The sequence below is a fragment of the Bacteroides sp. OM05-10AA genome, assembly GCF_003439055.1.
GTDB classification, from domain to species: Bacteria; Bacteroidota; Bacteroidia; order Bacteroidales; family Bacteroidaceae; genus Bacteroides; species Bacteroides intestinigallinarum.
Genome location: NZ_QSUR01000004.1, coordinates 59,283 through 174,625 on the forward strand (window position 1 = coordinate 59,283; position 115,343 = coordinate 174,625).

Genomic DNA, 115,343 nt, shown 5'->3' on the forward strand with positions numbered 1-115,343 from the left:
TTACCTCATCGGAGATAGCTGCCGAAGGCAGATTGGAAAGCACAATGTTACAACGTCCGATACCTACCCACGGAGAACGCCATACGTACAAAGCAAAGCCATTATCACTTTGGGCTATGAAATTGGAAGCCTGCACAGTTTCCAGTCCGTCGGTTCCCCCTCCGGCGCCTACCTCACTGTTACCTGCGATAATATCGAGGCTCCAGATACGCTGGTTATACATATTAGATGACTGAAGAGTCTTGTAGCAGGCAGTAGTCAGTGCCACGGCAATCTCGTTCGTTACTTCCGATTCGGGATCGACGCCATATTTAGGATATTTATCTAAGAAATCGTTGCATGAGGTCAATGCCAATATGGCAAACATCATTACCAAAGTTGTTATCTTTTTCATATTCTTCCTCCTGATTTAAAAGTTAAAGTTCAAACCCATGCTGAACGTACGTGAGATAGGGTAGCGGCTGCTGTCGATACCATTAACGTCAACCTCCGGGTCAAAGCCGGAATATCCGGTGATAGTCGCCACATTCTCGCAAGAGAAAGAGATGCGGGCATTTTCCAGTTGAATCTTTTGCATCCACTTTTTAGGCAGTGTATACGAAAGCGTAATGTTTTTCAGACGGAGGTAGGAACCGTTTTCCACAAACCTGTCGGATACACGGCAGTTCTGATTCGGGTCTCCCCAGATAGCACGCGGCATGGAGTTGCTTGTTCCTTCTCCCGTCCAGCGGTTCAGTACGGCTGTGGTCTGGTTGTAAGCGGCTGCCATTCCTTCGTTGTCTACATTGTTGGCATTATAAATCTTGTTTCCCGATACGCCTTGCAGGAAAACAGAGAGTTCCCATCCCTTATAAGAGAAATTATTGCTTAGAGAAAAGAACCAGTTCGGATTCGGGTTGCCGATAACGGTACGGTCTTCATCGTTGATAACTCCATCATTATTCAAGTCCCGGAAACGGATATCGCCCGGAGCAGCACCCGGTTGGGTAGCATGGCGGTTCACTTCATCCCAGTTCTGGAAAAGTCCGTCGGTTACGTATCCGTAGAATACATTGATCGGATAACCGGCTCTAAGCATAGTCACGTATGAGTTACCCATCTGGTTGATGAACATCGGAGTTTCGCTGTTCAAGTCCTGGATTTCGTTCTTGTTATAAGTGGCTGTTAAGGCAGACTCCCAAGAGAAAAGCCCTTTCAGGTTGATAGTACGCAAGGTCATTTCCACCCCTTTATTGCGCATCTTGCCGGCATTGGTGAAAGTTTCGGTAGTATCTTCAAAACCGGAAGTGATAGGAATGGAAGCCTTCACCAACATATCTGCTGTCTTCTTGATATAAGCGTCCAGCGAAAGGTTGACACGTGAATTGAACAGGCTCATGTCTACACCAAAGTTGGTCTGGCGCACTTCTTCCCAATGAATATTCGGATTGGAGAGAGTAGTAGATACCAGAGCGGTGGAGTTGTTGTTGCCGAAAGGATAGACTCCTGTGTTATAGGAAGCAACAAAGCCGTAGTTACCGATTTCCTGATTACCGGTCACACCGTATCCGATACGCAGTTTGAGGTCATTCACCGGGAAGTTGTCTTTCGGAAACCAGTTCTCCTGGGAAATACGCCATGCCAGCGAAACGGAAGGGAATGTTCCCCAACGGTTGTTCTTACCGAAACGGGAAGAGCCGTCACGACGCACAGTAGCTGTAAGCAGGTATTTATCTTCGTAAGAATAGTTGAGACGTGCCATCAGAGAGAGCAGTGCCCAGTCACTCTGGCTACCGCCAAGACTGTACATCTTCTCACCGTTGTCCATCTCATGGATATTATCAAACATGAAGATATTCTTTTGAGCATTCAGGTAATCGTAGTTGTTCCACTGGGCGGAAGAACCTGCCATCACCCCTACCCGGTGTTTCTGCGCAAAAGTGTGGTCGAATACAAAATAATTATCCCACAAATAGGTAAATGCTTTGTTATCGCTCTTATAGCGGGAAGATTCTTCTACCGGATTCGGTTTCCAGTTGTAAGCCGGAGTAAAGTTGTCGACAAACCAGAATTTGGCGTCATAACCGAATGTACTTTTCAACTTCAGCCATTTGGTAAAGGTGATCTCTCCGGTGATGTTTGCCAGGAAGTTATATCCTTTTGTTTCATTGGTCATCATGTGCAGTGTACCGATCGGGTTACGGATGCTTCCGTACCATTGCGCCTCCTGTCCGGGACCGCTCCAACTGCCGTCCTCATTCTTCACCGGTTGGGTAGGGAGTGCTTTCATTGCATCACCGATGCTATAAGTTCCTCCTTCTTTCACGTCCGTACTGAATGTCAGGTTGGTAGTGAATTTCAGCCATTTATTAACTTGGGCATCGCTATTTGCCTGAAAGTTGAAACGGCGGTAATTAACGCTTTCCACAATACCGGACTGGTCAAGGAAACCACCGGACACATAGTAATGTGCTTTTTCCGTACCACCGGAGTAGCTAACCGAATAACTTTGCTTCACTCCCGTGCGCAGCATTTCATCCAGCCAGTTCGTTCCTGTTCCCAATAAAGAAGGGTCTGCCCAATAAGGGTTTGTATTATCATCATTATTAGACAGCATATCATTGCTCAAAGCGGCATATTGCGCAGCGTTCAGCATATCGGGCACTTTAGTGGCATTCTGAATCGCCCAGTTAGCGTTTACCGTCACCTTTCCGGCACCCTCGGCACCACGTTTGCTGGTAATCATCACCACACCGTTCGCACCACGCGAACCATAAATAGCTGTTGCCGAAGCATCTTTCAATACGTCCACCCGTTCTACATCGGCCATATTCAGAGCAGACAATCCCAAGTCGGTAGGTATTCCGTCAATGACAATCAGCGGGTTACTGTTATTGATTGTTCCCAAGCCACGAATTTTGATGGTGACATTATCACCCGGCTTGCCGGCATCGATAATCTGCACGCCGGACACCTTTCCCTGCATTGCCTGACCGATATTGGCCACCGGAGAGTCTTTGATATCCTTCACTCCGACAGAAGATACAGCTCCGGTCAGATCACTCTTTTTCATCGTTCCGTAACCCACTACTACAACTTCGTCCAATACTTCCGTATCTTCCTGCAAGGTTACTTTCAAAGAGTTTTTCCCGTTCACCGGAACTGTCTGCATTTTATAGCCGACAAAAGAGATAGTCAGCGTGCTGTTAGTCGGAACGCTTAATGAGAAATTACCGTCTACATCGGTAATTGTACCGTTCGTTGTACCTTTTTCTACCACACTGGCACCGATCACCGGTTCGCCCGTGGCATCTACGACATGTCCTTTTATTGAAATCTGTTGTGCGAATGCACTAAGAGATAGGAACAAGCCCCACATTATTAGTAAGAGGCGGCGTTCAAAGCCTTTCGACTTCATACTCTGTTTCATGTACATTAATTTAAAGTTAATATTAGGGTTACTTTTGTTTTACTCTCTGTGTCATTGCTGAAATGACCGTGAAACAAAAGTATCTACATTTCATACTGCTTCTTAAAGCAGATAGCAAAAATATAGTGATTTATACAGTATCTCACAGTATAAACCACTAAATATAAGAACGTTACAAAATAGAAGTCAGACAAAAAAAGTAGTGGTTTTCTTATTCTTCCACCTTCCCTATTTGCATTACTTTAGCCTCAAATTCATCTCTTTCTCCCACAGCCTTGTTACGGACACGGGTCCGGTAATTATAAATGGTAGTGACGGAGTAACGAAGGAATTGCGCTATTTTAGTGCTGTCCGTAATTCCCAGGCGGATGAGAGCGAAGATACGAAGTTCGGTATTCAGCTGTTCTCCCGGTTTGGGTTGCATCGGTTCGGTAAGCAGGGCATTAAATTCCTCCACAAAACTGGGGAAGAGTTGCAGGAAAGTCACGTCGAAGTTCGCATAAAACTCTTTCAGTTCTTCATCAAGGAACTGGGAAGATTTAATAGCCTTATATAGTTCTTCCACCCTTCCGGCAGCGGCAATCTTATTCAGGGAACGGCGGTATAAATCCATCTTATCGAGATAAGTGGAACATTGGTCCATATATCTCCCGATATATTCCTCCTTGATATAGTTGGCTTCCGAAAGCGTATGATTCATTTCTTTCAGTTGCGAATTGGAATCGTGAAGTTCTTCGTTCAGTTCTTGCAAGAGCGTATTGGTATCGACCACTTCGCGGCGCGCAGCAGCTACCTTTTTCATCTGTTTATAGACAAAGAAAATGGCAACCAGCAAGAAAACGGAAAGCAGACTGATACATATCAACGAAACTTTCATCTCCTGTTGCTGACGTTTGGTTTTTAATTGATAGGCCTGGTCGATGATAGGAAAGACCTGCGAGATTTCCAAAGTACGGAGACGGGCATTGCAAAGAGTGGCATCCTCCAGGGAACATTTCAGATAGTTGTAGGCACGGTCGATGTCTCCTGTTTCATAAACAAGAGAAGCGAGTTTGCGCAAAGATACATATTCTTTTACTGCTGATTTCAAATCGGCAATGGCCGAAAGAGCCAGGTAATGTTTTTGCCCCTGCTTATCTCCTTTCAACCGATAGCCTTCAGAAATGGTATAAGTAATCATTGCCTGTGCATGGTCATCCAAAGACGGTTTACTGTAATATTTCATCAGCATATCAATCGCTTCATCGTATCGGGCATGAACGATGTACTTATCTGCCATCACCAATGCATGTCCCAGAGAGTCGGAAGCATTGATCTGTAACAGGGAATCCCGGTATAAATCCGTCATCCGGTAATATTCTTTCTTGGCTTTCTCCGTAACGGCATAATCACCCATCAATCCATAAATAGTGCGATATAGATGATAATAATAGCCATATAGATAGTCGGGCAGTGTTTTCTTATCAATTTTCCCCAATAACTCGAGGGCTTCTTTGTACATTCCGGTAGTTCCCATCACTTCCGCCATATTCATGGCAGAATCATCCAAGTAGTCCAGTTTATTTAAACGATGTGCCAGTTCCTCTTTCCGTTGGGCATAGACAAAAGATGAATCCAGATTATAAGCCCGGTATTCATCGAAAAGACGTCCACAAAAACCATATCGCTGCTCATCGGAAGCAGCCTCAACCAACAATTTCTTCAAGTCAGCAATTCGTGCCTCCTTTTCCGCTCCATAAGTCTGACGTTTTTTAATGATACCATCAATCTCACGAAGTAACGCATCGGTACTCTTATTATCTTTTGCATAAAGCAGACCAGAAAGGACGATTGTCACAAAAATCAGAATAACTTTTTTCATAGTGCCGTATGTATTATATCTGCAAAGATAAAAGTCTTTCAGAAACTTCCGGCTTTCAGGAGAAGATTATTGCAGGTAGAAAGAACAATCTTTATTAAAAAGAGAAGGTAAATCGGATTTATTATAAACATAATTATTATATTTATAATAATCAATATTGCAGTCATTGTTAATTCTTTTATTCCAGTCACTCCCTACTAGAAACGATTTTTAAATTTCATTTCTCATATTCTCATTAATTATTATAAACAGCATATAATCAAACAATTATCTTATGAGAAATACCGTATTGAAAAGTGTTTCTCATAAGACAATCCCTATTTTAGCGTAAATTCCGGCTTATTCTCATAACGTTTTAGGCTATTTCTCATAGTCAGCTTACCAGCCTTCCCTTTCGTGACAAATCCTCATTAAACAACCGTTATACACCCGTTATACTTCTATTATCCCATAACCATCATTACATTAACGTGCCGATATTGTTAACTTCCCACGGCCGTGGTGACTTCTTCCCACAGCCGTGACGAGTTCCTACCACGGCCGTGGGAAGATCTTGTCACGGCCGTGACGAACTAAAGATACCGGTGCTTTAGTGGAATTATACCGGTATCCTAACGTAACTATACCGGTATTCCAACATAACGATGCAGCCATTCCAACGTAAGTATACCGGTTACTCTCCCCATAAAGTCCCACTTGATTAATCTTAAAACAAGGCACTTGACAAGAAATCAAGGCTGACAATAAAAGTGCATATATTTTATTGTCAGCCTATTATCAGCATCTATTGTCATACAGTATAAAATTGAGGGTCAACCACTTAAACATCATCTTGACAGATTGACAATAAAAAGAGCACAAATCGTTAAGTATTAGCTCTACAAAATAATATGACTGAACTTTCTGGAAAGTTTTGTGGAAAATAAAATTGTTATTTTGGAAATAGCAGCATAGTATCATTGTCGTTTTAGTATTACCCACGCACCAGCATTATCCTTGCCTTTATGCTTCAAAACACCCATATTTTTCATAGTAGAAAGATCGCGTTCTACTGTGCGCTGACTCACCGACAAAGTCTCCGACATTTGTTTGGCGGTGATTGTCGGTGACTCCTTTATGAGATTTAGTATTTTCTGCTGTCGTTCAGTGAGTTTAGTCTCCGACATATCTTCGTCATTGTCTCCGACATCTGGCATGTCGGTGGAGGCAAAAATGGTGGTCTGAAATTGAGTTGGAGTAGATTTGAATACAGGTTTCAGCTCATCCCTATATCCATCCAAAGTCTTGGTCTCATTGCAAATGCGTGTAAGTCCACTGCCTCGCTTCTCCATATAGTCCAGTTGTGCCATCACATTTGCGAGTATCGGATTGCGTCTTTCGGAAGAAACGTCCGCAATGTCCAAGTATTGAATCAATGCCCCATTATACATGCCTCCGGGTGATGTTACAGTAAGGCGGTCATCATAAATATCAAGATGTACCTCACTACCCATCACAGTATAGTCTCGGTGAATGAAATGGTTAACCATCGCTTCAAGAACTGCGCGTTCCGCATACTCTGGTTTATTTTTTCGTCCATCAGGCAATTTTTCCCAACCTCTCTTTGTATTTGATTTTACAAAGTTCATTGCTTCACGAAGTAACATCAGCACATTACCAGTGAACTCGGCATCATTAATAGCATCCCCCTTTACTCTGCCATCCCACCGTGTACAGTATAGACGTGATTGCCACAATGGAGAATCATCAGCGAACAATGCACCTGCGTTAGTAAGGCATCCGGTGTTAGTAACGAGTCCAAATGACAAAAGATATTTTTTGTTCCACTCTTGGCTTGTACGTGTTTTGAAAGTGTTTGCTATTATCGTGAAAGAATGGTCTTCAACTTTATAATCCGTGTGTAGGGAATCAAATGTTTTATTTGAGCCTTTCAATATCAAGCGTACCATTTGCTCTGCCGTTGCAGGTAAACTCTCATCGCCAACACGAACAAAAGCAATACGCTGACCATCACCGACATAATAGTAAGGAGTATAACTGCCAGCATTAACTTTCAGTTGTAATATGTCAAGGTCACCAATTCTTTGTGGAACCATTTCGACATCAGGCAATGGATCCATGTAGTCGCGAATCTTGCTGCTGATGGTTTCACAAACATGCTGCACATCATCAAGACCTCTGACAACACCATCATCGTCTATGCCAAAGAAAAGTGAACCGCCCCGACCATTGGCAAAAGCACTTATACTCTTTAGCCAGCTCTTAGGCTTCTTTTCTTCAAGCATTAATTTAAAATCGTATGCGGTGCATTCTGCTATCAGAGTCTCTAATTTCATTTTTTATGATGGCTACTATATTATCAATCAATAAAATTCATTGTCTATTCTCGTTACAAAATTACAACTAATTATCGAAAAGCAGTATAAGAATCATCGTTTTGCGTATATTCCAAGCACTTTTTCATGAAACGTTAATAACAAGTAGAGTGAAGGTAGCCAATTTTTCCACCATATCTACCAGCTTTTGATATGATATCGATGCCATTTGTATTTTGCATCCATTCTTTTGCACTAAGGCGATAACTGAACAACCCCAATTTTAATTGTGCCGAATTCGACACAATTAAAATTGGGGTTGTTCAGCTTCTCCCAAATACCTAGAAATTCTACAGTGTTTCGATTCCTAAGCCTATTCGAGAAGAAGAATACAAAGGTAAGTACCTTACAATAGAAACAGACAAAAGAAAAACAATTCCGTTAATAAGCTCTCAACCCATAATCGAATCTCATCTTCTTGCTATCTTTCACTTCGATTTTCAACAGATTGTTTCCTTTTCGCAAATAACGGCTATAATCACTGATATTATATTGATTGTACTGCCTGGTCTGTTTTGCCTCCTGTGCAAAGACTTCCACTCCATTCAACCACACTTTTGCTTCTCCGGCAACATTCAGCCATAAAGACAGATGGTTGAAGTCCTTATCTACATTAAAAGTAGCTTCAGATACTATTGTGGAACGAGGGGGACATTCGAAAGGCAAAGAAGTCATTTTCAGTTCCTGACCGTTCACACTTACAAGGCGGGTATTCTTGCTTCCGTTCTGGCTGTCCGCAATCAAAGTAACAGCTTTCACGGGGGTGATTTCATACAAACGATTGTGCATCAGGTGCAACAAGCCTTCCGGTATTTTAGTCACTTTCCGGTCATAAGTAATCAAGCCGTTCACTTCCCCTTCCACATCGGTAGTTTGTGTATAGACTGCCGCACTCAATCCCTGGGCAATCAGCGTTTCCAAATCATATAACAGGCGACCATAGCTATCAATCAATGCCATTGCCCCGTCGATATTCTTATACCCCCAGTTTCTCATATTCGGATTCCAGATATGCTCCTTAATCGCCCAGCCATAACCGCCGAACTCTCCCAATACGGAAATACGGTTACCGTTATTCTCCGGCAGAATCATGGAAGTGACAGGATAATTATGCACGTCGTACATATCGCCTACGCCTCTATCCGTCCATCCGGTCACTCCGTTTATCAGACGTGTATCGTCGTACTTAATCACTTTATTCACGATTTCCACCGTATTGTGCTGTCCCCATCCTTCATTGAATACAACCCAAGTAGTGATACAGGGATAGAAACGGAGACGATCAATCATCTCGAACATTTCTTTTTGCCATTGCCGGGTATGCTCTTCAGGAGCATTCCAATCAGTAGTAGCCAGCGGATTGACATGTTCCTCCTTCTTCCTTGACGTAGCAAAACCGGATACCATATCCTGCCACATCATCAGACCGAGAGAGTCGGCGTAATAATAATACTGTTCCGGCTCCACCTTGATATGTTTACGGATCATATTAAATCCCATCTTCTTCAACTGCACCATGTCCCACAGCATCGCTTCCTCGGAAGGAGGAGTCAGCAATCCATCGGGCCACCAGCCTTGATCGAGCGGACCGTATTGGAAGATGGGTTGATTATTCAGGCAAATACGATTATATCCGCACTCATCTTTCCGCACATCTACTTTTCTCAAAGCAAAATAACTCTTTACCTGATCTAAAACACGCCCTCCATTGGATAAGGAAATATTCAGATGATACAGTTTCGGAGATTCCGGAGACCATAAGACAGCATCCGGAACATCTATCTCAATCGCATCACGCAACTTCTGTTCCACTGTCTTGATTACTTTGCCATCATCCAACACTTCTATTTTTACCTCTTCATTACCTTTAGCTCCGGCTATGTCGAAGTTCAGCTTTACGGACTTCTTTTCAATATCAGTGGAAGGAAGCACCTGACGGATATAAGTTTTATCTACCGCTTCCAGCCAGACTGTCTGCCAAATACCCGATACGGGTGTATACCAAATTCCCTCCTGATTGAGTTGTTGCTTGCCACGGGAAATAGATTCCGTATCTGTCGGATCGGTTACAGCTACCTCAATGCTTTGAGGTCCGCTTTTCTTCAAAAACTTAGTAATATCAAACGAGAACGGATTATTCCCTCCTTTATGCGTGCCGGCCAACCGGTTATTCACCCACACCTGACATTCATAATCCACCGCTCCGAAATGCAGAATAGTAGATTTATTCTTCCAGGAAGGATTTAGTGTGAACTCACGTTGATACCATAGTTTATCCGTAGGAAGAAATGTTTTCTGCACCCCGGACAGTGACGATTCAATCGCAAACGGGACGAGAATCTCTCCCTCAAAGGAAACATTCTTCCGGACCGTGTTCTGATCCGTTACGGCATATTTCCACAATCCATTCAGATTGATCCATTCTGCCCGTTGCAACTGCGGTCTGGGATAACTTTGCCACACATTTTCCGGCGTCACCTGTTCAACCCATACTGTTTTGATTTTGTCTCCTTTAGGCTCCCATGCATGGGCAAACACCTGCGACATGGCTCCTAAAGCCAGAGTAAATAAGATTCTCTTATCCATAAGCGTTAGCGGGTTTTATATTCTTTAAAATCTTTCCGTCGATTCTTATTGTAGGTATTCCACATTTTCTGGAAATACAAGACATCGCTCTTGTCTGCCCATTCGAAATAGGCCGTTTCCAGTTCTTTTGCCATTTCAGGATATTTACCGATCAGGTTGTGTTGCTCGGTACGGTCTTCCCTGATATTGTACAATTCCCATTCATCTCCCTTAAAATTGGCCGAAACCAGCTTCCAGTCACCTTTACGCACCATGCGGTTGCCTTCATGCTCTGCATAGATATACCTTTCGGGCATCTTCTTTCCTTTCACAATCGGGAGGATGGATTTACCTGCCGTAGGCAGAATCGCTCTTCCCTGATATTCTTTCGGATAAGTGGCTCCTGCCAGTTCCACACAGGTAGACATGATATCGGAGAATTGTGCAGGCTGATGATCCAGTCCGCCTTTGTTCTTCACCTGATTACCCCAGGAAATGATGCATGGGGTTGAGATACCTCCTTCGTGAGCATAATGTTTATACAGCGTGAACGGTGTGCAACAAACATTCGCCCAGCCTGTGCCGTAATGATGATAAGTTCCGGGTAAGCCCATCTGGTCGAGTTCGGCTCCCGTATGCGTATGATATTCGACTCCGGTCTGTTTGTCAAAACCAAATTCGTGCCATTCGGCACAAGCTCCGTTATCGGACATAAACATGATAAATGTATTGTCCAACTCACCGTTCTTTTTCAACTCATCCACTACCCGGCCGATATTCGCGTCCATCACATCCACCATCGCTGCAAAAATGGACATACGACGTGCCAGGTCGGTCTGCTGATCTTTCGTCAATGAGTCCCATGCCGGTAACGGATGCGTTTCATCTTCAAACAGACTTTCGGGAACCACGCCGCGCGGACTAAGTTCCGGTTTGCCTTGCATCAGTTTCAGGTCAACAATCCGTTTCCAACGTGCGTCACGAATCTTGTCCCATCCCTGCATATAGAGAGACATATATTTATCGGTCACTTCTTTCGGTGCGTGCAAAGGAAAATGGGGAGCATTATAAGCCAGATACAGGAACAGCGGTTTCTTTTCCTGATGTGCCTGGTCGATGAAGTCAATCGCATAATCCGTTATCACATTCGTTGCATAGAAAGTTCCTTCTTCATAGTGTCTGGGGGTACGGTCTTTCGGCAAACGGGTATATACTTCCGGATTCCAGAAAGAATTGAATCCACCCAACAATCCGTAATACTCTTGGAAACCACGAAGAATTGGGTTCGACTTGTTCCCCAGATGCCATTTTCCCGACATAGCCGTAAAATATCCGGCGTCTTTCAAGACTTCCGCAATCGTGACATTATCTGAATTGGAACGGAATCCCGAATATCCCTTCGGCCATGCAGGGTGACTGCCATCCATGTGTCCCAGTCCTGTTTGATGAGGATAAAGTCCCGTCAACAGGTTGGCACGGGACGGGCAACTGCGTGCACTGTTGTACATCTGCGTCATCCGGACACCATTCTTTGCCAGTTTATCCAGTACCGGTGTATGAATCTCACCACCGAAGCAGCCGAGATCGGAGAATCCCAGGTCATCCGCCAGTATGATAATAATATTCGGCTTGTCCTGCGCGTAAGTCATCGGGACCAGAGCCAAACTGCCTGCTATCAATAAAGAAGTTTTCATTTGGTATTATAATTAAAGTTGGGTTTGAATTTACCATTCTCATAGATCATCGGAATCAATCCGGGACGACACGTTACCTTATACTCTGCCGCCTGCGCCCCACGCGGATTGAAGAACATGGTAGCCCACCAGTTTCCATTCTTATCCTGGAAAAGATTGTTGTGTCCTCCTCCCGTGATGGCATTGTAGCGTTCGCTGTAGGGACCATACACATTATCAGCGGTCGATATGATGCAATCATAGCTATAACGAGTTTTCGGCGAGGTCACTCCTTTCTTCTCAACATAGGTATCTCCCTCTGACGTACGGTGCGACCATATAGCCTGTACCAGGTGATACTTGTTATCGTATTTGAAGATAAACGCGCCTTCGACATACGGTTCCGGATTAAATTTCTTCTCTTTCAAGGTTTTCAATTCCTCGGCGAAACCGCTCATATCCGGTTTCATGCGGGCGATGTAATGGTTGTGCCCGACAAAATAGACCGTACCGTCCGTATCTTCAAACAGACTTCCGTCGATGTTCGGAAAGATGGCTTTGTCTTTATTCCCCTCGATATTCTCGTATGGGCCTTCCGGCTTTCCGGTCTTACTCCGCAGGATGAAAGAACCTCTTCCGCCTGCCGACTCATTCATGCAGGCAACGATAAACCAGTTCTTCACACTTTTGATATAATGCATTTCCGGAGCCCATACAGCATGGAAACGGTTGTCCATCGGATCACCGTTGATGGATTTTTTCTGATATTTCTCTCCTGCTTTATATACTTTCGGCTTCTTTTGCCAAGTGCCGTCTTTTTCCATCGACCATATATGCCCCATAGCTTCCCAAGACTTCATGTCTTTGGAACGCCACAGGTACAAACCGTCGTTCCAGTCCCAACAATGTCTCTGTCCCGGAAAATGTCGATCGGGGGTAGAGGTGGTTCCTGTGATATAATAATAGCCGTCGGGCCCCAGTGTAGCCCAGGTGTCCCTCATCCAATAATCAAATGCCGGCTTTACAGATTTCGGAACACGTAGTTCCGGAGCGTTTGTATTTGCCGTTCCATATAACTGCGCTGATGCTGTACAGATGGAAATAAATCCTGTAAGCAAGATCAATCCTAATCGTCCAATCAATTTCATATATTCCTGTTTTATGTTTACGTATTCTTCCTATTTAAGATAGTTAAATGGGTTCTGTTTAAAATGATAGCGTCTTTGCGGAAGGGGTAGTGGGTCCTGCAAACGTAATTCCCATGCCAGCAACCGAGTCAGAAGTTCCGTTTGAATTTCGCTATATTTCTTCTCGCCAAACAGATTATGAACTTCCGAAGGGTCTTTCTTCAAGTTATAAAGTTCACCCTTTCCATAATGATTCATTACCAGTTTCCAGTCATCCTTTCTTATCATGCGTGAAGTGCCGCTTTGTGTCCAAGTGTTCAGTTCGTCAAAGTGGGCTATCTTGCCGGGAGTCAATGCGCCTTCCTGCTCGAAAGTCAGGGAAGCGTCCAGTCCGACGTCAGCTCCGCCGAAGCCTTGTTGAACCACCATGCTGGAGAATTCTTCTTTGGGATAAGCCTTCCCGGTCAACATCGGCCACAAGCTACGTCCCTGAACGCCTGCCGGTATTTTGGCACCGATGGCAGAGCAGAAGGTGGGGAAAAGGTCGGCTATCGACACATGGCCATCCATAGGTGCAGGCTGATTCTTGATCTGATAGCCTGCCCATACCATCGGAATACGTGCCAAGCTCTCGGAGAGTCCGGCTCCTTTACGGATTAATCCGTATTCTCCCCAATAATCACCGTGGTCGGAGAGTACAACAAAGATGGTATTTTCATATTGTCCGCTGGCTTTCAATGATTCGATCAATCTTTTGATCTGATCGTCTATCAACCGGATCATTCCGATATAATTGGCACGGATTCGGGGCAGGTCCTGTTCCAGATTGGGGCAGGATGCATCTTCCAGTTCTGCCAGAACACGGTATTTCTCTCCTTTCTTTGCCAAATCCTTGCGTGATGTCTTCAATACGGGAAGTTTGTCGGGCGAGAACATGGAGTAATAGGGTTCGCATACCTGATAAGGGTTGTGGGGTTCCGGGAAGGATACCCATACGAAGAAAGGATTTTCTTTCTGTTTCTCAATCCATGCCAGTGCTTCGTTCACGATTTTGGTGGGATGCTGCTCTTCCAGGGAGATTGGAGAGGGTTCCAGCCATTGGCCTCTGGCTTGCTGATTCAGGAAACGGGCAGTTTCTTTCTCGGCGGGAGTCGCCTTTTTGTTCTTTCCCCAGTGTCCGTATTCAGACCAAAAGTCCAGGTCGGCAGGTTTCAGGTAAGCATGATTCTTGCCCACCAATGCTGTCTGATATCCGTTTTCTTTCAATACTCCTACCAAATCCTGTTGATAGAAGATGTCGGGAATATTGTGGTTCGTACGTACGTGAGTGGCAGAAGGGAAACGTCCGGTGAACATGGAACAACGAGCCGGAGAACTGGCCGGCATCACAGTATATGCCTTGTTGAACCATACATTCTCCTGTGCCAGTTGGTCTACATAAGGAGTCACTTCCAAAGGAAAACCCTCCCTGCCGCACAAGTCAGCACGTTGCTGGTCGGTCATAATGACCACAATATTCGGTTTGCCGGTTTGTGCTGTGGCTGACATAGCCAGCCCCTGTATGGCAAGTCCTGTAATACAAAAGAGTGTATTTTTCATTTTTGCTTCTTTTAATTTCCTATTTATGTAAACCTCATATTCTTTTGTTTAAATCTCTCATATCCGCTTATTGAATCTTATGGTTCTCCTATTTAAAACGGTACACAGTCATAGAAGCGGCTTCCAGTTCGAGCGGTTTGTTCAGGTCTAGTCCGACTTCAGTCTCCACCGGTTTGATTTCATTCGGAGTAGCCGGTGTATTTTCTTTTCCCGGAACCAGTACCAGGCTTGTCTTATGAGCCTTGACCGGACGTTTGAAACCGGAGACTTCCGGCTGCAAAGTGACTTTCTTATCCTGCAGGTTTATCAGTTTCAGAATATATTGCTTGCTGGCCGTATCATATCCCATTGTCACAAAGATATTCTGTATACCTTCCATATCTTTAATCGCTGCATCCAAGCACACATCAAACGTGTGATCCCTGAACATCTTTGCCAGATAGAAGAAAGAAGTCTTTACGCTACTGTCCACTCCGTTAATCAACATCGGCAGGAAAATACGGTGTTCCAGGAAATCCCAATGCCTCATCACCGGACGTTCGGCAAACAGAGGATTCAAATCGCCGTTACGCTCTATTGACATACGGATTGCCCCGGTAGCCAACAGATTATAAGGGTATTTTCCACTGATTCCCAATTCACCGATAAATAAATCAGCGACGCCTCGTTTATAGTTATCAAAACGATAATGCTGTTGACAGGCCCATTCAATCGAATTATAGTAATGTTCATCGAACACCTTTACATTTTTCGGGTTGATAAAATTGGCAATATCTTTCCGTTTGTCGTCATTCTCCCTCCCCACTACCCGGATAACGCTATTAGCGATATAAATCAAATCGGGATATTTAGCAGACAATGCCTGATAGATCTTTTCATAACGTTCCCAATACACAGGTCCGAAATCTTCATTACCGATCTCGACATATTTTAATGGGAAAGGGGCCGGATGGCCGTTCTTCGCACGTTCGGCTCCCCACTTCGTAGTCGTATCGCCAATAGCATACTCTATGGCATCCAACGCATCCTGAATATATGCATCCAAATCGACGTCAATATGCCTGAAGTTCCATTGCGGACTTTGCTTTACCCAACCGCTGCAAATCATGCCCGTAGGCATGACATACATCGCATCGGCCCCCACATATTCGCATAATTCATAAAACTCATGATAACCGATTCCGTCGGTACGGTAATAAGGCGCCCATTTACTCCACTGGCCCGGACGGTTTTCAATCGGCCCGAGTGTTTTCTTCCAGTGATACATTGTTTCTTCATTGACTCCATGTACAATGCATCCACCCGGAAAACGGATAAAACTGGGAGCAAACTCTTTCAGATTTTGAACAATGTCTTTACGAAATACGGATTTCCCCTCGTTCCAGGTATCGGACGGGAACAGGGAAACAACATCTATCTGAAATTGTCCTTTCGACATAGGCTGAATAGCAAGCATTCCGCGCTGGACATTCTTTTCCGGTTTCAGTTCGCCCGTATATTTTGTCCAGTTCCGGTTTCCGACGTTCACTTCAACAACGTTGCTCACTTTACAACCCAGTTCATCGACCAGAAAGACCCGTAATGGAGCGGAATAATTTCTGTTTTTCAGGAACAGGGAAAGCCGGTAGGACGTATCTGTGTTCAAATTCATTCCATAATATCCCCGGTTGAGAATCATAGCATCCGGATGATTGGCAATATCCTCCGTAACATTCACCAGCATTGAATACTTGTTTTCCTCACTCATCGAATCTTCCTCCGTGCGACTGACAAACACAGGTGCATAAGATAACGGATAAGTCGTCCATCCAATCAACGGATCGGCCTGAAACACTTTCTTCTCTTTAACACGGGGAGCCGGAACATTTTCATACAGCCCGTTCTTTACTGATAACCCGGCAGGCGGTGTTGCTTCTTCAAACGAACGGTTACGTATCAGTTCGGCGTGCAGGGCGCCCTCACCCATCATTCCTATTTCCTCATAATGGAAACCGTACTTTACGGGAGCCACTTTGCGGGTTTTCGATTTATTGATGTACAATGTTCCATCGGATGAAGACGGAAAAGAACTATTCGCATATACCAGAGGTAATGTGAAGAACAGACCGATACCCAACGTAAGGGATTTTAATGTCGGATGATTCATAGCATTGTGTTTTTAGAGTTTCACATTGCAAATGTGGTCTTTTCTATCCAAGAAAAACAGAAAAATAATGCTTAATACCTGCAATCATGTATAAAAATCAGCTGCCGGACAACAATCTGAACATGAGTGCTGTCCGTTTGAACAATCCTACGACTGTTCCAAACAAAAAAAGACGTATCTTTGGTCATGAAATTAAATTCGTAAAGCCATGAGAACCACCGCCCTTAAAATCGTCCTCTCCTTTAGTCTCGTGCTCTTAAACGCCAGCCTGTCGACGGGACAGATACAATATAATAATATACGCTTCAAACAGCTAAGCATAGCCGAAGGACTCCCGCATAATACGATCAATGCGATTACCCAGGACAATCACGGATTCATCTGGTTCGGCACACGCAACGGCTTGTGCCGCTTCGACGGTTATAATATTAACCTGTTTGCACACAATGAGGCCGACAGTACCTCGCTCTGCCACGACTTTATCACCCGTCTGTATAACGACTCGCTGCGCAATGTTCTATGGATCTCCACCGACCAGGGTATTTGCAGCTACGACTACCGGACGGAAGATTTTACCCGTTATCGGATTAAAGGAAATACCAAAGATGATGTTTGTTTCCTGAACACCAGCGACGGGATGCTCCTGGCGGCCTGTAGCAACGGACTCTACCGTTACAATGAACAGGACAGCCTGTTCGTCCCTTTTCTGCTTAATGAAGAGAAACCTTATGTGAGGTATTTTGCAGAAGACGGAGATAAAACCCTGTGGATAGACACCAACAAAGGACTGATGCGATACAGTCTGGAAAAGAAACAGTTCGTTTCGCTCCCTACCCTGATCCAGCCTTTTGCACATCAATGTAACAATGCCGTGTTGATCTCGTCCAACCAACTTTTATTCAATACCAATAATGACTTCTTCGTTTATCACATACAAAGCAACACCCTGTGCAATCTCTCCAAAGACCTGGAAGTAAAAGATTTCCGGTGTGCGTCAACCGACCATACCGGGAATATATGGGTAGGAACGGAGTATGGCATCTTCGTGTTCAATAAACTTTACCAACTGATTGCACACTACGAACAATCCGAACGGGATTTAAGTGCCCTGAACGATTCGCCCATTTACAGTCTTTATCAGGACAAGGCTCATAATATGTGGGTGGGAACCTATTTCGGAGGAGTCAACTATTATATATTCGGCTCCGACCAGTTCCAAATATATCCATACGGAGGCAGTTTCAATCATTTGAGTGGAAAAGCAGTCCGCCAGATTATCAATGCGCCGGACAACGGATTGTACATCGCCACGGAGGATGGCGGATTGAATTACCTGAACAGTAAAAAAGAGATTACCCGCGCCGAACGGCTTCACAAACAGATGCAAATCTACGCCAAGAACATACACTCTCTATGGCTCGACAAAGATAACAGCCTATGGCTCGGACTGTTCCTGAAAGGAGCTCTTCACTATATACCGCATCTGAACCGTACGGTGGACTATAATCTATTATCGGAAGAGGTTTCATCCGGCTTCTGCATCATCGAAGACAAGAACGAGCACGTTTGGTACGGGGGGCCTTCAGGCTTATTCCTGATCGACAAGAAAAAAGCCAATGCCCGGCCGGAAAAGATTTCACCGCTCCGTGTGTTTAACCTGGTACAATTCAATGACAGCATACTTTGGGCAGGAACCCGAAAAGGCAGTATGTTCCAGATAAATACCCGTACGCTGAAAGTTACCTCACTCCCTATCTTGCCGCACACCGATCTCTATGTAACCTATATCTACCCCGATTCACACCAACGGATATGGATAGGGACAGACAACAACGGGCTTTATGTATCAGACCGCAACGGAAGCATCATCGCTTCTTACAGCAAAGAGCAACTCGGCTCCAATGCCATTAAAGGCATCATAGAAGATGAAATGAACAACATCTGGGTAGGAACCGGAAGCGGGCTCTGCTGCATCAATCCACAGACGGAAAATATCGACCGCTATACCACAGCCGACGGACTGCCGATTAACCAGTTCAACTACTCCTCCGCCTGCAAGAAGCCCGACGGAGAGCTGTATTTCGGAACCATCAACGGTATGATTTCTTTTTATCCGGAACAGGTACGCTCCGTCAATCCTCATTTCAATATTGCCCTGACTGCTATATGGAGCAACAGCGAATATATGTCGCCCAACAACGAGAAAGCGTCCATTCCGTCCTCCATCTCCGAACTGACAGAAATTACCCTGACACATGACCAGGCCCAATCCCTGCGTCTCGAATATTCCGGACTGAATTATCAATATACCTACAACACTCAATATGCCATGAAAATGGAAGGCATCGACAAGGACTGGCAGTTTGTGGGCAACCAGCATCAGGTACGCTTTTCAAACCTACCTTCAGGAAGGTATATCTTAAAGATCAAAGCCAGCAAAGACGGTATTCACTGGGACGAAACGGGACAAAAAGACCTTGCCATCAGAATCCTTCCACCCTGGTGGCTATCGCCGGGAGCGTATTTTGTATATGCATTGCTCTCCTTATTAATCATCTACGCCGCCTACCGGTATACTAAAACGCGTATCATCCTGCTCATGCGACTGAAAACGGAACATGAACAGCGTGTCAACATGGAGAACATGAATCAACAGAAAATAAATTTCTTCACATACATCTCCCATGATCTGAAAACACCATTAACCCTGATTTTATCACCTCTACAACGATTGATCCAGCAGCCGCAGATTAGTAACAACGACAAGGAGAAACTGGAAGTCATCTACCGTAACGCCAACCGGATGAATTATCTGATTAACGAACTATTGACATTCAGTAAAATCGAAATGAAACAGATGCATATCAGCGTCCGTAAAGGAGATATCATGCACTTTCTGGAGGAGCTCTCCCATATCTTCGACATCGTAGCCGGAGAACGGGAAATCGACTTTATCGTCAGTCTGGAAGATACCAAAGAAGAAGTTTGGTTCTCGCCTTCCAAACTGGAACGGATTCTTTATAATTTGCTCTCGAACGCATTTAAATACACACAACCCGGCGGATACGTCAGATTGAGCGCCAAACTGATTAAAGAGGAGAAAGAAACCATGGTTCAAATCTCCGTCAAGGACAGCGGCAGAGGAATTCCCAAAGACGTTCAGGAACAAATATTCGAGAGCTACTACCAGGTCGAAAAACGCGACCACCGCGAGGGATTCGGCTTGGGACTTTCGCTCACTCGTTCGCTCATCCACATGCATAAAGGAGAAATACGGGTAGAGAGCGAGGTCAACAAAGGTTCGGACTTTATCGTCACCCTGAACGTATCGGAGGATGCCTACGCACCCGACGAACGCTCTTCCGAAAACATCACGACAGAAGAAATACAAAAATACAACCAGCGAATCAAGGAGACAATCGAACTCATCCCCGAAAAGCTGACCAACAAAGAGAAAGACTCCGGCAGAGAATCTATCATGATTGTGGAGGATAATAAAGAGATGAATGATTACCTCGCCAGTATATTCGGTGAGAAATATGACATCATACGTGCCTACAACGGAGCGGAAGCCTGCAAGAAGATAGCCAGACAACTGCCGAATCTGATTATATCGGACTTAATGATGCCGGTGATGGACGGACTGGAATTCACGGAACGCGTCAAGCAAGATGTAACGACCAGTCATATCCCCGTCATCCTGCTGACTGCCAAGACGGATGAAAACGACCATACAGAAGGCTATCTGCGGGGAGCGGACGCCTATATCACCAAACCTTTCAACGCCAAGAACCTGGAGTTGCTGGTACAGAATATCCAAAAGAGCCGGAAACAGAATATTGAGCACTTCAAACAGGCGGAGGAACTGAACATCAAGCAAATCACCAACAATCCACGGGATGAGGTGTTTATGAAAGAACTGGTAGAACTGATTATGGCGAACCTCACCAAGGAAGATTTTGGAGTAACTGAAATCACAGCCCATCTCCGCATCAGCCGTAGTCTGCTGCACATGAAACTGAAATCACTCACGGGATGCTCCATCACACAGTTTATACGTACCATCAAGATGAAGGAAGCCAAAACCCATTTACTGAACGGCATGAATGTTTCCGAAGCTTCATTCGCTGTCGGTATATCAGACCCGAACTACTTTACAAAATGTTTCAAAAAGGAATTTAATATCACTCCGACAGAGTTTCTCAAGCAATTGAAGTAATTCACCGGAACTGGCACTTGTAAATCTCCTTATACTCTACAAAGTTTGAAAAAGAATACGTAACTTTGTAGTAATTATGAGTGACACTTCCCGAAGGTATGACTATCGAACAATTATTAGGTGACCACGCTTCACAACCTCGGAATCGCCTTATCGCCGAAACTTTTTACCGTGCTGGATTTATTGAATCATGGGGACGAGGTATTCATAAAATTTATGAGGGTATGACGAAAGCAGGGCTCCGCAAACCGGAGTTTATAAATGAAGCCGGTGGCGTTACACTTATCATATATAGACCTAACATAATTAAGAACGATGACCCTTTAAATGACCCTTTAAAACTATCATCATTAGAGAAAGATATATTAAAATTGATAGTAAAAGATAATCAGTCAACATATGATAATCTAGCCATATCTTTATCTGTTTCCAGTGCTACGATCAAGAGAACATTCCGCAACTTAAAAGTGAATGGCTGCATTATTCGAAAAGGCTCGAAAAAGATAGGTTATTGGATGATAACAGAAAAAGGAAAATCTATTCTAAAGTAGAGTCGTAAGCTAACTTAAGCGATATAAACCTAACAGAATATCTAAAAATATCACCGGTAATCAGCCTGCAACATCGTTGATTCAGCTAATTACCGGCGACAGATAGACACCTATAATCGACTAATACCTACTTTCTACCATTCCTGAAAGCGTAAATCGGCTTCCGGATTCTGACGACGAATCAGTTCTTCATTGACCTGATAAGTAACGCCGCCTTTCGTATATTTATAAGAAAGCGTAAACTTAGGCTGTTTCCCTACAAATTCCAGTGATTCGGCTGCAGGATCTAATGTGGCGGATGCATCTGCGATAGCGACACTTCCCCCGGCCTCGATAGTAACACTTCCATCTGAATTGACTGTCAGATTCACCGATTCATTGTTTTCCAACGTTTGTCCGAAGCCCGGTCTGCGTACCTTGTTTCGGCCTAATGAAACAAAGTCGCGGGTCATATTCTGACTCAAATCCTTGTTATTGTATTCAGTCACCTGCTGGGTGGATAAGTTGGTTACTTTCCCTTTCACAAAGTAGGTGCCGTGATACTGGCTGACAAACTTGACAACTACAATACTGTAATCCTTCAAATTGCCATTCACGTCGGTACTTACTTCATCCTGATTGTGATCGACCAACCGGAAAGGGATGGCATAATGCTTATCCAAAGCGGCATCGTCATTATAAAAAGCATCGGAGAAAGTCACTTTCACATCTGCGATTGCCAGGTTCGGGTTGCTGATCGTCATCTTGTTCGGATTAGCCAACTGATAATAGTTTTCCGGCATTAGTGTCAAGCCCGTACCATCCAATAAAGACGGATCGATCTCGAATGTAGCCCAATCATCGGTATGCACTTCTCTTTTGCCGCCAATGGCCACTCCTACCTTTATCGACATATCTGTGTCGGCTACCAGTGTCCGCAAAGGTTTCTGCGAAGCAAAGTACACCGCACTCTTATCGTAGTCCTTTTCATAATCGTCATAACAAGCAGTCATCAGAACGCTTATCAGCCCTATCCATAATATATTTAGTTTCTTCATTGTAAATAAGTATTTATATCAACCACACGTTATTCCCAACCCTGATTATTAATTAGATTCTTATTCTTTTCCAACTCTGAATATGGCAGCGGAGTGAAATAGTTTTTCACTTCATATTTCCGTTGCTCCACCTTCTGCACTTTGAAGCTGAATGTACCGTCTTCATTGCGGGTGACGGCAACTCCTTCCACCTCTTCGTTCAACGGCAATACCCAGCGCCGCATATCAAAATAGCGATGATTCTCGAAAGCAAACTCCAAGCGGCGTTCATTCTGAATCAGCTTTCTGAACGAATCCTTACTTTGGGCTACTTCATCCAGATAAAGATCAAAGTTAATGCCTCCTGCCTGCAAACGGATTGTTTTCATTATTTCATAAGCAGAATACAGACATCCCTCCCCTTTCACCGTCGGGTTGCCCCATGCCTCATTGGCAGCTTCGGCAAAGTTAAGAAGAACTTCCGATTTCCGTAATAAAGGATTGTAATGAACCGAATTTAACGTCTGGATCGGATTCAGCATAGCCGATTTCTTGGATACGAATTTAGCCAGATAATAACCGGAACGTGTAGCATTCTCGCTAAACGACGGGGAATCTTTTCCACCCTCGGACATATCCAGTGACTGACCGGAATCACCAAATGTAGCACTGTGGTAATAAACATTCAATGCAAAACGATTATCCAGTACGGCATAGAGCTGCATCATATCAAAGTCTGGATCAGACAAGTCGATACCCGAACGGACGTCGGTTGCCGGATAACCGTTCTTCGCATAAAAAGCCTTTACCAGATTATGAGAAGGAGTAGCACGGGCACTTCCATAATAAAATGGCGGGAAATGAAAACCCTCCAGCAGATTGTTATTAAAATACCTGCGGAAAGCATAATCGGAACTTTCCGTCTGGACATCGGCTATGGAAGAAGCCGTGACAGGAACAAAAGTACCGAAACCTTCCATACCCAGAATCTTATTAATCTCTTTAGCTACCGCTTCCCATTTTGCCTGGTAAACTGTAGGGTTCAGTATTTCGAATTGTCCCATACCGGTAATCTTCGTCACGTCATCGTCCTGCATGGCTGGGCTGGCACTGTATAAAAGCGCACGGCTTTTCAGAACAGCCGCAGCAGCTTTCGTGGCACGCCCAATTTGTGTATTACCAAACTCCAGGTCATCTCCCTGATAAGCGTTCGGCAACAGTTCGATGGCATTATTCAAATCGTTTACGATAAAATTGACTGTTGCCTGATATGTAGGACGGAGAAATTCACCATTCTGCGCAGCTTCTTCCTGCGAGATAAAATGATCTGCCAACGGAATACCTAATGCTTTTCCATTCTTCCCCTTTCCACCGTACATCTTCAATAGTTCGAAATGCCACCATGCACGCAGGAAATACGATTCACCTTTCAGACGTAACTTGATTTGCTTGTCCACTTCCGTGTCGGTACGGTTGTACTGCACCTGGTCGGTCAAGCCGTTTTCGAGGAAAGAATTTACATAGTTCAGCATGTTGTATGCATTGCTCCAGTTTCCAATCGGATTGTTAAACGCTGTCATACCACCCATACTTAATTTATAGACAGAAGAGCTACGCAAATTGGTCATTGCATTATCAGTAGCACAATCCAAAAAGTTATCTTCAAAGCAATCCGGACGATTGGCTATGCCATTATAAGCTTTATATAGTACGCCTTGAGCAAGCTCCGGGACTCTCCATGTATCGGAGTCTCCGATCTGCCACGTCACCTTGGTATCCAATGTGTCGTCACAAGCACAAAAGAGAAACAGACCTGCTAAAACGCAACTTCCTAATATATGTTTCATATTGCCATCTATTAATTGTTCAAAATTAAAATACAAAAGAGACTCCACCTGTAAAGCTACGTGTCACCGGGTAGTTGGTCACACCGGCATTCAGCAGTTCAGGATCCAGATCCTTCACGGAAGAAAGCACGAACAAGTTAGCACCACGGGCAAAAACCTTGATCTTCTTCACTACCGAACTCGGAGAGAACTGATTGAACGTATAGCTCAACTCGACATTCTTCATACGGAAGAAACTTGTATTCTCCAGCCAGAAGGAAGAATTACGGAAGTTGTTCTCACCGGCAGTCGTCGTCAGACGAGGATAGCTTCCGGTCGGGTTGTTTACCGGATGGTAACGGTCTAATGCCAGTTTGGAGTATTTACTTTCTCCGTTGTTCCAATAATAGGCATTCGTTGCCCAGGTGTGAACACCCAGTTCGGAGTATCCCTGAAGATACAAGCCCCAACCTTTGTAGCTTACACTGAAGTCGATACCCAGTGTAGTGCGCGGGAATGAGTTTCCAAGTTCTTTCACATCACGACCATCGATAACCTTATCACCATTCAGATCCCGGTAGGCGATGTCACCCTCCTGATAATCGGCAAATGTCTGGGTTGCATGTCCGTTGATAGCTACGTCTTTACCAAATAATCCTTCGGCAACCAATCCCATCATAGCATCGGTAGAGCGTCCTACGGTGTAGCGGTATTCTTCACCATGTTTCACCTGATTCCATTTCAGTACTTTGTTCTTTGACCATACGAAATTGGCTCCTACCGAGTAAGACCAGTCGTTGACGCGGTCGCTCCAGGTGAACATTCCTTCTATACCGTGATTCAGGACAGAACCCATGTTATCCTGGTAAGTAAAGTTGCCTGTATAATCCCCGTAAGATGCATCGACAGAACCAATGATGTCTGTATGTTTTTCACGGAAATAGTTTATTTCGGTATATAAGCGGTTGTTCAGGAACAGACCTTCCACACCGATATTCCATTCTGCCGCCTTTTCCCATTTCAGGTTCGGATTGCCTGCACGGACAAAAGTAGAATAGTAAGCCGTAGCACCGTTGTTCGTTGTTCCGAACCGGAAACTGCCGTCCTGTGCCCAGGCACGTTCATACAATAAATGTTCCGTGCTTCTGTCATATCCCAGAATACCGGCACTCGTTTTCAGTTTCAGGAAGTTCACGTATTCATTGTCTTTCAGGAAATCTTCATTGCTTAGAATCCAAGCAAGACCACCCGCAGCAGAGAAGAAATATTTGTTTCCCGGTTTGAAACGGTTGCTTCCCATCAATGCCATATCGGCTTCCACAGCATAACGGTGGTCGTACATATAGTTCAGGCGCAATGCGTAGTTGGCATTGATGATGTCCTGGGTCACTCCCTGATTGGTTGTTTTCGAGTACATATAAGTCAGGCGTGCCGATACATCGTGTTTTTGATTGAATGTATTCTCATAACCGGCAAAAGCATTCCATCCCAATGTCTGTTGCAAGGTAGTCGACTTCCGGCTTTGTGAAGTGGCTACATCTGTTTTCTTCATCTGGGTGTACATAATTTGTTCCTCACCGGCAAAGTCACGGTATGTCTTGATGGCATACGTCGGATAGACTTTGCTCAAAGAGAGTTGTAAGTAATCATAGTTGTCGAAAGAAAGGAAAGCACCGGCTTTCAATCCTTTTGTCAGCATATCAAGATCAAATTTCAAACCGATATTGGTCTGGCTGCGTGTATAGCGTTCGTCTGTATATCCTCCGTACATGGTTTCCGCATAAGCATTCATCGGCTGCCGGAGACTTGCACCGAATAAAGGAATCCCGTCCGAACCGCCTGCCAGTCCGGTTTCTTCCGGTGACATTGTCAGCGGGTATTCATTCGGACGATGAGTAGACAAGGCCGTAAATACCTGTCCGCAGTCCAGTTGCCCCCATTTACGCATTTCCATACGTCCGGCCACGTCTGCAGATATAGTCAGGAAATCCGTTACGTTGAAGTCGAGGTTTCCGCGAAGCGTCAGGCGGTGCAATTGCGGAGTATAGGTGACGTCTTCAAATCCGCTACCTCCTACATATCCGGCAATCAAAGCATAACGCACTCTGTCGGTACCTCCCGTCATATCGAACGATACTTTCCGATAATTGGCATTTTTTTTCAACAACTGATCGTACAGATCAACGTTCGGATACAGCAGATCATTGGCTCCTTTGGAGTTTTTATATCCTTCCAGTTGTTTTTGGTTATAGTAAGGAGTCAGTCCATCGTTTGCACGCGCTTCATTATACAGATTAGCATACTGATAAGAATTCAGGAAATCAGGAGTACGTGTCATCTGTACTACACCCACTTCGGCAGTAGCATTATAAATGCGGCGGTTGGCCTTTCCCCTGCGGGTAGTCACCCAAAGTACCCCATTCGCTGCACGTGCCCCGTAAAGAATCTTGGCAGTGGCATCTTTCAGCAACTCGATGCGTTCGATTTCTTCAGGAATCAAATCCGCTGCCGGACGTTCCACACCGTCAATAATAACGATAGCCGTATTTTCCGACATACCATGCTGACCACGGATAAATAAATCAGGCGTATTGTTTCCCAATCCGCTGACTGTGGAGCGAACTTGAAGACCTAACATTTTACCTTGCAACATATTAGTCAGCGTCAAATCAGGGAAGGTTCCGAATTGTCCGTTCTCCAGTACGCTCGTTGCGCCTACTTCATTCCCTTTATACGTCTTGCCACCATCGGCTCTGTTCACCAGCGATTCTTCGGTTAGGAACAGGGGTTCTTTCTTCAGAACAATCTTTTCAGGCACTATATTGCTGCCCGACAGTTTATACACTTTATCTTCATATCCCAAAGCCTCCACCATGACGGTTGCATCATTCTCCACTTTCGTCTGAAAACGTCCCTTTGCATCTGTATATAGAACGACTGCACCTTCTCCACAAATGATAGAAACATTCTTCAACGGGCTACCTTTCTCGTCGGTAACAATAGAAACTATTTCCACCAGAGGCTTCTTCACCGACTTTCTCTTTGATTTATTTTGTGCGAAAGTCAGGCTAGAGCCAACGATAAGGACAAATATGAGCCCTATCAGTCTTATATATCTAATCTTGTTTCTCATATACTTTTCTTTATTTTAGGTATCACCATCCGGGGTTCTGTTGAAGATTATCCAAAGCCGCCACTTCATCCATCGGCAGCGGATACCAATAATTACGCTTGTTAAACGTCCGCACGGCTGTCCTCACCGGAACATACTCGTAAGTAAAGTCGGTCAGCTTATAAGTGCAGGCTTTTTCCACTTTCAACTGGTCGGCTGTATAAGAATGGTTAATCGGGGTTGCTTTGACACCCATAATCGGATATTCACCTTTAAACAGGTCTTCAGCAATCATCCAACGGCGGATATCATACCAGCGATGTCCTTCGAACATCAATTCCACACTACGTTCCCGGCGATAAGCTTCTCTAAAGTCCACTCCATCCGGCAGTTCACCGATTCCGGCTCTTACACGGATTTTATTCAATGCCTGACGGGCCGACATCGTACAACCTGTTACGACTGCATCCGGATCACCTGTCGCTTCAAAAGAAGCCTCTGCCATATCCAGGTAAACTTGTGAAACGCGAATGTACACAGCCACCAGACGATATAATTGGAAACCTGCTTCGCCAAACAAAGGCACACTTGCTTCCGGCCAAATGAACTTCTTACACATATATCCGGTCTGTTGGGAACCTCTCGTAAACTGGTTGGTAGAAATAAAGTTCTCGGAGTAACCACCCGAATAAGTGGTCAGATAATAGGGAACACCCTGTAAATTCTTTCCCCATTGCTCACCAGGCACAAGGATATTATTAGTGAAGCGAGGGTCTCTGTCCGAGTAAGGATTGGTAGTCTTTACCGCATCATAACCGGAACGAGGATCAGTAATCGGATAGTATTTACCATCGGTTCCCTTGCGTTCGTACATATCTACCGCATTTTGTGTCGGAGCATTATAAGGAGTACCTTCGGCACCGGTTTTATTATCGTATGGTTGTGTCAGCCATTGCGCTCTGACGAAAGCAGACCAGTTACCATGGTGCCAACGCAAGAACCATAAATATTCCGGCTGTGCGTACTGATTGGAATTAGGCATTAACTGAATGCTACGATATTCGTCATGATTCATCAGGCGATAATATTCGTGACTTTCGATAGCATTGATAGCCTTCTGTGCACTACGGGCAGCTTCGGCAGCCATTTCTTTTCCATATCCTTTGTTTTCAATCGAATTCAGGTCATTCTGCATCAAAGGGCTGGCAGCATAAAGCTGTGTCATCGCTTTCAATGCCATGGCACTCACCCGGTCAGGCCGTCCATGTTCTTCATCAGGCCAGCTTATAGGCAAATATTCAATAGCCTTATCCAAGTCGGTCTGCATCCAAGCATTGGATTCCTGATAAGTTTTACGGGGAAAGTCAAAGTCGTCCGATGCTCCCCATAGCTGATCAAAGATAGGCATCCCACCATATCGCTTGATAATCTCAAAATAGAAGTAGGCACGCAGGAAATGAGCCTGCCCCAACAGTTTTCTCCTTTGGTCGTCTGTGATCGATTTTACCTGATCCGCTCCGCTAATTACACGGTTCACAATGCGAAGCCCGGTATAGGCACGAGAAATAGCACTTTTAAAATTCGCTCCATCACTTTTACTTCCTATTTCGAAACGTGTACTGGCATTCTCCAGCCAGTTACCTGCATTGACAAACTTCGACGGATCATTATCGCGGACGGATGCATATTCATCCGATAAATTACCTACCGTTACATATGTATTCGAATAAGAGTTGATACCATGTGTAAAGATTAATATATCACCATTTTGAAAGATGCGGTCCATGAACCCTAACAAACTGCTATAATCTTTATAAACATCATCTTCGGAAAGTCCGTCATCAGGAGAGCGGTCCAGATAGTCCTCACAGCTTCCTACAAACAGCCCCAACAGAATGATCCATATCCAATTCAACTTATGTCTTCTCATATCAGTAAATTTAAAGTGTCTCATAATCCTAATCTAAAACCAATGTTATAACGTCTCACCATCGGATAAACATTCTGTCCCGAATGTTCGGGGTCTCGGCGGGAATCGCCTTTCGAGAAAGTTAACAGATTGCTACCGTTAACATATACTTGCAGTTTTGTCAGACGTAAAGGCTGCAACCAACGCTTCGGAATCTGATAATTCACTTCCAGATTCTTCAGACGTAGATAAGCATGATTGGTATATGTATATGTACTGGCTACCGAATTATAACTTCTCTGAACATGAATACTAGGACGAACCGGACCGCTTTGAATCGGAGCATCAGCTGTCCATGTATTCAACGTATTCGGTTGAGCCTTGATATTACCTTCCGGGAAGTCCCATAAATAGGAAGGAATCGCTTCTTTATAAACATCCAGGGCACTGTACCACAACATATTGAATCCGAATCCTTTGTAAGAACCACCCAACGTAAATCCGAGTGTGGTTACAGGATAATTCAAATCCTTCATCGGAACCATATCTTTACTGTCGATCATACCGTCTCCATTATAATCGATGTAGTACAAGTCTCCAGGAATCAGCGTATTGTGTGTACCATTGGCAATAGTGGACTGCGCCGAGTTATAAATATCATCCAATGACTGGAAGTTTCCTGTTGCCAAATATTTATTCACGTATCCGATTGACTTTCCGGCTTGTTTCAGATACTCACTCTGATTCTTCGGGTCATCAATAAAGACGACACGGTTCTCACTGGTTGCAAAATTAAACTTCGCATAATAATTAAACTTTCCAATACGGTCGTTCCAAGTAACATCCAGTTCAAGACCGTGGTTTTTAGTCTTACCCAGATTCACCTGCGGAAAAGCAATACCACTATCAGCCCATGACGGAATCGTATTACGTGTCATCAGGATGTTATTACGCTTTTCATCAAACAAATCCACAGTAAAGTTCAGCTTACCCCACAAACCTATTTCGATACCGATATTCTGCTTGATAGATTCTTCCCAAGTAGCATCGGGATCGGCCAGTTTTCCTTCTTTGTACAAAGGTCCCCAGTTACTGGTCTGATATTTACCAAACTGTGCATTGTCGGAGAGTTGCTCAAACTTTTGGATATAATTGAAACGGGTAGCACCTTTATCATTACCAACTACCCCATACGAATAACGTACTTTCAAGTTTGTCAGTATTCCTTTGGTCCATTTCTTCACCCATGGTTCTTCACTAATACGCCAACCGATAGAAGCAGATGGGAAGAAACCGAAACGGTGTCCCGGAGCAAACTTCTCCGAACCAGTGTAAGCACCGTTAAACTCGGCAAGATAGCGCTCTTTGAAGTTGTAAGTCACACGACCCACCCAGTCTTCTTCGTAAGCCGGGAAGTTCATCACATTCTGATTAGTCGATTCGTTCATCTTACGGTTAAACACAAACAAAGCACTTACATCGTGATCGCCAAACTGACGGCTGTAATTCAATGCTAATTCATAATAAAGTTTACGTCCGTAAGCCTTGAAGCCGTCATAAACACCACCGACAGGCAAATCTCCGGGAGCATTTTCATCCGGATAACGTTTCTCGGTATAATTATAAGTAATTGTTCCGTCAGCATTGTAAATAGGATTGGCGTAATCATACACCCGATTCATACGAATATGTGTACGCTGGGCAACCAAATCATCTTTACCCAAAATCTTACCCGGCATCAACTGGGTGGTCCATGACGAAGAAGTAGTATAAGACAACGATGCTTTCAATGATAACCCTTTTGTAATAAAGTCCAGCTTCTGATTCAGGATTACATCGTAAAAACCTTGATGCTGTTTTATATTACGACTACCTCCTTCGTTCATCAAACAAGCTATATTCTGATCGGAACTTAACCCGTCTCCCCATATTCCATTGCTATATTTAATCGGAAATTCATTACTTGGAGCTGTGAAGAACGTTTTGAAAAAGCGTTCATCCGGAGAATCGACATTCTCATAATAAGACGGTTGGTTCTGATAACCCATCTTACCAGCCACATTGAATGATAGTTTGGTGGTGTTTGTTATATTGAAGTCGAAATTACTACGCCAGTTATAACGACGATAAGAGAAAGAAGGATCAAAATCCTCTTGTTTGGTAGTATTAAAAATATCTCCGTCATGCAAATAACCCAAGGATACAAAATAACTCATTTTCTTCGTACCACCGCGTACATTAAGATTATAAGCCTGTTCATAACCTACGTTTTTCACCAGTTCTTTCCACCAGTCCACTTCGGGAAAGACATCATTATATGGACCGTAATTTCCGGTAGCATACGCATTTTCCCATGCGGCAATAGTAGATTCGGGAACCATTGCCCCCCAGTTACCATCATTAGCCTGTGCTCTGTTATACTGTTTCATAGAGGTCACATAGTCAGACCATTCAGGAGCGGCAGAAGGTTGTTTGAAACCGAAGTTAGCAGTGAATGATATTTCCGGTTTCTGCTCAAGTCCACGTTTGGTTGTCAGCAGAATCACACCGTTCGCACCTTTCACACCGTAAACCGCAGTCGCCGAAGCATCTTTCAGTACGGAAATAGATTCGATTTCGTTCACATCGACATCATTAAAGTCACGTTCGATACCGTCTACCAACACTAACGGAGCAGCTTCTCCCCAAGTGGACTTACCACGAATCAACAAAGAAGCTTTATCGGCTCCCGGCTTTGAGGTGGAGTTAATGGCAACCACACCGGGCATCTGGCCTTGCAAAGCTTCGGAAACGGAGTTCACGCTACCTATCTTTAATAAATCATCTCCTTTTGCAGTAGCAATGGAACCAACACTGGATACCTTTTTCTGTACACCGTATCCAACCACTACCACTTCTTCCAGTGTCTCCGTATCTTCTCCTAAAGAAATTACTCCTAAAGTCGTTTTATTCTTTAAATCCAGTTCCAGAGTTTTATAACCCACATAAGAAATGACAAGTATGTCTCCTTTCGATGCCTTCACAGTAAAATTACCGTCAAAATCAGTAATCGTACCGCTTCCCGTACCCTTCACGCGAACACTGACACCAATCATCGGTTCACCAGATACTGCATCCTTCACTTGTCCCTTCCAATAGTCTTGTTGTGCCTGCACGTCCAGCGTACAAAACAAAAAGCAACAAAGACACAAGAAAGAAAAATAAAGTCTGTCTCTTTTCATAAACATTATTTTTAACTGTTAACAAATTCTTTATCTCAAGACACAAATTAAGCGGGAAAATCTTCAAATGAAAAGGAAGAATCTCCTTAAAACCCGTACAAATGTGCAAAATAGATTTCTCTACTACATTTCTGAACAAATCATTTCCACATTGGCTTTATAACGTGCTCTTTGTCTACGGTGATGTTATATATGCCATCGTTTCCCTTCTCCAGGATGAGCGGAACAATACGTGTTTTACGAGGCTGTACAGTGGAGTCCGAATGGTGAACGTGGTAAACATAATAGTATTTTCCATCCAGCCCTTTAAACACATCTCCATGTCCCGATCCGTTTTCTCCTACCAGGCTACGATGAATGATCGGACTGTTCGGGTGCTTTTTCCACGGACCCAAAGGGGAAGAAGCAGTGGCATAGCCTACCGAGTAGTCGATATTCATAAAATGATTGGCAGAATAAAAGAGGTAATATACCCCGTCCCACTTCATAACAGTCGGTCCTTCCATTACCGGTGCGGACTTATAGTTCGGAGTCTTTTCCCAAGGCTCCGTGCAGTCCATGCATTGTTTCAAAGTTTCCGGTTTGATACTTCCCTTCTTTATGTCAAACTCGGCTACCCAAAGGTAATTACCTTTATTAAAGCGGACATGATATAGGTAGTATTTCCCATCATTGTCTTTGAACAGGAATGAGTCGATATTTTTAGCGGAAGCATCTATCGGCTTGACTTCCTTCTGACGAAAAGGTCCGAATACCGATTTTGAGGAAGCGATTACTGTTTGCTCATTAGCGGTATAAGTGAAATAATAAGCTCTTTTATCCTTAAAGTATTGAGGTGCCCAGAAACCTTTTTCACCATACGTTCGATCTCCTTTCCGAAGTATCATTTGCAGGGAAGTGCCATCAGGTACCGTCCAATGCTCCAGATCACTCGACTCAAGGATAGCAAAGCCCAACGGTTCCTGATTACGTGTACCTGTGAGATAATATTTTCCGTTCTCCACAAAGATAGTAGGGTCGGCATACATAATTTCTTTCCAATCATCAGCACACAATTGGAAGGCAGACATAAATGTCACTCCCAGAACAAGTGTTACTCGTGATAAGATTTTATTGAATGTATTCATCAGTCTGTATCTTAATTGTTATACCATTTTCTATCAATTCAGCTCCCATGCCAAACGAAGTTGCTCACCGTCAAGATTCCATATAGAGGTATCCCAGTCGAGAGTACGAATGGCTTCCATCAGGTTATCGATGGTAGTCAGGCCGTTATAACGATCTACCGTAGTGATTGCACCTACGTTTACACTAGCCTGGTCAGGCAGTGCTGGATTGTTTGGGAACACACATTCCATAGCAGGGTTAGCGTAACAGGAATAAGCCACATTCTGGCTGTACCGTCCACATACCTTACCCGACTTGGGTGCAGCTTGAGAGAATAAATATGTGTTCCATGCCACACAGTGATGAACGGTAATACCGGAGCCTGTTACATTATTGGCGTTACCCATGATACCTCCCACCTGATTTTGTGCCGATACATCGCAATCGCTCCAGCAGTAGGATATGGCAGAAGTAGTAGAAGCACCGGACATCGGTTGTACCCATCCGGCAATACCACCACCCGGATTAGGTTTAACCATTGGAACTGCCTTCATAACTCCATGCGAATAACAATGAGAAATATTACTTCCCAACAACCGACCGGCAATACCACCTACACATGACTGAGTGGTAATATCGCCTACATGATAACATTGCTCTATGGAAGCTCCTTCACGTACTTCACCACAGATACCACCTGCCGACCACAAAGCAGTAATTTTCGTATCCGAACCACATTGATAAATCTTGCTGTCTGCTCCGTGAAGCCGTCCGCAGATACCACCTGCCTGACCGTCATCCCATGCCTCATTACCCGAAGTCAGATTAATACTACCCGATACCCGAACATTTTCCACTATACCCGCACCGGAAACGTTACCTGCCTGCCCGGCTACAATACCTGCAAGCTTCTTATCAGCGGTAACTTGCGCGTTCGTAAACGTCACATTGGCACATCGTCCCGTCAACATGCCGAAGAAGCCCTGATAACCGGATGAAGAAGATGTAATTTTCAGATTATTGATAACGTGTCCGCAACCGTCGAAATCCACAGGTCTGACAGCAGTGGCTTCCACCGGAGTCCAGTCCGTCCCTTGCAGGTCGATGTCCGCACCCAGACGTACGTAAGTAGTCTGTCCGTCTTTGAGATATTCACCGAGCTTGGCCAAGTCTTTGGGCGCAGTGATGATATATGGATTACCGATACCACCCTGTTTTTGTTGCAGATAGAAAGTCATGGTACTCTTCTCTTCGTTGACAGCAAGATCGTCAGACTTCAGTTTCAAACCGAGCACGTATTTCTTGGTGTTGTCCAGTGTAGTAAGATCATGGAAACGCAAACCGACAGCATGCAACACATCGTCACCTTTGAAATCGAGACTGTTGGCATCCAAGTCGTAGTTAGCCGCAGGCAATAGCGTGTATTCCTCGCCAAACGAGTGGGCATCGACTACTGCAAATTCCGCTTTCGCTTCCTTTTCGCAATGGTTCTTCTCTACCATAATGGTATATTCATATTCAGGCTCATCCAGATATAGGTCATACTTGCCAGTCTGATTAAGTGACAAAGTGATACCGGAATAAGTAACTTCCGCCTTTTCCGGCTGCGTCAAATCCATAACTTCACCACAGGAAACCAATGAAAACGCCATCAACGACGCTGCAATAGGAATATATCTTTTCATAATTCAATTCTTTTTTAATGATTAAAAAACAGGGATTACCATACCAACATTGTCACCTGACAACCACACTTTTCCACCATCTATCCGAACTACTTCCATCTCCATCTCTTCTTTGAGGAAAGAAACTCCCCGGAATGAGAATGCCGCCCTTATTTTCTGACCGACAGTTGCAGGTTTCCCGGTAAACTTCACATGAATGTATTTGCTTTGATCCGAATTCTGCAAACGATAAGTCAGGCGCTTGGAATTGATTGCAGCCTGAACCTGTTCCTGCTCCGCAAAAGTACAAACTCCATCCAGACTATAAAATCCTATTTCGGTATATCCCGTTATATCCTTTCTATCAACCCCGTTTTCAGCATAATCCGTTTCTGCGCAAGAGGCGAAAACCAACAGGCATGCCAATAATACATATATTACTTTCATAAGCGAATAAATTTAAGATAATTACTTTCTAATGGTTGCCGACAATGTTTCTACCGATCCATCCTTATAAGTCACTTCGGCCGTAAGCACTTGTCCGTTCAGGTTCTTATTCACTATATCGATTTCCCGTCCATCCACTTTCAACTTGTAAGAAGCGGCATCAGCCGGCAAATTCAACAGTTGCACCAACGCATATCCATCCACTTGCTGATATTTCAACAAAGGAAACTCTCCCGTCACAAGCTTAGTTTTGACATCATCTTCCCACAACACACTGTCATCCGACTTCAGCAACGCTACATGATATGTTGTGCCGGGAACAAGATTTTCAACCAGTGTATAATCGCTTTCCGAATCAAGCGGCTGACGTACTACCTCTGTCCCGTCCTTGTCTGTCACCAACAACACTCCCGTCTTATCAGCTCCGTTACCCCAACTAATAAATAACTCCTGTTGCCCTTCGACAAGACTGGAAATAGCCAGCCCATTTTGAGCAGCGATGAAATCAGGATATAATAATGGATTGGGATTGTAGAACCCGTTTGCATCCAGTCCTAAATAACGGGAAAAATAAATTCCTCCAAGCTCCCACATTTCAGTATTCGCATCGTAAACAGCTCTCGCCCCACCGGGAACAACGCTAAAACGCCCGGTAATGGCATACGTATCATATTTCTTGAATACCTCATAAAAAGTCTTATACCAATTCTTCGGATACCAGGAGTAACTCTCAAAAAGACTCTTGAACTCGGCAGCACTAACCGGTGTACCGGCATTCGCCTTTTCAGCTATCAGATTAAGATATTCGTAGATTTTCATTCCGGCTGTATAACCATTCTTGGTTCCCCATTCTCCCAACGCATCGGCCACATGAGGATTCAACGCACGCACCATAGAGAATTCCGTGCAAATCAGTTTTTTGGTTACACCGTACTTATTGCGGATGATCCGGAAATCATCTTCCGCCTGATTGATATTCAATGCGTGAACATGCAGGTCGAGTCCCACCACATTAGGATTGTTATTAACCACAGAGACTACCGCAGGCACCGTTTCGCTCTTCGGCAACTCAGACACACGATTCAATGCCCCGGCATAAATATCAAATGTCCAGCCGTTCGCCTGCTTCCAAGTAGTCAGCCGATTGGCAAACTCATTCAGAAATGCCCGGTAATCATCACCGTCGGCATGACAGAGGTCGGTATCCAATGCATTTTCCCACTCCGGTTCGTTACCCATAACCAAAATGTCAATATTCTGCGCCATCTGATAAGTTTGCAGTAACACTTCCGTTGCCCGGAATATGTACTCCATCTCCTTCGTCCCTACTTTGGGAACCGTATCGGTATATAATTCAAAAGGTATTTTCAGGCTTAATATGAACTTCACGCGGTCGCCCAACGCTTTCTTGGCCTGGATAAATTTCAGTGTGGGAATATGTGTCTTGATGGCTTCTTCTTTCACGCCTACAATCTTCCCGTTTTCATTTTGAAGAAACAGAGCGGGGATATTGACGAACCCTCTCACCCAATTCACTTTCGACTGCTTCAGCATCTCTATTTCCGTAATCGGGTAGTCTATATTTTCATTATAGTTCGCCCCCAAATCCTGCGCCTTTGTTCCCATTGAACATAAGAACAGCAATACAAACATTAAAAAAGCTTTCATTTTCATATACATACTTCAAGGTTAATTGTCCGACATCGAACAGAACAAAGGTAGAGAAATAAATCCCGCTAGAATAGAACGATTGTTTTATCAACGGGATTTATGTTCAGAATAAACATTTGACCTTATTTTAATGGTTCTTCTTCTACTTCACTGCGATAATATCCATCTACTTCGGCAAAGAAATTCTGTTTCAGAGAATCCAAAAGTTCGGGGTGTTGTGCCGCTACATTCTGATGTTGAGTGCGGTCGGCTTTTACATTGAATAATCCGTATTCCCCCAGATTGCCTAATTCATTTCCGGTCAGGTTGCGTTCGGAACCTTTATAAGGAGGCATCATGATCCAGTCGCCCGAACGGTAAGCCATACGTCCCTGTGCTTCCAATACTACATCTTTGCGGGCAGTCTGCTCTTTTCCGAAGAAAGCATTCAGGTAATTCCGACTGTCCAGCCCTTCCGGCAAATCGGCATGTACCATCGAACCCAGAGAAGCCAGAATATCTACCTGACAAACCAACGCATCGGATACGACCGGCTGAATCTTTCCTTTCCAATAAACAAACAAAGGAATATGCGTACCGCCATCAAACAGACTGTACTTACCTCCGCGAAGTCCTCCTGCAGGAAGATGATTGCCTACCAACTCCGGAGCACCGTCTTTGTAACCGTCATTCAATACAGGACCGTTATCGCTGGAGAAGATAATCAGTGTGTTTTCCAACAATCCTTCTTTCTTCAGGTGAGCAAGCAATTCACCGACACACCAGTCCGCCTCAACAATAGCGTCACCACGAGGTCCCATGGTTGTTTTACCCACAAATCGCTGGTGGGGAACACGGGGTACATGAGGTTCGTGTAAGCCATAATACAAGAAGAAAGGAGCATCTTTGTGTTCGGTTACAAAATTCTTCACCTTATCTACAAAATAGTCGGCCATGTCCTCGTCTTTCCAACGGGCTTTCTGACCGCCTTTCATATATCCGATACGGGGTATTCCGTTTACTATGGAGTTATTGTGTCCGTGTGCCCACTGCATTTTCAGCATCTCCGGATGAGAGATGGCAGTCGGTTCACCCTCAAAATTATGCTCGTAACTCACTTCGATAGGGTCCGCCGGATCGAGTCCTACTACATTACCGTTTTCTACATAAACCGTCGGAACACGGTCGTTGGTTGCCGCAATCAGGCAAGAGTAATCGAAACCGATTTCTTTGGCACCCGGTTTGACGGTTTCGTTCCAGTTAACATTGCCGTCTCCCATCCCCAAATGCCACTTTCCGATAGCCCCGGTCACATAGCCGCATTGCTGCATCATCTTCGGCAAAGTAAACTGATTCTCATTAATGATAAGAGGAGCATCTCCAGGCAGGATTTTGGCATCCTTATTCTTCCACGGATACATTCCGGTCATCAAAGCATAACGACTGGGAGTGGAAGTTGCCGAAGTAGCATATCCGTTTGTGAAACAAACTCCCCCATGAGCCAGACTGTCGATATTCGGAGTATGAATCGTAGTAGAGCCATAAGCGCTGACATCGCCAAATCCCAGGTCATCGGCAAGAATCACAATCACATTCGGCTTTTCTTCTACTTGCTGCGAGGTACAACCTACTAAAGACAGCGTAGGAACAAGATAGATTATTGTTTTCATAATATTATGTAGTTAATAACGATGCAAATTTAGCCACCACTTATTTATTTATGTAGAACAAATGTTTAATAATGGGGAGTAATGTCCATCCTGCGGCTATTCTTATGAATCGTATGTATCAATCAGGAGCTTTATGTGAGTTTACAGATAATAGATAAATTACTTCCACATTTCGATTGCAAAAGCATCTTTTTTCATAACTTTGTCCACAGTATCTTGGTTGCCTCCTTCTTACGGAATACAACTTAATGAGCCAAGATACCCGATAATATATGCAAACTCGACTACTACAACTGACTATTTTACTCATCTGCCTGTCCGGATGCATCAATGAACATACCAACACTCCCGCATTTTATATATGGAAAAGCAAATTAAGCGTACAAGATGCGGATACCGCCTACCTGAATACACTCGGAGCCAAAAAGATATACGCCCGCATGTTTGATGTAGACAACAAAGGAAACGGAGCATTCCCTACGGCAGACTATTCCCCTTCGTTTTCTTTTGGCAGTCCCGGCTTTCGGCAAGAGGTAATCCCCGTCATATTTATCACCAACAAAACAATCCGGCAATCCACTGCCGCTGATATAGAGAAACTTGCCCGCAACTGTACCGAACGGATAGACACCTTATACCGTTTGCATTTCAACAAGCTCCCGACCGAATATCAGTTCGACTGCGACTGGACGGAAACGACAAAAGAAAACTATTTCAACTTCCTGAATCACATCCGGAAGCTAAGGAAAGGAGTCCCGATAAGCTGCACCATCCGCCTCCATCAAATCAAGTTCAAAGACAAAACCGGAATACCTCCCGTTGATAAGGGAACACTAATGTATTACGCTTCATCGGAACCTACGAATTTCGAAAATAAAAATACCATATTAAACAATAAAGACGCTGCTTCATATATCGAAAAAATCGGTTCCTATCCGCTACATCTGGACATCGCACTGCCGCTTTACAGTTGGGGAATCGTGAGAAATCCGTTCGGACAGATCAAACTAATAAACGGAGTCCGAAAAGTTACCATCGACGCACGTCCCGACTATTACAGACAAACGAAAGAAGGCATTTACTGCATACTCCAATCACACTATATAAACGGAGTATGGGTAAATAAAGACTACGAACTTAAAGTAGAAGAAGTCAGCTCGGAAACGCTGCTCGAAGCGGCCAAACTCCTGCGCAAAAAACTACGAAGGGAAAACAGGGAAATCATCTTCTACCACCTGGACAAAGAGATTATCAAGCAATATTCTACCGAACAATTAACCAACATCATAAACACTTTCTCATGAAACATCTGAAACGTTTTATCGTCACACTTGCCATAACTGTACTCCCTTTCCACTCCTACGTCAACGGATGTGGAGGTGATTATTACGATTATATGGACTACTATAACCTTTTCGACCAACTTCTTCTCGAGAACAAAGGCTTGCAACCCTTCCTCCTGACCACGGATGATGCATTCTACGGAGAAGACACGAACCCGGACGGCGAACAGCAGCCCGACGAGAATATAAATGCGTGGATGACATTCTTCAGGAAGAACAAAACCCTTCAGGACATGAATGAAGAGCAGTTCAAAACATTGCTTTACACCGCTTCCTACCAGTCGTTGAAGCAACCTTCTTCCCCATACGTCACCGCCCTCAACAAGACAGATGCAGGAAAACAGACACTTGCCTACCTGCAATATGCGAAAGAACTGGAGCCATACGCCCAACTATCGAATAACGGCGACTGGTGGGAAATGAAGCGCACCTCCTCCCCTTCTGAAGAAACATACACCCACTACAAGGAAAAAGGGCTGGAACTCTACCGGAACTGCCCATACGATGAACTGAAACTAAGATACGGCTACCAGCTCGTACGCCTGGCACACTATATGCGCAACAAGAACAACGAAGCTATCCGGATGTACAACCTATACGTGAAACCTCTCAAACAGGAACATTATATCTACTACGCCGCCCTTGAACAGACAGCCGGCGCCCTCTACAACATAGGCAAACTGGCAAATGCCAACTACCTTTACTCCCGTGTGTTCGACCATTCGGATAACAGGAAGAAAACAGCTTATTCAAGCTTCAGAATACAAAACGAAATAGACTGGAATGAAGCGATGTCCTGGTGTAAGGACAATCGGGAAAAAGCAGCCATGTACGCACTCCGGGGTTACAATACTTTCTCCAATGAGTTGGAAGAAGCGGAAAATATCCTGAATATATATCCTGAATCACCCTATATCAAGCTGCTCGCCATCCGGTATATCAACAAGATGGAAAGGGATATTCTGACGCGCTACAGTCATTCGGATGCCACTGACGACACAAGCTCATTCATGCAACCTTCCGGGAAGGTGCTTGCAGAATATGAGCGTGCACAGCAGATTATCAAAGCGGTAATGAATCATCCCAAAGTGGGCGACAAAGACTTTTGGGCTCTCTACCATGCACATATGTCTTTCCTCTGCAAAGATTACCGGCAGGCAGCCATATTCATCGACTCCGTCCAAACCACGAAGCCCGAATTACTGAAACAAAAAAGTCGCACACAATTCAGTCTTTACCTGGCACAATTGAAATTTATCGGTAAAGATGAAGAAAAAAATATCCGACAATACCTGCAAACAAGCAATGCTGATGAGGACTTTATCAACGAAATTGTCGGCCATCTTTATAAAATGCAGAAAGACTACGGCAAAGCATTCCTTACCCACAACCGCATAGAAAACCTACGGCAGAATCCGGACCCGGATATTATCAATTCACTTCTGGCTAATGCCGGGAAAGAGAATGACCAGACGCTATTGACAGAGCTTTACGAACTGAAAGGAACTTATTTCCTACGTATGAATAACTTTGCAGAGGCAGCCAAATGGTTTGCCAAAGTTCCGGAATCCTATAGTCCCACTCACTATAAATACGATTACGAGACAGAAAAATATATCCCTACGGGCATCTCTTCGGATGAATTCAACGGCTATTCGGAAATCTCCCCGTTGATATTCAGCAATGGATTCAAGAGACTGTTCAGCGTCCCTGCCTCTTCGCAATTGACGGACGTGATGTACGAACAGTACCCCTATCTGAACAAAGAACACAATAAGGCTACATTGACCGCCGCCCTGATGCAACTGGAAAAGGAAAGCCAAATGATGACGGAAGAAAGCGCACGGGCTGCCTATATACTGGCCAACTATTATTATAACATATCCCCTACCGGTTATTACAGGAATATCCCTGCATACTTCACAGACAATTCATACAATTGGTCTGCATACGACTCATACGGCACAGCAGTCCCAAACTACATTCCCGATTACACCAAAGAGTATAATTACAGAGACTTCACCCAGGAATACATGGTGGTCAATAATCTGGAAAATGCCCTTGCCCTGTATGAACAGGCTGCCATCTACTTCACTGACCGCGAATATAAAGCACGCGCACTGTTTATGGCCTCTTCCTGCACAATGGACCTTTATGCCCAAAACTGGTGGAGTAACTGGAACAACATACTTGATCCCGATTTCAGCAGGTCAGATGAAGAGAAGAAAGTGGACAGCTATTTCCGTCAATTGAAAAAATCATATAGCGACACACAGTTCTTCAAGGAAGCCGTGCACGAATGTAAGTATTTCGAATATTACGTAAAAACTGAACTCTAATTCCCTAATCAATTATTTATAGCATAAGAACAAAAAGCATAGCTGTTGCTATCTTACTACCGGCAGGACTGGAGGTATCATCTTCCAACCCTGCCGATTCTTTACCCATCGTGTTTTCTCTTCGTTCATATCGGCACACAATCATCGATACAACAAAATATACCGTATGATTCACTTCGTCTCTTGCAAAAATCTCCTTTGGGATATTATTGCAATTATTTGGTCCAATTTCAAAAAACAGTCTCTCTAAGATTATCTACCTTTGTTTCTATCAGAAATTCCGGCGAATCAGCAATTAATATCATCATACAATTTACTAAAAAACACACTATCATGAGAAAAATCATTCATACTTTGACAATACAAGGTATAAAAGTAAAACTCTTAGGCTTGTTTCTTTTTTTAGCAGGAAGTTTACAGGCTTGTTCCGACGAAGAGACTACGCCTATCCAAGTCAATAGGGATGTACTCTATTTTGGCGGTTCGGAAGAGACACAAGAATTGCAAATACAGGCATCGGGCGAGTGGAAAGTCACAGTAGCCAAAGGAGGAGAGTGGTGTCATTACCATAAAAAAGACAGTGATCCCTCTGTATTGTTCGTATCCGTAGATGCCAACCCTACAGAGAAAGAACGTCTGACCAGACTAATCCTCTCTTCCGGTTCTACTGAAAAAAGAGTGGAAATTTATCAGAAAGCAGGCTCATCTTCTACCCTCCCCACTTATCCGCAAGTCGATTCCGACTTACCCCTTTCTTCATTGACAGATGAACAGGGAAACATCATACCTGATTTCAGTAATATCGGCTATATGGGTAGTGAACAAGAAATACCAGATGTGAAAGTGGTAGAAACCCTCGAAGCGCCTGCAAACGGAACAGATGCCACCCGGCTAATTCAGAATATGATCGACAAAGTAAGTCAGAACAGTCCTACGGTAAACGGTTTTAAAGGAGCTATCCTCCTGAAAAAAGGACGTTACCATATTGCGGGAACGTTAAGTATCAAATCCACCGGAATCATACTGCGAGGAGAAGGGGAAAATCCTCAAACGGGAACGGTACTCATCGCTACTGGAAAAGGGCAAAGATCACTGATTAAATTTGAAGGTACAGGGTCTTCTTCTCCCAACAGTCCCGCCATATTCAATATAAAAGATGATTATGTGCCGGTAGGACAATTTTGGGTAAGAGTATTAAATCCCGCCTCTTTCCAGGTAGGGGATGAGGTCACCGTCTATCGTCCCGGAACTGCCCAATGGATCAGTGATTTGAAGATGGATCAGATTCCTGAAAGAACAACCGGAGATCCTATTGTACAATGGGCTCCCGAAAGTTATCATTTAAGTTACGAACCCACCATCACTCATATTATAGACGATGCTTTACACTTCGACAATCCCATCATGATGGCCATGGAAACCCAATATAACAAAGGTGCTGTATTCAAATCAAGTTTTAAGGGAAGAATCAATCGGTGTGGTATAGAGAATATGCTGATAGAAAGCGAATATACATCGGAGACGGATGAAGATCACGGGTGGTATGCCATAGAGTTCAGTAAGATTGAGCAGAGCTGGGTTCGCAACATCACTTCCAGATACTTCGGCAACGGACTTGTCAATTTGAACTCAGGCACTCGATTTGTAACAGTGAAAGACTGTAAATGCCTGGATGCCAAATCTATCATTACCGGTGGAAGACGCTACTCTTACAATATGAATCAGGCACAACAATGCTTAGTTATTAACTGTGAAGCCACTGAAGGACGCCATGACTGCGTAACGGGCAGCAAGGGAGTCGGTCCTAATGCCTTTGTCAGAGTCAAAATACGGAATGCACACGGAGATACAGGACCTCACCAACGTTGGAATGTAGGCACGCTCTATGATAACATTGACAGCGACAACCAAATCAATGTACAGGATCGCAGTAATTGGGGAACCGGACACGGTTGGGCAGGAGCCAATCAGGTTCTCTGGAACTGTAGCGCCAAAGAAGTGTGTGTCCAGAATCCCTGGGTATCGGCTAAGAATTATAGCATAGGAACCAAAGGAAACAAGTCTGCAGGAGACTTTAAAAATCCAATTCGTCCGGACGGAGTCTGGGTAAAAGCCAATGCAACCGTTTCGCCTGCCTCTCTTTTCGAAGCGCAACTGGAATTACGTAAACGCACAGGAAGAGTCTATCATAAATAGCTCAATAGCTTGTTTACCCCAAAACAATGTACCAAGATAGAAAAATGGAGCAGCCTTACCGATAACCTGCAAATTAGAGTAGCTGCTCCTAATCTATCAATTAAAACGCTTATTCATAGCCCATAAGATGAGACTATTTCCTCACAGTCTGTAAACCAGCATATACAGTAATCCCCTTATTTCAACCCTGTTTTATCAATTAAAAAGGGAGAAATAAGGGGATTTCTTTAGAGGAGTTTCAACCTATGAGATGTTTATTTCCAGAGTCCTATTGGAGAACATTGTCTTTATTTTATAGTTTTTTGCCTGCTACTTACCGATTACCGCATCCCAAGTGGTTGCAAAACGGAAATTACCGATATTCCCTTTATAGTTCTTGCGATACCTGTAATAGATCGATTTCAAGCCATTTTTCAGTTCATCTCCTTCGGCATTCGCAACCAGACCATTTGCCGGCTCGCCCTGGCTTACATCCGGATTGACAAACAAAGTAGCTTGCTTCTTATTGTAATCCACTTTCAATACCAACAGGTGCGTTTGATTATAATCATAGGTTTCAGTACCCTCGGTGCAGTCCGTACGAACTGCCACACCGAATTTAATCTTGTCTTTCCCTTCACCGGCCACAAACACCTTGCCACGTACAGCCCTACTAAGCGGATTAATATCCAACCCTGCAAAATCATAAAACTTGGTGGAACCTAGCTGCTTGAAGTTGACAAGGAAAGCCAGATAATAAGTGCCGTCGGCATATTCCTTGTTACTCTTCGTCAACGGATAAACACTAACACGGTTCAACTGCCCTTCGCCCGAAAGATCGATAGACGGTCCGCCCTCGTTATAACCTTTATACGAAAGCGGCTCACCGATAACAGGTCCTTCTTCCACTTCCACCGCTTTCGCGTTGAACGCGCCATACCAAGTATTGAAACGCGGTGTATCCTGATCGCTCGTATAAACTCCCTTTTCCAATTTATCCCCGGGTTTATAGCCTTTCAATAAATTATTTCTCAATGATTGCGCATGCCCCATCAAAGTAACAGCACCCACTATGGCCAATAACAATATTTTCTTCATCATTCAATATTCATTTAGTTTAAACAAAAATTTGATTCTCCTTATTTCTGATAATAAAGATCAAAGACGATCGTAGCATCGGTAGCGTCACTAACACCATCCAGTTCGTTGATCTCACGAATCAGCATCACTCCTATTTTACCATTCTTCGAGCTTTTGAAAACAACGACCCCATTCAGATCAAAACGATCTCTACCCACAGACTCACCCGGTTTAATGCTTTGCACGGTGATACGGTCTATCTTGATACTTCCATCGAACAGAGACGGAGTTGCCGTTTCCGAGATTTCCACCAGACGATCGTTTTTGACTAAATCAATGATGCTCTTTTCCTTTTCGATGCTTTCCTGAAGCACCAGGAATTTAGTCTGAATATCAGCATATCCCGGGAACATTGTCATTGCAGTTTCTTTATCCTTGGCATCATCCTTCACCGTGGTGAAAAGATTCGTCCCGTTACATTTAAAATTCCGGAGGTTATGAGCTATCTTATCGAAATTAGCCAAAGCAAAAGCAGGACCGGAATAAGTGTTTGCAATCAAATCTATCTCCGAACGGCGTTTCTTGTTCTCGTCGGCATTTAATGTAGGATCGTCGTTCATGTAGCAGGCAGTCTGTATATCCAACTGGCCGGCATCGGTCACTGTCAACAGACAGCCGAAATCACGATTCTGCGCACTTCCCATCATTTGATTTTTGAACACCAGCACTTTGGCTCCGGGTTCGGGAGGCGTCACCTCTTCTTTCACCGTGCAAGTTACCGCATCAAACATCACCTCTTTCGCTTTACCATTCATCGTGTAAGCCACTATCAAAGAATAAGAGCCTACCGGCATATTCTCCGGAACGGTGAAAGTCAGATTTCCACTTGCCAGACTACTGTTGGTCATCGGAGTATCTTCGATAGTAAGCTGCTTACGCAGGCTGACTTTCGTTACCACCACATCTTCCCAGTTACTCATTCCCACCGTTACCGAAGCACCGGCTTTCAAACTACCCAGAGTGGCTTTTGCGGCATTCACGTCTGCAAACTCAAGTTCCTTTTCTTCGGGTTCCGGCTCCGGTTCCTGCACTTCAACAAACCGCTGATAGGTATATGTTTTCTCCGTTTCCGGACTGCCCGTATCATATCCGTAAGTGATCTCTACCGTATTGCCGTCCTCACTTAGTTTGAACCGGTGCTTGTCTCCGCTCTGATAAATCAATACCGATTCATCCACCACACGATATTTGCCCTGCAAATCCACATGTTCGAGTGCCTCCGTCTCTATATTATAGGTACAGATGTACGAAGTGTGATCGGCATTGAAGGTCGCTACAAACTTCTGTGATGTGCTTTCACGTGTCCAGATTCCCTCCAGCAGGTTATTTCCCAGGTTCTTGTCCCAGTCATCGTCCTTGTCGCAGGATACAAACAGGCAGGACGTAAGAGACAGTAATACATAAGACACCAGATGCAGTGTCCGATTAAAAAGAATGCTTTTTTTCATAATAATATGTTTTTCAATTCAACAAATTCTACGATGGTAAAAATAGGCACTTCCTTTCCAATCTATTTTCTAATATGCACCAAAGAATTGCAAATTCCTTTTCGCACTTATAATTTTCCGTCGAAACCTTATAAGAATCGTTCAACTATCTATCTGATAGGGAAAAGGGCACAAAATAATGGGAGTCTTTGGGAGGTATTTTGCTGTTTTTTGCTATTTTTGTTGCAAGTAAAAACACTCTTTCCTTAAAATCATCCACTTATGAAAAGACTTTTTTGTACATTGCTGCTTGCTATTTCCGTACAGTTTCTTTTTGCCAATCAGCCTTATCATTTCTCTCATTTGTCTGTCAAAGATGGATTATCCCAGCTGAACGTCACCTGTATCTATCAGGACAAATTAGGATATATATGGTTTGGTACACGCAACGGACTCAATAAATTCAACGGAAATTCCTTCGAGGTTTACTGGAACCATGCCGACGATCCGCACAGTATCAGTAGCAATATCATTAATTGCATGGCGGAAGATGCAGAAGGCAACCTGTGGATAGGCACAGAAAACGGCCTGAACAGGCTCGACAAGAATAAGAACGAGTTTAAACGGTATCATATCAACCAGCAGGAAAACAAGGACAAGAACAAGATTACCTCACTTTGTCTTGACCAGCAGGGTACCTTATGGGTAGGAGCCGCCTCCGAAGGACTGTTTGCCTACACTCCCCAAGGAGATTCCCTGAAAAACATCTCCACCAAAGAGCTGAAAGGAAATTGGGTAAATGATATTATTGAAAGGGACCACAAACTCTACATCGCCTCCTACAACAAAGGACTGCTTATCTACGATTTACAGCAACAGGCAGTAGTCCGTTCCTTCCAACAAAATTCCGAATCACTGCCTATCCCGTCGAACCGGATCAGAAAAGTGCACATCGACAGAAAAGGAAATATATGGCTGGGAAACGACACACACGGCGTCTATGTCATCAAACACGATCCGGCGGAAGTGGTGTGTTACAATACCCGGAACGGACTATCCAACAATAACGTCCGTTGCATCAACGAGTCTCCCTCGGGTGAAATATGGATAGGCACTTTCGACGGCCTGAACATCCTCAATCCGGTGACCAACCGGATACAAACCTATCGCTACGGCACACAGGGCACATTGAGTCATCATTCCATCTACAGCATTCTGTTCGACCGGATGCAAACCATCTGGATCGGAACGTATGCAGGAGGTATCAGCTACTATAACCCTTACGGACATCTCTTCGACTTTTACAGTCCCAGCTCGTCCCTAAACAAAACCCTGGGTATCTTAGGTCCTGCCATCGAACACGACGGGACTTTATACATCGGAGCCGAAGGAGGAGGATTGATTACTTTCGACCTCGAACAGCAGACTTTCCAGCAATACATACTCCCGCACAATCCCGGTGAGTCGATGCAAAGCGTCATTAAAACTGTCTATTACGACAAGAACCGGATTTTATGCGGAACGAGCATCGGGGAAATCTATGAATTCAACCTGCACAATCACCATTTCTCACTGATCTTTCAGAATAATGACCGGAATCCGATTTACCACATCAGTAAAAGCATTTCCGGAGAACTAATTGTAGGTTCTACAAGTCCGAAAGAGGGACTGATGTTTATTTCAGATACCCCATCGCTTCACGTGCAGACCGAATTTGCCGTAAAAGGCGAGGACACTTTCCGTTTTGCCAGTGTCATCTGTGTTTGCGAAATCAGTAACGATGTGTTTCTAATCGGCACCAAAGAGAAAGGCTTATTCTTTTATGACAAGATCAATCACTCCCTGCTTTCCTACAACCACACCAACGGACTAACTGCCAAACATATCAGCAGTATTCTAAAGGACCGTTCCGGCAGGATATGGATCAGCAGCATGGATGGCGGACTAAGTGAATTCAACATCACGACCGAGCAATTCACCACCTACAATGAGAAAAGCGGCTTGCAAAGCAATCAGGTTTGCAAAGTGGTGGAGGGAGCCGACAACAGTTTATGGATCAGCACGCTAAATGGCATTTCGAGATTAGACCTCCGTACCCGGAGCATCACCAATTACAACAAAGAAAGCGGAATACAGATACAGGAGTTTTCTCCCTGTGCAGGATTCCGCCTGTCCGACAACCGGATTTTCTTTGCCGGCAACAACGGTTTTACCCTGTTCAACCCCAATGATATTGTCACCAACCCCAACGTCCCTCCCATTATATTGGACAAACTATATATCAACAATAAACTGGTATGCCCCAACGACAAAGAAAATGTACTGCAGGAGAACATCTCCACCCAAAAGAAGATCGTACTCAATCATAATCAGACCAATATAACCATTGAATACTGTGCGCTGAACTATATCTTCAACAGCAAAAACGAATATTCCTACAAACTGGAAGGGTTCGACTCCGACTGGAACAAGGTCGGCAACCGACGCACTGCCTACTACACCAATATTCCGGCCGGAACTTACCACTTCATCGTGAAAGGCTCCAACAACGACGGAATCTGGAATGAACAGGGAGCCACACTGGAAATCGTTGTCCTGCCTCCCCTGTGGAAGACCTGGTGGGCTTACTTGATATACAGTGCCGTCGCCATTGCCCTGATCGCTTTCATCATCCGCTATTTTACGGAGAAGAAACGCCTGCAAAACAACATCAGGCTCAAACAGATGGAAGCGGAAGTGCACGAAGAGTTTTATCAGGAACGGAACCGTCTCTTCACCAACTTCTCGCATGAACTGCGTACTCCGTTGACCTTAATCATGGCTCCATTGGAGGAATTCGTAAGACGAACGGATTTGGTGGATGATGTCCACTACAAATCCCAGCTGATGCTGCGCAACGCGCAACGCCTGCTCCGTATCGTCAACAACCTGATGGACCTGCAAAAGAATGAAAGCGGAACCATGAAACTACAAGTTTCCGAGCATGACATCGTCAAGTTCACACACGAAGCGGTAAGCTCTTTCCAGGATCTGGCACTGTACCGGAACATCCATTTAAGGTTCAAACATGCCGTAGACGAGCAACCGGTGTGGTTCGACTGGAACCTGTTGGAGAAAGTTTATTTCAACTTCCTCTCCAATGCTTTCAAGAACGTACCGGACGGAGGTTCCATACGAGTGGAACTGAATGTGAAATCACTCTCCGAACTTGCTATCTTCATGCCTGCCAGACTGAACAAGTATAAGGACCCGGAAATAAAATACCTCACCGTATCCATTCAGGACAACGGTGTCGGCATTGATCCCGACGAACTGGAGAAAATCTTCCGTCCTTTCTATCAGGTAGCACAAAACGAACATTCCAAATCGGGAACGGGCATCGGACTAAGTCTAAGCAAAGCCATTATAGAAATGCACCACGGAGTGGTATGGGCAGACAACGCTCCCGACTCCGGTGCAGTCTTCCAATTTGTCCTGCCTATCGACAAAAACGGTTTCGACCCGGAAACGATGGTAGAATCATCCTCCAATGAAACCGTATTATTTAATGTGGAACTTCCGGACACTGCTTTCGAAGCCGAACATTCGGGCAAGAAGCAGGCCACGATTCTGATAGTAGAGGACAATCGCGACCTGAACAACTATATCTGTTCCTGTCTGGCGGATAAATACAACGTAATAGGAGTGACCAATGGTGAAGAAGCACTCGCCAAAGCCATCAACCTGCTGCCAAACCTGATTATCACCGACCTGATGATGCCGAAAATGAACGGTATCGAACTGATCCGGCAACTGAAGAAAGACATGAATACCAGCCATATCCCTATCATCATGGTCACTGCCAAGACGGGTACAAACGATATTAAGGAGGGATACGCCGCCGGAGCGGACGAATACATCACCAAACCTTTCGACGCTTCGATATTGAAAGTCAGAGTGGACAACATCATCCAAAGCCGGGAAAGGCTGAAAGACCTGTACAGCAAAAACTTCTCGCTCGAATCCCTGGGAGTGGACATGACATCTGTAGACGAGAAATTTATGCAGAACTTGTATGCCACTTTGCAGCAGAACATTGCCAACTCCGACCTGAACCTGGATGCTTTCTGCAGAGAACTCGGTTTAAGTAAATCGAACCTCTACCGGAAAATAAAACAGATCACCGGATATTCGCCGAATGAGTTTATCCGTAACTTCCGGTTGGAAACTGCTGCCAAGATGTTGAAAGAAACAGATATGACAATTACAGAAGTATATTGTGCGGTGGGTTATAACAGTCTGGCCTATTTCTCCAATTGCTTCAAGGCATTGTATGGTGTTTCACCAACCGAGTTCAAGAACAAAGCGGAGGGAAAATAACGCCTACTGTCATCCTTCAAAACGATTAAATGTTTGATTGTTGCACCGTAACAGATTATTATTTCATCGTTGTATCTAAGGTTTTTCAGTGCAGAGATTAAGGATTTTCAGTGCAGGAATTAGTGAACTTTTATGCAGTCGGGTAGTCGTCCCGTTATAAGGGGACAATAGTCACCTTATAGAATGATAAATATCACCTTATAAGATGACATTAGTCACTTTATAATATGACTATCTGTCTTTAGAAGGATGAGAAACTCTAAAGATACAAAATTAAACAGCAAAAAGCAAGAGGGAGACTGGAAATATTGCCTCATCGGCGGAACAGATGGATTGCATTTCCGCACGTTAGTTTGTAATATTCCACCATACGTTTGTAAAATGACGTATTTTTCAGGGAGTGTCCGTTTTTACAAGCATTAGAATAGCCTGTGTAATCGACTCTCGTCGGAACGTCCTATTTTTGAGTCAGAAAAACATCGTCGGAGTTTTATCTCTGCGATCGAAGTAGTTATCAGAAATAGAACAGAAATCTTTTATTTAACAATTTATTAAACTAATATTTATGAAACAGAAAGTAGCTTTCATGCTATTGGTTATTTCGTTCTGGTGTGCATCTGCTATTCAAGCACAGACGGGAAGCCAAATTACAGGTAAAGTTGTCGATGCCTCCGGGGAACTCGCAGGAGTCAGTGTGGTGGTAAAAGGAACAACAAATGGAGTGACTACAAACATGGACGGCGAATTCAAATTGGGAAACGTAAAATCCGGCGACGTTCTGAAATTCTCTTTTGTAGGTTATAAAACCCAGGAAGTGAAAGTGGGCAATAAGAAAAGATTCGATATTGTAATGGAAGAAGATGCCCAGACATTGGAAGAGGTAACTGTAGTGGCTGTGGGTTACGGTGACGTCAGAAGGCGGGATCTGACCGGTTCTATCGGCAAAGCTAATATAAGCGATATGACGAAAACCCCGGTAAACAATATCGCGGAGAGTCTGGGTGGCCGTATTGCCGGTGTACAGGTGACTTCTACCGACGGAGCTTTGGGGGATAACTTCAATATCGTCATCCGCGGAGCGGGTTCGCTGACGCAAAGCACGGCTCCTCTCTATGTAATAGATGGATTTCCGCAGGAAAGTTCCAGCATGAGCGCCCTCAATCCGAATGACATCGCATCTATCGACATCTTGAAAGATGCGTCCGCCACAGCTATTTACGGTTCGCGCGGTGCCAACGGTGTCGTTATCATCACTACCAAACAGGGACAGGCCAGCAAGGCGAAAGTAACTTATAACGGAAGCGTCAGCATAAGCAAAGTCAACAAAACGATGGATATGATGAGCGGTTATGATTTCGCTTTGTTACAACAGGAAATCATGTCGGCAGACGACTTCTCCAATTATTATCTGAAGAATGGCGTCACCCTGGAAGATTACAAAACTTTTAGAGATTATGACTGGCAGGATGAAATCTACCGTACAGCCGTCAGCCACAATCACTATATGGGATTGAACGGCGGTAGCGACAAGATGAAATATTCGGCTTCGCTCTCTTACAGCAATCAGCAGGGTATTGTTATCAATACGGATTTGAGCCGTTATCAGGGACGTTTCAATTTCAGCCAGCAAATCAATAAAAAGATAAAGGTAAATGCGAATGCGAATTTCGCCAGTAACGTGCAGAACGGAGTCAGTCCGTCGGCACAGGCTTCGTCGATGTCTCATTCCTTATTATACAGTGTTTGGGGATACCGTCCGGTTTCTCCGTCGGGTTCCGACCTGTTGGCGGCCATGTATGATGAAGATGTGTCGATGAGCGATGACTATCGTTTCAATCCGGTACTTTCCGCACGGAATGAATACCGTCGCAACACGACTAATCACCTGCAAGCCAACTTAGGAGTGGAATGGGAAATTATCAAGAACCTGAAATTCAAGACTACCGCCGGATATACGGGACGGGACATCAAAAGAGAAGAGTTCAACGGCAGTCAGACCCGTACAGGTAACTCGCATCCTAAGAATACACAAAGCAAGGGTATCAATGCCAAGCTGACTCAACAGGAAACCAGAAATTACCTGAATGAGAATACGTTGACTTATCAGTTCAACAAGAACAAACACAGTTTCAACGCCCTGGCCGGTCTGACTTTCCAGAAATATTCCGACTATACGACCAGCATCACGCAGGATTACATCACGAACGAATCTTTCGGCATGGCTGGTATCGGTAAGAGTGAAGCTACTCCGACAACTACCGCATCGCTGGGCGACAATGCTATGATGTCTTACTTCACCCGTTTCAATTACAATTATAAATCAAAATATTACGCAAACTTTACCATACGTGCCGACGGCTCTTCCAAGTTTGCCAAGGATAATCGCTGGGGATACTTCCCGTCCGGTTCGCTGGCATGGACTTTTTCACGTGAGAGTTTTGTAAGCGGGAATCTTCCCTGGCTGTCAAACGGTAAATTACGCGCAAGCTGGGGTCTGACGGGTAACAACCGCATCGGAAATTATGATTATATGGCGCAGCTGATTACACACAGCGACTACTATAAATATCCGTGGGACAGCTCTTTCACTACCGGTTATGTACTGAATTCCATGGCCAACCCCAGCCTGAAATGGGAGACGACCGAACAGTTCGACCTCGGTATCGATCTGGGCTTCCTCAAAGGCCGCATCAACCTGACACTGGACTACTATATCAAAACGACCAAAGACCTGTTATTGAACGCGGAAGTTCCGGCAAGTTCGGGTTATGCCACAGCAACACTGAATATCGGTAAGCTGCGTAACAAAGGTTTTGAAATCACCCTGGAAAGCACCAATATCACAACGAAAGACTTCACATGGAGCTCTAACTTCAACATTGCATTCAACAATAATGAAATTATCGCCCTCAACTCCGGACAGAAAGAAATGCTTAGCTACGTCAGATGGGACAATGCCTACAACAATATGCCTGCTTATATCAGCCGCGTAGGTGAATCTGCCGGAAAACTGTATGGCTACATCTACGAGGGTACTTACAAGTACGACGATTTCAACCAGACCACTAATTCGGACGGCTCCATATCATACAAACTGAAAGACGGAATCCCCAGAATCTCCGACAGTGTGCAACCGGGTGACCCCAGATACAAGAAACTGTCCAACGACGGAACCAACAAAATCACCGACGACGACCGTACCATTATCGGCAACGGACAACCGAAACACACGGGAGGATTCACCAACAACTTTGTCTATAAGAACTGGGACTTGAACATCTTCCTGCAATGGAGCTATGGAAACGATATTCTGAATGCAAACAGAATGGTTTTCGAAAACCCGAGCAACCGGACCAATACGAATATGTTCGCCTCTTACAACAACCGCTGGAGCGCAGCCAATCCTACCAGTGACATGCCGAGAGCGAAAGCTCTGGACGCCAAACATTACAGTTCTCTGTACGTGGAAGACGGCTCTTTCCTGAAGTTAAAGACCATCTCTTTAGGATACAACTTAGGAAGAAAAGCGCTCTACAAACTGGGTATTCAGGCAGCCAGAGTGTACTTCTCCGCTGAAAATATAGCCACCCTCTCGGGATATTCCGGTTCAGACCCGGAAGTTTCCGTCCGCAACAGCGTATTGACTCCCGGATTCGACTGGTCTTCCTGCCCGCGTTCATTCAATGCATCATTTGGCGTAAACATAACATTTTAAAGAGTATTCAACATGAAAAAGATATATCGCAATTTAAAGACCGCTGTACTGGCATTAGGATGTATGTCCTTACTACTGTCATCCTGTTCAGACTTCCTGGATAGAAACCCGCATGATTTCGTCTCTCCCGAAATCTTCTACAAAAATGAAAGTGACTGTATGATGGCACTGGCCGGAGTTTATTGGACACTGGCTACCGACCATGTATACGGTGAGAGGTACTCGAATATCCTATCCAATACCGACGACTTGAGTTACTATGCCCGCCTGAACCAAAGCGGTCAGGTTTATACAAACTCACACAATTCAAGTAATAATGATATTTACCAGACGTGGACGCAGCTCTATTCCGGTATCAACAACGCCAACGTATTATTGGACAATATCGATGCAGCCAACATTCCGGATGCAGCCGTGAAGAACCGCATTAAGGGGGAAGCCAAATTCCTGCGTGCCTACTACCACTTTCTGCTTGTACAGAGCTGGTATGAAGTACCCATCCGCACGGAAACCGTGACCGACATCAATAACAGTTCCCTTGCGGCAACTCCGCATGCAGAAGCCATTGACTGGATTATCAAGGAGATGGAAGACTGCATCGACCTGGTGGATGACTCCAAATACGATCTGTCTCCATCACACGTCAAAAAGACAACTGTTCAAGGCATATTGGCACGCGTCTGCTTATGGCGTGCCGGATCGCCCTCCAATGGCGGCAAGGAGTTTTATGAAAAAGCGGCCAAGTATGCCAAGGCTGTATATGACTCGCATAAGCACAAGCTATATCAGGGAGATATTTATGCGATCTGGAAAAACATCGCTTCCGACAAGTATGATACGGAATACAATGAAAGTATGTGGGAAGTAGAATTCATCGGTACCCGCGTGGACGGCAAGTTTACCTACTCACGCATAGGAAACACTATCGGAAACTGGCAGGAAAACACTTCTGCTACCGGTAAGGGATATGCCTACGGGTTCTATTGCGGCTCATTGATCTTATGGGATTTATTCGAGAAAAACCCCGGTGACTTACGTCGCGACTTATCAATGGCTACTTACAAACTCAACACCAGCGACGCTGCCGTATACTGGAAAGATACGGAAATCGTGACACGCCGTTGCGGCAAATACCGCAGGGAATGGACCACTACTTCTCCTAAAGAGAAAAACAACGACCAGATCAACTATCCGGTGCTGCGTTATGCCGATGTGCTGCTCATGCTGGCCGAAGCCGAGAACGAAGCCGGTAAAGCTCCTACTGACCTGGCCTACGATGCAATCAATGAGGTGCGCGAACGTGCCGGAATCGATAAAGTGGAGAACCTGTCATACGCGGAATTCCAACAGGAAGTGCGCGACGAAAGAGCCCGTGAACTCTGTTTCGAAAGCCTGCGCAAGTACGACCTTATCCGCTGGGGAATTTATTATGATGCCGCTCATAACAAACTGACTGAAGCCACGAACGACAAACGGTGGACTACCAGCGGGTATTATAAAGCAGCTAAAGAATATGCAGCCAATACGGAAGAAAGGCATCAGTTCCTGCCTATTCCGATGAAAGAATTGGGAGTGAACTTACTTCTGAAACAAAACTCTTATTGGAGTAACACAGCAGAATAGTCTTATCTCCCGTTTTGAGAAACATTATACCCCCAACAGAAAAACCATGAAACAGCTATTAATTACAGTCCTTTTGTCAGGAAGTTGCGGATTTCTTGCTGCACAGAAAACAGTTAAAACACCTGCCATATATAAACCTATCCGTACCGAGATGTATAAAAAGGGATGGATAGACTTTAACAAGAACGGGGTGAAGGACATCTATGAAGATCCTTCAGCACCTGTCGATGCACGCATCGAGGATCTGCTCAAGCAGATGACGCTGGAAGAAAAGACCTGTCAGATGGTCACTCTGTATGGGTATAAGAGGGTATTAAAGGATGATCTGCCCACTCCTGAATGGAAGAACCAGTTGTGGAAAGATGGTATCGGAGCCATTGACGAGCACCTGAACGGATTTCAACAATGGGGACTTCCTCCATCGGACAATGAATATGTCTGGCCTGCTTCCCGTCATGCGTGGGCGTTGAATGAGGTGCAGCGGTTCTTTATAGAAGAAACCCGGTTGGGTATTCCTACCGATTTCACCAACGAAGGGATTCGTGGGGTAGAAAGTTACAAAGCAACGAACTTTCCTACTCAACTCGGATTAGGACATACCTGGAATCGGGAACTCATCCGCCAGGTCGGTGTTATCACCGGACGGGAAGCCCGTATGCTGGGGTATACCAATGTTTACGCACCCATACTCGATGTGGGGCGCGACCAGCGGTGGGGACGTTATGAAGAAGTGTACGGGGAGTCTCCTTATCTGGTAGCCGAACTAGGCATTGAAATGGTGCGGGGGATGCAGCAGGATTATCAGGTGGCTGCCACGGGAAAGCATTTCATCGCTTACAGTAACAACAAAGGCGGACGTGAAGGCATGTCCCGCGTTGATCCGCAGATGTCTCCGCGCGAGGTTGAGATGGTTCATGTTTATCCTTTCAAGCGGGTGATCCGTGAAGCGGGATTGCTGGGAGTGATGAGTTCTTACAATGATTATGACGGGTTTCCTATCCAAAGCAGCTATTACTGGCTGACTACCCGCCTGCGCGGAGAGATGGGATTTCGTGGATATGTTGTTTCCGACAGTGATGCTGTGGAGTATCTTTATACCAAACATAATACTGCCAAGGATATGAAAGAGGCGGTAAGGCAAAGCGTAGAAGCCGGATTAAATGTCCGTTGCACGTTCCGCTCTCCCGATTCTTATGTATTGCCGTTGAGGGAATTAGTAAAAGAGGGGGGATTGAGTGAGGAGGTCATCAATGACCGGGTACGGGATATTCTGCGTGTCAAGTTTCTAGTCGGACTGTTCGATCATCCGTATCAGACAGATTTGAAAGGGGCGGATGAAGAAGTGGAAAAAGCAGAAAACGAGGAAGTCGCCCTGCAAGCTTCCCGGGAATCAATCGTACTGCTGAAAAACGATCAAGATGTGTTGCCGCTGGATATTTCAGGTATCAAGAAGATAGCGGTTTGCGGACCGAATGCGGATGAATGTTCTTATGCATTGGGACATTATGGGCCGTTGGCGGTAGAGGTGACTTCCGTACTGAAAGGTATTCAAGAGAAGACGGACGGGAAAGCGGAAGTGCTTTATAGCAAAGGATGCGAACTGGTAGATGCGAACTGGCCGGAATCGGAATTGATTGATTTTCCGCTGACGGAAGAAGAGCAAAAGAAAATAGGCAGAGCTGTCAGTCAGGCAAAAGAGGCGGATGTAGCAGTAGTTGTATTGGGAGGTGGACAGCGTACGTGCGGAGAGAACAAATCCCGCAGTAGTCTCGATCTGCCGGGGAGGCAACTCGACCTGTTGAAAGCAGTAGTGGCTACGGGCAAACCTGTCGTACTGGTGCTTATCAACGGAAGACCTTTGTCTATTAACTGGGCTGATAAGTTTGTTCCCGCCATTCTCGAAGCGTGGTATCCGGGAGCGAAAGGTGGAAAAGCGGTAGCCGATGTGCTTTTCGGAGATTATAATCCGGGTGGTAAACTAACTGTCACTTTCCCGAAAACGGTCGGACAAATTCCTTTCAATTTCCCGTGCAAACCGTCTTCTCAAATTGATGGAGGGAAGAATCCGGGAATGGATGGCAATATGTCACGTGCCAACGGTGCATTGTATGCTTTCGGATATGGCTTGAGTTATACCTCTTTCGAATATTCCGACTTGAAAATAACCCCGGCAGTTATCACTCCTAATCAAAAGACGTATGTCACCTGCAAAGTGACGAATACAGGCAAACGGGCAGGAGATGAAGTAGTACAACTCTATGTGCGCGATGTGTTGAGCAGCGTCACTACGTACGAGAAGAACCTGGCCGGGTTTGAACGAATCCATCTGAAGCCGGGTGAAACAAAGGAAGTTTCTTTTCCCATTGACCGGAAGGCATTGGAGTTGCTGAACGCGGATATGCATTGGGTAGTAGAGCCCGGTGATTTCACACTGATGGTAGGGGCTTCTTCTACGGATATTCGTCTGAACGGCACGTTAACGGTGGCTGACCGCATAAACGACTCTACTCCGCAAAGCAAGGAAAACGAATCTCCAATAAGTGCAAGTACGAATCAGGAAATGATGAATAACGTGGTGGATAACAACCTTACCACTTTTTGGGAGGGAAACAAAGGGGATTACATCACCTTTGCCTTACAGAACGAAGCGAAAGTGGATGGCATTTCCATTGCCTTTCATCGGGACAACGGACTGGAAACCGATTTTGAAATACAGCTTTCCAGCGGTGGCGGACAATTCCTGACGGTGTACTCCGGCACAGTGAAAGAGTATCATAAGCTGTTGAACTTTCCTTTCAAAGGAACTACTGCCAGCGACCTGCGTATCGTGTTAGGCAGTGACAGAGTGGGCATTACAGAAATCAAATTACCTCAAATTAAAAAATAAGATATATGAAAACCAGACTATTCCTCTTATTTATTATGTGTCTGTTTATTCTGCCGTCGGCATCAGCACAACAGAAAGAATATTCGTTGTGGTACAGTCAGCCTGCACCTAATGAAGGAGCTGAAAACATTGTAAAGAGTCGCGGATTCCCTTATGACAAATATTGGGAGAGATGGTCTTTACCCATAGGGAACGGATATATGGGGGCTTGCATATTCGGACGCACGGACACGGAGCGTATTCAGTTGACAGAAAAAACATTCGGCGTCAAAGGACCGTACAAGAAAGGGGGCATCGGCAATTTTGCGGAAATATATATAGAGGGTATTCACCATGACCAGCCATTGAACTACAAACGTTCACTGCGCCTCAACGACGCTATCTCCAGGGTAAATTACCAATACGAGGGTGTGAACTATACAAGGGAATATTTCGCCAACTACCCAAGCAATGTAATCGTCATAAAGCTCAAAGCGGACCAACCCGGAAAGATTTCGTTCACTCTTCGTCCCGTGCTTCCTTACCTGCACGAATATAACGACGAAGGAACCGGACGTACAGGCAAGGTATCAGCGCAGAATGACTTGATTACCCTGACCGGAGATATACAGTTTTTCCGGCTTCCGTATGAAGCGCAGATTAAAGTAATTCCCAGTGGGGGACAGCTAAAAGCGATGAACGACGAATCGGGAAACAACGGAACCATCCGCATACAACAGGCTGACAGCGTAGTGTTACTGATTAATGCACAAACTGCTTATCAACTGAAAAGTTCGGTATTCACGGCATCTCCGGAAAACAAGTTTACCGGAAACGAGCATCCGCACCGTGCTGTCAGCCAATGCATACAGAAAGCGGCCGACAAAGGATATGAGGCATTGTGCAAAGAGCATATAGCCGATTATCAGTCTCTCTTCAGCCGGGTGGACTTGCGTCTTTGTGATGAAACTCCCGGTATACCGACTGACAGCCTGTTGCACGACTATCAGAGAGGAAAAGAAAGTTTATATATGGATGAATTATTGTTCCAGTACGGACGTTATTTATTAATCGCTTCGTCGAGAAAGGGTTCGTTACCACCCCACCTTCAGGGAGCATGGAGCCAGTATGAATATGCGCCCTGGTCCGGAGGCTACTGGCATAACATCAATATACAAATGAATTACTGGGCTGCCTTTAACACGAATCTGGCGGAAGTATTTATTCCTTATGTGGAATACAATGAGGCTTTCCGTCAATCGGCCAACGAGAAAGCGACAGGTTATATCAAAAAAAATAACCCTGACGCCTTATCGGCCATCCCCGAAGAAAACGGATGGACCATCGGAACGGGGGCAAACGCTTTCTCAATAGATAGCCCCGGCGGACATTCGGGACCTGGAACGGGAGGATTCACCACCAAATTATTCTGGGATTATTATGATTTCACCAGGGATGAGGATATACTGAAGAAACACTCTTATCCCGCCATGCTGGGTATGGCCAAATTTCTTTCGAAAACTCTGAAACCGACAGAGGAAGGATATTTGCTGGCCGACCCGTCTTCTTCGCCTGAACAATATCATAATGGTACAACCTACCAGACGAAAGGTTGTGCATTCGATCAGGGAATGATTTGGGAGAGTTTTCATGATGTATTGAAAGCAGCGAATATCTTAAAAGAGGAGTCGCCTTTCCTCCGGACGATAAAAGAGCAGATTGGCAAACTGGATGCCATCCAAATTGGAGAATCGGGGCAGATAAAAGAATATCGTGAAGAAAAAAAGTATAGTGACATCGGAGATCCGCGCCATCGCCATATTTCGCATTTATGCGCACTCTATCCGGGTACGCTGATTAATGCGGAGACTCCTGAATGGTTGAAGGCGGCTACCGTAACTTTAAACAACCGGGGAGATAAATCGACAGGATGGGGTGTCGCCCATCGTTTAAACTTATGGGCACGGGTAAAAGACGGGGATATGGCGTACCAACGATACCAGCTGTTATTGAAGAAGTATATCCTTGAAAACCTGTGGAATATGCACCCGCCTTTCCAGATTGACGGAAACCTGGGAGGGACTGCCGGAGTAGCAGAAATGTTGATTCAAAGTCATGAAGGGTATATCGACCCGCTCCCCGCCCTGCCGGCTGCATGGAGAGACGGAAGTTATGAAGGTTTGGTAGCCCGGGGAAACTTTGTAGTTTCCGTTTTCTGGAAACAGGGGCTCATGACTCAAATGAATGTCTTATCCAGAGCGGGTGGCGAATGCGTCATTCAATACAAGGATATTGCCAATTTTACAATCAAAGACGCCAAAGGAAAGAAAGTGAAAACTATCCGGGAAAGTAAAAACCGGATCAGATTTGCCACCCAAAAAGGAAATACCTATTACTTAAACCATTAATAAAAGATATGAGACTGAAAAAACAAATAGCTATTCTGGCACTGGGAGCAGGTTTCGCCGCCTGCACTCCCCAACCGGCAACCAACCTCATTGAAGATAACATGGAGTTTGCACAGCAACAGCTCCGGTTTGCTTTTGATGAGATAGATTATGCCATCGTCAATGAGTCACCCGAAAGCCGCGCGAAACGGGAAAAGAACGGTTGGGGAGAACTGACCAACCCCCGCAATTCGGAACCGGACGGGACACTGAACCTGGTGCCGTCCAAAGACTGGACAAGCGGATTCTTTCCGGGAGAACTTTGGTTCCTTTACGAATATACCCAAAACAATTTCTGGAAAAAGAAAGCCCAGCAACATACTGATATATTAGAGAAGGAAAAGATGAACGGAAGTACTCACGACATGGGTTTTAAAGTCTATTGCAGCTTTGGCAACGGATACCGTCTGACGCAAGATGAACACTATAAGGAGGTCTTGCTGCAATCAGCACGCACGCTCGCTACACGCTTCAAACCGGCGGCAGGGATTATCCGGTCGTGGGATCATAGTACGACCAAATGGGCATGTCCGGTGATTATTGATAATATGATGAACCTTGAACTACTGTTCTGGGCTACTAAGGAGAGCAAAGACTCTACGTTTTACCGGATAGCGGTCGATCATGCAAGAACTACGATGAAGCATCATTTCCGGCCTGATTTCAGCAGTTATCATGTGATAGATTATGATACAATTACAGGGCAGGTATTAAAAAAGAATACTCATCAGGGCTTTGCCGATGAATCTGCCTGGTCACGCGGACAGGCATGGGCGCTCTACGGATATACGATGTGTTATCGCGAAACCCGGTTACCGGAGTTTTTGGAGCAGGCTCAAAACATAGAGAAGTATCTCTTTACTCATCCCAATATGCCGGAGGATCTTATTCCTTACTGGGATTTCGATGCGCCCGGCATACCCGACGAGCCACGTGATGTTTCAGCGGCTACGGTCATCGCTTCGGCACTTTATGAACTTAGCCTGTATGATCGTGAAAAGGGTGAACGCTACAGGAGCAATGCGGATAAGATCATAGAGAACCTGACGAAACATTATCGCGCTACGCTAAAGAAAGACAACGGTTTCCTGTTATTGCACAGCACGGGGACCAAACCGACTAATACGGAAGTGGACGTACCTATTGTCTATGCCGACTATTATTTCATAGAAGCGTTGATGCGTAAAAACAAATTAGAAAAAACGGGTAAACTGTTTTAATCTTAAATCATATCGGTAAGAAAAACGGAGGATTTAATTGTTTAAACTAACGGATAAAAACATGAAGAAATCTGCTAAATTATGGATGGTCATTCTCTTCCTATTCACCGGAGCAGGAAGGGTAACTGCGCAAATTCCATCTACCAGAATATACGACGGAAAGAAACTGGCTAAGGTAAAAGCCCGTATGGAGTCGAAAGAATATGCGTCTGCCATCACTAAATTGATGAATGAGGCGGACAAAGCCCTGAAAAGTAAACCTGTCTCCGTGATGGATAAAACGATGGTTGCGGGTAGCGGGGACAAACACGACTACGTTAGTATGGGACCTTACTGGTGGCCCGATCCGACGAAGCCCGACGGTCTGCCTTATATCCGCAAAGACGGAGTACGCAACCCTAATGCAACCAGTGACTGTACGAACATCGGAAAGACAATTAATGATATATCGACTTTAGGAATCGCCTACTATTTCTCCGGCAATGAGAAATATGCAGCCAAAGCTGCTGAACTCACCCGTATCTGGTTTCTGAACCCTGAAACTCGCATGAATCCCAACATGAATTATGCACAAATGATTCCGGGACATAATGAGAACAAGGGCAGAGGATTCGGCATGATTGATGTTTATGCGTTTATCAATTTACTGGATGCAGTGGAGATGATGAATACTTCCACCGACTTTACAATAGCAGACCGTTCCGGTCTGAAAGATTGGTTTACCGATTATCTGGAATGGATTCGCACCAGTCCTGTAGCCGACGAGGCAAGGACATCTGAAAATAATCATGGAGTATCTTTCGACGTGCAACAAACGGTATATGCGCTCTTCACCGGAGATTCCGTCCTGGCACGGAAGACAATCAGTGAGTTTGCAAAGTTACGATTGTTCCCACAAATCGAACCCGACGGCAGACAGCTTAGAGAACTGGAACGCACCAACGGACTTAGTTACACAAACTACAATCTGGCTCTTATAATGGATATGTGTGCAATCGGCCATACATTAGGTATAGATGTCTACAACAGCACTTCCAAAGACGGGCGTTGCATCGCGAAAGCATTGAAGTATATGGCTTCTTTTATCGGAAAGCCACAAAGTGAGTTTCCATACCAGCAAAGCAGGGATTGGGAAAAAGAGTTGCAAACAAGTTGTTGGATATTGCACCGTGCTTCTTTCTATGACAATAAATCGGGTTGGGAGGAGATCTGCCAAAAATATCTGAAGCCATCCAGTACGGACAGAAGGCGATTGTTATATAGTTTAGAATAATTCAATAGGTATATTATAAATATTACACGATATTGGAATAGATTAAGATGTTTCTGAATAAGATATTACCAGATTCTGACAAGATTGGGTAATGTCTTATTTTTATAATGAGGAAAATTGTTACCTTTGTTATATCTTATATTTACAATAAGATCAAATCTAATTTTTCCTCTTATGAAAATAATTAAAGCTGCCCGCATCGTTACCCTCATTACCGGACTAGTAATAGCCGGAATGTTCTTCTCATTCCCTGTTTCTGCCCAGGACATTTCGGGAACCTGGCATGGAAAACTTTCCATTCCCACCGGTTCACTGACTATTGTATTCCATATCAGTCAAACAGGACAGGGAACTTATGTGACGACATTGGACAGCCCCGACCAGGGAGCTAACGGCATAAAGACGCAGACTACTTCTTTCAATGATTCTATATTGACAATCCAGATACCCATTATCCATGCCTCTTACAAAGGAAAATTGGATAGTAATCAAACAATCAGTGGAACGTTTACACAGGGAATGCCTATTCCGTTGAATTTGGAAAAGGGAGAAGCCAGCCGCCCCAAGCGCCCGCAGGAGCCTCAACCGCCTTTCCCCTACAGAAGTGAAGAGGTCATTGTGAGGAATGAGCAGGATGGCATCAACCTTGCCGGAACATTGACTCTTCCCCAAAAGGGAACTAAGTTTCCGGCAGTGGTTATGGTGACAGGGAGCGGTGCACAGAACCGGGATGAAGAAATCATGGGACACAAGCCTTTCCTCGTCATCGCCGATTATCTGACCCAGAACGGGATTGCCGTACTTAGATGTGATGATAGGGGAACTGCCGCTTCACAAGGTAATCATGCAACAGCTACCAATGAGGATTTTGCCACAGATACGGAGGCTGCTATCAATTATCTGCGCAGCAGAAAAGAAATTAATGCGAAGAAAATCGGTATCATCGGACATAGTGCAGGTGGAATCATTGCATTCATCGTTGCAAAAAAAGATCCGTCGATCGCATTTGTCGTTTCATTGGCAGGAGCCGGTGTGAAAGGTGATAGTCTGATGTTGAAGCAGGCAGAGTTAATCTCTAAGTCTCAAGGAATGCCGGATGCCGTTTGGCAGGGGGTGAAACCGTCTATCCGAAACAGATACGCCATACTGCAACAAACGGATAAAACTCCCGAAGAGTTACAGAAAGAATTGTATGCAGACGTTACCCAAACAATGTCTCCCGAACAATTGAAAGATTTAAATACCATCCAGCAGATATCTGCGCAAATCAGTTCGATGACTTCTCCGTGGTATCTGCATTTTATGCGATATGACCCGGCCGAAGACTTGAAGGAACTAAAATGTCCGGTTCTGGCATTAAACGGAGAAAAAGACATTCAAGTGGATGCCACCATGAACCTGACCGCCATCCAGGAAAAAATCACTGGAAATGGAAATAAAAATGTAACTATCAAAGCCTATCCCAACTTAAACCATCTGTTTCAGACTTGCGAAAAAGGAACACTGGCGGAATACGGGCAACTGGAGGAAACCATCAGCCCGGAAGTTTTAAAGGATATCATGGAGTGGATAAAGAAACAATAAGCCCATTTACGATATACCTTTCAGACGGCATTTCTTAATATCACATCGTCATTCTTTCCAATTCTTGCAAATTCTTCAAATATTTGCAAGAATTGAAAAGAGTCGATAATTAGGCATAGTTCATATATCATATGATGCCTCAAAATGTATTACCTGACGTTTACACTGATATTGTACAAATTGATTTAAATCAAAATCGTCCGGCCTGAACTCACCTTGAAAGATTTTGTTTTACCTTTGCAGCCGAAATAAAAAAGCGGCAGATAAAAAGGTAAAAAGCAACAGGTATTAGGTAAAGTTTGGTATGAAGAAGAGTCTTATTGCATTGGCGTTCGGTACACTGGGATTGGGTATTGCCGAATTTGTGATGATGGGAATTTTGCCCGATGTGGCAAAAGATTTAGGTATTAGTATTCCTACCGCAGGGCATTTCATATCTGCTTATGCATTAGGCGTCTGCGTTGGTGCCCCTGTACTGACATTGGCCCGCAAATATCCATTAAAACATATTCTGTTGGTATTAGTTACTTTGATTATGATAGGTAACATCTGTGCGGCTATGGCTCCCAATTACTGGGTGTTACTCGCTGCCCGTTTCATCTCCGGCTTACCTCATGGCGCATACTTCGGAGTAGGATCTATTGTTGCCGAGAAACTGGCCGATAAAGGCAAAGGCTCGGAAGCCGTCTCCATCATGATTGCCGGAATGACCATTGCCAACCTATTCGGTGTACCTCTGGGAACTTCTTTAAGTACCATGCTTTCTTGGCGTGCCACTTTCCTACTGGTCGGTATCTGGGGAATTGTTATCATGTACTATATCTGGCGATGGGTTCCCCATGTAGAAGGTTTGCAGGACACCGGCTTTAAAGGGCAGTTCCGTTTTCTTAAAACTCCGGCTCCATGGTTGATTCTTGGTGCCACAGCCTTAGGAAACGGCGGTGTATTCTGTTGGTATAGCTACATCAATCCGCTGCTTACCAATGTGTCCGGCTTCTCTGTAGAAAGCATTACGCCTTTAATGATTCTTGCCGGTTTCGGTATGGTGATGGGAAACCTGATTAGCGGACGTCTCTCCGACCGTTACACTCCCGGAAAGGTGGGAACTGCCGCACAAGCACTTATCTGCGTGATGTTATTGCTTATCTTCTTTCTCTCTCCATACAAATGGGCAGCCGCCCTGTTAATGTGCCTTTGTACGGCAGGACTGTTTGCTGTATCCAGTCCGGAACAGATATTGATTATCCGTGTAGCAAAAGGAGGAGAAATGTTGGGAGCAGCCTGCGTACAGGTTGCGTTCAATCTCGGAAACGCCATCGGTGCCTATGTAGGCGGACTGGCTGTCAGTGGCGGATACCGTTATCCTGCCCTGACAGGTGTACCGTTTGCCTTGATTGGATTCACTTTGTTCTTGATTTTTTATAAGAAATACCAAGCAAAATACTAAAACTCTCTCAAAATACCTATCTTTGCAGTCAGATTATCTTTTAATTAAATAAAAACGAAATAGATAAATGGCATTGCAATGTGGTATTGTCGGACTACCGAACGTGGGTAAGTCGACTCTTTTCAACTGTTTGTCGAACGCAAAGGCACAAGCGGCAAACTTCCCTTTCTGTACAATTGAACCGAATGTAGGTGTAATTACCGTTCCTGACGAACGTCTGAACGCACTGGCAGAACTGGTACATCCCCAACGAATTGTTCCTACAACTGTAGAAATCGTAGATATCGCCGGACTGGTGAAAGGCGCAAGCAAAGGTGAAGGACTGGGAAACAAGTTCCTTGCCAATATCCGTGAAACAGATGCAATCATCCATGTGCTCCGTTGCTTCGACGACGACAACGTGACACACGTAGACGGAAGCATCAATCCTGTCCGCGACAAAGAAATCATCGATTTCGAACTTCAACTGAAAGACTTGGAAACGATTGAAAGCCGTATCCAGAAAGTACAGAAACAGGCACAGACGGGTGGAGACAAGGCTGCTAAACAAGCTTATGATGTACTCGTCCAATATAAAGATGCACTAGAACAAGGTAAATCTGCACGTACAGTGACTTTCGAAACGAAAGACGAACAAAAGATTGCTCACGAACTGTTCCTGCTAACCAGCAAACCGGTGATGTACGTTTGCAACGTTGATGAAGCAAGTGCAGTAAACGGCAATAAATACGTAGATATGGTACGCGAAGCCGTGAAAGACGAGAATGCTGAAATTCTGGTGGTTGCAGCCAAAACAGAAGCGGACATTGCCGAACTGGAAACGTACGAAGACCGCCAGATGTTCCTTGCCGAAGTAGGCTTGGAAGAATCGGGCGTAGCACGTCTTATCAAATCAGCTTATAAGCTATTGAATCTTGAAACCTATTTCACAGCCGGTGTGCAGGAAGTACGCGCCTGGACTTACGAAAAGGGATGGAAAGCTCCTCAATGTGCTGGTGTTATCCATACTGACTTTGAAAAAGGCTTTATCCGTGCCGAAGTTATCAAATACGAGGACTATATTCAATACGGATCGGAAGCAGCAGTGAAAGAAGCCGGAAAGCTGGGTGTGGAAGGAAAAGAATATGTAGTGCAGGACGGAGACATCATGCATTTCCGTTTCAATGTGTGATTATCAATAATCACCAACGACTCATTAATTATTAATTCGCTAATAACATGAAGTATCTCATCGCAGGAACTGGAGGTGTAGGCGGCAGTATCGCAGGATTTTTGTCGCTGGCAGGCAAAGATGTAACCTGTATTGCCCGTGGTGCTCATTTGCAAGCAATACAAACGGATGGTTTAAAACTGAAGTCGGATTTAAAAGGCGAACATACGCTCCGGATTCCGGCAACTACCGCTGAAGAATTCAATGGAAAAGCGGATGTGATATTTGTATGCGTGAAAGGTTACTCGGTCGATTCTATTGTAGAACTCATTCAAAGAGCCGCTCACAAAGATACGGTTGTCATCCCCATACTGAATGTGTATGGAACAGGACCGCGGATACAGAAACTTGTTCCGGGAGTCACCGTTCTGGATGGTTGCATCTATATTGTGGGGTTTGTATCCGGCACAGGAGAAATCACCCAGATGGGGAAAATCTTCCGGTTGGTGTACGGCGCTCATCGCGGCACTATCGTCAAACCCGGATTACTGGAAGCCATCCAACAGGATTTGCAGGAAGCAGGTATCAAAGTAGACCTTTCACCGGATATCAACCGGGATACGTTTATCAAATGGTCGTTTATTTCGGCAATGGCTTTAACAGGGGCTTACTACGATGTCCCGATGGGTGAAGTCCAAAAGCCGGGAAAGGTACGGGATACATTCATCGGACTCACTACAGAGAGCGCTGCTTTAGGAAAGAAGCTAGGTGTGGAATTCCCGGAAGATCCTGTTACTTACAACCTGAAAGTTATCGATAAACTGGATCCCGAAAGCACTGCTTCCATGCAGAAAGATCTGGCACGCGGACACGAATCCGAGATACAGGGACTGCTCTTCGATATGATTGCAGCAGCCGAAGAACAAGGTATTGACATACCAACCTACCGGATGGTTGCAGAAAAATTCAAAGAATAGCCACTAGAGAAAGAATGAAACCTATTAAATAAATAATACTACCAAGCCTATGTATTCACTTCTCAACATCAACTGGAACCCGAATCCCGAACTATTCAACCTGTTCGGTATTTCTATCCGTTATTACGGATTATTGTGGGCAGTAGGAATATTCTTTGCTTATGTTGTTGTTCACTACCAGTTCCGGGATAAAAAGATAGAAGAAAAGAAGTTTGATCCGCTTTTCTTTTACTGTTTCTTTGGAATTCTGATCGGTGCCCGCCTGGGACACTGTTTATTCTATGATCCGGGATACTATCTGTCACATTTCTGGGAAATGATTCTTCCCATCAAGTTTATGCCGGACGGAAACTGGAAGTTTACCGGATACGAGGGATTGGCCAGTCATGGCGGCACACTGGGATTGATGATTTCGCTCTGGTTATATTGCCGTAAGACAAAGCTCCACTATATGGATGTGGTAGACATGATTGCAGTAGCTACTCCAATCACAGCCTGCTTCATTCGCCTTGCCAACCTGATGAACTCTGAAATCATCGGTAAACCGACTGATGTGCCCTGGGCATTTGTTTTTGAACGCATTGATATGCAGCCCCGCCATCCGGGACAGCTTTACGAAGCCATCGCCTATCTCATCCTGTTCTTCATCATGATTTATCTGTATAAGAATTACAGCAAGAAATTACATCGCGGATTCTTCTTCGGACTCTGTCTGACTTACATCTTTACTTTCCGTTTCTTCATCGAGTTCGTGAAAGAAAATCAGGAAGCATTCGAGAACGGCATGACGTTCAACATGGGACAATGGTTAAGCGTTCCATTTGTCATCATAGGCGTTTATTTCATGTTCTTCTATGACCGGAAGAAAGTAGAAAAGAAATGAAACATATCATAGATATAGAAACTTGGGAGCGGAAGGAGAATTTCAACTTCTTCCGCCACTTCCAGAATCCACAATTATCCATTACCTCCGAAGTAGAATGCGGAGGAGCAAAGAAACGGGCCAAAGAGGCTCATCAATCCTTCTTCCTGCACTACCTTTATGCTGTGCTCCGTGCAGCCAATGAGATTCCCGAATTACGCTATCGCATTGATCCGGAAGGTCGCGTAGTGCTCTATGATAAAATAGATATTCTATCTCCAATCAAAATAAAAGAGAACGGCAAATTCTTCACCATACGCTTTCCTTATCACGAAGATTTTGACACCTTTCACCAGGAAGCCCGGAAAATTATTGATTCTATTCCCGAGGATGGTGATCCGTATGCAGCCGAAAATGGAGAGGTAGCCCACGGAGATTACGGTCTGATCCTGTTAAGCGCAACTCCCGATTTATATTTTACTTCAATCACGGGTACACAAGAAAAACAAAGTGGCAACAATTATCCGCTACTGAATGCAGGAAAAGCAATCACCAAAGAAGGCAAATTAGTAATGCCTATCGCTATGACCATTCATCATGGATTTGTAGACGGGCATCATCTTTCATTGTTTTACAGGAAAGTAGAAGAGTTACTAAAATAAAGCACAAACAAGGATTATCATTCTCCCCCATTGCTTCATATTACAGATTTTAAATTAAGGGGAAATAATTATTTCCCCCTGACTATCTTCTTGATATCATTCAGCTTATTCAATGCCTCAATCGGAGTGAGATTATTCACATCCAAATTCAGAATCTCATCACGAATCTGGCAGAGAATCGGATCATCCAGTTGGAAGAAACTCAACTGCATCCCTCCACGGTTCTCGCTCACTTCCGTCAACGGTTTACCGGAAATTCCTTGTTGGCGATTGTCAGATTCGAGCTGCTTCAGTATCTCATTGGCACGTTTCACTATACTTTTCGGCATACCAGCCATCTTTGCCACGTGAATACCGAAAGAGTGCTCACTACCACCCCGCTCCAGCTTACGAAGGAAGATTACCTTATTATCAACTTCTTTCACCGATACATTATAATTCTTGATACGCTTGAAGGATTTCTCCATCTCATTCAATTCATGATAATGCGTAGCAAATAAGGTACGTGCTTTAGCTTTCGGATGCTCATGGATATGCTCTACAATTGCCCAAGCAATGGAAATACCGTCATAAGTAGACGTACCACGTCCCAACTCATCAAACAACACCAGACTTCGGGAAGAAACATTGTTTAGAATATCTGCCGCTTCATTCATCTCTACCATGAATGTAGATTCTCCGACCGATATATTATCACTCGCTCCTACACGAGTGAATATCTTGTCTACCAAACCAATGTGCGCACTCTCCGCAGGAACAAACGAACCGATTTGAGCCAATAACGTAATTAATGCCGTCTGACGTAAAAGCGCAGACTTACCGGCCATGTTTGGACCTGTAATAATAATAATCTGCTGCGTAGTGCTGTCCAGCATTACATCATTAGCAATATACTTCTCGCCAATCGGAAGCTGCTTTTCAATCACCGGGTGACGTCCCTGGCGAATATCCAGCACATCATTATCCTCAATGACCGGACGAATATAACGATTCTCACGGGCGACATTGGCAAATGACAACAAGCAATCCAAACGTGCAATCTGATTCGCATTCACCTGTATCTGCGGAATAAACTCCGTCAATGCCTGAACCAAATCCGTATATAATTGAGTCTCCAACGCAAGAATCTTGTCTTCGGCACCCAGAATTTTCTCTTCATATTCCTTCAGTTCCTGTGTGATATATCGCTCCGCATTAACCAACGTCTGTTTACGAATCCATTCTTTCGGAACTTTATCTTTGTGGACATTACGAACCTCGATATAGTAACCGAATACGTTATTATAAGCAACTTTCAAGCTCGGAATACCCGTCGACTCACTTTCACGCTGTTGTATCTTCAGCAAATAATCTTTTCCTGAATAAGAGATTTGGCGCAATTCATCCAGGTCTGCATTCACACCGTCTTTAATTACTCCACCCTTATTTATCAATAAAGGAGGATCATTATTTATCTCTTTAGCAATCCGGTCACGAATAGGAATACAAAGATTCAGCTGTTCACCAATACGATTTAAGCTGGCATTATCAGCTTCCAGACATGCCTCTTTTATTGGCTCAATTGCTTGCAAAGCAACTTTCAACTGAACAACTTCACGAGGCGACACACGGCCTACAGCCACTTTGGAAATAATACGCTCCAAGTCCCCTATCAAATGCAACTGCTCTTCAATCAGTTCTTTAAATTCCGGTTGACGGAAGAAATATTCAACTACGTTCAAACGTTCATTGATTGGTTTCTCATCTTTCAATGGAAAAACCATCCAACGTTTCAGCAGACGTGCCCCCATCGGGCTGATCGTTCTGTCAATCACATTGAGCAGACTGCTTCCGCCGTCATTCATATTGCCAATCAGCTCAAGACTGCGCACAGTGAACTTGTCCAGACGGACGTATTTATCTTCTTCAATACGAGCCAATGAGGTGATATGACCAATCTGCGTATGTTGCGTCATCGTCAGATATTGCAGGATAGCACCGGAAGCAATGATACCATTCTTCAAATGCTCCACCCCAAAACCTTTCAGATTCTTCGTCTCAAAGTGTTTCAGCAATTTCTCACGAGCCGTCGTTTCTGTAAACACCCAATCATCCAGCTCGAACGTGAAAAACTTACTGCCGAAATTACCTTCAAACATCAAACGTTTGCCACGTTCAAAAAGAATTTCCTTCGGGGCGAAGTTGTTCAACAGTTTATCAATATAGTCAAAAGGTCCTTCTGCAGTTAGGAATTCACCGGTAGAAATATCAAGAAAGGCAACCCCACAGGAAGCTTTCCCGAAATGAACGGCAGCAAGGAAGTTATTTTCTTTATAATTCAGGACATTATCATTGATAGAAACACCGGGAGTCACCAGTTCGGTAATGCCACGTTTCACCAATTTTTTCGTCATTTTCGGATCTTCCAACTGGTCACAGATAGCGACACGCTTTCCGGCACGAACCAATTTCGGAAGATAAGTGTCGAGAGCATGATGCGGGAATCCCGCCATCTCAACAGTCTTTCCTTTCCCGTTAGCACGTTTTGTCAGTGTGATTCCTAATATTTCCGATGCAACGATGGCATCCGTAGAATATGTTTCATAAAAGTCACCGCAACGAAACAGCATCACTGCATCCGGATGTTTTGCTTTCAAATCCAGAAACTGTTTCATCATCGGGGTGAGGACGATTTCTTCTTCGTTCACGGTTCTCTCCTTTTCTTTTTTATTTAGGGTAAACAATTGCAATATCTTTGCAAAGATAACGGTTTTTCGGCAGAGAATCAACGGTATCCTCCAATTCAATTTTCACAATTAGTGTTGCATTCCATCAAAAAAAGAGGGCTTATTTCTTAACAAGTAGGAGAAAAATATTAAAACGTGTTATAAAACATATTATTTTTCTTGGATAATTTGCTAATTTCCCAATAGTCCGTATCTTTGCAATGTGTTTTTCATAGTATTAGATTTAAGGTTAACAAAGGTTGGAGCAAGGCGTTGCTCCTTTTTTTATGTCCGTACGTTTCTTCCCTATTTAAATTAGAAGCAGAAAACGCTTGCTTCCAATGATAAAATACTTCTTTCCTCTCCACAACCCAATCCTACACATACATTATAAATCATTAGAGCAATGCAAAGAGCCAGCTATAATATAGCGCAAACCAAAATTCTATACTTTTATAAAAAAATAATAAACTTCAATTAATACTTGTCCAGACAGAAATTCATATTCTGCATACAAATATTAGCATTTTTCTTGTTTATATCGGCTAAGAATAATACATTTGCATCTATACAAACCAAATTAATATAATTATGAATAAAATTCCCATTTTTTCATTGACACTACTTTTTGCTTTAATTTTACCATTATTTGCAAATGCACAGGTAACAGTAAAGGGTATTGTAACTGACGAAAGTGGGGTACCATTAGTTGGCGTTTCCGTCCGCTATAAGGAAGTCCCCCAAGTTGGTGTTACCACAGATATTGATGGTAAGTTTTCCATCAAGGAAGTAAAAGAAGGGAAAACGCTTGTTTTTTCCTATATCGGTATGAAAAATGCAGAGCGTTTACTAAAAGGGACAACCTCTTTCATCAAAATACAAATGGAGGCAGAAACAAGTGAACTCGATCAGGTTGTTATCACTGGTTATACTCAAACCACATTTAAAAAGATGACAGGTTCAGTAGGCATCATTACTGCCGATCAGCTAAAAGATCAGGCTCAACCGACTGTTGACGCCTTAATGCAAGGTAAAATTGCGGGTGTAGCCGTATCAGCTGTAACCGGACAGCCCGGTAGTACACAAAAAATACGAATCAGAGGTACCAATACTGTTACCGGAGACGGTGAGCCACTATGGGTAATTGACGGAGTTCCTATGCAGGGAAGTACAGCAGACATGCCCAATAGTTCTGAAATAAAATCGGGCCAGTTTGATGATTTATTCATGAATGGTGTTGCAGGGATCAATCCGAGTGATATTGAAAGTATCACTATCTTAAAAGATGCCTCCGCCACAGCAATTTATGGTTCACGAGCCGCAGGTGGTGTAATTGTCGTTACTACCAAAAAAGGAAAACAAGGAAAAACCAGAGTTAACTATTCTGGTAATGTTTCCGTCACTTTGTCACCCCAACGAGATTATTCTTTGATGAATTCAAAAGAAAAGCTTGCATATGAACAAGGATTATGGGATGAATTTTCTGCTCCCGGCTTTGAAGCAGGAAAAACAGATTATCCTATCGTAGGTATAGTAGGTATTATTAGATCCGGAAAAGGTCGTTTTGAAGGATGGAATAAAGAACAACAGGATAGCTATATTAACGAATTAGGACAAACAAACACTAATTGGTACGACGAACTATTTCGTAATGGCGTATCCACTACGCACAATCTATCCATTAGTGGAGGAGGAGAAAAATATACTTACTATACATCATTATCATATACACGTAATGCCGGTCTATTAAAAAATAATGACTACGATCGTTATAATATAACTGCTAACCTTTCTATGAACCCCAACCAAAAAGTAAAATTGGATTTTGGGGCATCAATGTCCTATCAATACTCTAAATCGCCAGCATTAAATAACATCAATCCATTTACTTATGCTTATTTTGCTAATCCATACGAAAGTCCATATAATACAGATGGTAGCTACAGAGCAGATGAAACCTATTATTCATTAGGAGAATATAATAATAAAAAAACATCCAGAAAAACTGTTCCCGACAGTGGCTTCAATATCATGCGTGAGATGAATGAAACTTCTTCACGCACCAAAAATGTCAATACTACCGTACGGACAGGAATCGATTATAGTATTATCAGCAAATTACGTTTTGTCGGATTAGCTTCGTTCACTTATTCCACTAACCGTTTAAAAGAGATCTACAACAGTGATACGAAAGCTGCTTTGGACAATCGTTTATCAGTAGATGGGTTAAGTCAGAAAGAGTATGCCTCTATATTACAACGCAATATTGACAACGAAAGTTATATGGTACGCGGACACTTCGCTTATGACGATCAATTCGGAAATGACCACTCTATTTCCCTTATCGCTGGTGCCGAGCTCCGTGGAAGTAAATCAAACAGTCTGTATAGCAAACGATATGGTTATGATGCAATAACAGGCAATACAATCACCCCACTGCCATCAACCACGGAAGGTATCGGATATGCACAATTAAAAGAGTATTTGGCAGCCCTCGATGCCTCTACCGGAGAAACATGGAATGAACAACGTTTTGCTTCCTTCTATGCTTCCGCCGACTATTATTATAAAAATAAATATGTGCTGAATGCTTCTTTCCGCACTGATGGTAGTTCCAATTTTGGTAGTGACAAACAATTCAATCCCAACTGGGCTGCAGGTGCTGCGTGGAATATCAGTGAAGAAAACTTTATGCAATCTCTCAAACCGGTATTAAACCGGTTAACCCTCCGTCTGGCAACCGGATTCACTGGTAATATCAACCGTAGCGTAAGTCCACAAATCATCATCAACTATTTTGATGATTACCGCAATGTATCAAATAATGTTTTTCATATTGGCAGTATCACCACACCACCTAATCCGGACTTACGCTGGGAAAAGACTCAAGATGTAAAATTAGCCTTAGATTTCGGACTATTTAATGACCGTCTGAATGGTATCATCGAAGGATATTACCGAAAAAGTTCCGATATAGTAACAAGTGTGCAAGTATTATCAACTACCGGATATACCAGTCAAAGATACAATACTGCAGAGTTAGAAAACAAAGGTATTGAAATCACCTTAAACGGAACCCCTGTAAAAAGTAGAGATTTCACATTGGCTTTATCTGCCAATCTTGCCTACAACTTGAATATAGTAGCTAAATATAATCCATCATATAAATCTATGGGATATTCCAATCTATGGGAAGGCTATCCTGTAGGCGCTATTTACAGCGGCAGATTTACAGGTATAGACCCTGATACAGGACTTTATACCTTCCAATTACGCCCGGATGCAGAAATACATACCGCCACAGATTTGAATAAATCAGATAACTATCGTTATTATCTAGGAACAGACGAAGCTCCTGTAACCGGAGGTTTCAATGTAACAGCAGAGTATAAAGGTATTAGATTGAGTGTTAATGGTACTTTTGCAACAGGAGCTAAACAGTTTGAGTACATTGAATCCCCCGCCTCATACCAAAACACAGGGGGAGGAGTACAAAATCAATCAACACAAGTCTTCCAAAACGATTTATTCGCCCAACATTTAAATGTTCCCAAGATTGCTGCCGACCGGTGGACGACTACTAATACCGATGGTACCTATCCCCGAGTTTGGAATGTATTTGGTGAAGCATATGGTTTTAACTATTACAATCCTATGAGTAAAGAAATAACTCGAGGAGCTTTTCTTACAAATCTATCATATATGCGTATCAAAAGCATAATTTTAGGTTATACACTGCCCAAAAAACTACTGAAACAAACCAATCTTTCAAATGTAGATTTTTCGATGGCACTCAACAATTTTATAACTGTCACAAGCTATAAAGGCATGGATCCGGAAACACCAGGAGCAACTTATCCTGTAAGCCGGTCCGTTATGTTTAGCGTAAATGTAGGATTCTAAAAAGCAAAAAGACAATGAAAAGAAAACTATTTATATTTATATGTTGCAGTTTGTGTATCGCACTCACCTCATGTACTAAATACCTGGATGTAAAACCCAAAGGTAAGGTTATACCCAAAACTGCTGAAGAATTTTCTTCTATCCTTCATTATTGGTTAGATGATATTGAAAAAGGTCTAGATGATGTTATCGTTCTTTCACCTGAACGAACTGCCGATTTAGAACTTTTTGCAGAAGATCTGGACGGCACCTTAGCTAGTAGCTATGGAACAATAGATTTATATGCAGGAACTAGTATCAACAGAAATCAAAAATACTATTCAACATTATATTCCGCTATCAAAGATTGCAACATAATCATTGGAGAGATGGAAGATACAGAATCAGAAACGGCCAAAACCTTATTAGGAACCGCATGGAGCATCCGTTCTATTTGCTACTACAATTTAATGATACGTTATTGTGAACCTTATCAATTACAAACAGTTTCCGAAACACTAGGATTACCTCTCGTGGACGAATTTGATATCGAAGCCAAGCCAAGCCGGTCCACTCTTAAAGAAACAGCCGATTTTATATTGAAAGGATTCCAACATGCGCTATCATACAACTCAACAGATAAAAACTATATTTTTACTGCACCAATAACTAAAGCCTATATGGCACGCTTCTTCTTTTGGACACAAGACTGGAATAATGCCATTATTTATGCTAAAGAAGTTTTAGATAAATATCCAATGCTTGAAGCTGACGAGTATGTTAACGCTATAAATCAAAAATTAGAGCCAACTAAGAACGTCATTATACGTTCATATACAAATGAGAATGATGTTGCAAGCATGGGATATCTAACTGCTCAAACAAATGTCCAGAAACGCCCTGTATGCAAAAACTTAGTAGACCTTTTTGGTAATACCCCAAATGATATCCGTAATTCAGGGTTTAATACCAAACGAATAACAACTAAAGTCGTTACCACAAAATTCCGTAGTGAAGAGTTATGTCTTATCATTGCTGAAGCATACGCACATTTAGGTAAAGAGACTGAAGCATTAGAATATTTGAATTTATTACGTTCCAAACGAATTACGGAAAATTATATAGCTTATACAATGGATAATCTCCCTGAAGTTTTTAAACAGAATATTACGACAGATGCAACAGGGACACCACTTACCAAATTAATGTCAGCTATCCTTTGTGAACGTAGGAAAGAACTATTTTTGGAAGGTGATCGTTGGTTTGAGCTAAAACGTAATGGACGTCCAGAATTCTGGATTGCCGCTAATGGGAAAAAATATGTAACGGAAAAATATTTATATACTTTCCCTATTCCCAAATCTGATGTGAACCTATTTCCTGGGCTTATCATACAAAACCCAGGATATATTGAATAACCATTAATACACTAGAACAATGAAAAAGCTATTATATACAATATTTATATTCATCATATCCTTTAGTACTTTTTCAGCCTGTGACGAATCTGAAGAGTTAACTCCTAAAGTAGATGATACAACAAGTGATTATTTACTTCCAACCGGAGTAATTCTCACCGCTCAAGAACGGGAAGAAGTCCAAGAACGTTGGAATGAATATAATACTGCCATTAATCAGTAAAATTAAAGAAAGATGAAAACTATAATAAAGGAAATAACTAAAATTCTGACAATAACATTATTGGCAATGATGGTTACTTCATGCAATAATGATGATGATGCAGGGGCAAATCTCTCCTTTAGCCGCTCTATCTATGTTCTACCGGCTACTGGAAGTTTAAATATAGAACTAAAAGCCTCTGTAGCTCCAGAAAATGATCTGATAGTTCCTATAACCATCGATGGTTCAGCAGTGTTAGATGATGAATACGAAATATCAGCTAAAGAATTTATAATAAAGGCAGGAGAAACAAATGCCCAAATAACAATAACCCCCAAAAATAATCTAGCCCAAGGAAAAGAAATCCGTTTGTCTATCAATCCGGTAGCAGGATATAGCTTAGGAGATAAGAATGTGGCTATCATTCCGATAGAAACCAAAGAACGTATTATGTACTCATTCACCACTTCTTATTCCCGCATTCTTAGTTCTATCCAAATATGGGTTGAAATACAAGGTGAAATTAGTGGACGAAGCTACATCCCTCAAACAGACATTGTACTTCCATTAAAAATATCTTCTTCCAGTACTGCAGAATTGGATACTGATTTTGAAATCGAGAATCACTCAACTTCTATAACTATTCCGAAAGGTACGCGACAAGTCAACTTCAGCGTTAATATAGTAGAAGGAGCAGAAGATTATGCTGGAAAAGAAGCCATCCTTGAATTGAAAGCCCCGGAAGGAGAAGATCCTGATTTATATTATGCAGGTTCATTCACTACCTTCACTGTAAAATTGGATCAATTAAAATTTATCGACTTATTAGGCAAATGGAAACCTGTTGAGCTTAGCAACGAAGATGGTTTTTATGTATGGGGTGAGGAAGAACTCCCCAGTAACGATTTTGAAGGAAAATTACCTAAAGATTTTGCTGCTGGTGACTATTTGGAATTTACTAACGAAGGCGGAGTCGATAGAATTATTCCCCACATGACTGGAGGTTTGAAAAAATATTTCTGTGGACCAGAACACAAAGTTACATTCGATCATATAAACAAAGAGTTCCTTGATGCTTCTATATTTGACTATATAATGGTCCCCTATTTTAAAATAACCAATATAAACAAACTCTTTTCTACAAAAACAGAAATTGGTGATGCCCTTTTGGGATTAGATAAAATAGACGATAACAATATTTATGTCTATATCCACGACTATATTCCAACCGATTTCTTTACGTACTCCTATGAACAATGGGGAGGATTTGATGCTGAAATGTTTGGTATTACATATAAATTCACACGAATAGAAGAAGAATAAAAAATTAAGGATGCCCGTATGGCTCGGGCATCCTTAATTCAAATTATACATATCTTATTTTCTCAACGCCTTCTCAATTATAAACAACCGATAATCATAATCCTCTCTTAACTTTTTCGTCGGTGCCATTGCTTTAGCTTTTGTATATTCCTGTTTCAAATCCATCAAACATCCATACCAGAAATGAGCTCTTGCCGGAACAGACAGATATGAAATGCTTTCAATTGGCTCCATTCCCCAATGAGAATTAGTTTCTCCAACCGCAAAGCTAGAAGAACCGGATGATGAACCTTTTTCTTTTACCGGACTTACATCCGACCATGAAATAACAGCATTCAAGAATTGTCCTTGCATAAAACGCTTAAATTCAGCAGAACTCTTGCCCATCCTGGCTTCCTTGAATAAGAAACTTATCAGATCTGAAATAGCCTGCTGTTGCGTGTAAGGATCATTCGATTTACTTTCACTAAGCCAAATATTACTCAACTGCACTAATACCAAGTTTCCCAGGAATTTTTGAGAATAATCGGTAACACTCCCTGTTAAGGCACAATGATTCAGCAATTCCTTATCATCCATCCATGTCATCTTTTCAATCGCATCCAGCATCCACAAAAAAGATTGGCGCTGAACCTCTTTTGGCACTGATTGAAAAGAAGGATAAACATCTCCATAGTAACTATCATTCAAATAAATACCACCCACTTGTTGCAGTACATGCTTCATATATTCATTCACCTGCTTGATGATATGACCATATAAAACAGCACGCAGCTCATAGTCCACATCCTCCTTGTCCAACCACTGGTTGGCATTCTTTATTACTTTCGCTATATTCTCACAAGCTATTGTTGCCGAACGGATAGCATCATTCCCTAAATCCCTTTCCATTCCACGAGGGTCATAATACGCTTTCCTGTTTTGCGACCCTTTAAACAACAATAACGGATTGTGGTTACGTTCAGATATCAACGATTGCAAACCGGATAATTCCTCCTGCGGCGTAGTCTTTTTCATAGGTTGATACAAATAACGAATTACCCAATCATCATATACCCCTAACACCGATTGCACCAGAGGCATTCCTTCACTATAACTATCATCAGAAAGCAAATAGTTCATGGGGAGCTTATCCATAACGGAAGCAGATAACCCATGCTGCTTAACAAACTCCTTCGAACGAAGCGAATCAACAGGATAAGCAATAGATCCTGCCATATTATCACTCAACCCCAAACAATGTCCCCAATGCCTCAATAATAAAGACGTTAACGCTTCCTCTACCAAGCCCTCATCGGGCAGCAACGTACGAGCCTTCTCATTAAAAGAAGATGTTTGCAGAAAATAATCCAACTGGATTTTCGATGCCAAGTTGTGCGGAATGTAAATATTGGCACTTATAATCTCTCCTGTCAACGGATCACTCCAACAGTTGTCTGTAATCTGGTTAGACGGTGAAATGACATAACGAATACAGGATTTAGTAATATTATTGGCATCAAACACCGTACCGTCTTTAGGATAAGGCTTCACTACCAGCGCATTTGGAAAACCAATCTTCTGAAAAGACTTCTTCCATATATCAGCACTACGATACACACAACGCTGCCAGCTTTCGGGCAACAGAGTATCTACATAAAAGACAATAGGGTTTTCCTCTGTCAAATTCCAACGATTCACCCAATACTGCACTTCACTTCCTTGCGCTTCATCCGAAAAGCTAACCTTGTCACTCCATAGAGTACCAACACGAGGATCTGCCAAACGAGGAAGATAATCTTCATCCTCCGGTAATAACATAAATGTACGCTTCACAACCGCACTGAAAGGAATATCGTCTGCTATCGGGAAAAGCCCGAATAACGACATGGCAAGACTATAACTCATATTGCATGAGATAGATACATTATCCGAGTAAGAGGCAATCCCGGATATCATCGACCGGTCTTGTTTAAAAGTAGCCTTCCTTTTCACCCAGCCATCCATTGTATTATATGCCTTCGGATCTATCGGATTCATGTATTCGTCATCTTTAAACACATAAGAAGTAACATCAATCACCAAAGCACTATCAGGAGAATAAGCCTTGATTGGAAACTGCTCCAAAACAATATCACTAAAGCTCTTTTTCAATGCATCGCCGATACGAGAGTCATCACCGGTAATCGGACGATTGGCAACCCGATAAAGTCTGACCAACGAATCAGATTGGCAAAATCTCACCTGCAAAGAAGTGGCAGGGCGAAATCCCACGGACGATTCCTGCGGATTACTAACTTTATCAACCACCCCTCCCATCAACAGACGTTTACCTAAAACAGCCTTAGGTATTTCCATATATATCTTATTCTCAATCCAATAAAGATTCATTAATCCCTTGGACTCCACGCTATTGGATTTACCTTTCAATAGCTTTTCATAATCACTCTTCGATTTTACCTGCTCTGTTTTTTTCTTTTTCTTAACTGCCCCTTCCAAAGGATAAGAAACGGACAGGGCAAAGACCGACAAAAAAAGTAAAAGGATATATTTATTCTTCATAATCATCTGTTTAACGCATTATTCATTTGATGAAGCAATAATTGATAGTGAAGTCGAGTATCTTTATCGACATGTTGCTTTTGATTATTCAATAAGTCGCGCACCCGCAAGAAATAACCATAACACATACTCTCCTGATTTCTGGGGACAAAGTACTCGGCCATTGGTTCTTCAAATCCGGCTACAGGATTAAACATACGTTCCAAATCCGACACACAACATCCTTTGTGTCCTTCCCCTATCTTATGATGAAGCGTGGTTAACGATTCCCAAACATCCTCATCTGCCAATGATTTTGAATCTTTATTCCAATTAATCTTTGCCGTTGAAACTAACTGTTTAATAAATAAATTCTGCAACTTCATTTGAGTAGAGGTTAATTTACGCCCTTTCAAAGTAGGACTCCAGATGTATTCATAAATGTCATTCATACATTCGTCAACATCATATTTATCGCCTTCAGCTTTCAGTGCCGAAAATTCCACACGGGCAGGAGCCGCCATCAATAATTTCATCAGCACATTACGCAAAGCATCAGAAGGTTTACCAACCATAGGCAACTTATCCAATACATCGCTGTTATCTAACCAATCCAGCGTTTCCAACTGTTCCAGAAAATAACTCATTGCCTCTTTTTGCTTCTCCTTCGGTTCACTTTCTAGAGCTTCCACTTTATCACCCACCAGTTTTTCATGCAGATAAATGCCACCGATATTATGATAAACATGCAACATATAAGTCAAATACTGCATTATAATACCATCATAAATAGCAGATCGGTGTTTATAATCATTATCTTCCTTATCCAGCCATTGATTCAGATTAGCCAGGATATACTTCAGGTTTTTCACACCATATTGAGTTGCTTTTACCGCATCATCTCCCAGATCTTCCGTTTGAGAACGAGGGTCAAGTATATCCGACTGTTGTTTTCCATACCGATATACAGGATCACCGGATAAATCCGTAATCCACTTTGAAGTAATCGCATACTCTTCTTCCTCTGTTTTAGCTTCCGGTACTGGTGTATAATTCCAACGGATCAAATAATCATCATACAGCCCAAAGCGGGGAGGCATCATACGAACCCCACGCTCCATATCACCGGGTTGTGCCACATAATTAAAACGTGCATAATCCATTATAGAGGTAGTGGTGCCATGTCTCTGTGTAAACGAAGGAGAACGCAGAGAGTCCACCGGAATGACGGAAGAAGCACTCATATTGTGCATAAATCCGAGACAATGTCCTACTTCGTGTGAAACGACATAACGTAAAGCATCATCCATCACTTCCCTTGGAATAACTTTATGACGGACACGTTTGTCAGCTTGAGCAGTCTGGATAAAAATCCAGTTATTCAACAACTTTATAACATCATGATACAGATATACAGAAGCATTCAGTATTTCTCCACTGCGCGGGTCTACCCAAGAGGGACCCATTGCATTTTCAATAGCAATCGGTGCATAACGAATACAAGAGTATTTCAAATTATCCGCATCAAATTCCGGATCGTCTTTCGGAAATTCTTTAGCCTGGATAGCTTGTGTAAAACCTATTTTTTCAAATGGTTCATTCCATTGGTTGACAGCTTCAAATATAGATGCTTTCCAACTATCAGGGAAACAACTATCTACATAAAAAACAATCGGCTTCACAGGTGTCACCTTTTTACCCTCTACATAACTTTTTAAATCAGAAGGCTCCAAACGCCAGCGATTTGCATAATAGATTGCCCGCATCGTCTGTTTGGTTGCCGAATATTCTTTTTTTATAGTCGGGAAAATACCAATCCGGCTATCCATCAATCGGGGACGGTAGGGAACAGAATCCAATAACAGGATAGAACGTGTCACCTTTGCAGTCAGAGGTTCATCCTTAATGTCTTTTCCACTACCTCCGGTCAACGAATAAGTATAACTTAGGCAACTCCGGACAGATATATTGTCCTTAAAAGCTTTAAAACCATCAACAAACGACTTGCTACTTTGAAAAGAAGTGGAACGCTTACGTCCTCTCGACATATTTGCACTATATTTATCAAAAGGATCTATTAGCTTATTGTCACCCACAAAAAAACCGGTAACATCAAACACAACAGCCGTACTATCATTATTATAAGCAGAAATATCAAAGGCTTGCAATATGGCATCCATGTTGCTTAATGCAATAGCCGTCTTCAATCGATTGTCATTATCACCACTCACATTATCTGTTTGAATAGCAGACAGACAGATTTTGTTATTCAGTTTTTCAAAACGAAAATGAATAGGTTCGGTAGGTTTTGATCCTATAATGGCATTTCTATTATCACTGATTTCTGTAACTGCAGAACCCAACAACATATCACGTTTCAACAACGATAATGGAAGTTCAAAATAAACTTTTTCTTTCACTTTGTGTACAGTGATGAAACCTTCTGCTTTCGAATGATTAGATGAGAACAGTTTATCATAAGCAGTTTTTTCTTTCTCAACGGATTCTTTCTTTTTTGTCTTTTTACGTTTAAAAGAAATAGCATTTGCTGATACAGCTCCTCCCAGCATAGAAAATACTAAAAGAGCCACCCAAATTCTTTTCATTTTGATAATAGTGTTAATTCATACTCTAGTAATAGAATACAAATCTAAGAATTATAAAGAATTATCTCCAATAAAATCTACTTTTTTCTGTCTTCAAATAAAGCGATTATGACTGCTTTTAGAACAGGATAAAAGATTATCAAGGCTTTCGCACTCCAAATGGTTAAAAGTATACCATATAAGATTGGCATTATTTGAATCTTATATGGGTCCTTGAACAATCCTAAAACGCATAAACTTATCCCACCTAAAAAAATCACTAAAAAGAACACTGCAGATATAAAAATGGGAAACGGACCGTCATATTCAGTAAAATCGGCTAATCCAAGCCATTTCTTCCATTTTCTCCACCGTTCTCTCCTCCTTTCTTCCGGTTCCCTTTCCTTCCTCATTCTCTCCGACTCTATCACACGCCGACGGAATTCCTCTTGGGGACGCTGTAAACTGAGATTGTATCTCCGCATCTTTTCACTAATGCGTTTCTTTTTCCTTTTTGTCACTCTTATATTTGTTATTTCTTGTGTGGTTTTACCTATTTATTTCTTTTCTGCCTGATAGACTCCAAATATAATGCAACCTGCTCCCAATAATGTAATCCACGTGATTTGTTCGTGAAGAATGATTATGGATGCCACCATTGTCACTAACGGATTGAGATAGATATAACTGGAAGCTCTAACAGTTCCCAACTGTTTTAAGACCACATTCCAGAGGACATAACATATCAAGGAAGCCAGAACAGCTAGAAACAAAAGATTGGATAATACAATCGGTTTTAAAAGTATATCAAGATCCGGTTGCAGCGGATGAAGAAGAAAGGCGGGAAGTATGGTCAATACTCCATAAAAGAATATCTTGCGAGTGATAAATACAGTGGGGTAACGCCCCGTCATTTTCTTTATCACCAAACTATAAAATGCCCACGACAGGGCGGCAAGTAAAGTAAGCAAATCCCCTACCGGAGATAATTTAAGTACAAAACTGCCGTTAAAGACCACCAGTCCCACTCCGATTAAAGCTAATATGGAACCATAAATCAAACCTTTGGTGGCTTTTTCACTCTTATAAAAGAGAAGGGAAAGAATGGTGGTAAGTAAAGGAGCTGTACAAATGATGAAAGCTACATTAGATGCTTGCGTGATTCCTAAAGCTGTATTTTCGGTAAAGAAATAGAGTGAACCACCGAAAAGACCTCCTGCCATCAACCAAAGTTCGTCTTTCCAATTACCCGCAAACAGACGTTTGGGAGAAATCACCCAAATACCCAGATAAGCAATGAGAAAACGATAAAGGAATATCTCCTGTGGGGTCAGTCCGTGATTAATCAGTACTTTGGTTGATATAAAGGTTAGTCCCCAAATAGCAACTACAAGTATCGCAATCAGATGGTAATATCCATGCTTCAATTCCATAGTGATGGTGATGTTTTTTAATAGAGTACAAAGATAGCGAGAAGTTATGGAATGTTTGTTTGGAGAAGTAACAAAAAGCCCGTACCTTTGTTTATGTTCAAAGAAAGCTCCTAAAATAAGGAATAAGTTATGGAAAAATATACAGCACCGGACAGGAAACGTATCCCCTATGGCATGATGAACTTTGCAGTAATCCGCCGCGACGACTGTTATTATGTAGACAAAACCCGATTTATACCCATGATAGAAGAGGCGGACAAGTTTTTCTTCTTTATTCGCCCGCGCCGTTTCGGCAAAAGTCTCACAGTAAGTATGTTGCAGCACTATTATGATATACTTGCCAAGGATAAATTCGAAGTGCTGTTTGGCGACCTTTACATCGGAAAGCATCCTACGCGCGACCGGAACAGCTATCTGGTACTATACCTCAACTTCTCCGGAATAGTAGGCGAACTGCACAACTACCGCAAGGGACTGGACGCGCATTGCCAAACAATGTTCGACTACTTCTGTGACATTTACGCCGACTATCTCCCCAAAGGCATTAAGGAAGAACTCGACAAAAAAGAAGGAGCTGTCGAACAATTTGAATACCTGTTCACAGAATGTAATAAGACCAACCAACGTATTTACCTCTTTATTGACGAATACGACCATTTCACCAATGCCATTCTCTCAGATATAGAGAGCCTGCACCGTTATACGGACGAAACGCATGGCGAAGGTTATCTGCGTGCCTTCTTCAATAAAATTAAAGCCGGAACCTATTCCAGCATCGAACGTTGTTTCATTACCGGCGTAAGTCCCGTGACAATGGACGACCTCACAAGCGGTTTCAACATCGGAACCAACTACTCGCTCACACCGGAATTTAACGAGATGATAGGTTTCACGGAAGAAGAAGTCCGCCAAATGCTTACCTATTATTCCACCACCAGTCCATTCAATCACAGTGTAGACGAACTGATAGAAATAATGAAACCTTGGTATGACAACTACTGCTTTGCAGAAGAATGTTACGGTGAAACCACTATGTACAACTCCAACATGGTACTCTACTTCGTCAAGAATTATATTCAACGAGGCAAAGCCCCCCGGGATATGGTAGAAGACAATATCCGTATCGACTACGAAAAATTACGTATGCTCATTCGGAAGGACAAAGAGTTTGCACACGATGCTTCCATCATACAGACATTGGTGAGCGAAGGCTACGTCACCGGAGAACTGAAAAAAGGTTTTCCTGCCATCAATATCACCAACCCTGACAACTTTGTGAGTCTGCTTTACTATTTCGGTATGCTCACCATTAGCGGCACGTATAAAGGAAAAACCAAACTCACCATCCCCAATCAGGTAGTCCGCGAACAAATCTACACCTATCTGCTAAGTACCTACAACGAAGCCGAACTTAATTTCAGTAGTTACGAGAAGAACGAACTTGCCAGTGCCCTTGCCTACGATGGCTCTTGGAAAGCTTACTTCGACTATATTGCCGACTGTCTGAAACGCTACACCTCCCAGCGCGACAAGCAGAAAGGTGAATTTTTTGTCCATGGCTTCACACTTGCCATGACAGCACAAAACCGTTTCTACCGCCCCATCTCCGAACAGGACACACAGGCAGGTTATGTCGATATTTTCCTCTGTCCGCTACTAGATATCTATTCCGACATGAAGCACAGTTACATTGTAGAACTGAAATATGCCAAGTATAAAGACCCTGAAAACCGCGTGGAAGAACTGCGGCTGGAAGCTATTGCTCAAGCCAATCGCTATGCTGACACCGATACGGTGAAGAGAGCAGTCGGCACTACACAACTTCATAAGATTGTGGTTGTATATAAAGGAATGGATATGCCGATATGCGAAGAGATCTAATACAAGGATTTTTTCAATAAAACGTCACACCATCAAAAGACTACTCTTATAAATAAAAATCATGATACGATTTATACTTCTATATGCTAAATATTAAAAGAACCGTGTACATTTGTATCATAATTAATCTAATAATATGCAAGAAGACATTACGCTCGCACAACTTAAGCGTGGCGACCACCAAACATTTTCTCGCTTATTCAATTTATACCACCGGGATTTAGTGCTTTATGCCGGGCGCTACCTTCCGGATTTGGAAACGTGCGAGGATATTGTACAAGATGTATTTCTAAAAATATGGCATATCCGTGATCGTCTGGAAATAAGCGTACCGCTACGTGTCTATCTCATTAGTGCTGTCCGCAACTCATGTCTGAATGAAATTAAACGCCGTAGAATCATATATGATACCACTATAGACTCGCTGACATGGATGCCCGAACGAGTGGAAGAAGAAGCCGTACTTTATTCCGAACTCCACGAGCAATTTCAGCAAGCATTGCAACAGCTCCCGGCGCTTTACCGTCAAGCGTTCGAAATGAATCGTTTCCAAAACAAAAAATATCAGGAAATTGCTGATATGCTTGGAGTCTCCAAACGTACCATCGAGGTGCGCATTGGTAAAGCACTGGCTTTTCTACGAAATCATCTCAAAGAATATTTACCGATGATCTTATTTCTATTCACAAAATAATTGTGGTAAAGCGTTAGTCAATTGTCTTATTAATATAGAAGAATATAAAAAGAGAACGATGGAAGAAATAAATGAACATATCAATGCAATCATAGCTAAATATTTTGCGGGCGAAGCCTCTCTTGAAGAAAAGGACGAACTCACAACATGGATCGAAGAGAACAAAGAACATGCACGATGGTTTGCACGTCTCAAAGACCTCGATCAAGCTATACACCCAAGCTTTACCCCTTCTGCCATCCATACGGAACAAGCTCATGAAAAGTTCATGGACCAACTCCGTCGTGAAAGTAGAAACCAAAAGTTCCGTACACTGATGATACGGTGTCAACGCATCGCCGCCATCCTGTTTCTGCCCATAGCTTTTCTGGCAACATATTTATTGGCAGAAAAATTTTCTGCTCCTGAACTAACAGAAGCATGGCAAACCATCACTACTCCTTACCGCACTTACTCACAAATAAACTTACCCGATGGATCCAAAGTATGGCTTAACGGAGGAAGTACTTTTCAATATCCGCTTGCCTTCCATAACGGAAACCGTGCAGTCAAACTCACAGGAGAGGCTTACTTCGAAGTCGAATCTGACAAGAAGCACCCTTTCATCGTTCAGACAAAAAATATGAATGTGACAGCTACTGGTACAGCATTCAATGTAAATGCTTTCAACGTTGATTCCATATCTGCCGTCACGATGGTAGAAGGTATTACAGACGTAGATATGCAAGGAACAAGTCGTCGTATGTTACCCGGTGAACACATCGTTTATGACAAGCAGAAAGGAAACTACACCGTTACTAAAACAGACCCTAATAAATGGTGTTCATGGCGCAACGGAAAAATTATTTTTGAAAATGATCGTTTAGAATATGTCTTCCACCGTCTTAACCAACTTTACAATGTGAACATAACAGTCTGTGACAGTGTCATAAACAGCTATGTCTATCATGCAACTTTCACAGATGAAACATTACCCGAAATCCTGGAAATGCTGAAAATTAGTACGCCTATTTATTACGAGATTCAAAAAACGAACTCTAACAATCCGCACGCCCCCAAGCAACAAATCAAGGTTTTCCGTAAATAATAATAAACTAGACAATAATAAACAACTCTGAAGATTGTACCATCAGTCCGCTAAATCATTATGAGTTAAAATTACCATATTTTAAATAGTGCCACCATATTAGCACAATTGTGCCAATCTATTGGCATAACTGCACCTGATTATTGCATCTTTCGAAATCCTTCTGTCTTGACATTCCAACCCTTTGGAAACCCAGGAGTGATGCCCGAAGCTCCCTCCCATCCACCTGCCATCATCGCTACGGCGGTAAGCAAGCCACCGTTCGACGGAAAATAAGGAAACGGACCGCCGGTAGCCAACCCATGCGCATCGAAGCGGAAGTTTTCCGAATCATACAGCAACAGGTCCACAGCATCCTCGGGACGGTGGCAGCGTGCGGCAGCCATCGCCAGCATCGAAAAATCCCAACCCCACACACGATCGAACTGCCAGGAAGTAAGAATCTTGTCCAAAGTAGCCCCGAAGATTTCCTTATCCACTCCATCGCCCGGCAACATTCCGAAAATACCGGCAAGTGCCGGATGTTCAAAGTTATAGCGTGTCCACATATCGGGGATTCCTTCGTACGTAATATACACACCGTCTTCCACCGGCAAGGGAGACAACTGTTCCAACACGTCCTCCCACTGTTTTTCGCGTGGCAGTCCGCAACGCTCCCTCCAAGTTTGTGCGGTCTGCAAACCATAACGCCAATAGGCCAGTTCAAATGCAGGATTAGACGTATCGAATACGGGAGTATTTTCGGAAACAAGACAGAGTGGGGCTCCCAATACGTAACGTTGCGATATACTGTCATAACGCACGTAATCGGACATGTAATCGGCTGTAGCGAAAACAATCCCACGCCATTTATCCAGCATCTCCTGCGTAGGATGCAGACGATACTCCTCTTCTGCAAAATAAATAGGATGAGGCTGCTGCCAGATAAGCGTGGCATGAATGAAATGAGGCCATTCCCGGTCTATATCTCCCGTACATTTAGGCCAGCGTGCACCACGGTAACCTTGTTTTTCCGCACGCAAGCGCGATGTCGGAAGGAATTTCCGGTAAACATCGATGGCTTCTTCCGCCAGCTCCGCACGGTTCCATAACAGATAATGCAGTTCATGCCACCAGATCATCTCGAAGTGAAAACGTCCGAACCAGCTGTTGTTCACCAGCCCGCTCTCCTGCGGTGGCCATAAACCGACTTCATTCATCCGCATCAGATATTGCGACAATACGATACGACGCTCCAACTCTTTCCAACGCACATCTTCACTTTGGGAAAGATCGATGGCCGCACCGGAAAGCCAATAGTTACGCCATGCTTCGGCATTACGTACTTTCATTTCCTTCATTCCCGGAAGAACGACCTGCCCGGCATCGGACATATAGGCACACAACAACGAAAAACAGCCCTTCGAATCGGGTTCCAGCCGGAAGCGATGCGAACCCGCCACGGGAGCCACGATACACATCGAATCGCTCCACTGCAACCTCACGTCATAACGCGTATCGTCTATCTGCCGCCTGATACAGGCTGACATAGCTCCATCACTCTCAAGACGCGATATATGCCGTCCCGGACAAGTGTAATCACCGGCATACTCGGATATATCCTTCCTGTCGGGATAAGGAAAATCCATAAAAAACTGGAGCCGCCCTTTCTCTAACAACAGCGAACGCACTTCTACCCCGATAGCATCCAATTCCGGATCACAAACAGTTTCAACCGTGACAAGAACTCCCTCCAATGTAAATCGACTGATTACCACACCCGTCCAAAGATCCACCTCCTGCCGCGTATCTTTCAAATCGCTTTCAACAGCCTCCCGCCCGTCAGCCTTCAGCAAACGTAAACCTAACCGTCCGAGATTGAAGCGGTGAGGATTCCCGGACAGCCAGGCGGAAATCTCCGGCTGTTCATCATCCGGAAATTCCAGCGGAACTTCTCGCCCACCGACAGCCACCCCAACTCCTCGATATTCCTGCGTACGCGCCTTTTCATCTTGTGGAAAACTATGCCAGCCCCACTGCGACAGCGTATTGAACGGTACAAACGTCTGCAAACCCGTTATGTCCATACAAAAAGCAAAGCGACCGTTGCCCACCTGCGCCGGACTGTGCGGATCTGTTTCCGTAGTGACAATGCGATGCCGAGCTACTACCGACTCGCGGTCGATGACCGGCCTGCAGCTACACAGCAAACATGCCACCATCATATAATAGAACAGTTTCTTCATATCCATCCCAAAGAAGTTTCCGCACCCTCCCGTTCCGAAAGCGGAAAGATACGGAAACATATACACAATCAATGAATCAATCAATTCCCTACTTGACCCGTTCGGAACCGGGTGTGTAAACCTTTTGAGTGATGCCCTTAGTGCCCACTCCAATACGTGCATAAAGCATATCGTACTTCTTCAAATCCGCACTCTCAAGGTTTACGCTAATCGTATGTGTTCCCACACTCAATCCTTCAGCATCGATCTTCTGACAAAAAGTGACATCATCTATAAAGCGTGTCTTTCCCAAATAAAGCGAAATGCTTTCAATCAGCTTTGCCGGATCTCCCTCAATCAGCGAGAAAGCACCGCGAACAACGTCAAATGTCACTTCCAACTGCCCCCCATCTACTGCGAAATTCGCATTGCGAACCACATAATAAGGAGTAACGGGAAAATCAATCTGCATATCACCATGTACATCAAAATTCAATTCTGTTCCGGTATCCGGCCAGGGACCGTACCCCTTCTTAGCAACCAACTTATAAGTACCATCGTAAACCAACACTGTGAAGTTTCCCTCTTGATCTACATAAACAGGAATATTACCTGTCCCCTCAAAGCCAGGCTGATAAAGTTCCAGTACATTATAATCCTGCCCCGTTCCGGTTTGTCTCAACCCGACTGCTTCGTCTTCATAAACAATACGTCCTGTCAGGCAACTTTTGGGAGCTTCATAATTATCCTTGTTGCATCCCGCAAGCACGAGCGCACAAAGCATTAAGAATATTCCAGTCAATCTTTTCATATCTTTCTATACTTATATTATTCCACAAAATCAGGTTATTGGAAAGGATTTTTGACCAGTAGAGGATTATTAGTAATCCATGAGTTGTCAATACCGTTATAGTAACACATCCGTTGGAAAAGCAGCGGATAAGGCTTCATGTAACAGTCTTTCTTCTCGAACACCCACTTGCCGTCAATGCTCGTTCCCGGAGCATACACCTTATATGGGAAGAGCGAAGTAAGTTTTGCCTTCGAAGTGCCATCCCAAATGGTATGCCCAATGCGCCAACGTTTCACGTCCCACCAACGATGGTTTTCAAAAGCAAATTCCACCCGGTTTTCACGCTGGATATCCTCAATAGCCACCTTGTCCAGCTCACTGATGCCTGCACGCCGACGGACTTCATTGATATATTCCACCGCTTCTTTAGTATACCCCAGTTCCATGGCAGCTTCAGACGCTATCAACAACACCTCCGCATAGCGAAAACGGATAAACCATACATCACTGCCGCGAGTGCCCTGATCGAGGCTTTCGGAAACATATTTGCGAATGTTGAACCCGGTCTTGTTCATATACAATTCATTGTTTTGGACAGGCCCGTTGATGCTCGTAATGACACCGCCATACTGCGCGCTGATTTGTCCCGGCGTTCCTTCCACCGTCCGGAAAGTGCCCGACGATTTATCCATGATGCCTGCCTGATAGTCCATATGTGTAGAACGAAAGTAGGAGCCCGGATAGATCACAGTCCCCCATAAGCGCGCATCCTTATCCTTAAAGAGATCTTCGGGCTGATCGTAATAGAAATAATCTCCACCGTTGCGCACCTTCAGAGAGCCGTCTCGATTGTTTTTATACTCAAAAGCCTCTACAAGATTCAACACGGGAAGAACCATGTTACCGCCCGACTTAATGGAAGTGGCATAGTTGCTCAACGTCCAGGAGTGAGTCTTGCCCGGATAAATGTAATCCAACGCCCAAATCACTTCCGGGTTATTATCTTTCTTGACAAACAAATTGTAAAAGTTCAGTCCTTTATCCGTATCTTGGTTATAAAGGCTGTATTTATTGCCCTTGATAATCTCCGTAGCCGCTTCGTAAGCGATACGGTAAAACTTCGAAGCCTGTTCGAAAGGGACACCGACCTCCAGGCCGGAAGTTTTAATAATACAGTTGTTCACCTCGTTGTAACGGGCTATGGAAGCGGCATAAACAGCCGTACGAGCCTTCAATGCGAGCGCAGCCCACTTCGTGGCGCGAGCCGCGTGAAGATTGGTGGTCGGATCGTCCACATCGGTTAGAAAATAATTGGCAATCGCATTACACTCGGAGATGATATAGTCATAAGTCGCCTCTTCCGTACTGCGGGCAATATACATGGCCGGAATCTCCGACTCTCCCTCATACTCATATACTTTGTCGCCAATCACCGGTATTCCGCCCAGACGCTCGCACATGTTAAAATAGAGCCAGGCACGCAGGAAGCGGGCTTCTCCCTCAAGGTTCCGCCGCATATCCACTGTGAGTTGCCTGTTGGATTCGGCTGCTTCCGAACGCAATCCTTCCAGAAAAAGATTTATCTCGCGCATCAGGCCATAATCGTACATGCGCCAGTGGTTCTGGAAGAACATCTGTGTATTGTCCGGTATTCCCCAACCGTAGCAAGCCTCATCGAGCAACGTGTATTGATACATTTCCGAAAAACTCTGTCCCCACTCTACCCTGCCATAAAAATTAGCCAAAGTGGACTCTATCAGTGCATTATCCGAAAAGATCTGATGCTGCGTAAAGACATTGTTGGCTTCCTCGTCAAGAAAGTCATTACAACCGACGCTCGTGGCAGCAGCCAGCAGCAGAAGACCACCCATATAGATAGTTCGTATTATTTTCATAATCATCCTCCGTTAAAAAGTTAAGTTAAGACCAAAACTGAATACTTTCGTTGTCGGATATTGCTGACCGCTCTGTGTCGCAATCTCCGGATCTATTCCAATATCTCCCACATTATCAATAGAAAAGAGATTCTGTATGGAAGTGAATACGCGAAGGTTCTCAATGTTGACCTTCCGCACCAGTCTCTTGGGTAACGTATAGCCCAGTTCAAAATTACGCATCTTCAGATAGCGGACATTTCTCAACCAAAATGTACTAAGACGATCGGAAGCATAATTACTGTGATTACCATTTCCGGCAAGCACCATCGGATATTTACCCGGAAGATACGTACTGTTAGGATCGTTAATATCTGAAAGATGCCACATGTCATCGAGCATGAAAGCCGGACTGTTGCCACCGTCATGCAAGGGATTCTTCATCTCCATATCCATATAGAAAGAAGCCAGTGCCGCACCAGTAAATAACACGGCAAGATCGAACCCTTTCCATGACATCGCAATGTTGAAGTTAAAACTCAAGCAAGGTACATCTCCCTGGCGATACCCCATCGGACGCTTATCCATATTGTTAATCACCCCATCGTTGTTGGTATCTTTATAAATCAAGTCTCCGGGACGCAAGGTAGTGTTACCCTTGCCGTCGATATCCACCGGATAACTGGCGATTTGTTCCCAGTCCTGAAACTGCCCAGTACATTCCAGTCCCCACCACTGGCTGGAGTAACGTTTCTCATACCAATTCTGATATTTTTCCCAAGAATGACTGAACTTCCACGGTGAGCGTTCCCATTCATACTTGCGGGCGAGGGTAAAATTACCTTCTACCGAATAATTGAAGTCTCTGACTTTATCCGTCCATTTCACACTGCCATCCAAACCGCGGATCTTTTGCGACTCCTTGTTTACCTTCGGGAGAGAAAGACCGGCTTCTGTCGGCAGATTGATGCCCTGACCGGCAGGAATCCCCTCCAGCGTACGGCTGAAATAGTTCAATTCCCCCGTCAGCCGATTGTCGAAAAAGCCATACTCAAAACCAACATTAAACATCTTCACCTTCTGCCAGGAAAGTTGCGTAACAGGTAAGCCGCGATATTGCGAACCGATTACCCACTTACCATCCAACACTGCGCCGCCGGAATTATAATTATATCCTTCCAGATAATCGTAAGGGGAATACCCGGAAGTATTTTCATCGCCCACTACTCCGTAGGACACTTTTAACTTCAGGTTTGAAAGATACCGCTTCATGTCCTCCGTCCACCATGATTCTTCCGTGATGCGCCATCCGGCAGATACGGACGGAAAGAATCCCCAACGTTTGGTAGCGGGAAATTTCCATGAACCGTCATAACGGCCTAGAAATTCCAGCAGATAGCGCTCATCATAATCATAAGTGAAACGGCCGATAAATCCGGCACGGGCTTTCGGAGCATAAAGCATATCGTTGACAGCCTGCAAAGTAGATGTAGTGATCTGTGTTGTCAGGTCTGTCTGTGGCTGGGAAGTGAGTTCAATGCCCGGCGATGCATCTCCTGAAGGATTATTAGGCGTCTGGAAACGAGAAGCCTCACCACCAACCGTTGCCGACACATTGTGACGACCAAACTGTTTCTGAAAGTCTAATGTAAATTGCCCCGTATAATCTTCCGTATTACGCACATACTTATAGAGCGAAGGCTCTTTCTGTCCGTCCGTTACATAATATTCACCGGTCACCGCATCATACTCATACAAATCGAAAGTCTTCACTTGCTTAGAACGTCCCCAATACTGCAAGGCATAACCTCCAATAAGCTTCAAAGACAAATAGTCCGTAAACTTATATGTAGCATCGATATTGAATTGCACCGCACGCTCCTTACGCAAATCTTCTCCGTTTTTCCCTAACGTCGTAACAGCAAAATTCGTATAGATATAACTCGACGTTTTGGCGGGATAAAGCGGATTATCATTCACGTAAGGCCGCATAGTCGGCAGATTGCGGTAAGCACCGAAAAGCATCCAGCCTATTTCATCCCCGCCTCCTAGTCCGGGAGCTTTCAGATTTTGCAACCGTCCGCTGACCGAAGCATTGAAAGAAAACTTTTCGGAAAGTTTGGCATTTATGTTAATCTGAAGATTGGTACGGTTGAAACCGCCGAAATCGCGAATGGCATAATCCTGGGTAGTATTACTCAAAGCGATATAATATCCCACTTTATCCGAACCACCGGTGATATTGGCTCCAATATAAGACTGTGCGCCCGGATCGGTGGCAAAATCGAACCAGTTGAACCCTTCGTAACCACGCTCGGTCCCCGCCTGCCATTTCTGGTATTCTTCACGAGTATAAGTAGAAGTGTAATTTGGATTGCTGGCCTTTTGAACCACATCCGACTGATATTGTGCCCTGACATACGAAGCTGCCGAAGCCGGTTCGGGAAACCGGAAAAAGTCCTGCCAACCATAGAGTGCTTTGATATTGACGGTGTGACGGGAATTAAAATTGCCCGATTTGGTTTTCACCACCACTACACCATTAGCGGCACGCAGACCATAAATGGCTGCCGACGCATCTTTCAGAATTGAAATAGATTCAATATCATTAGCATCAATATTATTAAACTGGGACTCATCCCGCTGCACCCCGTCGATAATATATAGCGGAGTATCCATACCACGAATACTGATTTTGGTCGTCGCTCCCGGACGCCCATCGGTCATACGGCTGTTGATACCTGCAATCGTACCCGCCAAGGCAGAAGAAGTGTTAATCGTAGAATTCACCTTCAAGGCATCACCGGATATATTGGTGATAGCCCCCGTGATAGAAGCTTTCTTCTGTACACCGTAACCTACGATTATGATATCTTCAAGCACTTCAGAATCTTCCTGCATATTGATCGAATAGTCTCTGCGATCCCCTTTCACGGTGATTTTCATCGTCCTGAAGCCCATATACGAAACAGACAGCACATCACCGTTTTTCACCTTAAGACTGAATTTTCCGTTCGCATCGGTCACCATTCCGGTAGTAGTGCCTTCCACCATGATATTTACGCCGATAAGAGGTTCCCCGTGAGGATCGGTAACGCGTCCCGTGATGGTATGCCCTCCGGAAGAAGAGGAGGCAGCAGGAGTGATTTCCGGCGTATTGTTCTCTTTCGGCTGGCGCAAAGACAAAATGATTTGTTTATTGCGGAACGTATATTCCACTCCGGAACCGGCAAACAGCTTATCCAACACTTTCCGGACAGGCTGCCGGGTGACGCGAAGAATAACTTTGCGACTAACATCTATCAACGTCTTGTTATAAAGGAAATGATAATGACTCTGCTTCTCCATATCCTTCAATACCTCCTGAAGAGGAATATTTTTCACATCCATTGTGATCGTTACGTTTTCCTGCGCACGGACAAATGTGCCTGCACACAGCAGCAACGCCCAAAACAGCCACACGAAGCGAAATGCGACACCGGAAAACGCCGGTGCGGAACGCCTGCTACTTCGGAAGCCTTTTATTTGTTGTGTATTCATCATTTATTTTCTATTAAAGTTTCAACTAACATAAGGGTTACTTTCCACGGAGCAATTGCCGTATAAATTTTGCCTCACGCGCATCATAAGGTGTACCGTCAGGATGAAGCACATCGTGAAACCAGGGTTGAGGTTCTTCTGCTCCCCCTTCCCAATGCCAGGGCCATTTCGTATTCATCTTGCCGTCCACCAGTCCCCAACTGATAGCACCGACACGCTCCGCCTTGAATAGTGTCAGCACGGTATCAAAATAGCAGTGAAACGTACGTGCCATATATTCCGTACAGATGATGGGACGTCCGACAGGTTTATACCGTTCGGCGAGCATCGTCAATACTTCGTGTTGTTCGCTGTAAGTATGGAAAGAAACAATATCCGAAACAGCAAAAATAAAGTGATTGAGATTGACCAGGTCGGTATTCCATACGCCGATAGTCAATGGCTGGGAAGGCTTCATACTGCGTACCCAACACACCACTTTTGTCATCAGGTCGAAAGAGGTGGTTCCTTTATGGTTGCGCCAACCGGGTTCGTTCCATAAATCCCATGCCAGCACCCGTTTGTCACGCCCGAATTTTTTCATCAACTGTTTCACGTAACGCTCCATAAGCGGATATGATTCCAAATCCTCCGATCCGTCGGGCAAAAGGTCCGGATCACCACAGAAGAAACGGTTATGACATCCGGGAATCGGTTCGGATTGGGGACCGAGTTTATTGTCTATCCCACCTGCGCCAGAGAATATCACTAGCATCGTTTTCATTCCGTGTCTGTCGGCTATTTCCAAAAACTGGTCTACCCGCTGCATATATCCTTCCGGATCTGCTTTCCAAACCGTACTTTGAAGAAAGACACGCAACGTGTTGAAACCCAACTGTTCCGCCCAGCCCAATTCTTCATCAATAATCTCCGGTGAAAAAGTCTTTTGCTGCCACATCTCAATCTGATTGACTGCATTTCGGGGGATATAATTACAACCTGCAAGGAAAGGCAACCGGTCATACCAGCGTTCGGCTTTACGTGCCGACCATCCTTTCATATCAGTTGATACCACAGCTTCTTCCAAAGTCATATCACGATATTTTTCTGTCTGAATCTGTCCCGAAATCGACGATACGGTCAAGGTGAACATAAGGCAAAGTGAGATGACCGGTTTGGCAACACGGGATATAGTAAGTCTAACATTCATAATATCATTTGTTTAATTCGGTAATACCTGTTATTTCACGCAAAAATTCTTTCTCTTCCGGATATTTCGGCGAACCGTCCGGAAGAAGAATATCGTGGAACCATGGGTCGGGCTCTACATCTCCCTTATCCCATCCCCAAGGATAAACGGTATTCGTTTTACCCCATACCAGTCCCCAGTTAATCGCGCCTATTTTATATTGTTTCATGAAAGGCATTGTATTCTGGAATGTACTCTGCCAGTCATTACCACGTGCCAGGTATTCCGAACAAATCACAGGGCGTCCGTATGCAAGAATCTCTAATGCAATATGCTTCATACCGATAATAGTACCTCCATAGGTATTTTTCGCATCGTTCCATCCGGAATAATTATGGTAAGAATTAATGTCCGACATTGTAAGAGCTATTTCATCGAAAACCGCATGTTCCATATCCGGTGAATGGATACCTACCGTAATGGGCTGTTCTGGATTCATCTCCCGAATCCACTGAATACTTTTGGGAAGCAATTCCGTTGTAATATCTTCCCGGTTGGCAGCAGTTCCCGGCTCATTCCATGCTTCCCAGATACGAATACGCTCGTCGGTACGGAAATGGGCGACTACGTCCTGCACATACCGTTTCATCAGGTCATAACGTTTAGGCATTGCCTTGCCATCATCATTGGTCACCGTAGGATCACCCATAAATGCAAGGTTGTGTACACCTGGAATCGGGTCCAGTTGTTTGCCTAACGTGCAATGGCTCAAATAATCGCCCGCACCCGAAAAGAAACAGAACATAGTCTTGATGTCGTAGCTATCCGCTATAGTGAGAAAGTCTTCCATATTATTAATAAAAGAGTCCCGTTCTTTTTCCCATACAAAGCTGTGCAGGAAAACACGTACGGTATTAAACCCCAGTTCGGCCGCCCATCCCAGTTCCCGGTCTATCGTCTCCCGGTCATAAGTGGACGACTGCCACATCTCGATCTGATTGATAGCCGTGCTTGGAAAAAAGTTGCATCCTACAATCCACGGTTGGGCTGCATGCCAGTCACGCGCTTTAGTGAGCGACCACGGTTGAAGAGGCTCTTCGGCAAGGGGGACGAATATCTCGTCTCCTTCAATCTTTCCGCAAGATGACATCATCACCAGAAGCAGCAATACACATAGTGATAAAAATTGTCTTTTCATATGATTATTTTTCTTTTAGCGTTGCAGGAGAGAGAGCCCGGTCAGTAACGGATCTCCCTCACACACATTTGTTCATCCTGAAAACTAGTTATTACTCTTAAGTTTGATTTCGATTTTACGGATTACTTTACCTCCGTCTTCACCTATATAGAAAGTATTATCGTCGGCAAGTGCCAGACCTACCGGATTGTTGAACTGCACGTTTCGCAGGTCGGAAATTGGGGTCTCCGTGACATTGTTTGAACCGGAAGAACCTGTTCCGGCTAGGGTAGAGGTCGTTTTTGTTCCATCCAGATCTGTTACTTTACGCAATGCATGGTTATGCTGGTCAACAAAATAAAGTGTCTCGCCTGTGCTGTCGAAGTACATTTGACGCGGACCGTTCAATCGAGAAGTACCCGCTACACCATCTACAAATCCAATTTGATTTAAATCTTCGCTTCCGGCAACTACTTCTTTTTCACTGCCAAGAGTATGTGTGTCCGAATTATAAGGATACCGCACAATATAAGCATGAGGACGATCGGCACCTTCACCGGAAGGAACAGTCGCGTTATCACTACTCCGGGATACATAAAGCCATTTACCATCAGGTGAGAAAAGCAGGCGTGCACTATTATTTACCCATAACGGGGGAATGATGCCCGATAGATCAACTGGAGTGGCATCGACAGCATCCAGCAAATAAAAATAAGATTCCATACGGAATGCATCCCACGAATAACGAGTTAAGATAATACGTCCGTCGACTGGATTAACTGCCACATCACGAACATCTGTATAAGGAGATGCCGGCGTCTGATAACCTGTAGCTTCGCCAAATGTACCACCGCTACGGGTAGCCATATATAATATATCACACTGCCGGTCGTGGGCTTCTTTAATTGTATAGTACAATTGATCGCCCGAAACACATACTGCACAACTAGTGTTAAATCCCCACGGATTACCATCGGTCGGCGACTTATACGAAGAAACTTCACCATCATTCGTAATCAGGCGAATACCGTTCAATACTTCTCCTACATAAAGTGATTTAGCAGATGCATCATAAGCAAGACTATAAGGTGCAAGGAAGGTTGCAGTCAACCGGGGGCCATTAGCAATACCGTTCTCACCTGTACCGGCATAAACCGAAGAGGTACCTACATATTCTTTTGCAACAACCTGGAAGTCACTGAAAGTTTTATGGAATGTTTTTGCCGCATTTACCCCATATTTAATTTCAATTTTCAACTCATGACTGCCAATTTCCGAATCTTCCGGCACAGTGAAAGTGATGGCGGTAGTAGTCAATGTAGTTACAGTAAGTTTCGTTCCATCCAAAGTGACAGTCACATTATTTTTGTCCGTACCGAAATAATCTCCTTCGACAGTCACTTCACCACCGGCATAAGTTCCTGTAGAAGGCAGGTAACCGGAAACAACAGGAACGTTTCCGCGTACTTCAAAATCGACTTCAAAAGTATGTGATACCGTCTGTCTGATATTTTCCTTATCGGTATAAGCTATTTCTACAGAGAGAGGGTAAGTTCCGACTTCCAGCGTATTCGGAATCTTAAATTTAATCACCGAGTTGCCTACCTCTTTCACAGCAATAGACATTTCACCCAGCTTGACTGTTACATTCGAAGATTCCGTTCCAAAATTCTCACCCATAATCATCGCGTCCGTTTCGGAACCCGCTTCCGTGTATTCCGGAGAATAGGTAATGACTTCGGGAACTTTCCCTTTTTTGATGGTTTCAATCTCCTTTTCATCTTCATTACAGGCAGCAAACAAGATTACCACTACTGCCAGACACCATGTGAGCGCACATAGTAAATTAGATCTGTAATAAGGTTTCATATACATGTTTTTTAGTTATTATTAGAATAAGATTATTATTCGTTTCCCTGTACAATCTTACGTATATCGGCAAATTCTTCTTCAGAAACATAGATGTTGCCTTTCGAATCCAGGCAGATACCCGAAGGTTGATTAAAGACAGCTTCCAGAAGTTCTCCATTCTTGAAAGCATTTGTATTGGTCGGCTGTCCCGGACAAGGGGCCCCTGCCAATGTTGTCACATTCCCTTCACCGTCTATCCGGCGGATGCAATGGTTCCTCCTGTCTGTCACATACAGATTGCCCGCATTATCGCAACATCCCCATTGCGGAACATCAAAACGAGCTGCCGAACCTTTTCCATCCGCATAGCCCTGTCCATAGCCTTTTATACGATTACCATCTCCCGCATCCTCTCTTAGTTCTTTCTTGCCTGCAAATTCTTCAATTTCATTACTTATCGTTTTTGTCACAGGGTCATAATCATAATGCGAGATATAATGAAGTCCCTGATGTATGATAAATAATCTGCGGCCGTCTTTAGAAAAGACCGGGTGAGACTCACTGCTTGCCCATGTCTTGGTATAGCCGCTTAATTCTGTCGCTTTATGCGTCTCTATATCATATATATAAAGTTCTTCGAAAGGTCCCCAAAGGTTGCGCGTAAGTGCGATCGTTCCATCAACCGGATTGACGGCTAATCCGACAAAACCATCCATATCTTCAGTTGAATCACCATAATAATTGGCATAATTCTCTGATTTAAGCGCATAGCCCAAGAATTGTCCTCGTGAAGCAGGACGCGCTCCCAGCAGCCAAAGCCTGTCTCCATTCGGTGAGAAATCCATCGCTTTAAAATCAGACATCCAATCACCCGTACCGAACCCGCCGACATTGTCTGTTGAATGATAGAAATCAAGTAATCGTGATGTTTGTCCATCGGTCAACAAACGGATTCCTCTGTTCCATTCGGATAAATATATATTATCATCATTATCAACAAGTAATTGTCCAGGGGCATATAATTTTGAATCAAGTAATGCTCCGAAAGTATATTCATTCTTTAGTCCCGTGCGCCCGGCAAACGTTGAAACATTGGCAGATATGGTATAGGAAAACAGATTCTCGAATATTTTTTCAAAAAGCTGAAGCGTACCACTTTGTCCCCGGCGTAGTCCGACATGTACTTTCCCCGACCCACAATCTTCGGGAACTGTTACTTCTATCGTGTTATCATCTATGTGGGAAATGGCAGAGATTGTATTATTAATAAGTACAGTTATTCTGGACGGATCAGTGCCGAAGTAACTTCCCGTAATAGTAATCAAATCTCCTGCCTTACCTTTTTCGGGAGAGAAAGCCGTAAATACAGGTTCCTGTGTCGGTTCATCACCGGAATCTTTATTTTCATCATCACTGCAACCTACTGTAAACACTGCCAACAACAGTATTACCAATAAACTGTGCAGATAAATCCTGATCTGATAAAAAGATTTTATATTCATTTTTGAAGAGTTTAGTTTCTAAATAAATTAATTTATTTCATGTAAAGCAATATGCCGGGAATATCGAACAGTCGTTTAGCCATTGCCATGTGTCCCTCGGCTGTAGGATGTATTTTATCCTCCTGAAACAGCCAAGATGCCTGTTTATGCAAATTCCCATTGTCAGCGGTAGCGAGATCAAAACGACAACCGGATACGTTCATTTCCTCGCAGACGGAAGCTATTATTTCATTGGTAGCATAGCTGCCCCCATCACTGGTCACCGGAATCCGGTTGATAACCGGAATCGAACCGTTCGCACGTATCAACTCAATCAGCTTCACTACTTCCTCACGTGTATTCGGACGGTTAGTACCAATAGTCACCATTACAAATTTCGGACGGATAAAAGGTATCTCATTGGATACACGGTCTATCACTCCTTCAATGGTTGAACCGCTTTCACCAGAAAAGACCACTCTTCCATCAAGCCATGAAGCCATCATCTCGCCATAACGTGCTGCCTGCCGGACATGATCGCCTTCGGTAATGGAATTTCCGATGATATACATTAAAGGTTCCGGTGATACAGTAGCCACAATCTCCATGTCTTTAATAAAAGGAGATTTACCTGAAATACGTCGGAAGCCGAAAACATTATTTTGTCTCCCTCCCTTAAATTCTTCCTGTTGACCTGCTCCTAAAACAGGAGCAGTCTCTACAGAAGCGGTAGCTCCGGTCTGTTCATCGGTTATAGTGAACGTATTATTACGAAAAGATTTGACTGCTTCGAGCAGATAGGTATGACCGTTTTCGATGGCAAAAGAGGTAGATGCATCAATATCATTCACGCCTGCCCAGTATCTATGGATATTAATAGTTCCTTTCACAGCGTCTATCGTAAAAAGAGAGCCACCATTGCCATCACGCTCAAGCCAGTGTAATCCAAAGCGAGTATCGGAGAAAAGAGAAAGACGCACGCGCGTGGCACGTTGTTCAAAAGAGATTCGCCTGGATAGGTTCAAATAAAATCCGGCATCTTGCGTACCGTCTGCTGCCAAGCCGCGTTCTTCAAGGGTCCATTCCCCAAAATTGTCATTTTCATTGGAGAAATCTTTTAAAGACTCCCCACCAGAAAGAAAGTCATACTTTAGCAGAGAGATTTCCTGCTTGACAGGTTTTTCAGGCTCGTAGGGGTGAAAGTTGTATTCATCAGAACACGAAACATTCCCTAACATCATCACCATAAAGGATAGTGTAACAAGTTTCCTCATATATCAGATTTTTTTAGGTTTAAAATATCTACTCTTCGATCCATTTCCAAAATGCTATTGAGAACCATTTTAGGACATGAATCATAATAATGACAATCCTAAAAAGAAAAGACACATCAAAAAATGATTTTTAAAAGAAAAAATGTGCGCCAAACTACTAAAAGTAGGAAATGGAAGGCTTGCAAATACTATTTTTATACTTATCAAACCACTTGTAAATCAAGATACGACGAACTCATTACCAAATTAGTGAAAAAATAGTCGTATATAGAAAAAAAGAGGAACAACCATTTAAATATAAAAAAGGAGATGTGCTAAAATTAACACACCTCCTTCATATCAAATCCCTGGATAAAAAACTATTTGGTCACCTTGTAAGTTCCACTTCCATAGTTCTTTGACTTCACCTCTCCGGGAAGAGTTACGGTAGCGGTAACACCCTTAGGAATGGTGAATTCCCAAATCCAAGTGTCACCCTCGTATTTCCATGAGCTCTTAATGAGTCCGGCGGCAGAACGGTATTCGGCAGTTACATGTCCCAATCGCTTGTCTGGAATGGGTTTCATAATGATATGCTTGAAGCCAGGGGTGGCAGGATCGGCTGCGATGCCGGCAACAGTTTCCCAAATCCATTCACATACGCATCCGTAGGCATAATGATTAAAGCTGTTCATACCGCGTGGTCCCATTCCCTTATCTATCATATAGCTGTTCCACCTTTCCCAAATAGTGGTAGCTCCATTGTCCACAGAATACAGCCAACTTGGGTTCTTACGTTGGAAGAGTAGTTCATAGGCAATGTCTTCCATGCCATTCTCCGTGAGGGTGGCCATAAGGATAGATGTGCCCAGGAATCCGGTCTGCAAGCAAAGGTCGTGTTGTGCGAAGTTTTCGCGCAGGCGGTCTATCATCTTCGCTTTGGCTTCGCCTTCCACAAGCTGGTTTTTCAAGGCGAACAGAGCAGGAGTTTGCATGGTGTTGAGGATGGCGGTTTTGAAGGTGCCATCCTCGTTGAGGAAGTTCTCTTTGATGTATGCTTTTGCCAAGTCGCCCATTTGCTGGTATTTGGTGGAATTGCGACCGGTAGCCGTAGCCATGTCGCGCATCATGAAAGCATCTATCACCCAGTAGGAAGCACTTAGATAGTTCCAGTAGCTAATGGCATCAGGAAGCGGACCTTGGGGAGAGAAAGCCAGTCCGCTACAGCTTTCCAGCGGTTCGTAGCTCAACCAGTCAGCCCATTGGTAGTTGCCATTCTCGCTGCAGAGCGTCTCGTGGTTATACTTGGTGTCGTTGATGTGGTTCATAAACAGGTCCATGGCATTCCAGTTCTCCTCAATGATTTGCGTATCTCCGAATTGTTTCCACACCGTCCAAGGCACAATGATTCCGGCATCGGCCCATCCCAAACGCATTTTCTCATCACCGTATTGTGCTAAGGGAGCCACTCCGGGGAATCCGCCCAAACTGTTCTGGGTGTCGCGCATGTCACGCATCCACTTGTGAAAGAACTTCATGGTGTTAGCAAAGAACGTACCGGTTTCCGCAAACACTTGTGTATCTGCTGTCCAGCCCAGACGCTCGTCGCGCTGCGGACAGTCGGTGGGTATGGACAGGTAGTTGGATAGCTGTCCCCAATAAGTGTTGGAGATGAGCTTGTTCACAAGGTCGTTGCCTGTGGTGATAGTGCCGGTCTCCAATTCCTTTGTGATGGAAGTGACGGGAATGGATTTCAACGACTTGATGGCGACATTCCCGGTGGCAGTTATGGAAACGTAGCGGTAGCCGAAGAAGGTGCAGTGAGGATAGTAGGCCACATAGTTATCTCCGGCAGCAAAGGTGTAGTCCAAGCGGATACCAGTGTGGGGAATGCGCAGGTTTTCGCGGTGGCAGCTTCCTTCCGGACCGTCCATGCCACGAATCTTGGCACCGTTGCCGTCATTGAGCAACTCTGCGGGAAAGCAAGTCAGCACTGTTCCCTCGGCGGCTTTGAATACGAAAGAGGGTATGCCGGCACAGTTTTGCCCGAAATCCACCACTAATGTCTCTCCCGGACTTATGGTCATCTCCGTGCCCGATGCGAACTCACGGGCGATAATCACTTTACCGAACTCGTTTTCTTTCGCTCTTTCTATCTTCTTCCAAATGTATGCTCTGACAGGAGCGAGGGCGAGATCGGTGCGCAGATAGACCTCCGCTCCGTCCGAAGGCAGAATGTCACCAGAAAATTCGGTATTCTCTTCGGGTGTGGAGAGTTTGTCCACACATTCGTAGCCCATCGGTTCGCGTGCATCATACTCTTCTCCGTCAAAGATGCCGGCATGTTTCACCGGACCGGCAATTCCGGCTTTCCAGTTTTCGAGGTCGGTACCGTAGCACTTCTTAGTTCCGTCAGAAAAAGTCAGTTCCAATACACCGCGGAAGGCACACTTTTTGCCTATCATGCCGTCATATCCTCCGGGGGTTATGATTTTGTCAGCCCACCATCCCGGTGTCACCTGTACGGAGAGCATGTTGTCGGCGTTTGGCTTGGTACGGATGACGTCTGTGATATCATAGGTGAAAGAACGTTTGGTCTTGGCATAGTGTGTGAAGCCCGGTTTCAGGAATTCTCCGCCTACGGGTTTCCCATTCACATACAACTCGTAAACTCCCAGTCCGGCGGTCATCCACTTGGCAGAGATGACTTTCTGTTCATTTTTCACGGTGGACACGAACCAACTGGCACCATCGGCTGCGCGACCGTTGTTATGTCCTTTCACTATAGGAGCGTCTACTGCTGAAATCCATTTGGATTCGTTCCAGGCCGACGCTTCCAATGCGTGAGTACGTTTTCCGACTTCAGTTGCGTTTATCAGTCCGCTATTCGAGAAAAGCGCGAAAATCATTACCGGAACAAGATTCGCAAAACAATGGAAATTCATTTTCATACTTATATGTATTTTTTAGTATTAAAAGATTAACTTAGAAGTGCTGTTTTATGGGACTTGCACAACAAAATTACAGAATTATATGATATGACAGACGATTTCTACATTTTTTTTGACTCAACAATGGTTTCTGTTCAATCTGAAGCTTTTTACGTTGGAGAATCGATTATCGGGCAAAACAACGACATATTGTAAAATAATATAATCAACGCATTCGCTAGTTCTATTGTATCAATTATTTATCAAATAAGAAAAGAAGATGACGGTTATTCATTGCAGTCATTCTTTTTTCTTTACACGAGAACCTCGAAATAGAATAAACTCTATTCAAGTTTTTAATAAATAACGAAGGGGTTTATTAGAAACGGTATCCAAGTTTATTATAAACTCTTTTTTGACGCTTTTAATACCTGAAATAGAATTATTGCAACAAAAATGGGCAAGAACCTTCACAGTTTCTTGCCCATTCGTTATCCTATGTTATGCATTTCGCACATCCACCTATTGAACTTATGTCACAATATTTATATCTTTCATCATTCGTTTTCTATTTTTAATTTCCCCAAATATACGAAATAAAAACGATAAAGTCAATAGAGAAAGCGTGGTTATCTGAAAATAAACACGTAAATTTGTGCCTCGAATTAGAAATAACAGTATAAATCACTATAAATAAAAACTTTATCACTATGGAGTACAATTTCAGAGAAATTGAAAAGAAGTGGCAGAAAAGGTGGGTGGAAGAGAAAACCTACCAAGTTACGGAAGATGATTCGAAGCAAAAATTTTATGTACTAAACATGTTCCCTTATCCATCAGGAGCCGGCCTACACGTAGGACACCCGCTGGGATATATTGCTTCCGATATTTATGCCCGTTACAAACGACTGCAAGGCTTCAATGTACTCAATCCGATGGGATATGACGCATACGGTTTGCCTGCAGAACAGTATGCCATCCAAACCGGACAGCATCCTGCAATCACTACCGTCAACAATATCGACCGTTACCGCGAGCAGTTGGATAAAATAGGGTTCTCTTTCGACTGGAACCGTGAAATCCGTACTTGCGATCCGGAATATTATCACTGGACACAATGGGCCTTCCTAAAAATGTTCAATAGTTACTATTGCAACGACGAACAGGAAGCCCGTCCTATCGAAGAATTAGAAAAGGCTTTTGCAATCTACGGAAACGAAGGATTAAACGCCGCTTGCAGTGAAGAAATCAGCTTTACTGCCGAAGAGTGGAATGCCAAAAGTGAAAAAGAACAGCAGGAAATCCTGATGAACTATCGCATCGCTTATCTGGGTGAAACAATGGTAAACTGGTGTGCTGAATTAGGAACTGTATTGGCGAACGACGAAGTAGTGGACGGAGTCAGCGAACGTGGCGGCTACCCCGTTATACAAAAGAAAATGCGTCAATGGTGTCTGCGTGTATCTGCTTACGCACAACGCCTGCTCGACGGATTAGATACGATCGACTGGACAGATTCTCTGAAAGAAACTCAAAGAAACTGGATCGGACGCTCGGAAGGTGCTGAAGTGCAATTCAAAGTAAAAGACAGTGATCTCGAATTCACCATTTTCACCACTCGCGCAGATACAATGTTCGGTGTCACCTTCATGGTATTGGCTCCGGAAAGCGAACTGGTGGCACAATTAACTACTCCTGAACAAAAAGCAGAAGTAGATGCTTACCTTGACCGTACCAAAAAACGTACGGAACGCGAACGTATCACCGACCGTAGTGTTACCGGTGTATTCAGCGGCTCGTATGCCATCAACCCGTTCACAGGTGAAGCAGTGCCCGTTTGGATCAGCGATTACGTATTGGCCGGATACGGAACAGGTGCTATTATGGCTGTACCTGCACATGATAGCCGCGACTATGCATTCGCCAAACATTTCGGACTGGAAATTCGCCCGTTGGTAGAAGGTTGTGATGTAAGCGAAGAAAGTTTCGATGCCAAAGAAGGTATCGTTTGCAACTCTCCGCGTCTTGATGTTACTCCTTATTGCGATCTTTCGCTGAACGGACTGACTATCAAAGAAGCGATAGAAACAACCAAGAAATATGTAAAAGAACATAATCTGGGCCGTGTGAAAGTGAACTACCGTCTGCGTGACGCTATCTTCTCACGCCAGCGTTACTGGGGCGAACCGTTCCCTGTTTACTACAAAGACGGAATGCCTTACGTGATCGACGAAAGCTGTCTGCCACTGGAACTTCCGGAAGTAGCTAAATTCCTGCCTACCGAAACAGGTGAACCTCCATTGGGACACGCTACTAAATGGGCTTGGGACACAGTAAACAAATGTGTAGTAGAAAATGAGAAGATTGACAATGTAACTGTCTTCCCGCTGGAATTAAATACCATGCCGGGATTCGCCGGTTCTTCGGCATACTATCTCCGTTACATGGACCCACGCAATCATAAAGCACTGGTTGATCCGAAAATCGATCAGTACTGGAAAAATGTAGACCTTTACGTAGGTGGTACCGAACATGCTACCGGACACTTGATCTACTCTCGTTTCTGGAATAAATTCCTGCACGATGTAGGCGTATCTATTATGGAAGAACCATTCCAGAAGTTAGTAAACCAGGGAATGATTCAAGGTCGCAGTAACTTTGTATATCGTATCAAAGATACCAACACCTTCGTTTCGTTAAACCTGAAAGATCAGTACGAAGTTACCCCTATTCACGTAGACGTAAATATCGTATCTAATGATATTTTGGATTTGGAAGCATTCAAGGCATGGCGTCCTGAATATAAAACGGCCGAGTTTATCCTCGAAGACGGAAAATACGTTTGCGGATGGGCGGTTGAAAAGATGAGTAAATCAATGTTCAATGTTGTCAATCCGGATATGATTGTTGAAAAATACGGTGCAGATACACTTCGTATGTACGAAATGTTCCTTGGCCCGGTAGAACAATCCAAACCGTGGGATACAAACGGAATTGACGGTGTACACCGTTTTATCCGCAAATTCTGGTCGCTGTTCTACAGCCGTACAGACGAATATCTGGTAACGGACGAACCTGCAACAAAAGAAGAATTGAAGAGCCTTCATAAATTGATTAAGAAGGTGACAGGTGATATTGAACAATTCTCTTACAATACATCTATCAGCGCATTCATGATTTGTGTAAACGAACTCTTCAACCTGAAATGCAGCAAAAAAGAGATTCTGGAACAGCTCATTATCACTCTTGCTCCTTTCGCTCCGCATGTTAGCGAAGAGCTGTGGGATGTACTGGGACACGAAACTTCCGTATGCGACGCCCAATGGCCTGCATACAACGAAGAATATCTGAAAGAAGACACTGTCAACTATACCATCTCTTTCAACGGAAAGGCACGTTTCAATATGGAATTTGCAGCAGATGAAACTTCGGACGCTATCCAGACGGCAGTATTAGCCGATGAACGTTCACAGAAGTGGATTGATGGCAAGACTCCGAAGAAAGTCATTGTCGTTCCGAAAAAGATTGTAAACGTTGTTGTTTAAAAACAAATTAGGCACGGATTACACAGATAACACGGTTTTGATTAATTAGAACCACGAAATCCTTGTAATCCGTGCCTAACATAATTATAAATCCAAATGCATAAACTGACAAAAGCGGAAATAATGAGAGAAGTGAAAGATTATATCTACATCACTCTCGGATTGATAAGCTATTCTTTGGGATGGGCAGTATTCCTATTACCTTATCAGATCACTACCGGAGGAACTACCGGTATCGGAGCTATTATCTATTATGCAACAGGATTTCCAATCCAATGGTCATACTTCATTATAAATGCAGTGCTGATGACCTTCGCCATCCGGATATTAGGTCCCAAATTTAGCATAAAAACCACTTATGCTATTTTCATGTTGACCTTTTTACTCTGGTTATTCCAGCTAGTGGTAAACAATTACATAAAAGCACCGGATATGACGCCTGACGGCAAACCGTTATTGCTTGGTATAGGACAAGACTTTATGGCTTGTATTATCGGTGCAGCCATGTGTGGTGTAGGTCTGGGCATCACTTTCAACTACAACGGAAGTACGGGTGGAACAGATATTATCGCTGCTGTTGTTAATAAATACAGAGATGTATCACTCGGACGAATGATTATGATCTGTGATGTATTCATTATCGGTTCCTGTTATTTTATATTCCATGATTGGCGTCGGGTTATCTTTGGTTTTGTCACTCTGTTTATCATCGGTGTTGTGCTCGACTGGATTATCAACAGCGCCCGCCAATCGGTTCAATTCTTCATCTTCTCCAAGAAATATGATGAAATAGCCGACCGGATTATTAAAGATGCCGACCGGGGAGTTACAGTACTCGACGGTACGGGATGGTACAGCAAAAACAACGTAAAAGTGCTGGTAGTACTTGCCAAGAAACGCCAGTCACTCGAAATCTTCCGCCTGGTGAAACGAATCGACCCGAATGCATTCATCTCACAAAGCTCCGTCATCGGTGTATATGGTGAAGGATTCGATAAACTGAAAGTGAAATAGGCAATTCACCAAGCCATAAACAACCTCTGTAAAAACAATATTAAACAATGAAACGCAAACTTGTATTTGCCACCAATAACGCTCACAAACTCGAAGAAGTGGCCGAGATTCTCGGAGATAAAGTCGAATTGCTTAGCCTGAATGACATCGGTTGCCACACAGACATTCCCGAAACAGCTGATACACTGGAGGGTAATGCCCTGTTGAAATCTTCTTTTATCTATAACAATTATCACCTGGATTGTTTTGCCGACGACACCGGTCTGGAAGTAGAAGCGCTGAATGGAGCTCCCGGCGTCTATTCCGCCCGCTATGCAGGAGGAGAAGGACACGACGCACAAGCTAATATGCTCAAACTGCTTCACGAACTGGAAGGGAAAGAGAATCGCAGAGCACAATTCCGCACTGCTATTTCTCTCATTCTGGATGGAAAGGAGTATCTCTTCGAAGGAGTGATAAAAGGCGAAATAATCAAAGAAAAACGGGGTGATTCCGGATTCGGTTACGATCCTGTATTCAGACCGGATGGTTACGATCAAACTTTTGCAGAACTGGGAAACGATATTAAAAATAAAATCAGTCACCGGGCATTAGCTGTAGAGAAACTTTGCGAGTTTCTGCAACGCTGATTATTCTGACTATTGTTTCGTCCAATTTATTACTCTGACATCATTGAATCCATCAACAGTCGATTCGAGTTTTGTGGATTTCTTAACTATATGATACAGAGTTTCATAAAAGAGATATTGCTTACTTCCAAAGAAAATTATTACTTTGCAGAAAAATAAAACGCAATGAAGAAAGTTACATTATTTACTCTACTGACGTTACTATTATGTACTTCATGTGTAACGAAAAAGAAGTTTATGCTCGCAGAGATGGCGGCTACCACAAGCAAAGATAGTTTACAAAGACTATTGACCGACTGCCGTAACACAGGCGACCAGATGTCAGCACAAATCAAGAAACTGTTGCGTGATACAACTCAAATGGGAAACAGTATCCGTCAGTATCAAAGTATGCTGAA

General features: G+C 43.8%; 64 protein-coding genes (2 of these 64 cut by a window edge). 29 read left to right on the top strand and 35 right to left on the bottom strand.

The features are described 5' to 3' along the window. The 9 genes from DXB58_RS04315 to DXB58_RS04360 all read right to left on the bottom strand — a co-directional run. Positions 1–367, bottom strand: partial view of a RagB/SusD family nutrient uptake outer membrane protein gene (locus DXB58_RS04315; protein ID WP_369907076.1) — the start only. The gene continues 1,097 nt to the left of window position 1, outside the view; the window shows 367 of its 1,464 coding nt (coding positions 1–367); its start codon is at positions 365–367; the stop codon falls past the left edge of the window. 42 nt (positions 368–409) lie between these two features. Beyond that, positions 410–3,409: a TonB-dependent receptor gene (locus tag DXB58_RS04320; RefSeq protein ID WP_117932917.1), complete on the bottom strand. Its 3,000-nt coding sequence runs from the start codon at positions 3,407–3,409 to the stop codon at positions 410–412. Between the two features lie 211 nt (positions 3,410–3,620). Next, positions 3,621–5,270, bottom strand: coding sequence for a DUF6377 domain-containing protein (locus tag DXB58_RS04325; RefSeq protein ID WP_122136013.1), 1,650 nt, complete (start codon positions 5,268–5,270; stop codon positions 3,621–3,623). A gap of 956 nt (positions 5,271–6,226) precedes the next feature. Next, on the bottom strand, positions 6,227–7,606 hold the full coding sequence (locus DXB58_RS04330) for an ATP-binding protein (protein WP_122136014.1): 1,380 nt from the start codon (positions 7,604–7,606) through the stop codon (positions 6,227–6,229). A 420-nt stretch (positions 7,607–8,026) separates the two neighbouring features. Continuing rightward, the gene (locus DXB58_RS04340; RefSeq protein ID WP_122136015.1) at positions 8,027–10,231 is read right to left on the bottom strand and encodes a glycoside hydrolase family 2 protein; all 2,205 of its coding nucleotides are present in this window, start codon (positions 10,229–10,231) and stop codon (positions 8,027–8,029) included. A gap of 5 nt (positions 10,232–10,236) precedes the next feature. Beyond that, positions 10,237–11,904, bottom strand: coding sequence for an arylsulfatase (locus DXB58_RS04345; protein ID WP_009001277.1), 1,668 nt, complete (start codon positions 11,902–11,904; stop codon positions 10,237–10,239). Next, positions 11,901–13,031 (bottom strand): family 43 glycosylhydrolase, encoded by a 1,131-nt coding sequence (locus DXB58_RS04350; protein ID WP_122136016.1) that lies wholly within the window; start codon positions 13,029–13,031, stop codon positions 11,901–11,903. The genes DXB58_RS04345 and DXB58_RS04350 overlap by 4 nt, the downstream gene beginning before the upstream one ends. Positions 13,032–13,061: 30 nt before the next feature. After that, positions 13,062–14,609, bottom strand: coding sequence for a sulfatase (locus DXB58_RS04355; RefSeq protein WP_122136017.1), 1,548 nt, complete (start codon positions 14,607–14,609; stop codon positions 13,062–13,064). 88 nt (positions 14,610–14,697) lie between these two features. Continuing rightward, on the bottom strand, positions 14,698–16,755 hold the full coding sequence (locus DXB58_RS04360) for an alpha-L-arabinofuranosidase C-terminal domain-containing protein (RefSeq protein ID WP_122136018.1): 2,058 nt from the start codon (positions 16,753–16,755) through the stop codon (positions 14,698–14,700). A gap of 208 nt (positions 16,756–16,963) precedes the next feature. Between DXB58_RS04360 and DXB58_RS04365 the strand changes: the two genes are divergently transcribed. Both DXB58_RS04365 and DXB58_RS28095 read left to right on the top strand, forming a co-directional pair. Continuing rightward, positions 16,964–20,974, top strand: coding sequence for a two-component regulator propeller domain-containing protein (locus DXB58_RS04365; RefSeq protein ID WP_122136019.1), 4,011 nt, complete (start codon positions 16,964–16,966; stop codon positions 20,972–20,974). 98 nt (positions 20,975–21,072) lie between these two features. Next, on the top strand, positions 21,073–21,525 hold the full coding sequence (locus DXB58_RS28095) for an ATP-binding protein (protein WP_147338716.1): 453 nt from the start codon (positions 21,073–21,075) through the stop codon (positions 21,523–21,525). A 134-nt stretch (positions 21,526–21,659) separates the two neighbouring features. Here the strand turns inward: DXB58_RS28095 and DXB58_RS04375 are convergent, their stop codons facing one another. From DXB58_RS04375 to DXB58_RS04420, 10 genes are all read right to left on the bottom strand, one after another. Next, positions 21,660–22,562: a BT_3987 domain-containing protein gene (locus tag DXB58_RS04375; protein ID WP_117933254.1), complete on the bottom strand. Its 903-nt coding sequence runs from the start codon at positions 22,560–22,562 to the stop codon at positions 21,660–21,662. A gap of 29 nt (positions 22,563–22,591) precedes the next feature. Then, complete coding sequence (locus tag DXB58_RS04380; RefSeq protein ID WP_009001284.1) at positions 22,592–24,388, bottom strand: RagB/SusD family nutrient uptake outer membrane protein; 1,797 nt, start codon at positions 24,386–24,388, stop codon at positions 22,592–22,594. Between the two features lie 25 nt (positions 24,389–24,413). Beyond that, positions 24,414–27,500 (bottom strand): SusC/RagA family TonB-linked outer membrane protein, encoded by a 3,087-nt coding sequence (locus tag DXB58_RS04385; protein ID WP_122136021.1) that lies wholly within the window; start codon positions 27,498–27,500, stop codon positions 24,414–24,416. Between the two features lie 22 nt (positions 27,501–27,522). Further along, positions 27,523–29,409 carry a RagB/SusD family nutrient uptake outer membrane protein gene (locus DXB58_RS04390; RefSeq protein WP_122136022.1) on the bottom strand — a complete coding sequence of 629 codons (1,887 nt, stop codon included), beginning with the start codon at positions 29,407–29,409 and terminating at the stop codon, positions 27,523–27,525. A gap of 20 nt (positions 29,410–29,429) precedes the next feature. Beyond that, on the bottom strand, positions 29,430–32,609 hold the full coding sequence (locus DXB58_RS04395) for a TonB-dependent receptor (protein ID WP_122136111.1): 3,180 nt from the start codon (positions 32,607–32,609) through the stop codon (positions 29,430–29,432). 140 nt (positions 32,610–32,749) lie between these two features. Then, on the bottom strand, positions 32,750–33,736 hold the full coding sequence (locus DXB58_RS04400; RefSeq protein WP_122136023.1) for a glycoside hydrolase family 43 protein: 987 nt from the start codon (positions 33,734–33,736) through the stop codon (positions 32,750–32,752). A 33-nt stretch (positions 33,737–33,769) separates the two neighbouring features. Continuing rightward, complete coding sequence (locus DXB58_RS04405) at positions 33,770–35,401, bottom strand: DUF1735 domain-containing protein (protein ID WP_122136024.1); 1,632 nt, start codon at positions 35,399–35,401, stop codon at positions 33,770–33,772. A 21-nt stretch (positions 35,402–35,422) separates the two neighbouring features. After that, positions 35,423–35,827 (bottom strand): hypothetical protein, encoded by a 405-nt coding sequence (locus DXB58_RS04410; protein WP_117933263.1) that lies wholly within the window; start codon positions 35,825–35,827, stop codon positions 35,423–35,425. Between the two features lie 21 nt (positions 35,828–35,848). Continuing rightward, positions 35,849–37,507, bottom strand: coding sequence for a hypothetical protein (locus DXB58_RS04415; protein WP_122136025.1), 1,659 nt, complete (start codon positions 37,505–37,507; stop codon positions 35,849–35,851). 113 nt (positions 37,508–37,620) lie between these two features. Continuing rightward, positions 37,621–39,147, bottom strand: coding sequence for a sulfatase-like hydrolase/transferase (locus DXB58_RS04420; RefSeq protein ID WP_122136026.1), 1,527 nt, complete (start codon positions 39,145–39,147; stop codon positions 37,621–37,623). A 272-nt stretch (positions 39,148–39,419) separates the two neighbouring features. Here DXB58_RS04420 and DXB58_RS04425 point away from each other — a divergent pair, with 272 nt between their 5' ends. The 3 genes from DXB58_RS04425 to DXB58_RS04435 all read left to right on the top strand — a co-directional run bounded on the left by DXB58_RS04425 (position 39,420) and on the right by DXB58_RS04435 (position 45,025). Then, entirely contained in the window at positions 39,420–40,451 is a 1,032-nt protein-coding gene (locus DXB58_RS04425; RefSeq protein ID WP_122136027.1) for a hypothetical protein, read from the top strand. Next, positions 40,448–42,829: a hypothetical protein gene (locus DXB58_RS04430; protein ID WP_122136028.1), complete on the top strand. Its 2,382-nt coding sequence runs from the start codon at positions 40,448–40,450 to the stop codon at positions 42,827–42,829. The genes DXB58_RS04425 and DXB58_RS04430 overlap by 4 nt, the downstream gene beginning before the upstream one ends. Before the next feature lie 333 nt (positions 42,830–43,162). Then, positions 43,163–45,025, top strand: coding sequence for a BACON domain-containing protein (locus DXB58_RS04435; RefSeq protein WP_122136029.1), 1,863 nt, complete (start codon positions 43,163–43,165; stop codon positions 45,023–45,025). Between the two features lie 309 nt (positions 45,026–45,334). Here DXB58_RS04435 and DXB58_RS04440 read toward each other — a convergent pair whose 3' ends face one another. Both DXB58_RS04440 and DXB58_RS04445 read right to left on the bottom strand, forming a co-directional pair. Then, positions 45,335–46,105: a hypothetical protein gene (locus tag DXB58_RS04440; protein ID WP_122136030.1), complete on the bottom strand. Its 771-nt coding sequence runs from the start codon at positions 46,103–46,105 to the stop codon at positions 45,335–45,337. Between the two features lie 38 nt (positions 46,106–46,143). Beyond that, entirely contained in the window at positions 46,144–47,592 is a 1,449-nt protein-coding gene (locus DXB58_RS04445) for a hypothetical protein (protein ID WP_122136031.1), read from the bottom strand. 261 nt (positions 47,593–47,853) lie between these two features. On the opposite strand from DXB58_RS04445, the gene DXB58_RS04450 reads away from it, so the two are divergent. The 13 genes from DXB58_RS04450 to DXB58_RS04510 all read left to right on the top strand — a co-directional run bounded on the left by DXB58_RS04450 (position 47,854) and on the right by DXB58_RS04510 (position 71,756). Beyond that, positions 47,854–51,930 carry a hybrid sensor histidine kinase/response regulator transcription factor gene (locus tag DXB58_RS04450; protein WP_122136032.1) on the top strand — a complete coding sequence of 1,359 codons (4,077 nt, stop codon included), beginning with the start codon at positions 47,854–47,856 and terminating at the stop codon, positions 51,928–51,930. Between the two features lie 565 nt (positions 51,931–52,495). Then, positions 52,496–55,645 carry a TonB-dependent receptor gene (locus DXB58_RS04455; RefSeq protein WP_122136033.1) on the top strand — a complete coding sequence of 1,050 codons (3,150 nt, stop codon included), beginning with the start codon at positions 52,496–52,498 and terminating at the stop codon, positions 55,643–55,645. A 12-nt stretch (positions 55,646–55,657) separates the two neighbouring features. Continuing rightward, the gene (locus DXB58_RS04460; RefSeq protein ID WP_117933275.1) at positions 55,658–57,268 is read left to right on the top strand and encodes a RagB/SusD family nutrient uptake outer membrane protein; all 1,611 of its coding nucleotides are present in this window, start codon (positions 55,658–55,660) and stop codon (positions 57,266–57,268) included. 46 nt (positions 57,269–57,314) lie between these two features. Further along, positions 57,315–60,155, top strand: coding sequence for a beta-glucosidase (locus DXB58_RS04465; RefSeq protein ID WP_122136034.1), 2,841 nt, complete (start codon positions 57,315–57,317; stop codon positions 60,153–60,155). Between the two features lie 5 nt (positions 60,156–60,160). Then, positions 60,161–62,542, top strand: coding sequence for a glycoside hydrolase N-terminal domain-containing protein (locus DXB58_RS04470; RefSeq protein WP_122136035.1), 2,382 nt, complete (start codon positions 60,161–60,163; stop codon positions 62,540–62,542). Positions 62,543–62,550: 8 nt separating this feature from the next. Continuing rightward, on the top strand, positions 62,551–63,801 hold the full coding sequence (locus tag DXB58_RS04475) for a glycoside hydrolase family 88 protein (RefSeq protein WP_122136036.1): 1,251 nt from the start codon (positions 62,551–62,553) through the stop codon (positions 63,799–63,801). A gap of 61 nt (positions 63,802–63,862) precedes the next feature. Beyond that, positions 63,863–65,074: an alginate lyase family protein gene (locus DXB58_RS04480; RefSeq protein ID WP_009001302.1), complete on the top strand. Its 1,212-nt coding sequence runs from the start codon at positions 63,863–63,865 to the stop codon at positions 65,072–65,074. 174 nt (positions 65,075–65,248) lie between these two features. After that, positions 65,249–66,658 carry an alpha/beta fold hydrolase gene (locus DXB58_RS04485; RefSeq protein WP_122136037.1) on the top strand — a complete coding sequence of 470 codons (1,410 nt, stop codon included), beginning with the start codon at positions 65,249–65,251 and terminating at the stop codon, positions 66,656–66,658. 304 nt (positions 66,659–66,962) lie between these two features. Beyond that, the gene (gene araJ, locus DXB58_RS04490) at positions 66,963–68,105 is read left to right on the top strand and encodes an MFS transporter AraJ (RefSeq protein WP_117933288.1); all 1,143 of its coding nucleotides are present in this window, start codon (positions 66,963–66,965) and stop codon (positions 68,103–68,105) included. 67 nt (positions 68,106–68,172) lie between these two features. Further along, positions 68,173–69,276 carry a redox-regulated ATPase YchF gene (gene ychF, locus DXB58_RS04495; RefSeq protein ID WP_122136038.1) on the top strand — a complete coding sequence of 368 codons (1,104 nt, stop codon included), beginning with the start codon at positions 68,173–68,175 and terminating at the stop codon, positions 69,274–69,276. A 47-nt stretch (positions 69,277–69,323) separates the two neighbouring features. After that, positions 69,324–70,232 carry a ketopantoate reductase family protein gene (locus tag DXB58_RS04500; RefSeq protein ID WP_122136039.1) on the top strand — a complete coding sequence of 303 codons (909 nt, stop codon included), beginning with the start codon at positions 69,324–69,326 and terminating at the stop codon, positions 70,230–70,232. Positions 70,233–70,281: 49 nt separating this feature from the next. After that, positions 70,282–71,115 (top strand): prolipoprotein diacylglyceryl transferase, encoded by an 834-nt coding sequence (gene lgt / locus DXB58_RS04505; RefSeq protein WP_009001308.1) that lies wholly within the window; start codon positions 70,282–70,284, stop codon positions 71,113–71,115. Further along, positions 71,112–71,756 carry a chloramphenicol acetyltransferase gene (locus tag DXB58_RS04510; RefSeq protein WP_122136040.1) on the top strand — a complete coding sequence of 215 codons (645 nt, stop codon included), beginning with the start codon at positions 71,112–71,114 and terminating at the stop codon, positions 71,754–71,756. The genes lgt and DXB58_RS04510 overlap by 4 nt, the downstream gene beginning before the upstream one ends. 68 nt (positions 71,757–71,824) lie before the next feature. On the opposite strand, the gene mutS is transcribed toward DXB58_RS04510, so the two are convergent. Then, positions 71,825–74,413 carry a DNA mismatch repair protein MutS gene (gene mutS / locus DXB58_RS04515; protein WP_117933545.1) on the bottom strand — a complete coding sequence of 863 codons (2,589 nt, stop codon included), beginning with the start codon at positions 74,411–74,413 and terminating at the stop codon, positions 71,825–71,827. A gap of 639 nt (positions 74,414–75,052) precedes the next feature. On the opposite strand from mutS, the gene DXB58_RS04520 reads away from it, so the two are divergent. Genes DXB58_RS04520 through DXB58_RS04535 form a run of 4 tightly spaced genes read left to right on the top strand, consistent with a single transcriptional unit; the run spans position 75,053 to position 81,286 of the window. Further along, entirely contained in the window at positions 75,053–78,364 is a 3,312-nt protein-coding gene (locus DXB58_RS04520; RefSeq protein ID WP_122136041.1) for a SusC/RagA family TonB-linked outer membrane protein, read from the top strand. Positions 78,365–78,378: 14 nt separating this feature from the next. Continuing rightward, entirely contained in the window at positions 78,379–79,761 is a 1,383-nt protein-coding gene (locus DXB58_RS04525; RefSeq protein WP_122136042.1) for a RagB/SusD family nutrient uptake outer membrane protein, read from the top strand. Positions 79,762–79,780: 19 nt separating this feature from the next. Then, a complete protein-coding gene (locus DXB58_RS04530; RefSeq protein ID WP_115483879.1) occupies positions 79,781–79,984 on the top strand; it encodes a hypothetical protein in 204 nt (67 codons plus the stop codon). Between the two features lie 12 nt (positions 79,985–79,996). Continuing rightward, a complete protein-coding gene (locus tag DXB58_RS04535) occupies positions 79,997–81,286 on the top strand; it encodes a hypothetical protein (protein ID WP_122136043.1) in 1,290 nt (429 codons plus the stop codon). Between the two features lie 54 nt (positions 81,287–81,340). On the opposite strand, the gene DXB58_RS04540 is transcribed toward DXB58_RS04535, so the two are convergent. From DXB58_RS04540 to DXB58_RS04555, 3 genes are all read right to left on the bottom strand, one after another. Continuing rightward, complete coding sequence (locus DXB58_RS04540) at positions 81,341–83,833, bottom strand: zinc-dependent metalloprotease (RefSeq protein ID WP_122136044.1); 2,493 nt, start codon at positions 83,831–83,833, stop codon at positions 81,341–81,343. Further along, positions 83,830–86,412 carry a zinc-dependent metalloprotease gene (locus tag DXB58_RS04545; protein WP_122136045.1) on the bottom strand — a complete coding sequence of 861 codons (2,583 nt, stop codon included), beginning with the start codon at positions 86,410–86,412 and terminating at the stop codon, positions 83,830–83,832. Before DXB58_RS04545 ends, DXB58_RS04540 begins: the two co-directional genes overlap by 4 nt. Before the next feature lie 536 nt (positions 86,413–86,948). Beyond that, entirely contained in the window at positions 86,949–87,824 is an 876-nt protein-coding gene (locus tag DXB58_RS04555; RefSeq protein WP_122136046.1) for a DMT family transporter, read from the bottom strand. A 129-nt stretch (positions 87,825–87,953) separates the two neighbouring features. Here DXB58_RS04555 and DXB58_RS04560 point away from each other — a divergent pair, with 129 nt between their 5' ends. From DXB58_RS04560 to DXB58_RS04570, 3 genes are all read left to right on the top strand, one after another. Next, the gene (locus DXB58_RS04560; RefSeq protein ID WP_122136047.1) at positions 87,954–89,705 is read left to right on the top strand and encodes an AAA family ATPase; all 1,752 of its coding nucleotides are present in this window, start codon (positions 87,954–87,956) and stop codon (positions 89,703–89,705) included. Between the two features lie 136 nt (positions 89,706–89,841). Continuing rightward, positions 89,842–90,399 (top strand): RNA polymerase sigma-70 factor, encoded by a 558-nt coding sequence (locus DXB58_RS04565; protein ID WP_122136048.1) that lies wholly within the window; start codon positions 89,842–89,844, stop codon positions 90,397–90,399. Positions 90,400–90,457: 58 nt separating this feature from the next. Further along, positions 90,458–91,486, top strand: a complete 1,029-nt coding sequence (locus tag DXB58_RS04570; protein WP_122136049.1) for a FecR family protein — start codon at positions 90,458–90,460, stop codon at positions 91,484–91,486. Between the two features lie 140 nt (positions 91,487–91,626). On the opposite strand, the gene DXB58_RS04575 is transcribed toward DXB58_RS04570, so the two are convergent. The 10 genes from DXB58_RS04575 to DXB58_RS04620 all read right to left on the bottom strand — a co-directional run bounded on the left by DXB58_RS04575 (position 91,627) and on the right by DXB58_RS04620 (position 109,778). After that, a complete protein-coding gene (locus tag DXB58_RS04575; protein ID WP_233527230.1) occupies positions 91,627–93,771 on the bottom strand; it encodes a hypothetical protein in 2,145 nt (714 codons plus the stop codon). A 28-nt stretch (positions 93,772–93,799) separates the two neighbouring features. Then, positions 93,800–94,501 (bottom strand): DUF3823 domain-containing protein, encoded by a 702-nt coding sequence (locus tag DXB58_RS04580; protein ID WP_122136050.1) that lies wholly within the window; start codon positions 94,499–94,501, stop codon positions 93,800–93,802. Between the two features lie 35 nt (positions 94,502–94,536). Then, positions 94,537–96,378 carry a RagB/SusD family nutrient uptake outer membrane protein gene (locus DXB58_RS04585; RefSeq protein WP_122136114.1) on the bottom strand — a complete coding sequence of 614 codons (1,842 nt, stop codon included), beginning with the start codon at positions 96,376–96,378 and terminating at the stop codon, positions 94,537–94,539. Between the two features lie 12 nt (positions 96,379–96,390). Further along, positions 96,391–99,900 (bottom strand): TonB-dependent receptor, encoded by a 3,510-nt coding sequence (locus DXB58_RS04590; protein WP_122136051.1) that lies wholly within the window; start codon positions 99,898–99,900, stop codon positions 96,391–96,393. Positions 99,901–99,934: 34 nt separating this feature from the next. Further along, positions 99,935–101,086, bottom strand: coding sequence for a cellulase family glycosylhydrolase (locus tag DXB58_RS04595; RefSeq protein ID WP_122136052.1), 1,152 nt, complete (start codon positions 101,084–101,086; stop codon positions 99,935–99,937). A 4-nt stretch (positions 101,087–101,090) separates the two neighbouring features. Further along, positions 101,091–102,263, bottom strand: a complete 1,173-nt coding sequence (locus DXB58_RS04600) for a cellulase family glycosylhydrolase (protein ID WP_122136053.1) — start codon at positions 102,261–102,263, stop codon at positions 101,091–101,093. Positions 102,264–102,347: 84 nt separating this feature from the next. Beyond that, the gene (locus tag DXB58_RS04605) at positions 102,348–104,111 is read right to left on the bottom strand and encodes an IPT/TIG domain-containing protein (protein WP_158571548.1); all 1,764 of its coding nucleotides are present in this window, start codon (positions 104,109–104,111) and stop codon (positions 102,348–102,350) included. 35 nt (positions 104,112–104,146) lie between these two features. Beyond that, complete coding sequence (locus tag DXB58_RS04610) at positions 104,147–105,595, bottom strand: IPT/TIG domain-containing protein (protein WP_122136055.1); 1,449 nt, start codon at positions 105,593–105,595, stop codon at positions 104,147–104,149. 32 nt (positions 105,596–105,627) lie between these two features. Continuing rightward, the gene (locus tag DXB58_RS04615; protein WP_122136056.1) at positions 105,628–106,848 is read right to left on the bottom strand and encodes an SGNH/GDSL hydrolase family protein; all 1,221 of its coding nucleotides are present in this window, start codon (positions 106,846–106,848) and stop codon (positions 105,628–105,630) included. Positions 106,849–107,207: 359 nt separating this feature from the next. Beyond that, positions 107,208–109,778, bottom strand: coding sequence for a family 78 glycoside hydrolase catalytic domain (locus DXB58_RS04620; protein ID WP_122136057.1), 2,571 nt, complete (start codon positions 109,776–109,778; stop codon positions 107,208–107,210). 689 nt (positions 109,779–110,467) lie between these two features. Between DXB58_RS04620 and leuS the strand changes: the two genes are divergently transcribed. The 4 genes from leuS to DXB58_RS04640 form a co-directional block, all read left to right on the top strand. Continuing rightward, positions 110,468–113,302: a leucine--tRNA ligase gene (gene leuS, locus DXB58_RS04625; RefSeq protein WP_122136058.1), complete on the top strand. Its 2,835-nt coding sequence runs from the start codon at positions 110,468–110,470 to the stop codon at positions 113,300–113,302. Positions 113,303–113,398: 96 nt separating this feature from the next. Further along, positions 113,399–114,316 (top strand): YitT family protein, encoded by a 918-nt coding sequence (locus DXB58_RS04630; protein WP_117933319.1) that lies wholly within the window; start codon positions 113,399–113,401, stop codon positions 114,314–114,316. Positions 114,317–114,363: 47 nt separating this feature from the next. Beyond that, complete coding sequence (locus DXB58_RS04635) at positions 114,364–114,945, top strand: non-canonical purine NTP diphosphatase (protein ID WP_122136059.1); 582 nt, start codon at positions 114,364–114,366, stop codon at positions 114,943–114,945. Positions 114,946–115,110: 165 nt separating this feature from the next. Beyond that, positions 115,111–115,343 carry the 5' portion of an OmpA family protein gene (locus tag DXB58_RS04640; RefSeq protein WP_122136060.1) on the top strand. 610 nt of this gene lie beyond the right edge of the window, so the window shows 233 of its 843 coding nt (coding positions 1–233); it begins with the start codon at positions 115,111–115,113; its stop codon lies off the right edge, out of view.

Bases quoted from the DNA above. Each gene is read 5' to 3' on its own strand.
- DXB58_RS04320 (WP_117932917.1), bottom strand. From the start codon at position 3,409: ATGAAACAGAGTATGAAGTCGAAAGGCTTTGAACGCCGCCTCTTACTA.
- DXB58_RS04325 (WP_122136013.1), bottom strand. From the start codon at position 5,270: ATGAAAAAAGTTATTCTGATTTTTGTGACAATCGTCCTTTCTGGTCTG.
- DXB58_RS04330 (WP_122136014.1), bottom strand. From the start codon at position 7,606: ATGAAATTAGAGACTCTGATAGCAGAATGCACCGCATACGATTTTAAA.
- DXB58_RS04340 (WP_122136015.1), bottom strand. From the start codon at position 10,231: ATGGATAAGAGAATCTTATTTACTCTGGCTTTAGGAGCCATGTCGCAG.
- DXB58_RS04345 (WP_009001277.1), bottom strand. From the start codon at position 11,904: ATGAAAACTTCTTTATTGATAGCAGGCAGTTTGGCTCTGGTCCCGATG.
- DXB58_RS04350 (WP_122136016.1), bottom strand. From the start codon at position 13,031: ATGAAATTGATTGGACGATTAGGATTGATCTTGCTTACAGGATTTATT.
- DXB58_RS04355 (WP_122136017.1), bottom strand. From the start codon at position 14,609: ATGAAAAATACACTCTTTTGTATTACAGGACTTGCCATACAGGGGCTG.
- DXB58_RS04360 (WP_122136018.1), bottom strand. From the start codon at position 16,755: ATGAATCATCCGACATTAAAATCCCTTACGTTGGGTATCGGTCTGTTC.
- DXB58_RS04365 (WP_122136019.1), top strand. From the start codon at position 16,964: ATGAGAACCACCGCCCTTAAAATCGTCCTCTCCTTTAGTCTCGTGCTC.
- DXB58_RS28095 (WP_147338716.1), top strand. From the start codon at position 21,073: ATGACTATCGAACAATTATTAGGTGACCACGCTTCACAACCTCGGAAT.
- DXB58_RS04375 (WP_117933254.1), bottom strand. From the start codon at position 22,562: ATGAAGAAACTAAATATATTATGGATAGGGCTGATAAGCGTTCTGATG.
- DXB58_RS04380 (WP_009001284.1), bottom strand. From the start codon at position 24,388: ATGAAACATATATTAGGAAGTTGCGTTTTAGCAGGTCTGTTTCTCTTT.
- DXB58_RS04385 (WP_122136021.1), bottom strand. From the start codon at position 27,500: ATGAGAAACAAGATTAGATATATAAGACTGATAGGGCTCATATTTGTC.
- DXB58_RS04390 (WP_122136022.1), bottom strand. From the start codon at position 29,409: ATGAGAAGACATAAGTTGAATTGGATATGGATCATTCTGTTGGGGCTG.
- DXB58_RS04395 (WP_122136111.1), bottom strand. From the start codon at position 32,609: ATGAAAAGAGACAGACTTTATTTTTCTTTCTTGTGTCTTTGTTGCTTT.
- DXB58_RS04400 (WP_122136023.1), bottom strand. From the start codon at position 33,736: ATGAATACATTCAATAAAATCTTATCACGAGTAACACTTGTTCTGGGA.
- DXB58_RS04405 (WP_122136024.1), bottom strand. From the start codon at position 35,401: ATGAAAAGATATATTCCTATTGCAGCGTCGTTGATGGCGTTTTCATTG.
- DXB58_RS04410 (WP_117933263.1), bottom strand. From the start codon at position 35,827: ATGAAAGTAATATATGTATTATTGGCATGCCTGTTGGTTTTCGCCTCT.
- DXB58_RS04415 (WP_122136025.1), bottom strand. From the start codon at position 37,507: ATGTATATGAAAATGAAAGCTTTTTTAATGTTTGTATTGCTGTTCTTA.
- DXB58_RS04420 (WP_122136026.1), bottom strand. From the start codon at position 39,147: ATGAAAACAATAATCTATCTTGTTCCTACGCTGTCTTTAGTAGGTTGT.
- DXB58_RS04425 (WP_122136027.1), top strand. From the start codon at position 39,420: ATGCAAACTCGACTACTACAACTGACTATTTTACTCATCTGCCTGTCC.
- DXB58_RS04430 (WP_122136028.1), top strand. From the start codon at position 40,448: ATGAAACATCTGAAACGTTTTATCGTCACACTTGCCATAACTGTACTC.
- DXB58_RS04435 (WP_122136029.1), top strand. From the start codon at position 43,163: ATGAGAAAAATCATTCATACTTTGACAATACAAGGTATAAAAGTAAAA.
- DXB58_RS04440 (WP_122136030.1), bottom strand. From the start codon at position 46,105: ATGATGAAGAAAATATTGTTATTGGCCATAGTGGGTGCTGTTACTTTG.
- DXB58_RS04445 (WP_122136031.1), bottom strand. From the start codon at position 47,592: ATGAAAAAAAGCATTCTTTTTAATCGGACACTGCATCTGGTGTCTTAT.
- DXB58_RS04450 (WP_122136032.1), top strand. From the start codon at position 47,854: ATGAAAAGACTTTTTTGTACATTGCTGCTTGCTATTTCCGTACAGTTT.
- DXB58_RS04455 (WP_122136033.1), top strand. From the start codon at position 52,496: ATGAAACAGAAAGTAGCTTTCATGCTATTGGTTATTTCGTTCTGGTGT.
- DXB58_RS04460 (WP_117933275.1), top strand. From the start codon at position 55,658: ATGAAAAAGATATATCGCAATTTAAAGACCGCTGTACTGGCATTAGGA.
- DXB58_RS04465 (WP_122136034.1), top strand. From the start codon at position 57,315: ATGAAACAGCTATTAATTACAGTCCTTTTGTCAGGAAGTTGCGGATTT.
- DXB58_RS04470 (WP_122136035.1), top strand. From the start codon at position 60,161: ATGAAAACCAGACTATTCCTCTTATTTATTATGTGTCTGTTTATTCTG.
- DXB58_RS04475 (WP_122136036.1), top strand. From the start codon at position 62,551: ATGAGACTGAAAAAACAAATAGCTATTCTGGCACTGGGAGCAGGTTTC.
- DXB58_RS04480 (WP_009001302.1), top strand. From the start codon at position 63,863: ATGAAGAAATCTGCTAAATTATGGATGGTCATTCTCTTCCTATTCACC.
- DXB58_RS04485 (WP_122136037.1), top strand. From the start codon at position 65,249: ATGAAAATAATTAAAGCTGCCCGCATCGTTACCCTCATTACCGGACTA.
- araJ (WP_117933288.1), top strand. From the start codon at position 66,963: ATGAAGAAGAGTCTTATTGCATTGGCGTTCGGTACACTGGGATTGGGT.
- ychF (WP_122136038.1), top strand. From the start codon at position 68,173: ATGGCATTGCAATGTGGTATTGTCGGACTACCGAACGTGGGTAAGTCG.
- DXB58_RS04500 (WP_122136039.1), top strand. From the start codon at position 69,324: ATGAAGTATCTCATCGCAGGAACTGGAGGTGTAGGCGGCAGTATCGCA.
- lgt (WP_009001308.1), top strand. From the start codon at position 70,282: ATGTATTCACTTCTCAACATCAACTGGAACCCGAATCCCGAACTATTC.
- DXB58_RS04510 (WP_122136040.1), top strand. From the start codon at position 71,112: ATGAAACATATCATAGATATAGAAACTTGGGAGCGGAAGGAGAATTTC.
- mutS (WP_117933545.1), bottom strand. From the start codon at position 74,413: ATGATGAAACAGTTTCTGGATTTGAAAGCAAAACATCCGGATGCAGTG.
- DXB58_RS04520 (WP_122136041.1), top strand. From the start codon at position 75,053: ATGAATAAAATTCCCATTTTTTCATTGACACTACTTTTTGCTTTAATT.
- DXB58_RS04525 (WP_122136042.1), top strand. From the start codon at position 78,379: ATGAAAAGAAAACTATTTATATTTATATGTTGCAGTTTGTGTATCGCA.
- DXB58_RS04530 (WP_115483879.1), top strand. From the start codon at position 79,781: ATGAAAAAGCTATTATATACAATATTTATATTCATCATATCCTTTAGT.
- DXB58_RS04535 (WP_122136043.1), top strand. From the start codon at position 79,997: ATGAAAACTATAATAAAGGAAATAACTAAAATTCTGACAATAACATTA.
- DXB58_RS04540 (WP_122136044.1), bottom strand. From the start codon at position 83,833: ATGATTATGAAGAATAAATATATCCTTTTACTTTTTTTGTCGGTCTTT.
- DXB58_RS04545 (WP_122136045.1), bottom strand. From the start codon at position 86,412: ATGAAAAGAATTTGGGTGGCTCTTTTAGTATTTTCTATGCTGGGAGGA.
- DXB58_RS04555 (WP_122136046.1), bottom strand. From the start codon at position 87,824: ATGGAATTGAAGCATGGATATTACCATCTGATTGCGATACTTGTAGTT.
- DXB58_RS04560 (WP_122136047.1), top strand. From the start codon at position 87,954: ATGGAAAAATATACAGCACCGGACAGGAAACGTATCCCCTATGGCATG.
- DXB58_RS04565 (WP_122136048.1), top strand. From the start codon at position 89,842: ATGCAAGAAGACATTACGCTCGCACAACTTAAGCGTGGCGACCACCAA.
- DXB58_RS04570 (WP_122136049.1), top strand. From the start codon at position 90,458: ATGGAAGAAATAAATGAACATATCAATGCAATCATAGCTAAATATTTT.
- DXB58_RS04575 (WP_233527230.1), bottom strand. From the start codon at position 93,771: ATGTTTCCGTATCTTTCCGCTTTCGGAACGGGAGGGTGCGGAAACTTC.
- DXB58_RS04580 (WP_122136050.1), bottom strand. From the start codon at position 94,501: ATGAAAAGATTGACTGGAATATTCTTAATGCTTTGTGCGCTCGTGCTT.
- DXB58_RS04585 (WP_122136114.1), bottom strand. From the start codon at position 96,378: ATGAAAATAATACGAACTATCTATATGGGTGGTCTTCTGCTGCTGGCT.
- DXB58_RS04590 (WP_122136051.1), bottom strand. From the start codon at position 99,900: ATGATGAATACACAACAAATAAAAGGCTTCCGAAGTAGCAGGCGTTCC.
- DXB58_RS04595 (WP_122136052.1), bottom strand. From the start codon at position 101,086: ATGAATGTTAGACTTACTATATCCCGTGTTGCCAAACCGGTCATCTCA.
- DXB58_RS04600 (WP_122136053.1), bottom strand. From the start codon at position 102,263: ATGAAAAGACAATTTTTATCACTATGTGTATTGCTGCTTCTGGTGATG.
- DXB58_RS04605 (WP_158571548.1), bottom strand. From the start codon at position 104,111: ATGAAACCTTATTACAGATCTAATTTACTATGTGCGCTCACATGGTGT.
- DXB58_RS04610 (WP_122136055.1), bottom strand. From the start codon at position 105,595: ATGAATATAAAATCTTTTTATCAGATCAGGATTTATCTGCACAGTTTA.
- DXB58_RS04615 (WP_122136056.1), bottom strand. From the start codon at position 106,848: ATGAGGAAACTTGTTACACTATCCTTTATGGTGATGATGTTAGGGAAT.
- DXB58_RS04620 (WP_122136057.1), bottom strand. From the start codon at position 109,778: ATGAAAATGAATTTCCATTGTTTTGCGAATCTTGTTCCGGTAATGATT.
- leuS (WP_122136058.1), top strand. From the start codon at position 110,468: ATGGAGTACAATTTCAGAGAAATTGAAAAGAAGTGGCAGAAAAGGTGG.
- DXB58_RS04630 (WP_117933319.1), top strand. From the start codon at position 113,399: ATGCATAAACTGACAAAAGCGGAAATAATGAGAGAAGTGAAAGATTAT.
- DXB58_RS04635 (WP_122136059.1), top strand. From the start codon at position 114,364: ATGAAACGCAAACTTGTATTTGCCACCAATAACGCTCACAAACTCGAA.